The sequence below is a fragment of the Geodermatophilus sp. SYSU D00814 genome, from assembly GCF_054050055.1.
Map to the genome: position 1 here is coordinate 1 of NZ_JBJGYP010000012.1, position 115,343 is coordinate 115,343.

The window sequence follows — 115,343 nt, forward strand, 5'->3', positions numbered from 1 at the left end:
CCCCGCGGGTCTTTGAGACAGCGGGGGGGGGGGCCCCCCCGCCCGAGTAGGGCCGGGCCCCCCGCCCCGCCCCCCCCCCCCCCCCCCCGGCCCGATGACTCCCAACGGTGCCCGCGACGTGCTGCACACCTGCGTGCCGCGCAGGCTGGCGTCGCCGACGTGCACCCGCACCGGTCCCGGCACACCTTCGCCCACCGGTGGCTGGCCGGAGGAGGACAGGAGAGGGACCTGATGATGCTCGCCGGCTGGCGTAGCGACGACATGCTCTCCCGCTTCGCGGCTTCCACGGCGGTCGAGCGCGCGCACGAGGCCCACCGGCGCCTCAGTCTCGGCGATCGACTGTGAGCCGGCGGACTACGCGTTGACGTCGGCAATGCCGTTGCCGTTGGCATCCGCGCCGGGTCCGAAGCACTCCTCGACCGAGGCCGTGCCGTTCGCACACCGCACCTCCAGGTCGAGGATCTGCGCGTCCTGCTCCGGGCTCCAGCCGTAGCCGATGCACTCCCCCTCGATGACGGTCGCCTCCGCAGCCGCCGCTGCCCCCTCTGCGGTTGCCGCCTCCACCGCGGCTCGAGCGGCTGCCGCCGCCTCCGCCGGCCGCCGCTGGTCCCCGGCCGCTCGTCGCTGCTCCTCCTCGAGAGTTGCGTTGCCTCCTGCTCCGCTTCGACCTCCGAACCCGACGGGCCCTCGAACAGCGCCGGCACTGGTCGAGTCATGGTCACCTCACCGCTGACCAACACCGTGGGGACCTGGCGGTCGGTGTCCTGCACGCGTCGTTCAACGCCGGCGGCGACCTGGCCGCCGTCGAGGGCGGCTGGCAGCGCGACGTCGCGCTGCTCGTCCGCACCCTCGCCGTCGCGGTCGCCCAGCGCCGGCGCGACCGGAGGTGGACCTCACCCGACCGGTCGGCCCCGGAGGTGGAGCGGGTCGGAATCGGCCGGGCGTCCCCACGTCCCGCGAGCCGGCGCGAGCAGCTCGCGCGGTTCCGTGCCGCCCATCCCGTGCGCCGGCTGCGGGTCGGCGCCACCCGGTGGGAGTACCTGACCGGCGGGTCCGGGCCGCGAGTTCTGCTGTACCTGCCCGGCGGCACCGGTCAGGCCGAGGCCGCATTCGAGCACCTCACGGCCATGGAGGCCGACCACCGGGTGCTGTCGGTGACCTACCCGGAGGTGGGACCGTGGTGCACGAGCGCGCTGCTGCTGGTCCGGAGCCGGCCTGACCGACCGTGGCAACGACCGCCGTCCCCGGTGGGCCGGCCAGTTCGGCACTCGTCCGCGCGAGACGTGAGCCATGCGCCATCGCCGGGCCACGCCCGCCGACCACTCACGCCATGTGGCTGCTAGCCCCTGCTCCGCGGGGCGCCGCGGCGATGGAACGGCGTTGCCCGGTCCACCGACGGTCCTGGTCGTCAACGGCTCTGGAGAACGCAACCGCCACCGACGCGGCAACGCGGAATCACAGGCGTCCGTCCGGCACGGTGACGTCGTAGTGATGCACTTCGGCATGAGCCCGGGTCCGTGTCCCATGCCGCCGCTCACGGCTGCGTCAACCGGTCCAGCACGAGCCGAGCGACCTGGAGAGGGTCGGCGTGCAACTCCACCGCCACCGAGAGGTGGCCGTCCTCGATCGACACCACGATCTGGGAGAAGCGCCCGTACCGAACGACCACGTGATCGAGTCCTCCGCAGTCGATCTCCCCGCGCTGGCGCAGGAGCAGCACGACCGCCGGATGGACCAGCAGCTCCTCGTAGCGGTCCGATTCACTCGAGGACGTGTGCGTCAGCCCGGCCCGCTGTGTCGTGGTGACCGACTGGCCACGACCCAGTGCCACGGACCGAGGCGTCATGAGGCCCAGCGTCACGCTTGTGGGACGCACCCAACACGGTGAGAACGCGTGGAGGCTTGGTGCCCCTGGTCGGCCAGCTGAGCCACCAGCTCGGACCCGATCGTCGTCATGCCACCAACGACGATCCTCACCACTACTCCCACCTCCTGCTCGCAAGCCTCGGGTACCGGAAGCCGCGGGCGGCCAGACGCCGCCACCGGTGTTGACGCCACCGGTAAAGCACGTGCGCCCAGGCCCACGCGACCAGGGTCAGCCGACCGGCCTCGACGTCGATCCGGTCGGTGTACCGCGCGCGTGTGGGCGCGCTGCCGGGCTCGATGGTGATCAGGTGGTCCCAGCGACGCAGCAGCTGCCCCGAGCCGTCGTCCCGGAGGAGCACCTGACCCGGAGCGGCGACCGGGAACGAGATGGAGATCGTCTGCCGGCCGAGCGGCACCACTCCGAACAGCCGCATCCGGACCAGGTGGTCGCCGGGCTTCCACGTCGCCGGCAGCTCCGGCGGAACGACGGCGTCGAAGACGATCAGCGGCCAGGACACGTATCTCAGCAATCGGGAGGTCATGACCTCGTCGCCCGCCCGTTCGACCGAGCACGGCAGTTCCGTGGAAACCATCACCAACATGGCTCCTCACCTCTCCCTCCAGTTGTTGTCCCAGGTCACCGTCACGGTCCCCGTGCGCTCTCGGGATCGGCGCTCCCGCGGACGAGTCGACGTCCTCGCCCACGCCGGCAAGGCCACACCCGCCGGTCGCGTCACGCCCAAGTCCTGCCGGGCCATGGACTCCCTCTCGGTGGCGCAGCGGGCGGTGCAGGCGGGCGATCGGTTCCGCTCGCAGTGGACGACGGCACCCACTCCGGCGGCGAACGCCGAGTCGACGTGCGGGCGAGGTGCCGTCAGCGCGGGGGCGATCGCTTCCGATCCGAAGGGAGCGCCGGGTCGCCCGGTGGAGGACGACGTCGGGGCCGGCGGCGGTGGGGGTGGTGAGGGCACCGGTCCCGCCGGTCACCATCCGCACATGCGTCCTCACCGGGGCGTGCCTCCTGTCGGTGGCAGACGCTCGGCGGTGTGCGTCGGGACGGCGTCGCGCTACCGGGGTCGGGTCGGCTGGGCGGGGGTGACGCGCCGAGGGCCGGGGACTGACGAGGCGAGGAAGTCCGCCCACGTCGGTCCTCCTGCGCGGTTGGTCGGTGCGAGGTTGGCGCCGGAGCGGAGAGCCGCGGAGAAGGCGCCGGGCACGGGGATCGGCACGAGCGCCCGCTTCGCGCCCGTCGCCGTCAGGTAGCTACGGACGAGCTCGGCCAGGCCGAGCACCTCGGGACCTCCGAGATCGGGCAGACGGCCCGCAGGTCCCGCGGTGACGCCGCTGACGAGCCGGTCGGCGACCTCGCCGACGTCGACGGGCTGGAACCGCCAGCCCCGGACGACCGGGACCAGCGGCGACCGGGTCAGCTGTCGCACAGCGGCGAGGCCGAACTCGTGGAACTGCGTGGCGCGCAGCGTCGTCCACGGCAGCCCGGACTCCTCGACGAGCCGTTCCGCCGCGGCCTTGGCCCGGTAGTACGCGTAGGGGATGCGGTCGACGCCGACGATGGAGATGTAGACCAGGTGCGGCCCGCCCGCCTCGCGTGCGGCGGCGAGGAGCCGTTCGGTCCCAGCGACGTCCACGTCCTGGAAGCCGCGCGGATCGGACGCGCAGTGCACGATCGCATCGACCCCGGCCACCGCCTGTACCAGTCCGGAGCCGGTGCGCAGATCGCCGCGGACGGCATCGGCGGACGGCTGGAGCACGTCCGCCGGTCTGCGGCTCAGTGCGCGCACCCGGTGGCCGGCGGCGCCGAGCCGGTCGACGACGGCGCGGCCGAGCAGTCCCGATCCGCCGGTGACGAGGACGGTGGTCATGGCGACCTCCTTGTTGAGGGGATGCGGGCTGTGTTGGAGGGCAGCAGTCCGGATGACCGCTTCCGGCCCGGCCTGCGCCGCCCGGCCGGCGCTGCGAACGGGGGGAACGGTAGGGAGCGCGTGTCCGGCGTGCCCCGGTGAGATCACCGGGATTGCGCCGTCGCGCGACCCGTCGACGTGGGCGCGCAGCGACCCGCCGGCCGCCGAGTTGCGCAGCATCGGGTCCACGCCTCCCGGTGGTCCGGCGCTCCGAAGGCAGGCGGAACCCGGTGATCCTGCCGGTCCGCACCTGCGTCGGCCGGCGCACCGTCTCCTTCAGCGGCGTCGCTAGGTCGGCGCCGGGACGGAGGAGATGTCATGACCGCTCTGCAGCGTCCTGCCGAAGACCGTCGGGTCGACCGGACCGAACTCCTCGCGCGGGCACGGCGGGTCATCCCCCACGGGGTGTCCGCGGGAGGCCGGGAGGTGTACGCCGACGTCGTCACCCGCGCGCAGGGCGCCTACCTCTGGACCGCGGACGGCAGGCGCTTCGTGGACCACCTGCTGTCCTACGGGCCGATCGTGATCGGCCACGCCGACCCGCGGGTGAACACCGCCGTGGCCGAGACCGCCGCCCGGGTCGACCTGAACTGGGTGGGCCCGCAGGCCGGCGAGGTCGAGCTGGCGGAGACGATCGTCTCGGTCGTGCCCTCGGCGGAGCAGGTGGCCTTCCTCACCACGGGCACCGACGCGCTGCAGCACGCGCTGCACGTCGCCCGTGCCGCCACCGGCCGCACCCGCGTGCTGAAGTTCCACGGGCACTACCACGGCTGGGCCGGCGACCTCGGGGTCGGCGCCAACTTCGACGTCTCCCCCGAACACGCTCCTGGTCCCTCAGAGCCCAACTCCGCGGGCGCCGGGCCGGACGTCGGGACGACGACCACCGTCGTCGACTGGAACGACGCGGCCGCCGTCCGGGAGGTGTTCGCCGCTCAGGGCCGCGAGCTCGCCGCCGTCTTCACCGAGCCGTACCTGCACAGCTACACGAACGCCGCCCCGGCTCCCGGCTTCCTCGAACTGCTGCGCGAGGAGAGCACGCGACACGGCGCGGTCCTGGTGTTCGACGAGGTCAAGACCGGGTTCCGCCACCACCTCGGCGGATACCAGGCCATCGCCGGCGTCACGCCGGACCTGACCGCGTTCGGCAAGGCGCTGGGCAACGGGTGGACGATCGCCGCCCTGGCCGGGCGAGCCGACCTCATGGAGCTGCTGGGACCGGCCGTGACCCTCGACGGGACGCAGAACGCCGCTCCCTACGCGGTCGCGGCCGCGCGGCGCACCATCGAGCTGCTCGAGGACGGCGGCATCGAGCGGCTCGACCGCCTGGGCACCCGGCTGCGGGAGGGGCTGGCCCGGGCCATCGCCGACACCGGCGTCCGGGCGGTGGTCACCGGCATCGGCTCGGCCTGGTGCGTGAACTGGCGCGCCGAGGCGCCCGTCACCTTCCGCCAGGCGGTCGACGCCGACCTCGCCCGGGCCGAGGGGTTCCGCCTCGCGATGCTCGACGCGGGGGTCCTGCTGCCGCCCTACGTCCTCACCGACAACCGGATCTGCGTCGCCTTCAGCGACGACGACGTCGACGAGACCGTCGACGCCGCCCGGCGGGCGTTCGCCGCCGTGGCCTGACACCCCTGCACGACGAGGAGGCACACCCATGCGTCGCACCGTCAACGTCCTACTGGCCTGGTTCACCTTCTTCGGCCTGGTGATCGGGAGCTGGCAGATGCTCGCGCCCGAGTCCTTCTACCGGGACTTCCCCGGCCTGGGCCGCCACTGGGTGAGCGTGGACGGCCCCTACAACGAGCACCTGCTCCGCGACGTGGGGCAGGGCAACCTCGTCCTCGGCGTCGTCGCCCTCGTCGCCCTGCTGACCGGTGGTGTGTGGCTCGCGCGCGCGACCGGGCTGGCCGCGGTCGTGGCCAACCTGCCGCACCAGCTCTACCACCAGGAGCACCTGCACGTCCTGGAGACGACCGGCGACCAGGTCCTGCAGACCGTGACCCTCACCGCCGTCTCGCTCGCCGCGGTCCTGCTGGCCGTGCTGGCCTTCCGGCTGCCGGTCCGGCCCCCCGAGGGAAGGCCGGAGGACCGGTCGTCGCTGGCGCGGACGGACCGGTCATGACCTCCGGGCGTCGCCGTGCGCCGACCCGGTCAGCCCGCTCGCCGCGGGCGGCTCTCGGTGCGAGGGCCGGCCAGCCGTTCGAGGGGCAGGTGCGCGAGCTCGGTCCTGGACGCGACGCCCAGCTTGGCGAAGACGTTGCGCAGGTGGAAGTCGATGGTCCGCGGGGAGAGGTAGAGCAGGGCGGCGACGTCCCGGGTGGAGCGGCCCTCGGCCGCGTACCGGGCCACCTGCAGCTCCTGCGGGGTCAGTGCGGCGTTCGGGCCGGGGCGGTCGGAACGGATCGACCGCCCCGCGGCGCGCAGCTCGCGCCGGGCACGGTCGGCCCACAGCTCCGCGCCCAGCTGCTCGAGTTCCTGCACCGCCCACCCCAGGACGGTGCGGGCGTCGAGTCGGCGCCCCCTCCGGCGCAGGGTCTCCCCCAGGGCGAGCGCGGCCCGGGCCCGGTCGAACGGCCGACCCGGGGTGTTCGGGCGGCAGGCGTGCCGCAGGCCCGCCTCGGGATCGTCGTCGAGCAGGGCGCGCGCGTGCGCCGGCCCGGCGGGGAGCTGGACGACGTCGGTCGCACCGGCCCCGGGCAGGGCGGACGCGAGCCAGGAGCGGGCGAGTTCGACCTCGCCCGCGCGCACGGCGGAGTCGACGCGGTCGACCAGCGACGCGGCGAGGACCGCGGGGTGGGTGATCATCCGGAAGGCGGCCAACGCCTCGGCCGTGCGGCCGGCGGCCAGGTGCAGATGGCCTCGCGCCCAGACCACCTCCTCCCGGGGCAGCAGCAGCCCGCGCGGTTCGGCGACCCGGCGGAACTCCTCCTCCAGCGAGAGCAGCGTCTGCTCCTGCCCCCGGGAGGCCGCCAGCAGCGCCAGACCGCTCAGCAGGTGCCCCACCACCTCCTCCTGCCCCGTGGTGCGAGCGAGCTCGAGCGCCTCTTCGTAGTAGCTCGTCGCCGAGGCCCAGCGCCCGGCCACGACCTCGCAGGCGGCGACCCGGTCGAGGGTGTAGGGCAGCAGCCCCAGCTGACCGCGATCGCGCGCCAGCTGCAGTGCCCGCTCGACGAGCACCTGCGCACCGGCCTCGTCCCCGAGGTACCAGGCCGCCCGGCCGGCCTGGGCGACGGGCACGACCTCGGTGAGCTGGTGGCTCGCGGTCACGGCCTGCCGCAGGAGCGGCACGGCACGCTCGCGGTCGCCGGTGAGGAAGGCACCCATCCCGACGACGAGGTCGTGGATCACCGCGTCGTCCGGGCGGGCCGGCCGGCCGCACCGGTCGGCGATGGCGGCGACTTCCCCGCAGCCGGGGAAGTCGCCGGCGATCGACGCGGCCTCGGAGGCCTCCGCGAGCAGCCGCACCGCCTGACTGCCGCTCCCCGCCTCCTCGGCCGCCCGGACCAGCAGGGTGAACGCCTCCGCCGGTCGCCCGCAGCGGAGCTCGATCATCCCGGTCAACCGGTCCAGCTCGCACCGCAGCGGCCTGGTGGCGTGCGGACGGGCCAGGGACACCAGGTCCCGGGCGCGCTGGGTCTGGCCGGCCAGCCAGGCGTCGACCGCCGCTCGTACCAGGTGCGGGGAGGCCTCGGCGGCGGAGGACAGCTGCGCCGCCCGCTCCGCCGCTGCGGACGCGGCGTCGTGACCGCCACGCTCGCGGGCGCGGTCGGCAGCCGCGACCAGTCCGGCCACCGCCTCGGCATCGGGACCCACCGCTGCGCTCGCCCGGTGCCAGGCGCAGCGATCGGCGTCATCTGTCAGGACCGTGGCCAGCGCACGGTGGGCAGCGCGCCGGTCCGGGGCCGGCGCCCCCACGACGACGGCCGAGCGCACCAGGGGATGCCGGAAGGCGAGGTCGTCGCCGCACACGGCCACGAGCCCGCTAGCCTCGGCCGGCGACAGGGCCTCCGGATCGATGCCCAGTTCTTCCGCGGCGCGCAACACGGTGCCGGCGCTCCCGGAGTCATCAGCGGCGGCCACCAGGAGCAACGTCCGTGTCGGGGCCGGTAGACGTCGGAACTGGTCCAAGGCCACGCTGACGAGGTCCGCGGTGAGCGGCAACGGAACCGGCAGCGGATCCGCGCCGGTCAGCTGCCGGGCAGTCAGAGCGGCGCGCAGCTCCACCAGGGCGAACGGATTGCCGTCCGTCGCCTCCGTCAGCCGGGTAGCGATGTCCAGCGGCACGTCGGCCCCCAGCGGCGCACCCAGGAGCTGCGCCGCCGAGGCGGGGTCGAGGCCGCGCAGTCGCCACTCCGGCAGCCCCGTGGCAGGGAATCGGCGGCTCGCGTCGTCGCGGGCGGCGAAGACCAGCGCCACCGGCTCGGCCTGCAGCCGACGGGCAGTGAAGACCAGGGCGTCGGCCGAGGCGGCGTCGAACCAGTGCGCGTCGTCGATGAGGCAGAGCAGCGGCCGCTCCTCGGCGGCTTCGGCCAGCAGGCTCAGCACGGCCGCCGAGACCAGGAACCGGTCGACCGCACCACCGCGAATCAGGCCCAGCGCCGCTCGGAGCTGGTCGGCCTGAGGGAGAGGGATCCGTGGCAGGTGCTGGAGCGCGCCCCGGAGGAGCTGGTGCAGTCCTGCGAACGGCAACTCGGACTCCGACTCGACTCCCTGGGCGACCAGGACGGCCACATCCCCGGCCGCCTGCTGCCGAGCGGCGTCGAGGAGGACCGACTTGCCCGTGCCGGCGCCGCCGTTCAGCACCAGGGCACCTCCGGTGGACCGGCGCACGTCGTCGAGCACGCGGCTGATCACGGCCAGCTCCTCCGCTCTGCCCGCGAGCACGGCGGCACGCTGATGACGGGCCCGGTGCCGAAGAACTGACAGGGCGCTCGTCGAGGTGCAGCCATCTGGCGGCGCCGATCGCGGGGAGCCGGACTCCCGCTGCCGGACGCGAACGTCTGCCTCGCGCGGAGGATGCACTGCTCGATCACCGAGCGCACCTGGCCGCCCGGTGCTCGGAGCGATCGACGGCGGCGCCTCTCCGCGCACGGCCACGGTGATGACTCCCGTCCTCGCCTCGTCCGTCCAGCGACTGTCCGGTGCCACCGGAACTCCCCCGCGGCTGGCATCCCGACCGCGGGGGCTGATCTCCGCCTCCTCCCCCGGAGGCTGCCGGCGCGGAGGCGGTGACGGGTCGAATGCGCTCACCCGCTGCTCGAGGTCGGGGCCGGCACCGACCGGACCGGTCATCGGGACGACCCTGCCGACGACACCAGGGACGGGGGGACCGGCTCGTCCACGTCGCGCTGCCGGCGTGCCCGCTGCCGCTGCAGGATCCAGAGGAAGACGACGTTGCCGATCGCCAGCCCGGCCAGCGCGGGCACCGTCATCGCCCACCCGGTGCCGTCCCCGGCGACGACGCCCCACAGCAGCTTGCCGCCGGCCATGAGGTTGAGGATCACCAGCCCCCACAGCACGGACCGCCGCCAGAACGCCAGGCAGAAGGCGATCAGCGACAGCGGAACCAGCAACGAGAGCAGGACCTTCTGCGCGTCCCAGTTACCGGTGAGCCAATCGCGCTCGAAGTCGAGGAACTCCAGCACCCGCGGGTCCGGCTGGGCAGGCGCCGGGAACCAGAAGATGCTGCTCGCCAGGGCGACGAGGGTGCCGGCGATCCCCCAGCCGCTGCGCCGATGGGCGAACCACGCGAGCGGGATCAGGAACAGCGGCCTGATGTACCAACTCAGGACGTTGGCGTGGCGGTCGAAGGCCCAGTCACCGAAATCGGCGAGGAACTGAGGGATGTCCACGGTGTCCTCCTCGAGGAGCGGAACGACGGACGGCGAGGCGCCGACGGGCCGGCGCCCGCGAGAGGAGCGTCGGTGCCGGTCCTTGACGGATCGTGGGCGTCGGCTTGACGGCGGCGGCTCAGACCCCGCGACGCCGGGGAGCCGCACGGGAGCGCCGACCGGGCGGCATGATGGCCTGACGGCAGACCGGCAGCCTCGGGGAGGGCGGTGCGGTGCGATTCGACATCCTGGGGCCGCTGCAGGTCCTCGACGGGGGCCGGCCGCTGCCCCTGGGCCGGCCCAAGCAACGCGCTGTCCTGGCCATCCTGCTGCTCGACCCCGGCACGGTGGTGTCGCTCGACCGCCTGGTGGACGAGCTGTGGGGCCGACAGGCACCCCCGCAGTCCCTGGCCTCGGTGCACGCCTACGTGTCACATCTGCGTCGCCTGCTGGAACCGCAACGCCCAGCTGGTGCACCCGCATCGGTCCTCGTCAACCAGGCACCCGGTTACCGCATCGTGGTCGCCGACGACGACCTGGATGCCGTCCGCTTCCAGGCGCTCGCGCGGACCGGACACACGCTCCTGCGCACCGGCGATGCGTCACGCGCGGCTGACACGCTCGCCGAGGCCCTGCGACTGTGGCGCGGCCCCGTCCTCGCCGACTTCGCCGATGCGTCCTTCGTCCAGGCGGAGCGGAGCCGGCTGGAGGAGCTACGGCTGACCGCCCTGGAGGACCGGCTCAGCGCCGATCTCCGCGTCGGCCGACACGCGTTGATCGTCGCCGAGCTCGACCAGCTGACAGGTGAGCACCCGTTCCGCGAGCGGCTCCAAGGCCTGCGCATGGCCGCCCTGTACCTCGGCGGGCGACAGGCCGAAGCACTCCAGGCCTACCAGAGGTTCCGTGCGCAGTTGCGTGAGGAGCTGGGCCTCGACCCCGGTCCGGCCCTGCGGATGCTGGAACGCGACATCCTGCGCCAGGAGGCGCAGCTGAACTGGATGGCCGCAGTCGGTGTCGACCTCGCGGCGCCCGGGCCGGCTCCCGCCCCCGCGCTGGAGACCGCGCCTACGACCGGCGTCGCCGTCGACGGCGCGCATCCCGATGTGACCGATGGGCTGGCGGGACGCCAGCCACAACTGCGGGTGATCGACCGAGCCTTGGCCGGCACATCAGCCAGCCGGGGGCGGGTCATCCTGGTAACGGGCGAGCCCGGGATCGGGAAGACACGACTGGCCGAGGAAGCTGCCCGCCGCGCCCGCGCATCCGGCATCACCGTGTCATGGGGTCGCAGTGACCAGGAGGCCGGAACACTGGCCTTCTGGCTCTGGACCCAGCTGATCCGTGAGCTGTTGAGCGCCGTCACCGTCGATTCAGCCGCGGCCGCGCTCGGTCCGCACGCCGCTGAGCTGTCCCCCATCCTGCCGGAGCTCTCCGATGGCACGCCCCCTGCCCCCGCACCGTTGCTGGACGTGCAGACCTCCCGGTTCCGCCTGTGCCAGGCGGCAACCGCGGCACTGCTCCACCTGAGCAGGGATCGACGCCTCCTCCTCGTCCTCGACGACCTGCAGTGGGCAGACGTCGCCTCCCAACGCCTGCTGAGCCATCTGGCCGCAACGCTGCACGACGCGCCGGTCGTGGTCCTGGCCACCTACCGGGACCGGACGCTGGACGGCGGCGAGCCGCTCGCCGACACGTTGGCCGAGCTGGCGCGGACGGCCCCGGTGGATCGGCTCCCGCTGGCCGGCCTCGGCCCGGCCGACGTGGCCACGGTCATGGTGTCCCACTTCGGCAGCGCACCTGATGAGCGGCTCGCCCGGCTCGTCAGCGACCGCACCGGAGGGAACCCGTTCTTCGTCATGGAGGTCCTCCGCCTGCTCCACGCCAGTGGCTGGCCGGCACGGACGACCGACGACGCGGCATCGCTGGTGGCGCAGCAGATCCCCGTCGGCGTACGTGACGTCCTCCGCCGGCGCCTCGCTCGCCTCCCGGATCAGAGCCGCACCGTCCTCCTGGTCGCCGCCGTCATCGGTCAGGAGTTCGATCTGGACGTCCTGCGCGCCGTGACCGGCCTCGACGACGACGACGCGCTGGACGCCGTGGAGCTCAGCGTGTTGTCCGGACTGGTCACCGAGGACTCCGCGAGAGTGGGGCGCTTCCGCTTCGCCCACGCCATGATCCGCGAAGCCGTCTACGGCGAGATCAGCCGAGCCCGTCAGGCTCGGCTGCACGCGCGGGTGGCCCCAGCGCTGTCCGCCGGCCGCCGCCAGGATGCCGATCACGTGCTGCAGGTGGCCCATCACTGGTGGTTGGCCGCATCGGTGACGGGTGCAGAGCGGGCGGTGCCGCACGTGATGGCGGCGGCGCAGATCTGCTTGGACACCCGGGCGCACGAAGAAGCCGAGCGCCAACTCTCCCGCAGCCTGGACCTGCTCGCCGACACGCCTGCCTCAGCGAGCCGGACGGCGTCCGAGCTGGACGTCCAGCTCCGCCTCGGCACGCTGCTGGTGCAACTCCACGGCACGGGCTCCGAACGAGCCTGGGCCAGTTTCGCCCGCGCCCGGGATCTGGCCAACGAGATCGGGGACAGTTCGGCCGTACTCGCCGCCTATCGCAGCCTGTACGAGGTGGCCTTCGCCCGGGCCGACCATCGGCTCGCCCGAGCCCTGGCCGAGGACATCGTGGAGCTGGCCCACAGCAGCGACGACCCGGCCGAGGTCGTCGTCGGCCACCTGGCACTGGGACGGACACTGTGGGCGCAGGGACGCCCGACCTCCGCCAAGGAACACCTCGAGCTGGGGATGCGGCTGGCGAGCGAAGCGCACGACGCCCGCGAGCTCGTCCCGCCCAAGGTGACACTGCAACTCCAGCTCGCCGCGGTGCTGGACCTCCTCGGAGAACTGGAGGCAGCCGCCGGCCTCGTCAGGGCAGCCGTCGCGGGATCCCCCGACGACCAGCCGTTCGTGCGCGCCGCCGCCCTGACCGGAGCCGCCCTGATGGCCGGCCTGCGCCGCGACCTCACGGCCGCCCGCGCCTGGGCCACCGCTGCACTGGACCTGGCCTCCCGATGGAACTTCCCCGCGCCGGGCGGATACGCAGCCGTCGTGCTCAGCTGGGTGACCGCCCTGGAGGCGGATCCGGCGGTCGCCATCCCCGAGCTCCGCCGCCACCTCGACGAGATCGAGACGGGAGGTGCCCGCCACCTCCTTGCCTGGGGACTCGGGCTGCTGGCCGAGGCCCATCTGCGAGATCGCCGGCCCGAGGAGGCCCTGCGGCTCATCGATGAGGGGATCGCCCAGGTCTCACTCACCGGTGAGCGGCTGTACGAGTCCGAGCTGCACCGCCTGCGAGCGCTGTGCCTGGTCGGCCTGGCTCCGCCCAGCTACGAGGAGGCTCACAGCGCTCTGCAGCAGGCGCTGACGGTGGCGAGCGAGCAGGGCTCCGTCCTGCTGCAGCGGCGCGCTGCCGAGACCGACCTCCACGCTCCGCTCGACCTCACAGCAGCAGGCGCAACGACCGAGGCCCACCATCCGGAGGCTCCTCCTGCGGCGCGAATCCCACCTGCGCGAGCAGCGCCTCCTCGTGCGGTTCGAGGACAGCCCCGGCGATGATCTGCTCGACGCCCGATGCGCGCAGCCGGTCGGCGACCTCGCACAGCAGGCGCCGTCCCAGCCGACGGCCGCGATACGCCTCCGACACGGCGAGACCGCACAGGCGCGTCGTCCCGGGCTCGACAGGACGGACCACCACCGCCGCAGCGAGGCTGCTGGGCCCGACCACTGTCAAGTCGCACAACCCGTACCAGACACAGCCGACCTCGTAGCTCGCCAGCTCGCTGTGCGACAGGAGCCGTCGGGCCTGGCGCCGATCGTCGTCGAGATCCAGTCGTCGGAAGACGATGCCGACCGGTGATCCGTGCGCGAGCGACGCCATCAGTCCTCCCGGAGGAAGTGTTCCTGCGTCTGCGCACGACAGTCCCCGCGACACCTTGACGACGGCTTGACGGCACGGTCCTTCGCCCGATGGACCGACGCACCACTACGTCCACCCCCTACGCCACTCCGGAGAACAGGGGCAGGCTCCACAGGGGTTGGTTGGTTCCCGCGGTGCAGCACAGCCGTCCCGCCTGACCCCGCGGGCACGCCTGGTGACGGGGCGCCATCCGGGGACAGCTCCCGCAGCGCCATGAAAGACGGCCCGATGCCAACGGCGGCACCACCCACCGACCGCTCCCCGTGCACCACCGACGCGACACATGATCGCCTGCCTCAGAGCCCCCCGGCGAGTCGGTCACCGGCCTCTCTCTGGCGCACGGTTGCACCGCTGGAGATCTCAAGATCGCGAGCCGTCACACCTCTTGCACCTGCGGTACGAAGAGACGCCCCGTCGCCGAGCGGGGTGCTCGCGGGCGTCACCGGCGAGGCTCGACGTCTTGCTGCCCGTCGTGATCATCTGTGGCCTTCGCAGTGAGTGCCCGCCGGTGACGCCTGCCGATGTCCTGGACGGTTGACGCCTGATAGGAGCGTGGGCCGCGGCGGCCCGCAGGTGCGTGCGCTCCGCCCGGGACCTCGGCGGTCGCGAGCGCAGAGTCGACGCGAAAGGAGTCGGCGTGCTTGCCGGCATCGACACGCACAAAGACACCCTGGCCGTGGCCGTCATCGACGATCGCGGCCGACCGGTGGCGGTCACCGAGCTGGCCAACACCGAGACCGGCTTCGACGCCCTTGAGGAGCTGCTGGGGCGCCACCAGGTGCAACGGGTGGGCATCGAGGGCTCGGGCAACTACGGCCGCGGCGCCGCAGTGCGCCTAGTGCTCACCGGCGGTCTGGAGGTGGTCGAGGTGCCGCCCAGCCTGACCTCCCGCGAGCGCACCGCCCGCCCGGCCGGAGGCAAGACCGATCCCGACGATGCGGTCGCCATCGCCCGGATCACCGCCCGCGAACCGGGCCTGCCACCGGTGCGCCTGCCCATTGGGCAGGCCGCCGACCTGCGGGCGTTGTGTGACTACCGAGCCCAGCTGGTGGCCGAGCGCACCGCCCTTGCTAGCCGCACTCACGCCGAGCTGCACGGCCTGCATCCCGGCTACCAGGCCACCGTGCCTCGGTTGACCGGGCCGACCTTCATCACCGCGGCAAAGGATCTGCTCGCCGGGCACAGCAGCGTGCGGGCGCAGCTGACCCGCCGCCGGCTGGAGCGGCTGGCCGAGCTGACCGCAGAGATTCAGGAGGTCACCGGCCTGATCACCGCCGCGGTCGAGCAGGTGCCCACCGGGCTGACCGCGCTCTACGGCATCGGCCCGGTCAGTGCGGCCACCATCCTCGGAGAGCGCGAGGTCGACCCCGACGGCGTGCTGTCACCGGCTGAACGGGCACGCCGGGCGGGGCACGCCCGGACGGCCTACTTCACCCGCCTCGCGCTTCGGTCGGCCCAGGCGCGGCGAAAGACCTCCCGCGCCTGCGACGAGACCGGGCGGTCGAGCGCACCCGACGACCAGCCGGCGTAGCCTGACCGCCCTCATCGGAGTGGTCGAGGGGCCTCTTGAAACCCCGGCGATGCTCGTCTCCGTGATGCCCCCCGCACGGGGTCGGGCGCCGGGACCTCTCCCCCGCGGATCACCGAAGGCGGCTCGATCGGCGTCAGGTGCGGCAGCCGGCACCACTACCGTGAAGGGTGGTCGTGGCGGCACAGCAACTGTTTCGAGCGCTGACCAGGGGGTGGGAACTCGCCCGACAACCCGCCCACTGTCGCTCACCCGCGACCTGCGGTCTTGCCGCTCTGAACAGCGCTCTCGGATCTCGCTCCCCGAGGATGCCGGGAGAACCGATGTGGGTCCAACCGAGCAGGACCAGGCGTCCTACGAGCGCGGACGGATGAGTCAGGGCTCGACGCCAGCAGAGCCCAGCGATCACTCGACGGACAAGCCACATCCTCCAGTGGAGCTGGCGTACTCCTCTGGTCGCCGCTCGATCGACGATGACGACGACGCATGGCCCCGAGCGCTGCAGGCGCCCCTCGGCGAGGCCGGCCTCGAACTCGGAGCTTCCACGTCGCGACAGGTGGCTGGATCACGACTGCCGTCGATCCCCCTGCTGCGAGGTTCCGACCACACCGCATCCCCCGGCGACCCCGGCCGAGCTCCTTGACCATGGCTGGTTAGATGACCACAATCGAGGTCATGACGACGCAGTCGCTGGCGGCGGTCAAGGCGCACTTCAGCCAGGTGATCGACGAGGTCGCCGGCACGCACGAACGCGTCACCGTCACCAGGAACGGCAGCCCGGTCGCGGTCATCCTCGCCGTCGAGGACTACGAGTCCCTGGTGGAGACCCTGGAGATCCTCTCCGATCCTCGAGCACGCTCGGACATCAGGCAGGCCGAGGAGGCGATGGCCGGCGGTGAGGTCTACGGCGAGGCCGAGGTGCGGGCCGCACTCGCGGCCCGCCGGCGGTGACCGGCCCTCGTCGTCACACCGTCGTCCTCTCGGCAGCGGCCAAGCGTGCCATCGAGCGGGACCTCCCCGAACCGGTGGCCGTCGCGGTCGTCGACTTCCTCTACGGGCCGCTGGCTGCGGACCCCTACCGCGTCGGGAAGCCGCTGCGCTTCGATCTCGAGGGCTACCGGTCCGCGCGACGGGGCCAGTACCGCGTCATCTACTCGATCCACGACGACGAGGTCCTCGTCAGGGTCGTGCGCATCTCGCACCGCGCCGACGTCTACGGCTGACCGGCACCCCACTGCCGACACGGCGTGTGCGGAAGCGCTGTGCTCCTCCTCGGACGCAGCAGGGAGGCCCGTGGCCAGTGCCCTGTCGCCACGCCCGTACCGGACGGATGGATGGCCGGCTCGACGGCGGGGCGAGGATGAGGACGAGGATCGGGCACGGGACGGGCATCCGGGCGGTCTCCGGGCGCGAGAACCCGCCGGATGACCCACCCGACTTCGCTCACGGCCGACCTGGCCTCTTGCCGCTCTGAACAGCGCTTTGGTGGTTCGCTCCCCGAAGACGCCGGGCGAGCCGATGCGGGTGCAGCCCAGCCGTGCCAGGAGCCAGGCCGGCGCGGACGACTGATCCGGCGCTCGAGGCAAGCAGCGCGCAGCGCCCAATCGACGGACGACCCCTGTCCTCCGGTCCTGTTCGCGTGCTCCTCCAGCCGCTCCCTGGAGGCGCCGAAGCGGCCGCTGCCAGGCCCCGCAGACGGCCGAGCCAACAGCTCGTGCGACTGGCGTCCAGCCGTCGTCCGGTCGAGCCGGTCCACCTCCTGGTGCGGCGAGGTGACGGCCCGCAGCCGGCCAGGAACATCGCCTCCGGGGCGGCCCCGGCTCATCCACCCTGGATGTGCTTGATCACTCGCTCGAGATCCTCGGAGGGCGAGACATCGACGTACTCGCAGTCGGTCAACGCCACCGGAGCGTGGCCCGGCTCCCAGTAGAAGGCCTGGCCGGCCGCGTACTCGGTCACCCCTTGCTCGCCGTGCATCGCGAGCCGGCCGTCGACCATGTAGCCCCAGTGCGGGCAGGGGCACCGGTCGCCCGGCAGCCCGGTCAGCGCCTGGCGCAGGTCTGTGCCTGCGGGCAGTCGCACCCAGGCGACGGTCATGTCTCCGAAGCGGTCGGCGCGGAAGTCGACGCCGCCGCCCTCGATCTCGACGGGCAGGTCGGTGCGAGTGATCGCCTTCACGGTGGCCTCCTCAGTGCCTGATCTCAGGTCGAGGTGGATCGGGCTGCCGGGGTCGTGGGCCGGTCGACCTCGCACAACCGCTGGTGGGTGGCGTCGTGGTCCCCCGCCATCCCTGGATCGGCCATCGCCCGAGGCGAGGTCGAGGTAGCCGCCGGCCGGGCGTGCGGCGCGATGGCGGCACCCTACTCCCGGACCCACTGCATGGGGGCTTCTCCGTCGGCCGGTCGAGCGACGCCCGATCACCACCGTGGCGACATCGGTGTCCCGGCACCCGGAGGCGATCACGTTCGGGGCGACGCTGGCACGACCCCGTCGATCGGGGAGACGCGCACCGCCGATACGACCACCGGCACACCGCACCCGACGGACTACGTGATCAGATCACCGTGAGGGGGCGCCGCGCGCGATGAGAACCGCGCCGGGCTCCCCCGATCCCGTGCCGGCGGGCCTCCCGGCTGCCCGGGCGACGGCCGGAGAGGAGCCGGAAGGGCACGAGGCGATGCCGGCGGAGCTCTCGGTCGCCGAGCGCGAGCGAGGCAGGAGATCGGCGCCGGCGGGTGGCGAGCGACGCCTCGGCCGGTCGCCCGCGCGTCCGCGGGGTCGATGCCGTGCAGGTCGCGCGGCGACCGACCCAGCCCGCGCGGCGCCGCGCGACCGCGCGAGGAGAGCAGGGGTGACGCGCCGGGACAGCCGGAGCATCATCCGGCACACGACCTCCGTGCTCCCGGATGAGGAGGACGACTGTGGACGGCATCGGCCAGGGATCCGACGCCGAGCGCGCCCGGCCCCACCTCGTCGGCTCTCCGTGAGGACGCCGCGAGCCGGCCGGCCGCGCTCGACGGCGTCGCGGCGCCCCTGACCGCCTCACCCGCCGAGGGAGGACCGCTGTGCCCATCCGGACCCCGGACCAGCGGCTCCGGGTCTTCATCAGCTCGACCATGCAGGAGCTGGCCGCCGAGCGGGCAGCGGTGAAGGCCGCCGTCGAGCGGCTGCGGTTCACCCCGGTGCTCTTCGAGCTGGGCGCCCGGCCCCACCCGCCGCGCGAGCTCTACCTCGCGTACCTGCAGCAGAGCCACGTGTTCGTGGGCGTCTACTGGCAGTCGTACGGCTGGGTGGCACCCGGGCAGGAGCTGTCGGGGCTGGAGGACGAGTACCTCGCCGCGAAGGACATGCCCAAGCTCGTGTACCTGAAGGCGCCGGCGCCCGACCGGGACCCGAGGCTGGCGACGATGATCGACCGCATCGGGTCCGACGGGCTGTCCTACCGCAGCTTCGGGACCGCCGAGGAGCTCGCCACCCTGGTCGCCGACGACCTCGCCCTGCTGCTCAGTGAGCGGTTCGAGCTCCCGGGGGCGACGGCGGGCGGCGCGCCCGGTCCGCGGTGGAGGTTGCCGGCGCCGACCAGCTCGTTCGTCGGCCGGCGGCGTGAGGTGGCGCAGCTGCGCAAGCTGCTGAGCGATCCCGCCACGCGCCTGGTGACCCTCGTCGGGCCCGGCGGCATCGGCAAGACCCGCCTGGCACTGCAGGTCGCCACCGGGTTGCAGGAGGCGTTCCGGGACGGCGTCGCCGCCGTGCCGCTGGAGACCGTGCGCGCGTCCGCCCTGGTGCCCTCCGCCATGGCGACCGCGCTCGGCCTGTCGGACGGGGGCGGCCGGTCGCCGCAGGACGCGCTCGCCGCGTTCCTGGCGCCGCGGCAGGTGCTGCTGGTCCTCGACAACCTGGAGCAGGTCGCCGACGCGACACCGCTGGTCACGCAGCTGCTCGAGGCCGCCCGGGAACTCACCGTGCTCGCCACCAGCCGAGAGGTCCTCCACCTGACCGGCGAGCACGTGGTCGCCGTCCCCCCGCTGCAGACGGGCCGGGCCAGCGAGCCTGTCGAGGTGGTGGCCCGGACCGAGGCGGTGCGGCTGTTCCTCGACCGCGCCCGGGCGGTCCGGGCCGACGTCCCCGTGGACGAGCCACAGCTGCGGGCGGTCGCCGAGATCTGCCGCCGGCTCGAGGGGCTCCCGCTGGCGATCGAGCTCGCGGCCGCCCGGGTGCGGCTGCTCGACCCGGTCGAGCTGCTGCGCCGGCTGGACTCCCGGTTCACCGTGCTGGCCGGGGGACCCCGCGACCTGCCGGAGCGGCAGCACACCCTGCGCCGGACGGTGGAGTGGAGCTACGACCTGCTCGACGTCGGGGACAAGGTCGCCTTCGCCCGGCTGGCCGTCTTCGTCGGCGGCTTCACCCTGCCGGCCGCCGAGGCGGTGTGCGCCGACGAGCGGGTGCCCGACGTGTTCGGCGCGGTGGCCTCCCTGGTGGACAAGAGCCTGGTCCGGGTGGGGGCACCGGACTCCGGGGACCCGCGGTTCAGCCTGCTGGACACCGTCCGGGAGTTCGCCGAGGAGCGTCTGGCGGCCAGCGGGGAGGCCGATCGGATCCGCGCGGCCCACGCCGCCTTCTTCCGCGCGTTCGCGCTCACGATCCAGCCGGCACCGCCTGGGCGGCCGGACCCGTCGGCGCTGGACCGGTACGTCGTCGAGTCCCGGAACCTGGGCGCGGCGATGCGGACGTGCCTCGACCGCGGCGCCGAGGACGAGGCGACCGAGCTCGGGCTCGCGCTGTGGCGGTTCTGGTGGGTCCACGGCCTCTTCCGCCCCGGGATCGGGTGGATGGAGGAGGTGCTGGCGCGCAGCTCCGGCATCACCGACGCCGAGCGCGCCTCCGCGTCGCTGGTGGTCGGGATGCTGAGCTTCGGACAGGGCGACCACGACCGCGCGCTCCCGGCGCTGCGGACGGCGGTCGAGCTGCACCGGGCACTCGGCGACCGCCGCTCGGCCGCCCTGGCGGCGGTCCCGCTCGGACAGCTCGTGGCGGCGGCCGACCCCGCCGAGGGGGAGGCGATGCTCAGGGCCGCCGTGGCGGACCTCCGCCGGCTCGACGACCGGTGGGGCCTCGCGTTCGCGCTGCTGTTCCTGGGCGCGGCGCTGCTCCTGCGGGACGACCCCGGGGAGGCGGTGCCGGTGCTCGAGGAGAGCGTCGCGGTCGCCCGGACGGTCCCGACGGAGATCGTTCTCGGCAACGCGCTGGTGAACCTCGGCCTGGCGCACACCGCGCGAGGGGACCTGGACGAGGCGGGCCGCGTGCTGGGGGACGCGCTGGAGCAGGGCCGCGCCCTCGACAGCCGCGAGACCAGCGCCCGGGCACTGGACGGGCTGGCCGCCGTCGCCGTGGAGGCCGGGGACCCGGAGCGGGCCGCCCGCCTCACCGGCGCGGCCGAGGGGGTCCGCCGGTCGGTCGGTGCGGCCGTGTTCCCCACCGACCGGACCACGTGGGCGCACACCCGATCCGCACTCGCCGACCGGCTGGGCGAGGCGGACAGTGCCGCCCGCATCGAAGCCGAGGCGCGCCGACCGCTGGAGGACCTGCTGACCGCCCGGTGACGCCCACCCGGTCGCCCCCGGGGCGCGCCGGCGCCTCGGTCCGGGCGACCGCCCCCGAGCGACGGGTTCAGGTCTCCCCTGGAAGCCTCACCGGAGGGGTCAGGGCGTGCTGCTGGGGAAGCGCGGGGGGCGCTTGCCGAGGAACGCCGCCACGCCCTCCCGCCCGTCCGCGCTGGCGGCGGCGGCCCGGACCGACAGGGTCTCGCGGCGCAGCGCCGCCTCCGCGTTCGGCGTGGCGACGTCGCGGAGCAGGCGCTTGGCGGCCACCTGCGCCGTCCGCGAGCCCGACCGCAGCGCCGCGACGACGTCCTCGACGGCCCCCTCGAGCTCGGCGTCGGGGTGCACCTGGGTCACCACCCCCATGGCCCGCATCTCCTCCGCCGAGAGGACCGGGTTGAGCAGCGCCAGGTGCAGCGCCCGGTGCAGCCCGACCGACGCCGTCAGCAGCGTGCTGCCGCCGTCCGGGGAGAAGCCGATCCGGGTGTAGGCGAGGGTGAACCGCGCGGACTCCGCCGCGAGCACGAGGTCGGCCGCCGCGGCCAGCGGCACCCCGGCGCCGGCCGCGGTGCCCTGCACGACCGAGACCACCACCGCGTCCAGCCGGTGCAGGTCGCTGACGACGCGGTGCAGCGACTCGGCCATGTCGTCGACCACCTGCTCGACGTCCTCGGCGGCGGCGAAGGCGGACACGTCCCCGCCGACGCTGAAGGTCCGGCCCGCGGCCGAGAGCACCACGACGTGCACGTCGTCGGCGCGGGCCCGCCGCACGGCCCGGCCCAGCTCGCCGACCGTCGCCGGTGTGAGGGGGTTGCCCCGCTCGGCGTCGGCCAGCCGGACCCGCGCGACGCCGTCCCGCTGCTCGTACTCGACCGCGTTCATGCCGGGCTCCTCCGCGGAGACGGGGACGACCCGGTCCGGGGGTCCTCCCCCAGCACCCTAGGGCGACCGGCGGCGCGCGGACCCTGTCCTCCTCCGTGCCTGGCCCCCCGGCCCACGGTGGCCCTAGCGTCGGTGGGGCCGGTCCCACCGTCCCCCGGGAGGTCCCCGTGTCCGACCACGAGCTGCCCGCGCCGAGCACGCGGGCCCGCGAGCTGCGGGACCGCATGGTCACCTTCATGCGGGAGGAGGTCCTGCCGGCCGAGCCCGCCTACCTGGCCTCCCGCCGGGCGGCCGGCCCGGACGGCCACGTCGTGCCGCCGGTCGTCGAGGAGCTCAAGGGGCGGGCACGGGCGCAGGGCCTGTGGAACCTGTTCCTCCCGGCGGAGTCGGGACTGACCCAGCTGGAGTACGCGCCGATCGCCGAGCTGTCGGGCTGGAGCCTGGACCTGGCGCCCGAGGCGATCAACTGTGCCGCCCCGGACACCGGCAACATGGAGCTGCTGCACCTGCTCGGCAGCGAGCAGCAGAAGCGCGACTGGCTCGAGCCCCTGCTCGCCGGGGAGATCCGCTCGGCGTTCGCCATGACCGAGCCCGACGTCGCCAGCAGCGACGCCACCAACATCGCCACCCGGATCGAGCGCGACGGCGACGAGTACGTGATCACCGGCCGCAAGTGGTGGACCAGCGGCGCGATGGACCCGCGGTGCGCCGTCCTCGTGCTCATGGGCAAGACCGACCCGTCGGCGCCGGCACACCGGCAGCAGACGATGGTGCTCGTCCCCCGGGACACGCCGGGCGTGACCGTCGTCCGCGACCACCCCGTCCTCGGCCACCACGACCAGCACGGGCACGCCGAGGTGTCCTTCGAGGCGGTGCGGGTGCCCGTCACCAACGTCGTCGGGGAGGAGGGCGGGGGCTTCGCCGCCGCGCAGGCGCGGCTGGGGCCGGGCCGGATCCACCACTGCATGCGCGCTCTCGGCGCGGCCGAGCGCGCCCTCGCCCTGCTGACCGCGCGGGCCCGGGAGCGGGTCGCCTTCGGCGGCCCGCTGGCCGACCAGGGCGTGGTGCAGCAGCAGATCGCGGAGTCCCGCCTGGAGATCGAGCAGGCCCGGCTGCTGTGCCACCGCGCGAGCCACGTCATCGACGTCCACGGCAACAAGACCGCCCGGGACCTGGTGGCCATGGCCAAGGTCGCCGTCCCCCGGGCCGCGACCCGCGTCATCGACCGGGCCATCCAGGTCCACGGCGGCGCCGGGATGTCCGACGTCACCCCGCTCGCCGCCATGTACGCCTGGCACCGCGCGATGCGGCTGTTCGACGGCCCGGACGAGGTCCACCTGCGGTCGATCGCGCGCGCCGAGCTCGGCCGCACGCCGGTGCTCCCGCCGCGGGGCTGACCCCCCGGTCAGCCCGCCAGAGCGGGTCGTGTCGCGGTCGTCGACGTCCCCGCGGCAGTCGACCCCGCCGGCGTCAGGCCGCCTGGAAGGAGCGCCGGGACAGGCCGACGCCGTACCCGTCGAGCGTGGTGGTCACCGGCGCGGTGGGGTCGGTGGCCGCGCCGAGGGTGACGAACAGCGGGGTGAAGTGCTCCACCGTGGGGTGGGCGTAGGGCATGCCCGGCGCGGCGGTGCGGAAGCGGGCGAGCTCGGCGACGTCGCCGCGGGCGAGGGCGTCGGCGGCCCAGGTGTCGAAGTCCGCCGACCAGCCCGGCACCTCGTTGCGGGTGAAGTTCTCCCGGGTGAGGAACGGCAGGCCGTGGGTCATGTGCCCGGAGCCGACCACCAGCACGCCGGACTCGCGCAGCGGCCGCAGCCGCGCTCCGAGGGCCAGCAGCCGGTCCGGGTCCTCGGTGGGCAGGGACAGCTGCAGCACCGGGACGTCGGCCGCCGGGTACATGATCTTCAGCGGCACCCACGCGCCGTGGTCGAGCCCGCGGCGCGCGTGCTGGTGCACCTGCTCGGTGTCCGGCACGAGCCCGGCCACCTGCCGCGCCAGCTCGCCGGCGTCGGGGGTGCCGTAGCGGAAGGTGTGGTAGAGCGGGTCGAAGCCGCCGAAGTCGTACACCAGCTCGGCCGGACGGGCGGCGCTGAGCGACAGCGGCGCGGACTCCCAGTGCGCGCTGACGACCAGGATCGCCCGCGGCCTGGGCAGCGCCCGGGCCCAGCCGTGCAGCGGGTCCAGCCACCCGGGGTCGGCGAAGGGCAGCGGCCCGCCGCCGTGGGACAGGTAGAGGCTCGGCAGCGGCCCGTCCTCCGGCGTCCAGGCGCGGTGCGGCCGCTCGGCCTCGAGGGCGGCGGCCCGCCGCAGGTGCGCGGTGAAGGGGTGCGCGGCCGGGATGCGTGCGTCGGCGGCAGCGGTCGGGGTGGGGGCGGGCGTGGTCATGCGGGCTCCTGGGGGTGCGTGGGAGGCGTGGGGGAACGGGGCCGGTCGTCAGGCGACGACGGCGAAGCCGCTGGTCCAGGCGACCTCCTCCGCGGCGGCCAGGGTGATCTGCAGGAAGCCGAGCGCCTCCAGCTCGCGGGCGCGCTGCAGCGGGCCGGCGTCGAGGGCGCGCAGTCCGCCGTCGGTGACGATCCCGGCCAGCAGCGACGTGGCGCCGGCGTCGTCACCGGCGATCAGGACCGTGGTGGGCTGGTCGCCGACGGTCCCGGAGGCCAGGGTGGCGGCGAGGTTCGTGTTGAACGCCTTGACCACCCGGGAGTCGGGCAGCGCCGCGGCGATCCCGGCGGTGGCGGAGCCGTCGGCCGGGACGACCAGGGAGGCGAGGGTCTGCGGGTCCACCGGGTTGGTGATGTCGACGACGACCCTGCCGGCCAGCTGTGCACCGCGCTGGTCGAGGACCTCGGCGACGGAGGCGTGGTGGACGGCGAGGACGACGACGTCGCCGGTGACCGGCTGGTCGGTGTCACCGTGCCCGATCAGCTCGACGGTGTGGCCGCCCCGGCGGACGACCTCGGCGATGGCCTGACCCATGGTGCCGGTGCCGATGATGCTCACGTGTGCCACGTCGCTGCTCCTGCCGGTTGATTGGTTGTTGCGACAACTACCAGCAGGGACAGCATACTTGTCGGCACAAGCATTCCGGTGAGGACGTGACCGTGGACACACCGTGGCTCGACCGGCGACAGCTGCGCGCCTGGATCCGTCTGCGCGCGGTGCTCGAGCTGCTCCCCGGCGTCCTCGACGCACAGCTGCGCCGGGACGCCGGGCTGACCGAGTTCGAGTACCAGGTGCTGGCCATGCTCTCCGAGGTCCCCGGCCGGACGCTGCGCACCACCGAGCTGGCCCGGCGGACCAGCGCCACCCTGCCCCGCCTCTCGCACGTGCTGACGCGCATGGAGGGTCGGGGGCTGGTGGCGCGCGCCTCCCGGCCCGACGACCGCCGGGTGACCGACGTCCGGCTCGCCGACGCCGGCTGGGCGACGCTGCGGGCGGCCGCGCCCGGCCACGTCGCCGCCGTGCGGCACCACGTCGTCGACGCGCTCAGCGACGAGCAGATCGACCAGCTCGCCGCCATCGGCGACGCCCTGCTCGCCCGGCTCGACCCCGCGGGCACGATGAGCGCGACCTACACCCTCTACGACGACGACGTCCCCGGGACGCAGTCCCGGAGGCACTCGGGCGCCTGACCGCGCCGAGGGCTCCCTCGCGCTCCCGGCCGTGGTGCGCGCCGGCGGGCGTCGCGCGACGGCCCGTCACGCAGGGACGACTGTGATCACGCAGGTGCCGGAGGCGAGCGTCGCGCCGGCCGGGACCAGCTCCCGGTGGGCCCCCTCGAGCTGGTCCGTGCTCGGCCTCGTGGTCGTCGTGTCGATGGTGACCGTGACCTCGTCCCCGGCCACCAGGTCGCCCAGGGGGATCCAGCAGCTCGCTCGACCAGATGCCCTCCTGGACGTCGTACACCGGCGCGGAGGAGGCGTCCGAGAGGCCCCGGGTCACCGCCGGCTGGTCGTCGTACCGCACGGTGACGGTCGTCCGCTGGCTCTCGAGGAAGTGGGTGAGCAGGCCGCGCGTCCCGCCCCCACCCGAAGACGAAGGCCTCGGTGGGCCCCTCCCCGACCTCGGTGGTGGAGTCCCCACCGGACTCCCGCGTGACGCAGCGGACGACGTCGACGGTGCCCCGACGGACGGGACCGGGGGTCACGGCGCCTCGTTGGGATAGCCCTCCTCGTCCATCCGCCGGATGACGCGGGGGTCCAGCCGCCCCTCCCCGACGGCGGCGTCGACCTCGGCGTCGACGACGGCGCCGTGCTCGTGCATCCACCGTTCGGCCCGGGTCTCCGCGGCGGCCCCCTGCTCGCTGAGGTGGGCCGCGCCGATGGCCCGGCGCCGGACGGCGTAGGCGACGAGCACGACCGCCCAGGCGAGCAGGCTGAGCAGGAGCTGCGACCGGGTGCTCTCCCGGACGAGCATCTGCACGAGGATCGCGACGATCGCGGCCGCCGTCAGCAGGGTCAGGACCGGGTAGAACCACATCTTCACCCGCAGCCGCTCCGGCGGGATCGTCGGCCGCATCCGCAGCTGGGACAGCGTGATCAGCAGGTAGACGAACAGGATGATCGCGCCGGAGGAGTTGAGCAGGAACAGGAAGACGGTGTCCGGCGAGACGTAGGCGGCGATCACGCAGAGGAACCCGACGACGCTGGACGCGAGGATCGCCCACGCGGGGACACCGCGCCGGTTGATCGACAGCAGCCGGCCGGGTGCCTCGTGCCGGGCGGCGAGCACGAACAGCATCCGCGAGGCCGTGTAGAGGCCGGAGTTCAGGCAGGACAGGACGGCGGTGAGCACGACCGCGTTCATGATCTCGGCCGCCGCCGGGATCCCCATCTCCTCCATCGCCGAGACGTAGGGCGAGTCCCCGAGCTCGGTGGAGTTCCACGGCAGGATGGTGGCCAGCAGGAAGATGGACCCGACGTAGAAGATCAGGATCCGGAACACGACGGAGTTCGTGGCCCGGGCGATGCCGCGCTCCGGCTCGGCGGACTCGGCGGCGGCGATGGTGGCGATCTCGGCCCCGACCATCGAGAAGACCACGATGACGATGCCCGAGACGAGCGTGCCGGCGCCGTTGGGGAACAGTCCGCCGTGCTCGGTGAGGTTCGAGAAGTCGAGGTCGCGCCCCGGCCAGAGCCCCAGGACGAACAGCGTGCCGAGCGCGATGAAGACCACGATCGCGAAGACCTTGACGCCGGCGAACCAGTACTCGAACTCCCCGTAGGAGGCCACGGAGAACAGGTTGGTCGCCGTCATGAGCACCATGAGGACGAGCGCCAGCACCCACAGCGGGACGTCGGGCAGCCAGCGCTGCAGGATCGCCGCACCCGCCACGGCCTCGAAGCCGACGACGATCACCCAGAAGTACCAGTACAGCCAGCCCACGCTGAAGCCGGCCCAGCCGCCGAGCGACTGCCGGGCGTAGTCGGCGAAGGACCCCGTCGAGGGGTTGGCCACCGCCATCTCCCCGAGCATCCGCATGACCATGACGATCAGGACGCCGGTCAGGGCGTAGGTCAGGAACGCCGCGGGACCGACCTCGCCGATGATCGCGCCCGAGCCGACGAACAGGCCCGCGCCGATGACACCGCCGATCGCGATCATCGTGAGGTGGCGCTGCTTGAGTCCCTTGTGGAGGTCGCCGCTGTCGGCGGGGCCGTGAGCCATGTCCGCTCCCTCGTGGAACGACGGGTCGGTGGGGTCAGGCGTGCCGACAAGGATGGGGCGACTCGCGGAGTCGCGCCACTGCAGCGACTGCGCACCGTGAGGCCCCGTGTACTCAGGTCACCGGGCGCGCGGCGGTGGTCAGCGCCGCTCCGGGGGGTGCCGGAGTGCCCGGCCGGTGACCGGGTCGAAGACGTGGGCGCGGGCCGCGTCGACGGTGACCCGGACCGCGTCACCGGGGCGGACCACCGCCCGCGGCGGGAGGAACGAGTGCAGGGTGCCGCCGGGGGAGCCGCCGCCGAGCGCTGCCCCGCCCGGGGTGTCCGGCGGCGCGGCCACCACGACCGCGACCACCTGGTGCCGTCCGGTGTACTCGACGTGGCTCACCACCCCGTCCAGCGCGACGGCGTCCGGGTCCTGACCGGCCGCCGCGTCGTGGACGTCCTCGGCACGCAGGCCGAGGAGCACCTCGCGGCCGACGTGGTCGAGCAGCGGCGGTGGCACCGGCTGCCACAGGGGCAGGGTCCGGGCACCCACCCGGAAGCCGGCCTGCCCGCCGGCGGACACCAGCCGGGCGGGCAGCAGCCCGATCGGCGGGTCGCCGACGAACCCGGCGACGAACAGGTCCACCGGCTGCTCGTACAGCTCGCGGGGCCGGCCCACCTGCACGACGCGGCCCTCGCTCATCAGCGCGACCCGGTCGGCGATGACCAGGCCCTCGGCCGGGTCGTGGGTGACGTAGAGCGTGGGGACGCCGAGGGAGCGGACGACGTCGACGATCTGCCGCCGCACCTCGACGCGCTGCACGGCGTCGAGGTCGCCGAGGGGCTCGTCGAGCAGGAAGACGTCCGGGACCTGCACGAGCGCCCGGCCGACGCCGACCAGGCCGCGCTCGCCACCGGACAGCTCGCGTGGCCGGCGGGCCAGCAGGCGGCCGAGCCGCAACTGCCGGGCCCGGCCGCTGACCCGCTCCTGCACCTCGGCCTCCGGCCGGTGCTGCACGCGCAGGCCCCACCCGAGGTTGCGCGCCACGTCGAGGAACGGGAACAGGGCGGAGGACTGGAACACCATGGCCACGTGCCGCTCGGAGGACGGCAGCCGGGTCACCCGGCGCCCCCTGACCAGCACGTCGCCGGAGCGGACCTGGTCGAGCCCCGCCACGGCCCGCAGCAGCGTCGACTTGCCGCTGCCGGACGGGCCCAGCACCACGAGGAGCTCGCCGTCGGCCGCGAGCAGCGTCACGTCGTGCAGCACCGTCGTCCCGCCGCGGACCACGGTCACGCCCACCACGCCCGTGTCCGTCATCGGTCCTGCCCGCCGCCTCGTCCCGCCCGACCGTCCCGTGGAGGCAGTGTGCACCGCCGCGGGCCGCCCCGCCGTGGTCCCGAGGGCGGTACCCACCGGGTCGGCGACGACCGGCGCGCCCGCGGGACCGGGCACGGCGGCGGGAGCCGCTCGCCGGTGCCGGGAGCGCGCTGCACCCCGATGTGGGGTCGTGGGATCGTCATCTCGCTGCAGGACCCCCCGGCACGGGCGACCCGGTGACCGCGCGGATCGAGGACCACGGCCTCGTCGGCGACCTGCAGACCGCCGCGCTGGTCGACCGCACCGGCACCGTCGACTGGCTGTGCCTGCCCCGGTTCGACTCCCCCGCCTGCTTCGCCGCGCTGCTCGGCGACGAGCGGGCCGGCTCCTGGGTGCTCGCCCCCCACCGCGGCGGGACCTGCACGCGCCGCCGCTACCGCGGGGACTCGCTGGTGCTCGAGGCGGAGTGGCAGACCCCCGAGGGGACCGTGCGCGTGGTCGACCTCATGCCGCCGCGCGGACAGGCACCGTCACCACCCTGCAGCGGGAGCTCGACCACGACGGCTTGCTGCGGCGCTACCGCGTGGACGCCGACGGCGGCGTCGACGGGCTGCGCGGTGACGAGGGGGCGTTCCTCGCCTGCAGCTTCTGGCTGGCCGACGCGCTGTTCACCCGGCTGCTCGGCCTGCGCAACGACCTCGGCCTGCTCAGCGAGGAGTTGCGACGTCGCGGCCGGCCGGCAGGCCGGCAACACCCCGCAGGCCTTCAGCCACGTCGGGCTGGTCTACACCGCCCGCCACCTCTCGGGCACCCGCCCGGCCGCACGGGCCGTCCGGGAGGGAGTGCGGTCACGCGGTCAGTCACGGGCGGCGGCCGCGGCCGCGGGCGCGGCGCGGTCGAAGCGGGACGGGTCGCCGGCGTAGTACGGCCACAGCCGCCAGCGCGCGGCGCCGGTCCGCTCGGGCGGCCCGAGGGTGACCGACCCGGTGGCCGCCCACTCGACGCCGCGGACCAGCAGCGTCATGAACGGCACCTTCCGGAAGGTGTCCCAGTCGTGCCCGAGGGTGACGCAGAACGACCGGCCGCTCCCCCACTCGTTCACCCAGGCCAGCGGCTGGTCGGTGTTCATGCCGTTCAGTTCCTCGAGCCCACCCGGCGGGATCACCACCGGGGTGTGCGCGTTCGGCCAGCCGGCCCGGCGGTAGCTGTCGACGTCGTCGAAGACGGTGAGCAGCACCCGCGCCGACGGGTCCATCCGCGCGCCGGTCAGGACGTCGTCGTTGACGACCGCCCACTCGGCCTCCAGGCCCTCGGTGACCGGGTGCCGTGGCTCCGCGGTCCGGACGACGACCTCGCCCTGCGGCCGGGGCCGCAGACCGGTCTCCCGGCTGAGCGTCGCCCCGCGCATCCGGTCGAACTCCTCCGGCCAGCCCCAGTCCGGCTCCTGCACCGACGAGCCGTGGAACCAGACGATCCCACGACCCTTCTCGCGGACGAACCGCAGCAGCGCCTGCTCGGTCGTCGTCCCGAAGCCCTCGGCGACCGAGTGGTAGTCGTCCCGCCCCTCGTACACGACCAGGACGACGTCGAACCGGTCGAGCAGTTCGTCGCCCATGCCGCGGAACTCCTCGAGCACCCGCACCCGGAAGCGCCCGGTCGACTCCAGCAGCGCCGTCAGCATCGAGGTGTGGTGCCGGAAGCTCCGGTACTCGTTGTCGTGCTCGACGGTGACCCTGCCGGTCGCCAGCAGGACGTCGAGCTTCGCCGCCGGTTCCGTCACGCGTCCGCCGCGACCGACCGGATGTACTCGACCGACTTCACCGTCTCGACGGCCGGGAAGTACTCGAGCCCGATCGGGCCGTCGTAGCCCGACGCCCGCAGCGTGGCCAGCTGGGCCGGCCAGTCGACGTCGCCGCTGCCGGGCTCGTGCCGGCCGGGCGCGTCGGCGAGCTGCACGTACTTGACGAAGCCCGCCGCGTTCGCCAGCTCGGTCCTCGGGTCCTCGCCCTGGGCGATCGAGTGGTAGAGGTCGTAGAGGATGCCGAAGGACGGGTCGTCGATGGCGCGGGCCACGTGGACGGCGTCCTCGGTGCGGTCGGTGAGCGCGCCCGGGTGGTCGACGCGCGAGTTGACCGGCTCGAGGACGAAGGTGATCCCCGAACCGCGGTGCCGCTGCACGGCCTCGCCGTACAGGTCGATGACCACCTGGTGGTTGCGCTGCCGGTTCATGCCCGGGAAGCCCACGCCCGAGGCGAGCACGATCCGGGGGCAGCCGAGGAGCTTCGCGTGCTCGACCGCGGTGTCCAGGCCCTCGTGGGCCGGGGCGAGGTCGGTGCCCGGGAACGTGAAGCCCATCCGCGGGCCGGCGAGCAGCGAGGTCAGCTGGACGCCGGTGTCGGCGAGCGCCTTGGCGAGCGAGTCGAGGTCCTTGTCGGTCGAGAACCACATCTCGACGGCGTCGAAGCCTGCGGCCGCGGCGGCGCGGACCCGGTCACCGGCGTCCGGGCCGGCCTCGGTGAAGAGCAGTTCGATGTTGGCGGAGAGCTGGTACACGTCAGGAGTCCTTCTCGCTGAGGGCGGCCGTGATCGACCGGCGGATGAGGTCGTGCTGCTTGCGGACGAGGTCCACGGGGTCGGCCTCGTCCAGGTCGGCGAAGGCGTGGCCCTCCCACTCGCTGGAGAAGAAGCCGCTGTAGCCGCCGCGGACGAACTCCCGGACGATCGCCGGGTAGTCGATCGCCGGCTCGTCGCCGTGCTCGTCGATGTCGTAGAACTTGGCGTGCACGTGCTTGATCTGCGGCATGATGTCGGCCCACTCGGCCGGGTCGACGTGCCCGTGCATGTTGAACGCCAGCCGCGCGAACGAGCCGAGCGACTCCGGCGCGATGCCGCGCGAGTGCAGGTACTCGACGAACTCGCCGTGCCGGGCGTCGATGTCGGCGTCGGTCGCCCAGATCTCCTGGAGCCGGCCGAGCTCCTCGGGGCCGAGGCCCATCCTCCCGAGCTTGCGCAGGATGGTCGGCGACATCGCGTGCATGGTCGAGCTGAAGTCGGCGACGAAACCCAGCCGCGGCGAGTCGATCTCGGCGTAGGTCTCGCGGATCTCCAGCACCCGCGGCGAGTTCGGCCCGAGCGGGGCGTGCAGCTCCCAGCCCATCGTGAGGTCGAGCTCCTCGGCCACCGGCAGCAGCCGGCGGATCAGCGAGGGCTTGGCGCTCTGGATGCGCACCAGCGGGAAACCGAGCGCGTGCGCGCTGCGGAACTGGGTGACGGTGAACTCGTACTCCTCGTCCGGGGTCATGTCCCGGTCGCGGCGGCGGCCCGTGTCGAGGTTGCACCCGAACGAGCTCGGCACGAAGCCGTGCCGGTCGAACGCCTCGCGCCAGGTGCGCACGAACTCGTCGGTCACCTCGGGGTAGGTGCGGATGGTCTGCGAGGCGACGATCTCGATGCCGGGGCCGATGCCCGCGGCGTCGACCACGTCGAGCAGGCCGGCGAGGTCGTAGCGGCCGGCCGCCCACTCGCTGGTCAGCGAGTACAGGGTGAGACCGAGCGTGATGCCGCTGCCCTCGACTGCAGGCTGCGCCTCCCGGGCCGGAGCGGTGCTGGTCATCGCGTGCTCCTCAGCGGACGGCGAGCGACCGGCGGTTGCTCGCGTGGTTGGTCACGTACGTCGCGGGTGCGATCTGCATGTAGGGCAGCCGCAGGTCGACGGTCACCTCGACGTCGACCTGCTGCCCCTCGGCCGGCGGCTCGTCGAGCGGGACGACCACGACCAGCCGGTCCTGGATGAACCACAGGACGTCCCACTGGTCGGCCAGCTCGTCGACCCGGAAGGTCCGCTCCCCCAGCTCGACCCGCAGGTCCGCCGTCGGGATGTCGCGCCCCTCCACCGCGACGGCGATGTCGCTGACGCTGGACAGCCAGAGGCTGCGGTACCAGGGCACGGTCAGCGCGATGCCGAGCCCCTCGGGGCGCCGGAGCAGGCTGTCGTCGGTGAGGACGGTGTCGCCGGTGGCCATCAGACGGCTGCCTTCCGCTGGTCGAGGAGGATCGGGCGCAGCTCGCGCTGCACGAGGTAGCCGGCCAGCAGGGCGCTGGCGGCGGGGTGCGGGCTCTGGTCGCTCTCGACGACGACCCAGCCCTCGTACCGCGCGTCCAGCAGGGCGCGGAGGACCGCCGGGACGTCGACGAGGCCGCCGTCGGCGCCCGGCTCGGCGAACCAGCGCGGCACCTCCCGCGCTCCCCCGCGGACCCGCACCGTCCAGTGCGCGTGCGGCTGCAGGTACTCCTCGGCGTCGTCCACGGCCAGGGCGTCCTTGAGCTGCACGTGCCACACGCGGTCGCCGTACCGCTCGATCACCGACACCGGGTCGATGCCTCCGGCGGTCAGCTCGCCGGTGTCGACGGCCAGCCCGACCAGTGCCGGGTCCGTGCGGTCGAGCAGCCGGGGCACGTGGTCGCGGCGCAGCGCGGACAGGAAGTCGACGTGCAGCGCCGTCCGGACACCGTGCTCGGCCGTCGCCCGGCCGACCGCCTCCCAGCAGGCCGCGAGCCGGCCGATCGCCTCGTCGTCCAGCGGCTCGACGTCCCCGGCGCCCCCCACCGGGCGCACGAGCAGCACGGACCCGCCGAGCTCGGCCAACGCGGCGGCGAGCTCCCGCGCGCGGGCCACGATCGCCGGGACGTCGGCGTCGGCGAGCGGCGACAGCGGGCCGGTGAGGTGCTCCATCGAGCGCTCGGCCGGGTCCCAGTACCAGCTGGAGACAGCGTCGAGCGCGCAGCTGCGGAGGAACTCCCGGAAGCCCGCGACCGAGCCGAAGTTGGCGGCCAGCTGCTGGGGGTTGCCCAGCGGCTCCCACCGCCCCGTGCCGTAGGTCAGCTCGACGCCCTCGAAGCCGGCGATGGAGATCGTCTTCAGCGCGCGCTCGTGCTGCTCGCGGCGGACGAAGTCGTCGAACTGCGGCTTCCACTGGTTGATGGCGTACGCCCAGCGGATCCCGCTCATCGGTAGATCTCCTCGAGGACGTTCTTCGCGTACCAGCGGGAGATCGCGGTGCTCTCGGAGTAGTCGCCGCCCTCCTTGTTGGCCTTGTCGTGCTCGACGGAGATCCAGCCGCGGTACCCGTTGTCACGGACGGCGGTCATCATCGCCGCGAAGTCCACGAGGCCCTGGTCGGTGCCCATCTCGTAGAACCACTTGCCGGTGGTCGGCGCCATGATCTCGGAGTCGGGCCGGTGCCGGTGGTCGTCGCCGGTGGCCACGTTGCGGGTGTCCTTGAAGTGGAAGCCGCTGACCCGGTGCGCGTGCCGGTCGTAGAGCGCGACCGGGTCGACCCCGGCGATGCAGTGCTGGGCGGTGTCCACGAACAGCGAGACGTACTGCGGGTCGGTGTACGAGTAGAAGGTCTCGATGTCCGGCTCGCTCTGGATGCCGCAGAAGAACTCGTGGTGGCAGGTGAGCCGCACGCCGAAACCCGCGGTGATCTCGCCGACCTTGTTCCAGCACTCCGCCGTGTACTTGAGCTTGTCCTCGGTGACCGGCTCCATGTCGTAGTAGAGCGTCGCCGGCATCACGATGATGTTGTCGAGCTCGATCTCCGACCAGCGGCCCATCGTGACGCGGAAGTCCTCGAGGATGTTCTCGTGCGTCTCCGGCAGGTGGGGCGCGTAGTTGCGGACGTCGTAATCGGCGGCGTGGAACGTGTTCACGATCCGCTCCAGGCCGTGGTCCTGGACCATCCGCTGGTAGCCCGCCGGGCCGCCGTAGTCGCCGTACATCTGCCAGATGCGGAAGTCGAAGGTGTCGATCGCGTCGAACCCGACGGCCTTGATCTGCTTGAGGAAGGCCGACATGGTCGTGTGCGAGTGCCACTGGTCGACCGGCCCCGCCGGGCCGTTGCTCCGCCAGTGGTCCATGTAGGACCACTTGATGGCGCGCTCCGCGGCGGTCACTTCGGGATCCCGAGCTCGTGCTGCAGGTACCAGCTGTTGAGCATCGCCAACTCCGCCGGGTTGCCGCCGTGGTCGCTCTCGACGACGACCCAGCCCGGGTAATCGTGCTCTCGCAGCGCCGACACGAAGCCGGGCACGTCGACCAGGCCGCCCTCGGTACCGAGCTCGAAGAACCAGCGCTCGATCCGCCGTCCGGCCCCGCCCTTGAGCATCGTCGACTCGGCACCGGGCATCCGGTACTCCTCGCCGGTGTCGGAGTACCGGGTGTCCTTGAGGTGCACGTGGGTGACCCGGTCGGCGTGCTGCCGGTAGAAGGCCACCGGGTCCATCCCGCCCACGGTGAGCTCCGCGGTGTCGAGCGCGAACCCGACGGTCGCCGGGTCGGTCGCGTCGAGCAGGCCGGTCAGCTCTGCCTCGGTGTGCACGGCGCCCAGGCAGTCGTAGTGCAGCGCCAGGCCGGTGCCGGCGGCCGACGTCAGCTCGCCGACCCGGTTCCACACGTCGCCGATGCGCTTGATCGCGTCGGCGTCGAGCGGCGGCGTCATCCAGGCCGACCCGACGGGGCGGACGACGAGCTGGTCGGCACCCACGCCGGCGACGAAGTCGACGAACGGCTTCGACCACTCGACGATCGCGTCGGCGTCGGCGGGGTTCGCCGTCGACCGGAAGGCGTAGCCCTCCTCCTCCTCCGCGGGCGCCTGCGGGTCCCAGAACAGGCTGGACACGCGCTGCACCTGCGCCCGGCGCAGGAAGTCGAGGAAGCCGGTGTGGCTGCCGTGGTTGAGCAGGATGACCTCGGGCCGGCTGATGTTGTCCCAGCGGCCGGTGCCCGAGGCCAGCTCGATCGTGTCGAAGCCGCAGGCGGAGACGGTCTTCAGCGCCCGCTGCTGGTCCTCGTGCCGCACGAAGACGTCGAGCCGGACGTTCCACTGGTTCAGCGCGTAGGCCCAGCGCAGGGTGTCCCTCATCGGGCCGTCTCCAGCGCGCTGCGCGCCTCGGCCTCGGCCTCGGCGAGGACGTTGTCGATGTACCACTTGGCGACCGCGGTGGCCTCGGCGTAGCTGCCACCGCCGAGCTCGGCCTTGTCGTGCTCGACGGTCAGCCAGCCGTCGTAGCCGGAGGCGACGATCTCCTTCATCAAGGTCGGGAAGTCGACCAGACCGCCCTCGCCCATCTCGTAGAACCAGCGGGTCACCTGCGGCGCCATCAGCTCCGGGTCCGGCGGCGTCCGGTAGGCCTCGTGCTCGTCGACGTTCTTGGTGTCCTTGAAGTGGAAGCCGGTGCAGCGGTCCGAGTGGTCGCGGAACAGCTGTACCGGGTCGACGCCGGCGATCGTGTGCTGCGCGGTGTCGCAGAAGAAGGAGACGAGCTCCGGGTCGGTGTACCGGAGGAACGTGTCGAGCTGCTCGCGGGTGCGGATCGCACCCCAGAACTCGAAGTGGCAGGTCGTCGTCATGCCGTGCTCGAGGGTCAGCGCGCCGACCCGGTTCCACAGGTCGGCGACCACCTTGATGGTGTCGTCGGTGACCGGCTCGGTCTGGAAGTACGTCGACGTCGGCATGACGATGAAGTTCTCGACGCCGCTCAGCCCCTCGCACATGCGCAGCGTGTTCTCGCAGTCGGCGACGATCCGGTCGTGCGTCTCCCGCACGTGCGGCGCCGTGTACCTCGTGGCCGACGGGTAGGCGGAGAAGATCCCGGTGATCTTGTCGAAGCCGTTGTCCTGCAGGAAGCGCTCGAAGCCGGGGACGCCGCCGTACATCCCGGCGTAGAGCGGCAGGTAGAAGAAGAACGTGTCGAAGCCCGTGAAGCCGAGCGCCGACAGCTGCTTGACGTACCGGTCCATGTAGGCGCGGTTGAACGACGGGGGCTGCGGCCCCTGCGGCGTCTCCGTCACCCAGTGGTCCATGTACGACCACTTGGTCCAGGCCACGGGAATCCCTTCGCTGGCGCGCGACCCGGGTCCGGCGAGGGGCCCGGCGCGACGGTCCGAGAACCGGGGGCCGAGGGCCCTCGGCGGCGGCATCGGGAGCCACCTGGGGCGAGACCGCCCTGGTCGAGCAGAAGGTGTGGTGCGGGCTCGTTCAGCCGACTCGATTCTGCTGTGGCCCGCGCCACGGAGGCCAGAGCGATCTGCTGATGCCGGGCATCAGCGCCCGTGATGCGCCGGCTGCCGCGTCGGCAGGGCGAGAGCCAGCACGGACGCCGCCACGAGCAGGCCCGCGCCCACCAGGAACGCCGTCCCGGAGCCCGCCGTCAGCCCCGCCGCGTCGTCCGGCCCGCCGTGGCGGGCGGCCACCGCGCTGGCCAGCGAGACGAGCGCCGCCAGGCCCACGGCGCTGCCCACCTGGCGCGAGGTGTTGAGCAGGCCCGAGGCCAGCCCGGCCCGCTCCGGCGGCAGGCCGGACATCGCGGTGACGGTCAGCGGCAGGCCCGAGGCGCCGAAGCCGGCCATGGCCAGGGTGAGCGGCACGAGCACGTCGACGGCGTAGCGGCCCTCGACGTCGATCCCCGCGAGCCAGGCCAGCGACCCGGCGGCGACCAGGGCGCCCAGCACGAAGCTGCGCCGCGGCCCCAGCGCCGCCATCCACCGCGAGGCGCCGCGCGCGCCCAGGGCGATGCCGACGGCGCCCGGGGTGAGCGCGAGGCCGGCCTGCAGGGGGTCCATGCCGAGCACGCGCTGCAGGTACAGGGCGAGGAGGAACATCGTCGTCGGCAGCAGGCCGCCGACGAGTGCGCTCAGCCCGTTCGCGACGGTGACCGGCCGGACGCCGAACACGTCCAGGGGGACGACGGGCTCCGCGGCCCGGCGCTCGACCTGCACGAACAGCCCGGCCGACGCCACCGCGAGGACGAGGCAGCCGAGGGTCGCCGGCGACGACCAGCCGCGCTCCTCCCCCAGGATCACCGCCCCGACCAGCGCCGCGGTGGCCACGGTGACGGTGACCGACCCCGGCACGTCGAGCCGCCCCCGCACGTGTCCCGGCGGCCGGCCGGGCAGCGCCCACAGCGCGGCCAGGACCAGCGCGACGCCGAGCGGCACGTTGACGAAGAACACCCAGCGCCAGCTGAGCAGACCGGTCAGCAGCCCGCCGATGACGCCGCCGAGCGCCGACCCGGACGCGGCCGCCGCTGTGAGCAGGCTCAGTGCCCTCGCCTTCGCGCGGGGGTCGGGGGAACCGGTGGCGACCAGGCTGAGCGTCGTGGGGACGAGCACCGCGCCGCCGAGTCCCTGCACGAAGCGGGCGGCCACGACCTGCCAGCCCTCCTGAGCCAGGCCGGCCGCGAGGCTGGCCGCGGCGAACAGGGCCAGGCCCACGACGAACGCCCGTCTGCGGCCGAACAGGTCGCCGACCCGGCCCCCGAGCAGCAGGAAGCCGGCGAACGTCAGCGCGTAGCTGCTGACCACCCACTGCAGCCCGGTGGGCGAGAGCCCGAGGCTCTCCTGCATCGGCGGCAGCGCGACGTTGACGATCGACGCGTCCAGGACGGCGATGAACTGCGCCGAGCACGCGACCGCGAGGACGACGGAGGGATGGCGCGGCGGAGCGGCCCCCGTGTAGGGGCCCGCCGCGAGCGTGCGAGCGGTGGGGGGCACGGGGGTCCTTACCGGAAGGTGTCCTCGAACCGGTCGTAGGGCTTCGGCGGCTCGGGCTCCAGCGTCTGGGCCCGGTCGTTCGCGTACGGGTGGTAGTCCGTCGTCGTCACCGGCTCGTCGACCGGGGGCAGGAACACCGGCACGCCGTCGTCACCGAACCAGGCCAGCTGCGAGTCGTGGCTCTCCTGGTTGTCCTTGGCGAAGGAGATCCAGTCCCGGTCGAACGGCGCCCGGGCCACCTCGTAGCAGCGGAAGTGCCAGATCCGCCACTCGCCGTCCTGCTTGACGAAGTCGACGCCGTACTTGCACCACACCCAGTGCGCCCAGACCGGCTTGCCGTCGACCTCACCACCGGAGAAGACCCACGGCGGCACGTCCTTCGCCACCTCGGGGTCCATCAGACCCGACTCGAGGCCGGCCATGATCCAGATGCCCTTGGCCGTCTGCCCGTCGGCGCCGACCTCGACCACCGGGGTGGTCGTGTAGTGGAAGAGCAGCTTGCCGACCGGCTTGGGCCGCCCGCGGTGGTAGGCGGTCACCGACTCGTAGGTCGTGTAGAGGCCGACGTTGTTGTAGCGCGACCACACGTCCGGCGTGCCGGGCCTGGCCCAGAGCTCGTCGATGATCCGCTGGTCCTCGTAGGCGTTGTGGTAGTGCATGTAGCGGTTGAAGACGTTCTCCACCGCGCCGCGGTCCTGCGCGCGGCCGGCGGCCAGCTCGGCGGCGGCCAGCCGCTCCTCGAGGGCCGCGAGGCGCTGCTCGAGCGCCTGGGTCTGGTCGATCGTGGTCATGTCCGGGTCCCTGCTTCCTCTGGTCGGGTGTCGGTGGGGCGGGCTCACCGGGGGAACGGCGGTCCCCGGAACGGGCGCGGCGTGATCAGCCGGCAGGAGAGGGGCACGTGCGGTCAGCCGCGGTCGCGCGCGCCCCGGGCGCCCGTCTGCAGCGAGCGCAGCAGCGCGTGCTGGCGGCGCACCTGGTCACGGCCGCGGTACGGCTCGCGCCGGCCCTCGTACTCGCTGGAGAGCCAGCCGTTCCAGCCCGCCTCCTCGAGGGTCGGCACGATGTCCTGCCACGGCACGTGCAGGTCGTGCAGGTCGTCGTCGATCTCGAAGAACTTCGCCTGGATGAAGTGGGTGTGCGGGAGCACCTCGACCAGGTCGGCCATGGGCACGCGCAGCGGGCGCAGCGGCGGCGGCACGTCCTCGTCGTCGTCGGTGCCGAGCACCTCCGCGGCCTCGCGGACGGCGGCGGTCTGGAAGATGCCGGTGTCGATGAGCAGCTTGAAGTGCTCGGTGCCGGTCTTCTCGATGAAGTCGACGTAGCCCTGGGTGACCGGGTGCCGGATCGGCGTCGGCGCGTGGATCTCCGGGCAGATGACCACGTCGAGCTCCGCGGCGAGATCGAGTGACCGCGCGACGACCTCCTGCCAGATCGGGTGCGGGTCGAGGTCCCAGGAGACGACGCCGAACTTCGGCCGCACCGAGGTGAAGCCGAGCTCCCGGGCCAGCCGCAGGTCGTGCTGCAGCTGCTCGGCGCCCTCCTCGGCGGTGAGGTCGCGTCCGGGGAAGCGCGTGGTGTCCACCCACGAGCCGAAGTTGGTCGGCGTCAGGCCGTACCTCTCCACCAGCCCGTGCCAGCCGTCGATCCAGGCCCGGTCCGGCGTGGGGTAGCCCGGCACGTTGCCCTCACCGAGGATCTCGATGCCGGTGGCGCCGAGGTCGGCGATGTCGGCGAAGACGTCCTCGAGCGTCATCGACGTGTGGACGTCGCCGGTGTAGCTGTAGGTCGAGACGCAGTACCTCAACCCGCCGTCCGGCACCGGCGGCACGATGACGCCGGAGCCGGCGATCGCGAACTCCGACCGGCTGATCAGCGGCGGGAAGTAGGACCGGCGCAGGTAGAGCGTCGCCTCGATGCGGTGCACGCCCACCGGCAGGCCCCCCGGCCTGGGCACCGTGATGGTGGCCGGCTCGTCGAGCTGCCAGCGGACGTCGGTCGAGGCCCGCAGTTCCTCGAGGGTGAGGGTGCGGCCCTGCAGCGTCCACAGCGGCACGGAGTCGGGGACGCGCTCGCCGTCGACCACCACCTCGATGCCGTCGAGCATGCTGGCCGGCCCGCCCCGGTAGTTGGGGTTGCGCAGCTGGAAGGCGAAGCCGGTGACCCGGCCGCCCTCCACGACGTTGCGGAAGCCGCGGCCCTGGATGATCGAGAAGTCGAGCACCGTCAGTCCTCCCCCAGGTCGGCGGCCAGCGCGGTCGCGCCCCGCACGGCGAGGGCGACGCTGGTCAGCGTCGGGTTCATCGAGTTGGCGGTCGGGATGAGCCCGTTGCCGGCGAGCACGAGGCCGGGCACGCCCCACACCCGCGAGAAGGGGTCGCAGACGCTGGTGCCGTCGTCGGCCGGGCCCATCCGGACGGTGCCCATGTAGTGCAGCGAGCTGCCGGCGGGCATGACCTTGGGCATCCCGTCGACGAACTCCCCCAGCGCGGCGGCCGCCCGGGCCTGGTGCTTGCGCGCCCGCTCGAAGTCGGCCTCCTCCCGCTCGGTGAGCTCGTAGGCGATCCGGATGCCGGGCAGGCCGTTCTCGTCCGGCCGGTCGTCCTCGAACGTCAGCCGGTCCTGCGCGCGCGGCCACTTGCGGATGCCCCAGCCCATGCCGACGTAGCCCGCCGGGTTGTCGCGGAACCGGCTGCCCTCCGGCAGCGGCGCCGGCGACACGGGGCTGTACATCACCTGGGCGGAGTAGGGGTGCCGCTCCTCGTCGAACGGGATGGCGACGATCGCCCGGATCGGGTCCACGGGTCCCGACGCGTCGTCCCGCGCCGGGAGGACGTCCGGCCGCACGGCCACGACGCCGAACAGCAGCGGGTGCTCGGTCAGGTACCGGCCCAGCGCCTCGGGCCGGATGCCCGAGGCCCACAGCAGCTGCGGCGTGCGCAGCGCGTCGGCGGCCAGCACGACCACGTCGGCGCGGACCTCCTCCTCGGCGCCGGTCCGCCGGTCCCGCAGCACGGCGCCGACGGCCCGGTCGCCGTCCCGGAGCACCCGGACGCAGAGCGTCTCGGCGCGGAGGGTGAACCGGTCGCCGTGCGCGCCGTCGGCCAGCGGACCGAGGACCACGTCCGTGCCGCTCCAGCGCAGCGAGCCGTCGGCCCGCGGGTCCGCGGCCACCGGCAGCGGCCGGACGGTGATGCCGTCCGGCGCGAACTCGTCGCGGATCCGCTGCAGGATGGCCGTCGCCTGCGGCGCGCCCTCGAACGAGGGCCGGTGGACGTGGAGCAGCGCCTCGGCGGCCGCGACGAGCCGCTCCCACTCGGCGTCGTCGATGAACGGCACGCGCTCGGGCCCGGTGGGGGCCGGCGTGGCGCACGTCCAGTGCACCCCCTGTCCCCCGACGCAGGTCGCCCCGGCGGCGGCGGGCATCCCGGGCGAGCCCTCGGCGGCCCGGCCGATGAGGTGGGTGCCCTGCCGGGCGGTGATGGTGCCCTCGACGACGACACCGCCCGGGATGCCGGAGACACCGCTCTCGTGCGAGGGCCCCTGGGACGCGAGCCGGGCGGCGGCCTGCTCGTCGGCGTCGGGGACGTTCTTGACGTTCATGCCGATCGGCCGGGTCACGACCGGGCCCGCCTCGACCATCAGCACGGAGACGTCGGGCACCTGCTCCAGGAGCAGCCGGGCGTAGGTCGCGCCGGTCGGCCCGCTGCCGACGACGAGGACTCGGGGGCTCATGCGTGCGCCTCCTCGGCGACGGTGGTGGGGGTCAGCTGCGCGGCCACGGCCCGGGCGGTGAGCACGCCGAGCGCGACGGCGGTCAGGGTGGGGTTGCAGGCGGTGGCCGTCGGGATGACGTTGTTGCCGCCGACGTAGAGGTTGGCGGTGCCCCAGACCCGGCCGGTCGGGTCGCAGACGCTCCTGCCGTCGTCCGCCGCGCCCATCCGGGTGGTGCCCAGATAGTGCAGCGAGCTGCCGGCGGGCATGACGAACGGCTCGCCCAGCGGCCGGCCGAGCGCCTGCGCCGCCCGGCGGATCTCCTCGACGGCCGCGCTGATCGAGGCCCGGTCGACGTCGCTGAGCGCGTAGTCGATGCGGATGGCCGGCAGCCCGTGCTCGTCGCCGGCGTCCTCGTCGAACCGGACGCGGTTGTCCGGGGAGAGCTCCTTGCGGCAGAACCAGCCCAGACCCACCACCTGGCCGGGGCGCACGGCGGTCCCGGGGTCGAGGGGCACCGGGGAGGCGTCCATCTGCATGACCTGGCCGTGGAACGGCCGGTCGGCGGCGTAGGGCACCCAGGAGACGCCGGAGACCGGGACGATCGCCCCGCCCCCGGGCGCGGCGGCGGCGGTGGCCGGGAGGTCGGCGTCGACGGGGGCGTCCGCCGGGACGTACCGCTCGTCCAGCAGCGAGGCGGCCATGACCTGCGGGTGCTCGGTGAGGTAGCGGCCCAGCGCCTCGGGCCGGATGCCGGAGGCCCACAGCAGCTGCGGCGTCCGGAAGGCGTCGGCGGCGACGACGACGGCGCGGGCGGGGACCTCGTACCGCTCCCCGGAGGCGAGGTCGACCGCCTCGACGCCGGTGACACGGTCGCCGTCCCGCAGGATGCGCCGGGCCAGGGTGCCGGTGCGCAGCTCCACGTCGGGCCGGTCCCACAGGTCACCGGCGATGATCGCCGGGCCGGTCCAGTGCAGCGAGCCGTCCTCGCCGACGGACACCGCGACCGGCATCGGCCCGGCGGGGCGGCGGTGCGGCCGGTCGAACAGCTCGCCGAGGACCCGCTGCACCGCACCGGTGAGCGGCGCCCGGTCGAAGGCGTGCGTGGTCACCGCCAGCAGCGCCTCGGCGCGCGACAGCGCCTCGTCGAGCACCGCCGGGTCGACGCAGCCGGGCACCTCGTCGTCCACCGGCCGAGGGCAGGCCGCGGTCCAGTGCGCGCCCATCCCGCCGACGTTCGTCGAGACGGCCGCGTTGGGCATGGCGGCCGCCCCGACCAGGGTGGTGCCCGGCCGGGCGGGGGTGCCGCCCGGCAGCGGGCCGGGCCCGGTCGCCAGCGCCGCGAGGGCGGCGTCGCGGGCCTCGACGTCGACGATGTTCTTCACGTGGCCGCCGGCCGGGTCGCCGAGCGCCTGCCCCGCCTCGAGCACCAGGACGCGCAGGCCGGAGCCGGTGTCGGCCAGTTCCCGGGCCACCGCGGTGCCGACCGGCCCGGAGCCGACGACGACGACGTCGTGGGGCGTGCTCGTCGTGCTCATCGCGCCGCCACCGCCGGTTCGGCCTCGAGCAGCCGCTTGAGCATGTCGTGCTGCGCGCGGACCTGGTCGAAGGCGCTGTACCGGTCGCTGTAGGCGTGCGCCTCGTACTCGCTGGAGACGTAGCCGGCGTAGCCCTGCTCGCGCAGGACGCGGGCCACGGCCGGCCAGTCGATCGACGGGTCGGTGAGGCCGTCGGGGCCCTCGACGATCCCGTAGAACTTGCCGTGCACGTGCACGACGTGGGGGAAGAAGTCGGCCCACCGCTCGGGCGCCATCCGCCCGTGCATGGTGAACAGCATCTTGAGGTTGCCGATCTGGGGCGGCGTGGCGCCGGCCTCGGCCGCCCGCTGCTCCAGCTCCGGGAACTTGGCCATCGTCGGGCCGGGCTCGGCCCACAGCTCCTTCGCGAGCGCGGTGAGCTCCGGGGCGATGCCGGCGGCGCGGTGGGCGTCGTCGACGGCGTCCGGGACCGCCCGCATGCTGGCGCTCATGTCGGGGATGAAGCCCAGCCAGGGCGTGTCCAGCCGCGTGAACAGCTCCTCCAGCGCGGCGACCGGCGGGGCGTCGATGGTGAGCGGCGCGTGGATCTCGACGCCGACCGCCACCCCGAGCTCCTCGGCGAGCGGCAGCAGCCGCTCCAGGATCGCCGGGCCGGTCTCGATGCCGACGCGCGCGACGGGGAAGCCGAGCGCGGCCGCCCCGCGCAGCTGGACGGCGACGTACTCGTAGGACTCGTCGTCGGTGAGCAGCCGGCCCGGGTACAGGCCGAGGTCGTTGTTGATCGCCAGGCACGACGGGGTGAGGCCGGAGGACTCGATGACGCCGCGGACCTCGCGCTCCTGGTCCGCGGACAGCCGTGGCCAGCCGCGCAGGCTCTGGAAGGCGACCATCTCCAGCCCGGGCCCGAGGTCGCGGGCGGCGACCTCGCCGACCAGGCTCGCGAGGTCCCGGCCGGGCCGGCGCTGCTCCAGGGTGAGGCTGAACAGGGTGGTGCCGAGGCGGGGCAGCCCCGGTGCGGTGTCCGTCACGAGCGTGCTCCCGCCGCGGTCAGGGTCTTGTCGGTGGCGCTGGGCGCCACGAGGGGCACCCGGTCGGGGCCGGTGAGGATGTAGGGGATCGACAGGCCCAGCAGCAGCTGGACCCGGTGCTCGCGGCCGGGCGCGGTCTCGACCGGCGTGTGCAGCACCAGCGGGTCGGTGGTGAACCAGTACTCGTCCCCGGCCGAGGCCACCTCCGGCAGCGGGTGGCGGGTGCCGTTGACGGTGACCGACAGCTGCGCCGGGTCGATCCGCCGGCCGTCGACGGTGAGGTCGACGCGCGCCAGCGAGGGCAGCGGCAGGGCGCGGTACCAGTGCGAGTAGACGGCGATGTCGAGGCCGTCGGGGGTGGCGGTGAGCGAGTCGGCGCGCACCACCTGGTCGTCGAGGGGTCCCATGTCGATTCCTCTCAGGCGGCCAGCGTCAGGCGCTTGCTGTCGCGCCCACCGCCGGGCACCGGCATGTACGAGATGCGCAGCCGGACGGTGACGGTGACCTCGTGCTCACCGGGTGCCAGCGGCTCGTCGGTCTGGAAGGCGAGCTGCGCCCGCTCCCCCATCTCCCACCGGTCGTCGGTGGTGTGCGGTAGCCGGTCGAAGCCGTAGGTGCGCCCGTGCACGGTGAACGTGGTGCGCGACGGCGGCACGGGCCGGCCGTCGAGGACGAGGTCGACCGCCTCGACCATCGACAGCGCCAGGCCCCGGTAGTACGGCATCCGGACCTCCACGACCCCGCCGGTGCGGCCGTCGTCGAGGGCCCGGAAGCCCTCCTCGCAGACGATGTACCTGTCGAACATCAGCAGGGCTCCGTTCCTGTGGTCTCGCCGAGCAGGCGGGCGAACATGGCGTGCTGGCGGCGGACCTGCTCGACGCTGTCGACGGGGAAGGCGTCCTGGACGTGCCGGTTGCCCTCGTACTCGCTGGACAGGTGGCCGTCGAAGCCGCCCTCGACGAGCACCGGGACGATCCGGTCGTAGGGGATCGAGTACTCGGTGCCGTCGTCGGTCATCTCGTAGAACTTCGCCTGGACGTGCCCGATCAAGGGCATGTGCTCGAGCATCGACTTGGGCTCGGACCAGGTGTAGTGCGTCGCCTGCCGGGCGAGGCCGAAGTCGACCGGTCCGCCGCCGCGGTAGTTGACGACGTCCATGAGCGCGTGGGTGTCGCCGTGGTCGTCGTAGGTCTGCACGATCAGGTCGACCAGCTCCGGCTCGGCCCCGTCGCGCAGGGCGCGCTCGCTGACCACCCGCGGGAAGCGCTCGACGTAGGTGCCCATGTCGGGCATGAGCCCCAGCGCCGGCGACCCCGTGCGGTGCATGACCTCGAGGTGCTCGAGGATCCACGGGTGCTCGTAGTGGAAGGGCGCGTGCACCTCGAGCAGCAGCCGGACGCCCTGCTCCTCGGCGTAGGGCGCCGCCTCCTCCATGACCTCCGGCGGGGTGTTGATGATCGCCCGGACGATGCGCGCCCCCAGCCGGACGGCGATGTCGACGTCCCGGCAGATCGAGGCGACCTGCTCCTCGCGGGTCAGCCACCGGTCGGGGTGCAGCTTGGTGTCGAGGAAGAGGTCGGTGGCGACCGGCGTGGTGCCGTACCGCTCCATCCAGGCGAACCAGTCCTCGACGAACTCGTCGCTGACGTGGGGGAACCCGGGGATCATCTGCTCGGGGATGATCTCGATCCCCCGGGCGCCGATCTCGCCGGCGACGCGGATGCAGTCCTCGACGGACAGCGTCCGGAGGAAGTACTCCTCCTGGAACGAGTAGAGGCTCACGCCCCGCTTGATCTGGTGTGCCGGTGCGCTCACGGGGTCCTCCCGGTCAGGCGGTCGCCGCGGCCAGCCGCGGGGACTGCGGGGCGATGGCCTGCCCGGTCGACAGGTCGAAGAAGTGCAGCGCCGACGGCGGGACGGCGAACTGCGCGCGGGTGCGCTCGCGGACGGCCGCGGTCCCGGGCAGCCGGGCGTGCAGGACCGAGCCCGAGCCCAGAGCCCGCAGGTCCTCGGCGGCGGCCGCGTCGACGTCGGCGGCGATCTCCAGCGTCGCCTCGGTGACCACCGGGTCGGCGTCGACGCGCAGGTGCACCAGCTTCTCCGGCGGCAGGTTCTCCACCAGCTCGACGTCGGCGCTCAGCCGCGGCCAGGAGGGGTCGGCGCCGGCCGCCTCGCGCAGGGACTCGGGACGCAGGCCGAGGGCGACCGGCGTGGCGTCCGCCCCGGCGAGCGCCGGGTGGGCGTCGAGCGCCCCGGCCGGCAGCGCCAGCCGCTGGGAGCCGAGCACGATCTCGGCGCCGGCCGGCGTCCGGGTCACGGTGGCGCGCAGGACGTTCATCGGCGGGGAGCCGATGAACTCGGCGACGAAGAGGTTGGCCGGGGACTCGTAGAGCTCGTCCGGGGTGCCCAGCTGCTGCAGCACGCCCTTGCGCAGGACGGCGATGCGGTCGCCCATCGTCATCGCCTCGACCTGGTCGTGGGTGACGTAGAGCGTGGTGGTGCGGTACTCGCGCTGCAGGCTGCGGATCTCGGCGCGCATCTGGCCGCGGAGCTTGGCGTCGAGGTTGGACAGCGGCTCGTCCATGAGGAAGGCCTGCGGCTGGCGCACGATCGCCCGCCCCATGGCCACCCGCTGCCGCTGCCCGCCGGAGAGCGCCTTGGGCTTGCGGTCGAGCAGCTCGGTCAGGCCGAGGGCGTCGGCCGCCCGGTCCACCCGCGACGTCACCTCGCCCTTGGCGAGACCGGCGCAGTGCAGCGGGAAGGCGATGTTCTCCCGCACCGACATGTGCGGGTAGAGCGCGTAGCTCTGGAAGACCATCGCGATGTCGCGCTGCGAGGGGTGCACCTCGTTGACGACGCGGTCGCCGATGAGCAGCCGGCCGTCGGAGATCTCCTCCAGGCCCGCGGCCATGCGCAGCGCCGTCGTCTTGCCGCAGCCGGAGGGACCGACGAGGACGAGGAACTCGCCGTCGCGGATGGACAGGTCGAGCTCGGCGACGGCCTGCGTCCCGTCCGGGTACCGCTTGGTGATGCGGTCGTAGGTGATCGATGCCATGGCTGCTCCTGCTGCGGGTGGGTGGGTCAGGACGGGCTGTCGGCGGGTGCCGGCGTGCGGGGGTCCACCCAGTGCGGGAGGTCCCAGGGGCGGGCGAGGGCCGCCCGCAGCCGGGCGGCGAGGTCGGCTGCCCCCGGCAGCGGTGAGCCGCGGCCGTCGCGGGCGTAGACGCGGCAGGTGAGGGCGGGCTGCGCGTCCACGGGGAAGAGGTCGCGCCGCCCGACGGTGAAGGTGGGTGACCCGGGGAAGCCGAGGGTCGCGGCCTCCTCGCGGGTGCGGACCTCGCGCTCGACGACGTGGACCTCGCCCCTGCCGAGGTCGGCGAGGGTGTCGCGCAGCAGGTCGGCGGCGCGGTCGTGCGTCGGGCAGCCGGCCCACCAGAGCAGCTCGACCCGCCACTTGAGGGAGCAGCCGGCCGGCGACGTCACCGCGCGGACGACCTCGCGCCCGGCCAGCACGTCGTCGAGGGCGGCGCGCAGCCACGCCGCGTCCTGGGCCGGGTCGTCGTGGTCCCCGTCGGGTGCGCCGTGGTAGCGCAGCACCCCGGCGCGGTCGACGACGAAGACCTCGGGGGTCGCGGTCGCACCGTAGGCCCGCGCGACGGCCTGCTCGGCGTCCCGGAGGAACGGGCCGGCGACCTCGCCGGCGGCGACGCGCTGCCGCATGCCCTCGAGGGAGTCCTCCGGGTGGTCGGTCTCGTCGTTGCTCACCACCTGCAGCACGGCGACGTCCCGGCCGGCGTAGGCACGGGCGACGTCCTGGACGCGGTCGTGCCAGGCCCGGGCGAAGGGGCAGCCGTTGGCGGTGAAGACGACGACGGTCGCGGCGTGCGCCGCGGCGTCGAGCCCGACCGCCGAGCCCCCGGTGTCCGGGAGGACGAACGACGGCGCGGGGTCGCCGACGGCGAGCCGGCTGTCGACGAGGAGGCGGTCGCTCACGGGGACTCCCTCGGGTGTCGGGCCACGTCCGTGACCGGGATCGGTTACTTCTTCCGAGGATCGGAGGAAGGAGATGACACGGCTGCCCGCTCCCGCCGGTGAGTGCCACCGGCGTCGGTAGCAGGCGCGGCCCGCCGGCGGGCGGGCGCGCGGGCGGCTACTTGATGCCGCCGGCGAAGCCCTGGATGAAGCGCTTCTGGGCGAAGAGGTAGAAGGCCAGGATCGGGATCATCGAGATGATCACGATGGCGAAGATCTTGTTCCAGGCGGAGACCAGCGACCCGACGTAGTAGTACATCGACACCGTCAGCGTCTGGCTCTCCGAGCCGCCGAGGAAGATCAGCGCCGAGAAGAAGTCGTTCCACACGATGAGCCCGGTCAGGATGGCCACCGTCCCGGTCGCCGGCGCCATCAGCGGGAGGACGACCCGGAAGAACACCCGCGCCGGGCTGGCGCCGTCGAGCGCGGCGGCCTCCTCGTAGTCCCGCGGCAGGTTCCGGAAGAAGCCCGCGTAGAGGAAGACCGCCAGCGGCATCAGCGTGCCGACGTACAGGATGACCATCCCCCAGACCGAGCCGACCAGCCCCAGCTGCCGGGCGCCGATGTAGAGCGGGATGAGCCCCAGCTGGGTCGGCAGCACGATGGCGACGAGGAAGAGGTAGAACGCGACGGTGCCCCAGCGAGCCGTGGTGCGGGCCAGCACGTAGGCGGCCAGCGAGCCGAAGGCGACCAGGCCGACGATGCTCCCGGCGGTGATCACCACGCTGTGGAACAGGCCCAGCAGGATGTTGGAGTCGCCACCGGCGGTCAGCACCTCGGTGAAGTTCTCCACCGTCGGCCGGCTCGGCGGGGTCGAGGAGCCGGTGGTGAGCAGCTCCTCGTCCGGCTTGAGCGCGTTGATGACCAGGAAGTAGAACGGCAGCAGGGTCAGCAGGGCGACGACCCACACCAGCGCCTCGCGCAGCGCCGTGGCCTTCGTGTATCGGAACATGGCACGGATCCCTTACGACCGGTCCTTGGTGGCAGCCTGCTGCAGCACCGAGAAGACGAGCATGATGAGGGTGAGCAGGAGGGCGAGGGCCGCGCCGAAGCCGAAGTTGCTGAGCGCGAACGTCTCCTTGTAGACCTGCGTGGCCAGGGTCTCGGTGGCGCCGGCGGGACCGCCGCCGGTGAGGGCCATGACCTGGTCGAACACCCGCAGGCCCTGGATGAGCATGAGGGTCGAGGCGATCGCCACCGAGGGGCGGATCGACGGCAGGGTGACGTGGCGGAACCGCCGCCAGGTGCTGGCGCCGTCGAGCGCCGCGGCCTCCTCGATCTCCACCGGCACGGTGGCCAGCCCGGCCAGGTAGATGACCATCACCAGGCCGGTCGTCTGCCAGGCCATGACGACCAGCACCGCCCACAGCGCCAGGTCCGGGTCGGCCAGCCACGTCTTCGGCGCCGCGCCGAACCAGCCGATGACGCCGTTGAGCGGGCCGTTGAAGTCGAAGATGAACTTCCAGATGTAGGAGACCGCCAGCGGGCTGAGCACCACCGGCATGAAGAACAGCACCCGGAGCAGGTAGCGCGTCTTCAGCGTGCGGTTGAGCGCCAGGGCCAGCAGCAGGCCGAAGACGTTCGTGGCGATCAGGAAGCCGAAGGCGAGGAACAGCGTGTTCTTCAGCGACCCGATGAGGGCCGGGTCCTCGACGATGCGGCGGAAGTTGTCCAGCCCGACGAAGTCGAAGTCGCCGACCCCGGTCCAGTTGGTGAAGGCGTAGAGCGCACCGCCGGCGGTGGCGATGTAGTGGATGAGCAGCACCGCCAGGACGGCGGGCAGTGCCCACCACCAGCGGCCGTAGGTGATGAGCGGCCGGGTGCGCCGGGAGCGGGCGGAGCGCCCGCCCCCGGCGGCCGGGACCGTGCCCCGGACGACTGCACCGGTGTCCTGCGGGGTGCCCATGGTTGCGGTCATCGTCAGTCCCTCGGTGCGTCCGGAGGTGCGGTCTGTGGTGCGGTCGGGAGTGGTGCCGGGGTCAGCCGGCCCGGGTCACTGGTCCCAGGCCTGGTCGATCGACTCGAGCACGGACTGGACGTCGCCCTGGCCGGCGAGCAGGCCCTGGACGCCGGTCGACAGCGCGTCGTAGACGCCGGGGTTGGGCCACGCCAGGTTCGGCAGCGGGGCGTAGTCGCCGTTCTCCAGCAGGTCGGCCACCGGCTCGTACACCGGTGAGAGGTTCTCGTCGACCCCGGTGATGGCGACCCCACCCTGCAGCTCGGTGAAGCGGGCTGCGTTCTCCGGCTCGGCCATCCAGGCGAGGAACTCCTGCGCGGCCTCCTTGGCCCCGTCGTCGGCTGCCGCGTTGATCGACAGGGCGTAGTTCGGGCTGGCGAGCAGGAACTGCTCACCACCGTCGGCCGGCGGGAACGGCTCCACCTGCAGCTCCAGGCCGGGGGTGGCCTTGGCCAGTTCGGTCGCGGCGGCGCCGGGGACGAAGGCCCCGAGCGAACTGCCCTGGGTGAGGCCCTGGGTGATGGCGTCGAAGCCGCCGCCGGCCGCGCCCTGCTGGAAGCAGCCGGCCTCGTTCATGTCGACGATCGTCTGCAGGGTGGCCTGCCAGCCCTCGCTGTCGGCGAAGCTCACGTCACCGGCCGAGCGCTGCTCGTTCCAGTCCGGGGTCTCGGAGTAGACCCGGGTGGCGGAGATGGCCATGGCCATCAGGCCCATGTTCGGCGGTGCGGACCCCGCGACGGCGAGGAAGGACTTCCCGTCGCCGGCGAGGGTGCCGCAGTCGTCGAGCATCGCGGACTCGTCCGCGGGGAACTCCACGCCCGTGTCGGAGGCGGCGCCGGAGTTCCACACCACCCCGACGGGGATGATGTCGGTCGGCTGCGCGTAGACCTTGCCGTCGATCTCGAACAGTGTCTCGTTGCCCTCGGGGACGAGGGCCGCCGACTCCTCGCCGAGCTCCTCGATGTAGCCGGCCTCGGCCAGGGGCAGCACCGCGTTGGCGTTGCCGGCGCCCGGCGAGACCATCAGGAGGTCGGGGCCGCTGCCGCCCTGCAGCTGGGTGCGCATGCTCAGGCCGTAGCTGTCCGGGGGCAGGCCCTGGGTCTCGACCTGGACGCCGGTCTCCTCGGCGTACTGGTCGGCGAGCAGCTGCCAGGGGTTCTGCTGGCCGCCCGAGGCGTTCTCGAAGGCGAAGGTGAAGCTGTCCGAGGACCCGCCGGAGCCGCTGGAGGCACCGGCGTCGTCACCGCCCCCGCACGCGGCGAGCGTCAGTGCGCTCAGGGCCGGCACGGCGGCGAGGACGCCGATGCGGCGGAGCCCCCGGTGGCGTTGCTGGGTCATGTGGCTGCCTCTCTGCTGGTGTCCGCGTTCCGGACGGCTGCGACGCTGGGGCTGAGCACCGCGTCCGGTCTCTCGCGACACCGTCCGCGTGATGGCAACCACATACTTCTGCCAGTCAGCGGAGGAAGTCAATGCAACGAGGGCGTAACGCTGCTGATGCGCGGCATCAGCCGCGGTGATGCCCTGGGCCAGCCGTCGACCCGGGCCGGGAGCCGGGTCAGGCCGGGGTGCGGTCGGGCGTGCCCGCGATCTCCGGGTGGCCGGCGGGGGAGCCCCAGGACAGCCACGCGGCGAGCCGGCCGGGCGCGAACAGGTTGTCGAGGACGAGGTGGACGGCCCCGGCCAGCCCGGCGGCCTCGCCGAGGACGGACGGGTCGATGCGCAGCGTGCGGGTCGCCAGCGGCAACGACCGCCGGTAGACCGCCTCGCGGACGACCGCCAGGACGTGGTCGCCGGCGTGCACCACACCACCCCCGAGCACCACCAGGCCGGGGTTGTAGAAGCTCACGAGGGTCGCCAGGGTGCTGCCGACCAGCCGGCCGGTCCGGGCGAGCAGGGCGCGGGCGGCGGGGTCCCCGCGCTCGGCGGCGGCGGTGACGTCCGCCGCGGCCAGGTCCCCCCTCGCCGCGAGGACCCCGGCCAGCACCGGACTGTCCCCGCGTTCGGCCAGGAGGCGCCCCTCGCGAGCCAGCGCCGCCCCGCCGGCCACCGCCTCGAGGCAGCCGACGTTGCCGCAGCGGCAGACGACCGCGTCGGCCTCGGCGACGGCCACGTGCCCGATGTCGCCGGCGCAGCCGTTCACCCCCCGGTGCACCCGCCCGCCGGAGACCAGGCCGGCGCCGATGCCCGTGCCGATCTTGACGTACAGCACGTCCTGCGCCCCGGCGGCGGCCGGGTTCGTCCGCACCTCGCCCAGGGCGAGCACGTTGACGTCGTTGTCCACCCACACCGGCGCGGCGAACCGGCCGGCCAGCCGCTCCCGGATCGGGTAGCCGTCCCAGCCGGGCATGATCGGCGGGGCGACGGGCCGGGAGGTGGAGAACTCCACCGGGCCGGGGACGCCCACCCCGAGACCCCAGAGCGGCCGCGGGGCGGGCAGCCGGGTGAGCAGGTCCTCGACCAGTCGCTCGACCCGGCTCAGCACCGCGTCCGGGCCGTCGGCGACGTCGACGCGCTCCCGGGCCTCCACCAGCACGGTGCCCTCGAGGTCGGCCAGCCCCACCACCATGCCGGTTGCCCCGATGTCGGCGCCGGCGACGATCCCCGCCGTCCGCTGCAGGCGCAGCCGGCGCGGTGACCGCCCGCCGCTGGACGGCGCGAGCCCGTCCTGCACGACCAACCCGGCCGCCTCCAGGCGTGCGACGCGCTGGGCGACGACGGTCCGGCCCAGGCCGAGCCGCTGGACGAGCTGGGGCTGGGTGACCGGTGCCGAGCGGATGGCGTCGAGGACGGCCACGAGACCGTCGAGCCGTTCACCGGACGCCGGCGCCCCGTCCCCGTGCCAGGTGTCCGCAGTCACGGACGGAGCGTAGCCGGACTTCTACCTCCGTGCGGAGAAAGTAGGCCGGGCGGGAAGCCGAAGCGGGCCCGCCGCTCAGGCCGGCAGGTCCTCCTCCAGGGCGGTGACGGCGGCTGCGCCGGTGCGGCCGTCGAGCACCGTGGCCAGGTGCTCGGGACCGAACAGCTCCCCCAGCGCGAACTCGACGGCACCGGTGATCCCGGCGACCTCCTGGTCGAAGGCGGACGGCTCGATCCGCAGGTCGCGCGTCGCCGCCGGCAGGGCCGACCGGTAGACCTCCTCGCGGATGGCCGCCAGCACGTGGGCGCGGGCGCGGGCGATGCCACCGCCCACCACGACCAGGTCGGGGTCGAACACGTTGACGAGGATCGCCAGGCTGCGCCCGATCATGGTGGCGCTGCGGTGCAGGAGCGCCCGGGCCGCGACGTCGCCGTTCCCCGCGGCCTCGGTGACGTCGACCGGGCGGATCCGGCCGGTGCGGGCCAGGACCCGGGCGAGGGCCGGGCTCTGCGCCGTCTCCGCCAGCAGCCGGCCGTCGCGGACCAGCGCCGCGCGCCCGGCGACCGCCTCCAGGCACCCCGTCCGGCCGCAGTGGCAGGCGACGTCGTCCGCGCCCGGCACCGGGACGTGGTCGATGCCGCCGGCCAGCCCGTGGGCGCCCCGGTGGATCCGGCCGTCGAGCACCACGGCGGCGCCGAGCCCGTAGCCGCCACCGAGGTAGATCATGTGCCGGGCGCGCGCCGCGACCGGGTTGACCCTGCGCTCGCCGAGGGCGGACAGGTTGGTCCGGTCGTCCACCCACACCGGGACCCCGAACCGTTCGGCCAGCCGCTCCCGGGTGGGGTGCCGGCTCCAGTCCGGCAGCGTCGGCATGGCGACCGGCTCGCCGCTGGCGTAGGCCACCGGCCCGGGCATGCCGACACCGAAGGACCAGGGGCTCCGGTGCGCGCCGACCTCCTCGACCAGCTCGGCGGCCAGCTGCTCGACGGCGCCGACGACGATCTCCGGGCCGTCGACCACGTCGATCTCCCGCTGCCGCGTCGCGAGCAGGGTGCCCGAGAGGTCGGCCACCCCGACCACGAGCTCGTTGGTGGCGATGTCGGCACCGAGCACGTACCCGGCGTCGCCGTTGAGGCGCAGGCGGCGCGGTGCCCGGCCCCCGGTCGAGGGACCGAACCCGCTGGAGACGACGAGACCGGCCGCCTCCAGCTCCGCGACCCGCTGCGCGACGACGCTGCGGCCGAGGCCCACCTGCTCCACGAGCTGGGGTTGCGTGGTGTCGGACGCGCTGCGGATGGCAGCGAGCACGGCAGCCAGGCCGGTGTAGCGGTCACTCGGCACGACGACGTCTCCTCCCGGAACGGCTCGGCCACCATCATCGGTCGCGGAGCCGTCCCGTGACGTGTCACGGCCCCGACGTCGTCCCGACGGGGCAGGACCGCGCCGGCCTCCGGGGCCACCGGACGTCGCGGTCGACGTCCCCGCGGACGGCAGCCGGCCCCGCTCGCCCGACGGCAGAGCGGGGCCGGGTCGCGCAGGTGCCCGTGCCCTCGGGGATCAGGGCAGGACCACGGCCAGGTGGAACGACCGGTCCTCGGCCTTGCCGGTGCTGTCGAAGGTCATCACGAACACGCCGTTGGTGGTGCCCACGCGGAGGTTGACGATGATCTCGCCGGGCGGGGACGCACCGGAGTCGGCGGACAGCCCGATGGTGCTCAGGAAGGCGCCCCGCGCGACGTCGCGCCGGAAGATGACCTCGTACTGGCCGTCGAACAGCTTGGTCGCCGACGCCACCCCGGAGCCCCTGGCCAGGGTACCGTCCCCGTTCACGACGGCGTACAGCATCCCCGCGGCCAGCTCGGCCGACTCGTCGATGGCCTGGCGGGCCTGGGCCTGCGCCTCGTCGCTGAGGGCCGGCTGCTCGTACGGTTGCTCGGACATGGGGGATCCCTCCTCTTCCCGGTCGAGCGGTCCCACCGGTTCACGTCTCCCGGCCGCTCGGTCGTGCGCGATCCTGCGCAGCCCCCATCACGCCCGCGTCACTGGCGCGTCACCGCTCCCGCCGCCGGACCGGTGCCGGCGGGTCGACCGCCCCGGTGGGACCCGAGCCGGGCGGATCGCGCCGCACCTAGCGTGGACGCGTGCCCACCTGGCCCCCGCGTCGTCCCCTGCCCGCCGCGCGCCTCCCGGAGCGGGCCTGGCGCGCGATCGCGGGGACCAGCCCGCCGACCGCGCCGATCGGCCTGCGGGCCCAGGCCAGCCGGATGGACGACCTCGCCGCGCACGCCGCGCTGGGGCTCGCGCTGCGCATCGGGGCGTCGATGCTGGCCGTCGGGGCGTCGGCGGCCGATGCGACCGCGACCGTGCTGCGGGTGGCCGCCGCCTACGGGCTCACCAGCTGCTCGGTGGACGTCACCTTCACCTCGATCACGGTCAGCTACGACCGGGAGAACGCCGTGCCGCTCACCGCGATGCGGGTCGTGAGCACCAGCCGGCTGGACTACACCCGCCTGCAGGGCGTCACCGACCTGGCCCGCGCGGTGGGCGCCGGCGACGTCGACGTCGAGGAGGCGCACCGCCGGCTGGACCGGGTGGTCTCCGCGCCGACCACCTACCGCCGGAGCGTGACCGCGCTGGGCTGGGCGGGCGTCGCCGCGTGCTTCGGCCTCGTCCTCGGCGGCGGCTGGCGGGAGGCCCTGCTCGCGGCCCTGACCACCGCCCTGGTCGAGCAGGTGATGCGCGTGCTCGCCCGGCGGAGCCTGCCGCTGTTCTTCCAGCAGGTCGCCGGGGCGGCGCTGGCCACCGGGGTCGCCGTCCTGCTGCTCGTCTGGGACGTCGACGTCCGGACCTCCCTGGTCGTCGCGGCCGGCATCGTGGTGCTGCTGGCCGGGCTGTCCCTCGTCAGTGCGGCCCAGGACGCCATCAACGGCTTCCCGGTGACGGCCGTGGCCCGGGCCTTCGAGGTGGTGACCCTGACCGCCGGCATCGTCGTGGGCATCGCCGGCGTCCTGGACCTGGCGCGGCGTGCCGGGCTCCCGCTGCAGGTCATCGACACCGCCGCTGCGACCTCGTTCGCCGTCGCGCTGGCCGCGTCGGCCGGCATCGCCGCGTCCTGGGCGCTGGCCTGCCACGCCCGGCCGCGCGCCGTCGCGCTCGCCGCGGTGGCCGGGGCGCTCGCCTGGTCGACGTCCTGGGCGGCGGGCGGGCTGGGCGCCGGACCCCCGCTGGCCGGCGGCGTCGCGGCCGTCGTCCTCGGCTTCTGCGGGGAGGTGCTCACCGGACGGCTGCGCGTCCCCCCGCAGCTCGTCGCCGTCTGCGGCATCGTGCCGCTGCTGCCCGGGCTGGCGGTCTACCACGGCCTGTTCGCGATCGTCGTCGACGCCCGCCTCGACGAGGGGGCCGCCATCCTCGTCGGGGCCGCGGCCGTCGGGCTGGCCCTGGCCGCCGGCGTCACGCTCGGCGAGTACCTCGGCCGGCCGCTGCGCGGCGGGCGGGACCGCTACGACGAGCGGGTCCGCCGCCGCGCGCTCACCACCGACTGAGCCGACCGCACCCCCGCCGGGTCACCGGAAGACGACGGTGCTGTTCCCGTTGAGCAGCACCCGCTGCTCGCTGTGCCAGCGGACGGCACGCGACAGCGCCAGCGCCTCGGCGTCCTGGCCGACGGTCGCGAGGGCGCGCGGGTCGTGGGTGTGGTCGATGCGGATGACCTCCTGCTCGATGATCGGCCCCTCGTCGAGGTCGGGGGTCACGTAGTGCGCGGTGGCCCCGACGAGCTTGACGCCGCGGTCGAAGGCCTGGTGGTAGGGCTTGGCGCCCTTGAAGCCCGGCAGGAACGAGTGGTGGATGTTGATCGCCCGGCCGTGCAGGGCCGCGCACGTCTCGTCGGAGAGCACCTGCATGTAGCGGGCGAGGACGACCAGGTCGGCCCGGTGCTCGTCGACCAGCTCGAGCAGCCGCGCCTCGGCCTCGCGCTTGGTCGCCGGGGTGACCGGCACGTGGACGAACGGCAGGCCGGCCGCCTCCGCCATCGGGCGCAGGTCCTCGTGGTTGGAGACGACGGCGACGAGGTCGGCACCGAGGCTGCCCGCGCGCCAGCGGAAGACCAGGTCGTTGAGGCAGTGCCCCAGCCGGGACACCATGACGAGCACGCGCTGCGGCTGGTCGCCGGTGACCTGGTAGGTCATGCCGAACTCGTCGGCCACCGCCCGGAAGTCCTCCGCCAGGCGGTCGGCGTCGGTGGTCTGCTCCGAGCACACGAACGCGGTCCGCAGGAACAGCTGCCCGCGGACGGCGTCGTCGAACTGCTGGTGCTCGACGATGTCGCAGCCGTGCTGGAAGAGGAACGCGGTGACCGCGTGGACGATGCCCGGGCGCTCCTGGCAGCTGAGCGTGAGGGTGAAGGGGTGCGACACGGGTGCCTCCTCAGCACTCGACGACGTTGAGGGCCAGCCCGCCCCGGGCGGTCTCCTTGTACTCGTCCTTCATGTCGGCGCCGGTCTGGCGCATGGTCGTGATCGCCTCGTCCAGCGAGACGTGGTGCCGGCCGTCCCCTCGGACGGCCATGCGCGCGGCGGTGATCGCCTTGACCGACCCCACCGCGTTGCGCTCGATGCAGGGGATCTGCACGAGCCCGCCGACGGGGTCGCAGGTGAGCCCGAGGTTGTGCTCGATCCCGATCTCGGCGGCGTTCTCCACCTGCTCGGGCGTGCCACCGAGGACCTCGGCGAGGCCCGCGGCCGCCATGGAGCAGGCCGAGCCGACCTCGCCCTGGCAGCCCACCTCGGCGCCGGAGATGGAGGCGTTCTCCTTGAACAGCAGCCCGATCGCCGTCGCGGTCAGCAGGAACCGGACGACGCCGTCCTCGGAGTAGGAGTCGAGGAAGTCGCGGTAGTAGTGCAGGACGGCGGGCACGATCCCGGCGGCGCCGTTGGTCGGCGCGGTGACCACGCGCCCGCCGGCGGCGTTCTCCTCGTTGACCGCCAGCGCGTAGAGGGTCACCCACTCCATCGCGCGCAGGGCGTCGGCGTCGTCGCGGTGCTCCTCCAGCCGGGCCCGCAGCGCGGCCGCCCGGCGCCGGACCCGCAGGCCGCCGGGCAGGACGCCGGTGGCCCGCGTCCCCCGCTCCACGCACTCCTGCATCACCGACCAGACGTGCAGCAGGCCCGCGCGGACCTCCGCCTCGGTGCGCCAGGACAGCTCGTTGGCCAGCACCAGGTCGCTGATCCGCAGCCCGGTCTCCCGGGCGTGGGCCAGCAGCTCCCCGCCGGTGCTGAACGGGTACCGCACCGACGTGCGGTCCTCGACGAGCACCGGGTCGCCGGCCTCGTCCTCGTCGAGGACGAAGCCGCCGCCGACCGAGTAGTACGTGCGCCGGCGGAGCTCCGTCCCGTCGGCGCCGACCGCCACGAAGAGCATGCCGTTGCTGTGGAAGTCCAGGCGCCTGCGGCGGTGCAGGACGACGTCGTCGTCCACGGAGAACTCGACGAGGTGCTCGCCGGCCAGCCGCAGCTCGCCGTCGTGGCGGACGGCCTCGACCCGCGGCCGCGCCGCCTCGGGGTCGACGAGGTCGGGCTGCTCCCCCTCGAGGCCCAGCACGACGGCCGGCACGCTGCCGTGGCCGTGGCCGGTGGCGCCGAGCGAGCCGAACAGCTCGCAGCGGACCCGGACCACCCGGCCGAGCACCCCCTCGCGCCGCAGGCGGGCGGCGAAGGAGCAGGCGGCCCGCATGGGCCCGACGGTGTGCGAGCTGGACGGGCCGATCCCGACCGTGAAGAGGTCGAAGGCGCTGATGGTCACCCGGGCCTCCCCTTCGCCCGCCGCGGCGCACCGGCCCGGCGGCGGTAGTACACGGTTGGTATATCAGTGAGTAGGATGACGGTATGTCGATCCCTCTCGCGAGGCAAGACCCCTCGGCGGTCAGCGCCTACGATCTCCGCGTGACCGTGGCACCGTTGGACCTGGACCAGCCGGCCGCCTCGTCCCTCGCGGACCGGGCCTACGTGGCTATCCGGGACCGGCTGATCATGCTCGACATCCGCCCGGGCGACCCGATCGACGACGACGGACTGGCCAAGGACCTCGGCGTCGGCCGCACCCCGGTCCGCGAGGCGCTCAAGCGCCTGGAGGGCGACCGGCTCGTCGTGTCCTATCCCCGGCGGGGCACGTTCGCCACCGGCATGGACATCTCGGACCTGGCGCACATCTCCGACATCCGCGCCCAGCTCGAGCCCCTGGCCGCCCGGCGGGCCGCCGAGCGCGCCACCCGGACGCCACGCCCCGACCTCGAGGAGCTGGCCGCGCACATCGAGCGGCTCGACGTGACCCGGGTCGACCCGACCGAGCTGATGCGCTGGGACCTCGCGGTGCACCGGGCCGTCTACCGGGCGGCCGGCAACCCCCACCTCGAGGACGTCCTGATCCGCTACGACAACCTGGCGACGCGGATCTTCTGCCTGTTCCTCGACCGGCTGCCCACGGTCGACGAGCACGTCGGCGAGCACGTGGAGCTGCTCCGGGCGATCGCCGCCGGCGACGCGGACCGGGCCGACGACCTCGCCCGCGAGCACGTCCTGGGCTTCGAGCGGGCCATCCGCGCCGTCATCTGAGGAAGGACCCCCCTTCCCCCCACGCCTCACTCCGTCCGGCGCGGGCCCCTGGAGGGGGGCCGTTCCAGCACGTCACCTGAGGGCCTCGATCAGCGCCGGATCCTCGTCAGCCCCGGGTCGACGAGCGGCTCGGCGGCGACGGTGGCCGGGATGCGGGTGCCGAAGTACTCGATCTCGACGCCCGTCCCGACGGTCGCCGAGGCGGGTAGCCAGGCGTAGGCGATCGGCCGCCCGACGGTGTGCCCGAAGGCCGCGCTGGTCACGTAGCCGGCCGGTCGCCCGTCGACGAACACCGGCTCGTGCCCGAGGACGACGCTGCGGCCGTCGTCGCTCGTCAGGCACGACAGCCGGCGGCCCGCGGTGTCGGCGCTGCGCCCGGCGAGGGCCTCCTGGCCGACGTACCCCTGCTTCTGCGTGCGGACGGCGAACCCGAGACCCGCCTCGTACGGGTCGTGCTCGGTGGTCATGTCGTGGCCCCAGGCGCGGTAGCCCTTCTCCAGGCGGAGGCTGGTGAAGGCCGCCCGTCCCGCGGCGATCACGCCGAGGTCCTGGCCCGCCCGCCACAGCACGTCCCACAGCCGCTGACCGTGGTCGGCGCCGGTGTAGACCTCCCACCCGAGCTCGCCGACGTAGGACAGCCGCATCGCCGTGACCGGCACTCCCCCGATCCGGGCCCGCTTCGCGCGGAAGTACCTGAGCCCGTCGTTGGTGAAGTCGTCGGCGCTGACCCGCTGCACGAGGTCGCGGGCGCGCGGACCCCACAGGCCGATGCAGCAGGTGCCGCCGGTGACGTCGCGGACCTGCACGCTGCCGTCGTCCGGCGCCTCGCGCAGCAGGAGGTCGTGGTCGAGCGGACCGTTGGCGCCGACCTGGAACAGCTGCTCCCCCAGCCGGGCCACGGTGAGGTCGCTGCGGATGCCGCCGGCCCCGTCGAGGGCGAGCGTGTAGGTCACCGACCCGACGGACTTGTCCATCTCGCCGGTCGTCAGCCGCTGCAGCAGGGCCAGGGCGCCGGGGCCGCTGACCTCGAGGCGCTTGAGCGGCGTCATGTCGTAGAGGGCCACGGCGGTGCGGGTCCGCCACGCCTCGGCCGCCGCGATCGGGGACCAGAACCGCCCGGCCCAGGCGTCGCGCTCCGGCGGCACCCACTCCGCGGGCAGCTCGTCCAGCAGGGGTGCGTTGGCCTCGTACCAGTGCGGCCGCTCCCAGCCGGCGGCCTCGAGGAAGACCGCGCCGAGCTCCTGCTGCCGGGCGTGGAAGGGGCTGACCCGCAGGTCGCGCGGGGACAGCCGCGGCTGCAGCGGGTGGACGACGTCGTAGACCTCGACGAAGTTCTGCTGGGAGGTCTCGCTGACGTACTCCGGGGCGAGCTGGACGTCCTCGAAGCGGTGCACGTCGCAGCCGTGCAGGTCGACCTCGGAGCGGCCGTCGACGAGGAGCTGGGCGACCGCCCGGCCGACCCCGGCGGAGTGGGTCACCCAGACCGCCTCGGCGATCCAAAAGCCGGCCACGTCCCGCGACTCCCCGATCAGCGGGCCGCCGTCGGGGGTGAAGGAGAAGACCCCGTTGAAGCCGGTGTCGATCTTCGAGGCGCGCAGCGAGGGCAGCAGCAGCCGGCTCTCCTCCCAGGCCGGGGCGAAGTCCTCCTCGGTGAAGGGCAGCATCGAGGGCATCGACGACTCCCGCACGCCGTCCCCCTGGGGCAGCTCGCGCAGGTCGACCGGCATCGGCCGGTGGGCGTAGGAGCCGATGCCCAGGCGGTCGGCGCGCTCCCGGTAGTACAGGTCCCGGTCCTGGTGGCGCAGGATCGGCAGGCTCGCCTCGGTGAGCTCGTCGTTGCGACCGACCAGGTCGGGCACCTGGCCGGTCCAGACGAACTGGTGGGCCAGCGGCAGCAGCGGGACGGCCATGCCGACCATCGCGCCGAGCTCCTGTCCCCAGAAGCCGGCGCAGGAGACGACGACGTCGGCGGGGATGACCCCGTCCGGCGTGCGGACGCCGGTCACCCGGCCGCCGGCCTGCTCGATGCCGGTCACCCGGGTCGAGCCCCGGAAGCGGGCGCCCCGTGCCTCGGCGCGGCGCGCGAGCGCGACGACCGCGCGGGACGCCTTGGCCAGGCCGTCGCTCGGGATGTGCAGGCCGCCGAGGATGCGGTCGGGGTCGACCAGCGGGTGCAGCCGCACGCACTCGTCGACGTCGACCACCTGCGCCTCGACGCCCCAGGAGGTGGCCCAGCCCTGCTTGCGGTGCAGGTCGGCGAGCCGCTCCGGCGTGGTGGCGACCTCCAGGCCGCCGACCTGGTTGAAGCACCAGGCGCCGTCGACGTCGAGGCCGAGGAACTTCTCGACCGTGTAGCCGGCGAACGCGGTCATGGTCTTGGAGGCGTTGGTCTGGAAGACCAGCCCGGGCGCGTGCGACGTGGAGCCCCCGGTCAGCGGGAGGGGCCCCTGGTCGACCACGGTGACGCGGTCCCAGCCACGGGCGGTCAGCTCGTCGGCCAGGTTGGCGCCGACGATCCCCGCTCCGATGACGACCACACGAGGCGTGGGGGACATGGCTCTACTCCTGACGGGCGGTGGTGGGGGTGAACTCGAGGGCCGCGTCGAGCAGCCAGTCGGCGAGGTAGCCGGCGAAGGAGGACCGGACGAGGACGACGTGGTCGTCGCCGTCGTCGGAGAGGGCCAGCAGCACGACCCCGGCCCGGCCGAGCGTGGTCTGCGCGCTGCGACCGCGGCCGGACACGCGGGGGTGCAGGTCGATCGCGCAGCCCTTGGCCAGGACGTCGCGCACCCGGGCGCCGGTCAGCCGGAGGCCGGTGCGCTGGGCGGAGACGTCCGTCGCCGAGCCGCCCAGCGGGAGGACGGCGGCGCGGACGCGGGCCTCGAGCTCCTCGGGCGCCTCCGTGGTGCTGGTCAGCAGCCACTCGTCGGGGCCGAGCCAGACGGCCCGCCCGCTGCCGGCCGGCACCCACGTGTCGGGCGCCGTCGGCAGCTCGACGCCGAGCGCCGCCGACGCCTCGGCGCCGACCGCGCCGAGCCGGACGTCGACCGTCGCGACGAACGGCTCGACGGTGACGCCGACGGTGTCGGGCAGTCGCGCGAAGGCGGCGGCCCACGCCTCCAGCGGGTGGGTGCGCAGCAGCTCAGCCATCGCGACGGGCTCCCTCGGGGTCGACCAGCACCGACCCGGTGACCTCGACCGGGACGAGGGTGCCGTTGACGGGCACGTGGACGGTGTCGCCGATGCGCTCCCGGCCGCCCTTGACCAGGGCCAGGGCGAAGGGCCGGGCGAGCTCGGCGCTGCGGTAGCTCGACGTGACGTGGCCGAGCATCGGGACCGGCGGGGGCGGCAGCTCGCCGTCGGCGCGGAACTCCACGATCTGCGACCCCTCGGGCAGCACCGTCCGCCGGTCCACGGGGAGCAGCCCGACCAGCTGCTTGCGCAGCGGGTCGGCGTTGGCCGGCCGCGAGAAGCTGCGCTTGCCGACGAAGTCGGGCTTCTTCTTCGAGACCGCCCACGCCATGCCCAGGTCGTGCGGGGTGACGGTGCCGTCGGTGTCCTGCCCGATGATCGGGTAGCCCTTCTCCGCGCGGAGCACGTGCATCGTCTCCGTGCCGTAGGGCGTGATGCCGTGCGGCCGGCCCGCCTGGAGCAGCCGCTGCCAGACGGCGACGGCGTACCAGGGGCTGACGTAGACCTCGAAGGCGAGCTCGCCGGAGAAGCTGATCCGGGCCAGCCGGACCGGCACGCCCTCGAGGCTGGTGTCCCGCCAGGTCATGAACGGGAACGCCTCGTTGGCGACGTCGACGTCGGGGAAGACGGCCCCGATGACGTCGCGGGAGCGCGGGCCGACGACGGGGAAGGTGGCCCACTGCTCGGTGACCGACGTGCAGTGCACCCGCAGGTCGGGCCACTCGGTCTGCAGCCACTCCTCCATCCAGTCGAGGACCTTCGCCGCGCCGCCGGTGGTGGTCAGGACGAGGAAGCGGTCGTCCGCGATGCGCAGCACCGTGCCGTCGTCGATGACCATGCCGTCGACGCCGCACATGACGCCGTAGCGGACCGAGCCGACCTGGAGGCTGCTGATCAGGTTCGTGTAGAGCCGGTCGAGCAGGACGGCGGCGTCGGGGCCCTGGACGTCGATCGTGCCGAGGGTGGAGCCGTCGAGGATCCCGACGCCGGTGCGGACGGCGGCGCACTCGCGCAGGACCGCGGCCTCCATGTCCTCTCCGGGCCGCGGGTAGTAGCGGGGCCGCTTCCACTGGCCGACGTCCTCGAGGACCGCCCCGGCCGCGACGTGCCACCCGTGCAGGGCGGTGACCCGCTCGGGGTCGAACAGGCGGCCGCGGTCGCGGCCGGCCAGCGCGGCGAAGGCGACCGGGGTGTAGGGCGGCCGGAACGTGGTGGTGCCGGTGTCGGACACCGGGATCCCGAGCAGCTCGGCGGTGATGCCGGAGGTGAGGACGCCGGAGGTCTTGCCCTGGTCGTGCGCGGTCCCGATGGTCGTGTACCGCTTGACGTGCTCGATCGAGCGCAGGCCGGCGCCGACCGCGCGGGTGATGTCGGCGACCGTGGCGTCGCGCTGCAGGTCGACGAACGAGGTGGTCCCCTCGGCGCCGGAGGTGTCCGGCACCCGCCACAGCACCAGGGGCGCGATCGGGGCGACGGGCTCCGGGGCGGCGGGCAGCCGGTCCTCCCCCGCCGGGGCGACCGCCAGGGCGGTCAGTGCCACGCGGGCCTGCCGCTGCCCGTCGGCCAGGCAGCCGGCCAGGTCGAGGACGCCGGCGGCCGAGCCGGCCACGGCCAGGCCGTCGAGCTGCTCCCCCGGGACGAACGCGCCGAGGTCCTCGTCGTAGCGCAGCCGGCCGCGGGCCTGGCTGAACAGGTGCACCGCCGGGTTCCAGCCGCCGCTGACCAGCAGCAGGTCGCACGGGATCGCGCTGGACGCCCCGACCTCGCCGTCGGTGAACGGGGCGACGAGGGCGTGGGTGACCCGCTGCTCGCCGCGGGTGCCGGTGACGACGGCGCCGGACAGCACGCGGATGCCGGCGCGCTCGCACTCCTGCTGACGGTGCGGCGACCCGTCGGGGCGGGCGTCGACCACGGCCTGCACCCGCACACCGGCTCGGGACAGGTCGAGGGCGGCGTCGTAGGCGCTGTCGTTCGTGGTGAACACGACGGCCTCGCGGCCGGGCAGCACGCCGTAGCGGTGCAGGAACGTCCGGGCGGCACCGGCGAGCATGGTGCCCGGGCGGTCGTTGTCGGCGAAGACGACCGGGCGCTCGTGGGCCCCGGTCGCGACGACGGTCGAGCGGGCTCGGATCCGCCACACCCGCTGGCGGGAGACGTGCCGGGGCGCGGCGGCGCCGAGGTGGTCGGTGCGCCGCTCCAGGGCGAGGACGAAGCCGTCGTCGTAGCTGCCGAACGCGGTGGTCCGCTGCAGGTGCAACACCTCCGGGTGCGCGGCCAGCTCGGCGACCGCCGCGGCCACCCACTCCAGGGCCGGGGCGCCGTCGAGCCGGTCGGTGCTGCCCAGCAGCGACCCCCCGGCCTCCGACTGCTCGTCGACCAGCGCGACGCGGGCCCCGGCGCGGGCGGCGGTCAGGGCGGCGGCCAGGCCCGCCGGGCCGGCACCCACGACGAGCACGTCGGCGTGGTGGTGGACGGCGTCGTAGCGGGCGGAGTCGGGGACGTCGGCGAGGCGGCCCTGACCCGGCAGACCGTGCGCGACCAGCCCGTCGGCGAGCTCGACGGTGGTGGCCAGGAGCATCGGCTCGGGGAAGGGCTCCTCGACCTGCACCAGGCCGCCCGGGTCCTCGGCCCAGGCCGCGGCGATGCCGCGCGGCCGGCCGAGCGAGGTGCTCGTGGCGATCGAGTGCCGGCCGGCGGCGAGCAGCGCCGAGGCGAGCGTGTCGCCGGGGTGGCCGGTGAACGCCTGGCCGTCGAAGGTGAACTCGAGGGTGGTGGTGCGGTCGACGCGGCCGCCCTCGGCGGTGCGGAAGGGACTCGTCACGGGGTCACCGGCTCGGTGTCGTCGGGGCGGGAGGCCCGCTCGAAGCGGTAGGTGGCGGTGTCGCGGACGGCGGTGAACCAGCGGCGGCAGCCGGCGGTGTGGTTCCAGCGCTCCGCGAAGCGGCCCTTGGGGTTGTCCCGGAAGAAGACGTAGTGGGCCCACTGCTCGTCGGTGAGAGACGCGGGATCGGCCGGATACGGGACGCCGGCCTGCCCCCCGTAGGAGAACTCGACCTCCTCCCGAGGGCCGCACCACGGGCACGGGATGAGCTGCACGGTGGACTCCTGGAGCTCGGGAGGCAGGGGGTCAGTGGGCGACGGCGGCGGCGCCGTGCTCGTCGACGAGCGCGCCGGTGACGAAGCGGTCGAGGCCGAACGGCGCCACGGTGGGGTGCGGCTCGCCGTGGGCGACGGTGTGCGCCAGGGCCCAGCCGATGCCGGGCGTGGCCTTGAACCCGCCGGTCCCCCACCCGCAGTTGAGGTAGAGGTCGTCGTAACCGGTCCGGCCCACGATCGGCGAGGCGTCGGGGCTGGTGTCGACGATCCCGGCCCAGGTGCGCAGCAGGTGCGCCCGCGCGAACACCGGGAAGAGCTCGACGGCGGCGGCCATCTGCCGCTCGATGACGTGGAAGGCGCCGCGTTGGCCGTAGCCGTTGTAGGCGTCGATGCCGGCCCCCATGACCAGCTCGCCCTTGTGCGCCTGGGAGACGTACACGTGGACGGCGTTGGACATGACCACCGTGGGGTGCACCGGCTCGAGCAGCTCGGAGACCAGCGCCTGCAGCGGGTGGCTCTGGATCGGCACCCGGATGCCGAGCATGTCGGTGAGCACCGAGGTGTGGCCGGCCGCGCAGAGGACGACGGTGCCGGCGGCGATCGTGCCGCGGGTGGTGCGCACCCCGGTGACCCGGTCGCCGTCGGTGGTGAAGCCGGTGACCTCGCAGTCCTGCACGAGGTCGATCCCCGCCTGGTCGGCCCGGCGGGCGAAGCCCCAGGCGACGTAGTCGTGCTTCGCGATCCCGGCGCGCGGCTGGTAGGTGGCGCCCAGCACCGGGTAGCGGATGTCGGTCGAGGTGTTGACGATCGGGCAGACCTTGCGGACCTCGTCGGGCTCCAGCCACTCGGCGTCGACGCCGTTGAGCTTGTTGGCCTCCACCCGCCGCACGCTGTCCCGGACGTCCTGCAGCGTGTGCGCGAGGTTCAGGACGCCGCGCTGGCTGAACAGGATCGGGTAGCCGAGGTCCTCCTCCAGCCCCTCCCACAGCTGCAGGGAGTGCTCGTAGATCGCCGAGCTCTCGTCCCACAGGTAGTTGGACCGGATGATCGTGGTGTTGCGGGCCATGTTGCCGCCGGCCAGCCAGCCCCTCTCCAGGACGGCGACGTCGGTGATGCCGTGGTTCTTCGCCAGGTAGTGCGCGGTGGCCAGGCCGTGCCCGCCGCCGCCGACGATGACGACGTCGTACGAGCGCTTCGGCTCGGGGTTCCGCCACAGGGCGTCGGGGTGCTCGGGCAGGTCCGCGCCCGGGGTGCGGGGACTCATCGGGCGACCTCCGTCAGGTCGGGGTAGAGCGGGTGGCGGCCGGCCAGCCGGGTGACCCGCCCGCGGAGCCCGGCCAGCTGCGCCTCGTCCACCTCGGGCCGCAGCGCGGTGGCGATGACGTCGGCGACCTCGGCGAAGTCGTCGACGTCGAAGCCGCGGGCCGCCAGGGCCGGGGTGCCGATGCGGACACCGGAGCTGACCATCGGCGGGCGGGGGTCGAACGGGACCGCGTTGCGGTTGACGGTGATGCCGACGGCGTGCAGGCGGTCCTCGGCCTGCCGGCCGTCGAGCTCCGACCCGCGCAGGTCCACCAGGACGAGGTGGACGTCGGTGCCGCCGCTGACCACGTCGATGCCCGCCGCGCGCGAGTCGGGCGCCAGCAGCCGGTCGGCCAGGATCCGGGCGCCGGCGAGCGTGCGCTCCTGCCGCTCCCGGAACGCCGGTTCGCCGGCCAGCTTGAAGGCGACGGCCTTGGCCGCGATCACGTGCTCGAGCGGCCCGCCCTGCTGGCCGGGGAAGACCGACGAGTTGAACCTCTTGGCCAGGTCGGCGGTGGCGAGGATGACGCCGCCGCGCGGGCCGCCGAGGGTCTTGTGGGTGGTCGAGGTGACCACGTGGGCGTGCGGGACGGGCGACGGGTGCAGCCCGGCGGCGACGAGCCCGGCGAAGTGGGCCATGTCCACCATGAGGTGGGCGCCGACCTCGTCGGCGATCCGCCGGAACCCGGCGAAGTCCAGGTGCCGCGGGTAGGCCGACCAGCCCGCGACGATCAGCCGGGGCCGCCGCTCGTGGGCCAGCCGCTCGACCTCGGCCATGTCCACGCGGTGGTCACCCGGCCGCACGTGGTAGGCCGCGACGTCGTAGAGCCTCCCGGAGAAGTTCAGCCGCATCCCGTGGGTCAGGTGGCCGCCGTGCGCCAGGTCCAGCCCCAGGATGGTGTCGCCGGGCTGCAGGAGAGCCGACATCGCCGCGGCGTTGGCCTGCGCGCCGGAGTGCGGCTGCACGTTGGCGTACTCGGCGCCGAACAACGCCGTCAGCCGGTCGATGGCCAGTTGCTCGACGACGTCGACGTGCTCGCAGCCGCCGTAGTACCGCCGGCCCGGGTAGCCCTCGGCGTACTTGTTCGTCAGCACCGAGCCCTGGGCCTGCATGACCGCGACGGGGGCGGAGTTCTCGCTGGCGATCATCTCCAGCGTGCTCTGCTGCCGGACCAGTTCGGCGGAGATCGCCTCGAAGACCTCCGGGTCGGCGTCGGCGAGCGACCGGTCGAGCCCGCGGGCGGGCGCGGTCGAGGCCGGCGGAGCCTCGGGGATCTGGACGACCATGCCGACGTCCCTTCTGTCATGGAATGACGCAGAGGACTGGTATATCAGTCGTCGAACACACTAGGGTGGCCGCCGGGCAGGGGTCAAGGGGACCGGGCGGTCGATGTCCCGGGGACCCCGCCGCGGCCGGGTCCACCGTCGCGGTGGTCGACCGCTGCTCCTGCGTCCGCATCCCCCGAGAGGAGATCCAGCCATGGCCCACGAGGTGAGGGGCGTCGTCGCCCGCAGCAAGGGTGCCCCGGTGAGCGTCGAGACGATCGTCGTGCCCGATCCCGGGCCCGGGGAGGCGGTGGTCGACGTCCAGGCCTGCGGGGTCTGCGCCACCGACCTGCACTACCGCGACGGCAACATCAACGACGAGTACCCGTTCCTGCTCGGCCACGAGGCCGCCGGCGTCGTCTCCGCCGTCGGCGAGGGCGTCACCAACGTCGCCGTCGGCGACTTCGTGGTCCTGAACTGGCGGGCCGTCTGCGGGCAGTGCCGCGCCTGCCTCAAGGGGCAACTCCAGTACTGCTTCGACACCCACAACGCCGCCCAGCAGATGACGCTGGCCGACGGCACCGCGCTGTCGCCGGCGCTGGGCATCGGCGCGTTCGCGGAGAAGACGCTGGTGCACTCCGGCCAGTGCACGAAGGTCGACCCCGCCACCCCGGCCACCGCCGCCGGGCTGCTCGGCTGCGGCGTGATGGCCGGCGTCGGCGCCGCGATCCACACCGGCGGCGTGCAGCGCGGCGAGTCCGTCGCCGTCTTCGGCTGCGGCGGCGTCGGGGACGCCGCCATCGCCGGCGCGAAGCTGGCCGGGGCGACCACGATCGTGGCCGTCGACGTCGACGACCGGAAGCTGGCGTGGGCGAAGGCGTTCGGCGCCACCCACACCGTCAACTCCCGCACCACCGACCCGGTCGAGGCGATCAAGGGCGTCACGAACGGGTTCGGCGTCGACGTCGCCATCGACGCCGTGGGCCGCCCGGAGGTGTTCACCCAGGCCTTCTACGCCCGCGACCTGGCCGGCCGCGTCGTGCTGGTCGGGGTCCCCACCCCGGACATGCAGCTGACCCTGCCGATGATCGAGCTGTTCGGCCGCGGCGGGGCGCTGAAGTCCTCCTGGTACGGCGACTGCCTGCCCAGCCGCGACTTCCCGCTGCTGGCCGACCTCTACCGGCAGGGCCGCTTCCCGCTGGCCGACTTCGTCACCGAGACCGTCGGCCTCGACGACGTCGAGCAGGCCTTCGACGACCTGCGCCGGGGCGGGGTCCTGCGCTCGGTCGTGGTGCTCGACAAGTGAGCGCGCCGGCTCCCCCAGCTGCGCGGGACCGAGGACCGGGTGGTCGAGCACGTCCCCGGACCGTGCCCCTCACGGTGACGGTGACCGAGGCCAGGGGTCTGGCGCCGACGCCGGAGCTGGCCGAGCGCCTGTCCGGCCACGGCTTCGGCGTCACGCCGCACCTGTTGGCGCGGCTGGTCCACGGCCGGTCGCACCTGGCCGACGTCGTCGCCCGCCTCGACGCCGCCGGCGTCGACGGCGTGTTCGTGGTCGGGGGCGACGCCGCCGAGCCGGTGGGCCCGTTCCCGGACGCGCTCTCCCTGCTCGAGGAGCTGGCGGCCTCGGCCACTGGGCACGGCAGGTCGCGCTGCGCGGCGTCGGACCGCCGATCCGCGTCGGCATCCCCGGAGCGGTGACGCGCCAGAGACTGGTCCGCATCTCGGCCGGGCTCGGGCTCGGGCAGTCGGCCCGCTCCCTGACGAAGCAGCACGGCCTCCTCTGGCGCTTCCTGCTCCCCCACGGGTACCGGCCGGACCGGCTCGTCGAGCGCCTGGCCCCCGCGCTCGGGCAGCCCGGGCACCACCTGCAGGGCCTCCACCTCTCCACGTTCGACGAGGTGGCGCGGACCGAGGCGTGGCGGCAGGAGTGGCTGGAGCGCCTGTCGGACGTCGGGGGCAGCTGAGCGGCACACCCGCTGCCGTGGCTGCCGGCTCAGCCCGGCAGGCGCCGGGTCAGCCACTCGTGGAAGGCACCGATGTGGTGCTCGGAGGGCACCAGCACGCCGCCGTTCGCGTACGCCCGCGAGGACATCGCCGGCTGGGTGCGCTCGCAGGCCGCGAAGTCCTGCTCGTTGACGCGGTGGAACAGCTCCACCGACCGGGACACGTCCCTGCCCGACTCGACCACGTCGCGGGAGTAGAGCCAGTCGCACTCCACGATCGTGCGGTCCTCCGCGACCGGGAACATGCGGTGGAAGACCACGTGGTCGGGCACGAGGTTGACGAAGACCGTCGGCCGGACCGTGATGGCGTAGTAGCGGCGGTCCTGGTCCTCGGCGACGCCGGGGAGCCGGTCGAAGCCCTCGCTGCCGTCGACGGTGAAGCCCTGGACCTCCTCGCCGAACTCCGCGCCGTGCCCGACGAAGAACTGTGCGGCGTAGCCGTCGGCGAACTCCGGGAGCACCTCGGTGAGCTCCGGGTGGATGGTCGCGCAGTGGTAGCACTCCATGAAGTTCTCGACGATGAGCTTCCAGTTGGCCTTGACGTCGTAGGTGATCCGACGGCCCACCGTGAGCGAGTCCAGCTCGTAGCGGTCGATGGACGCCACGTCGCCCAGCCGCTCGGTGACCGCGCCCACCACGTCGTCCTCGAACGACGGGGGCTCCGCCGCCAGGCACACCCACGCGTACCCCAGCCACTCCCGCAGGTGGACCGGCACCAGCCCGTACTGCACGCGGTCGACGTCGGGCATCTTCGTCAGGTTCGGGGCCGCGACCAGCTTGCCGTCGAGGTCGTAGGTCCAGGCGTGGTACGGGCACTGGAAGGCGCGCTTGACCGCACCGGAGTCCTCCGTGCAGATCTGCGCCCCGCGGTGCCGGCAGACGTTGAGGAACGCGCGCAGCCCGCCGTCGCGGCTGCGGACGACGAGCACGCTCTCCCGGCCCACCTGGACCTTGCGGAAGGAGCCGGGCGTCGGGAGGTCACCGGAGCGCACGACGCAGAACCACATGTCCTCGAAGACGTGGGCCTGCTCCAGCGCGAAGACGGCCGGGTCGGTGTAGTAGTGCCCCGGCAACGTGGAGATGAGGCTCGCGGGCTGGTCGGTGGTGGTCATGCGGCACCTCGGGGTCGCGTCGGGCGGTGTGCGGACTGCGCCGGAAGTCGCACGACCACACGGCCTGCGACCAACCACGGTCGTCGTCCGCCGGCGAGCACCAGACGACCGCCGTGTTGCACATTACTCAGCGGCTCGCGCAAGACGCAACAGCCACACCACAGTCCTCCGCCCGCGGGCCGACCCGCGCTCCGCGGGCGGGCTCAGCGGGACGGGCCGAAGAAGCCCAGCCTCCTGCTCAGCTCGTCGGCGCCGGCCAGCACGCGCCGGGCCAGCCGGGGGAAGTCCTCCGAGGCCATGCGGAAGGACGGCCCCGAGACACTGAGCGCCGCCACCACGTCGCCGTCCGCGCCCCGGACGGGAGCGGCGACGGCACTGAGGCCGACCTCGTACTCCTCGACGGTGCAGCCCCACCCCTGCTCGACGATCCGGTCGAGGTCCTGCCGCAGCAGCTCCGGGTCGGTGATCGTGGCGGGGGTGAACCGCTGCAGGTCCCGGGAGAGCACGCCCTTGCGGACGGCGTCGGGGGCGTGGGCCAGCAGCACCTTGCCGCTCGACGTCGCGTGCAGCGGCGTGCCCTGCCCCACCCAGTTGTGCGTGCTGAGCGCGGCCGGCCCGCGGGCCTGGCTGACGTTCACCGCCCGGTCGCCGTCGAGGATGGCGATGTTGACCGTCTCCTCGAGATCGGCCGCCAGGGCCTCGCAGATCAGCCGCCCCTCCCGGGCGATGTCGAGCTGGGCGGCGGCGGCGCCGGCGAGGCGCACGACGCCGAAGCCGAGCCGGTACTTGCCGCGGTCGGCCAGCTGCTCGACGAAGCCCCGGCTCTCCAGCACCGCCACCAGCCGGAAGGCGGTGGACTTGTGCACCCCCAGCTCGGCGGCCACCTCGGTGACCCCGGCCTCCCCGTGCGCCGCGAGGATCTCCAGCACGCTCAGCGCACGGTCCACGGACTGGACCGCGGCGACCGAGTTCCGCTCTCCGTTCGCACCCTGCGGCCCGCTCATGACCTCAGCGTAGGTGGCCGACGCCACGCTCCCGGCCGCTCTTGACGCGCTCGGCCGCACTCCCGCATGCTGTTGCGTCATCGGCACAGAGTTGCGTTTGACGCAACGACGATGAGCCTGGAGCGCACATGATCCCGGTCTGCCCCACGACCGCCCTGCCCCCCGGCGAGGCCATCCGAGTCGAGGCCGACGAGCCCATCGCGGTGTTCAACGTCGACGGCGAGTTCTTCGCGATCGACGACACGTGCACCCACCAGGACGCCTCGCTGGCCGACGGCTGGCTGGACGGCTGCGCGGTGGAGTGCCCGCTGCACGCCTCGTGCTTCGACCTGCGCACGGGCAAGGTGTCCGGTCCTCCGGCCAAGACCCCGGTCCGCACGCACCGGGTCGTCGTGGCCGACGGCGTGGTCCACGTGCTGCCCGGGGTCGCCGCGGACGGCGCCGCGTGAGCCCCACCATCGCCGTCGTCGGGGCCTCGCTGGCCGGCCTCTCCGCCGCGCGGGCACTGCGCGAGCGGTCCTTCGACGGCCGCGTCGTGGTCGTCGGCGACGAGGTGCACGCCCCCTACGACCGGCCACCCCTGTCCAAGGAGTTCCTGGCCGGCACGGCCTCGCTGGACGACATCACCCTGGGCACGCCGGACGACGAGGACCTGGCGCTGGAGTGGCGGCTCGGCACGACCGCGGTCGGCCTGGACCGGACCGGCCGCTCGGTGCGGTTGCACGACGGGAGCGAGGTCCGCGCGGACGGCGTCGTCCTCGCCACCGGCGCCCGTGCCCGCCGCCTGCCCGGCAGCGAACGCCTCGCCGGCGTGCACGTCCTGCGCTCCCTCGACGACGCGATCGCCCTGCGGGTGGACCTGCTCTCCGCCGGGCGCCTCGTCGTGATCGGCGCCGGCTTCATTGGGGCGGAGGTCGCCGCCACCGCCCGCACGCTGGGACTCGACGTCACCGTCGTCGAGACGCAGCCCGTCCCGCTCGCCGGCCCGCTGGGCGCGGAGGTGGGCGCGGTCTGCGCAGAACTGCACGCCGACCACGGCACCCGCCTGCTGGCCGGCACCGGGGTGTCCGGGCTGGTCGGCCGGGACAGGGTCGAGGCCGTCGAGCTGACCGACGGCACGCGCCTGCCCGCCGACGTGGTGGTCGTGGGGATCGGCGCCACGCCGAACACCGAGTGGCTCACCGGGTCCGGCGTGGCCCTCGGCAACGGCGTCCTCACCGACGCCCGCGGCGCCACCGACGTCCCCGGCGTGGTCGCGATCGGCGACTGTGCCGCGACGTGGTCGGCCACCGCGGGACGGCACGTCCGCGTCGAGCACTGGACCAACGCGCTCGAGCAGCCGGCCACCGCGGCCGCCACCCTGCTCGGCGCCGGGGGGCCGGCGCCCACGCCGGTGCCCTACTTCTGGTCCGACCAGTACGGCGCGCGCATCCAGTTCGCCGGCTCCCGCCGCGAGGGCGACGTCGCGCGCGTGGTGGAGGGCAGCTTCGCCGACCGCAGCTTCCTGGTCGTCTACGAGCGCGACGGGCACCCGGTGGCCGTCCTCGGGATGGACCAGCCCCGCCTGTTCACCCGGTGGCGGCGGCAGCTGCGCTCGGCGGTGCCGACGCCGTCCTGACGCCCGTGGTGGCCGTCGCCCCGACGGCCCCCACGGGCACTCCCGCAGCACCCGGCCCGGCCGACCGCACTGGTCCGCCGGGCCGCGTGCTGCCGTCGGCCGGGCCGACCTCCGCGGTCCCGGGCAGGTGCCGCGGCAGCTCCCCTCCCCGGCCTCCCGGCACGGCAGGACCTCGTGACACGGCAGAGCCTCCCGGCACCGGGGCCACGCGCAGCGGCTCCGGTGCCGGGAGGCCCCTCGGCGAGCGAGGGTCAGTCGCGCGGCCCCGACGGCCGGCCCATGGCCTCTGCCCTCGGCTGGGTGTGCGCGGGGACGGACGAGCCGTCCTCGGGGGATGCCACGAAGTTGCCGGCCGGGCCGGCGGGCGGCCGGCCGGCCGCTCCCGGGCCCGCCACGGGCACCCCTCCCGCGTCGGCGGCCGGGATGCCCGCCGCCGTGTCCGGCGTCTTCTCCACGACCAGGACGAAGTCGTCGCCGTGGCGGGTGATGCCGTCGACGACGGCCTGCTCGATCGCCAGGGAGGCGTAGTTGCCGCGCAGGACGATCGGGTCGTGCCGGAGGTCCTTCACCAGGCTCACCGCGAGTGCCGCCATCACCAGGGCGAAGGGCAGCGCCGCGATGATCGTCAGGTTCTGCAGCCCCGTCAGCGCGGCCCCGTCCTCGCCGAGCAGCAGCATGATCGCCGCCACCGAGCCCATCACGACGCCCCAGAAGACGACGACCCAGCGGCTGGGCTCCAGGGTGCCGCGCTGCGAGAGCGAGCCCATGACGATCGAGGCCGCGTCCGCGCCGGACACGAAGAAGATCGCCACGAGGACCATCACGAGCACGGTCGCGGCGGTGGCCAGCGGGTACTGCTCCAGGACGGCGAACAGCTGGCCCTCGGTGGTGCCCTGACCGGCGATGTCGACGCCGCTGCGCTGGGCGGCGATCCCGGCCCCGCCGAACACGGCGAACCACAGCAGGCTGACGAGGCTGGGCACCAGGAGCACGCCGGTGACGAACTGGCGGATGGTGCGGCCGCGGCTGATCCGGGCGATGAACAGGCCGACGAACGGCGTCCAGCTGATCCACCAGGCCCAGTAGAAGACCGTCCAGCCGCGCAGCCAGGTGGCCATGGCCTCGCCACCGGTGGCCTCGGTGCGCGCGGCCATCTCGCCGAGGTCGGAGAAGTAGCTGCCGACCGCGTCGGGGATCAGGTTGAGGATGAAGATCGTCGGGCCGACGACGAAGACGAACACCGCGAGCAGCAGCGCCAGCACCATGTTGGTGTTGGACAGCCACTGGATCCCGCGCTCGATGCCGGACACGGCCGAGGCGACGAAGGCCGCCGTCAGGATCGCGATGATCGCGACCAGGACGCCGTTGCCGACGTCCCCGGCCCAGCCGAGGATCTCCACGCCGCTGCCGATCTGCAGGGCACCGAGGCCCAGGGACGCCGCCGACCCGAACAGCGTGGCGAAGATGGCCAGGACGTCGATGACGCGGCCGGCCGGGCCCTCGGCCCGCCGGCGGCCGAGCAGCGGGATGAAGGCGGAGCTGATCAGCTGCCGACGGCCCCTGCGGAAGGTGCCGTACGCGATGGCCAGCCCGACGACGGCGTACATCGCCCACGGGTGCAGCGTCCAGTGGAACAGCGTGGTGGCCATCGCCGTCTGGATCGCCTCCGACGACTCCGCCTGGGTGGTGAGCGGAGGGGGCGAGACGTAGTGCGACAGGGGTTCGGCCACCCCGAAGAACATGAGGCCGATGCCCATGCCCGCGCTGAACATCATCGCGATCCACGAGACGGTGCGGAACTCCGGCCGCTCGGTGTCCCGTCCCAGCGGGATCCGCCCGTACTTGCCGGCCGCCAGCCAGATGACGAAGACGACGAACGCCGAGGCGAGCAGCACGAACAGCCAGCCCAGGTTGCCGGTGATCCAGCCGAGGGCCGACGTGCTGGCGGTGCCGAGACCCGTGGGGCTCACGAAGCCCCAGGCGACGAAGCCCAGCGCCATGACCGCGGCGATGGCGAACAGCACCCGGTCCACGGCCCAGTGGCTGTCCGCGACACAGGGCGGCGGCTCGGCGATCGCCGGGTGGGTGCCGGTCACGGTCACGTCCGTCGCGTGGACGACGGGGCGGTCCGCGGCGGCGGCAGCCCCCCTGCCGGGCGGCGGGTCGGCTCCGGCGGCTCCCGACTGGCCCGGCCCGGGAGGGGACGAGGCGGACTTCCGCGGATTCTCCATGACGATCCCCATCTCTGTTGCGTCATTCGAGACCGACTTCGCATGAGGGAACCAGAGAGTCAACAAGGGAACAAGGGTCGAACGTGACCTTTTACACAGGCGCAGCTCCAGGGAAACGCTCCGGGACGACTGCCGCGACTCGACGCGCCCGGGGCGACAGGAGCCGACGGGCGGGACCCGGTCCGTGGTGCGGCCTCAGGCGTGCGGTGCGCGCGACCGGGTCGAGGGGATCACCCGCCAGGCCGTCCCCGCCGCCACCGCCAGCAGAACGGCGGCGCCGAGCGAGGCGACCTGCACGGCCCAGGTGAACGCCTCCCGGGCCGCGGCGAGCGCCTCGCCGTCGAGCGCCTCCCCGGCCCGCGCCAGCGACTCCCGCGCCGCCCCGCCGACGTCCGGGGGCAGCTGCGCGCGGTAGAGCACGGTCTGCAGCGACCCGAGGAGGGCGATCCCGAGCGCGGCGCCGAGCTCGTAGGAGGTCTCCGACAGCGCCGACGCCGTCCCGGCGCGGTGCGGGGGCACCGCGCCGACGGCGGCGTCGGTGCTCAGCGTGAACGCCAGCCCGAACCCGGCACCGAGCACCAGCAGCGCGACGGCCAGCCCCGCGTAGCCGGGCAGCGACGCGGCGCCGGCGAGGGCCAGCATGCCGACCGCCGACAGGCCCAGCCCGAGGCCGATCGCCCGGCCCAACCCCGCCCGCGCGACCAGCGGCCCGACCACGACGAGCACGCCGAGGGAGGCCAGCGTCAGCGGCAGCTCCCGCACCCCGGCCTCCAGCGCGGTGTGCCCGCGCACCAGCTGCAGGTACTGGGAGAAGAAGTACAGCAGCCCCATGAGCGCGAACAGCGCGATCAGCTGGCCGGCCAGGGCGCCGGAGAACGCGCGGTGGGCGAAGAGCCCGAGGTCGACCAGCGGCGACGGGATCCGCCGCTGCCGCCGGACGAACAGCACCGCGGCCAGCACCCCGGCCAGCGCCGCCGCGCCCGCGACCGGCGTCGGGCCGGAGCCGGCGACCTCCTTGACCGCGAACACCACGGCCAGGACGGCGACCACCGACTGGACGGCGCCGAGGACGTCGAGCCGCCCGGGCCGCGGGTCGCGCGACTCCGGCAGCAGCAGCCACCCCCCGACCAGCAGCACGGCCACGACGGGCAGGTTGACGAGGAAGACCGAGCCCCACCAGAAGTGCTCGAGCAGCACCCCGCCCACCAGCGGGCCGAGCACGGCACCGCCGGAGGCCGCGGCGCTCCACACCGCGATGGCGCGGGTCCGCTGCCGGGCGACCGGGAACAGGTTGCGGATCAGCGACAGCGTCGAGGGCATGAGGGTCGCCGCGGCGACGCCCAGCGCCGCCCGGGCGGCGACCAGGGTCGCCGGGTCCGGCGCGAACGCCGCGACGGCGGAGGCGGCGCCGAACGCCGCGGTGCCGACGAGCAGCACCCGCTTGCGGCCGAAGCGGTCGGCGAGCCCGCCCATGAGCACCAGCAGCCCGGCCAGCGCGAAGCCGTAGACGTCGCCGATCCACAGCAGCTGCCCCGCGGTGGGCTGCAGGGCCGCGGAGAGGGCGGGGACCGCGAGGGCGAGCACGGTGCCGTCGACGGCCAGCAGCACCACGGCGAGGACGAGCACCGCCAGCGCCGCCCACTCGCGGGCCCCGGCCGGGCGGAGCTCCTCCTCCCGGGCGACCGGGACCGCGGCGGACGGTGGGGCGGTGCTGCTCATGCCGGACAGCGTACCGACCAGACGGTTTGTTAGGTACGGTGACGGTGGGCACCCGGTCCCGGCCGAGCGGGAGGTCGCCGGTCCGCCCGGCGGCCCGTGCGGCACCCTGGTCCCGCTCTGGACCGTCCGAGGAGGGAACCGTGCCGGGACCGCTGCGCGACGCCGCCCGGACCCGCCGCGCGCTGCTCGACGCCGCCGCGCGCTCGGTGGTCGTGCACGGTGCCGGCGTCAGCCTCGACACGGTCGCCCGGGAGGCCGGCGTCTCCAAGGGCGGCCTCATGCACCACTTCCGGAGCAAGGACGAGCTGCTCGGGGCGCTGGCCGACGACCTCTTCGAGCAGTTCACCCGGGCCGTCGAGGACCGGGTCGACCCCGACGACGCCGCTCCCGGGCGCCGGCTGCGCGCCTACGTGCACGCCACGTTCGACGACCTCGAGCGGCGGGAGGAGGCGGTGGAGCTGGCCACCCTGCTGGCCACGCTCGGCTCGTTCCCCGAGGCCGCCCGGCGGTCGCAGGACCGGTACCGGCACTGGAACGAGTCCCTGGCCGAGGACGGCGTCGACCCCCAGCGGGTGGTCGTGGTGCTCCGGGCGTGCGACGGGGTGTCGATCGCCCCCCTCTTCGAGGGGCCGCTGAGCCGCGACGAGCTGGCCACCACCCGCGACCTGCTGCTCGCGCTCACCCGCGGCGAGGGCCCGTTGGCCTGAGGGACGACGTCCCGCAGGGCCGCTCGGACCACCCGGAGAGTGGCGGTCCGCCCGACCCGGGGCTCAGGAGCGGCCGGTCGGCCCGTCGCCGGCGAGGAAGGCCAGCAGGTCGGCGTTGAACTCCTGCTCGTAGGCGCCGTGGAGCCCGTGCGGGGCGCCCGGGTAGACCTTCAGCGTCGCGGTGGGCACCAGCTCGATCGACTTCCGGGCCGCCGCCACGATCGGCACGATCTGGTCGTCGTCGCCGTGGGCGATGAAGGTGGGGACGTCGATGGCCTTGAGGTCCTCGGTCAGGTCGGTCTCGGAGAACGCCGCGATGCAGTCGTAGGCGCCCTTGTAGCCCACCGTCATGCACTGCAGCCAGAACTCGTCCCGCTTGCCCTGCGAGACGGTGGCCCCCTCCCGGTTGGCGCCGTAGAAGGACGCCGACAGGTCGCGGTAGAACTGCGAGCGGTCGCCGGCCACCCCGGCCCGCAGCCCGTCGAACACCGACCGCGGCAGGCCCTCGGGGTTGGCGTCGGTCTGCAGCATCAGCGGGGGGATGGCGCCCAGCAGCACGGCCTTGGCCACCCGGGCGGTGCCGTGCCGGCCCATGTAGCGGGTGACCTCTCCCCCGCCGGTGGAGTGCCCGACCAGCACCACGTCGTGCAGGTCCAGGTGCTCGATCAGCCCGGCCAGGTCGTCGGCGTAGGTGCTCAGGTCGTTGCCCTCCCAGGGCTGGGAGGAGCGCCCGCCGCCGCGCCGGTCGTGGGCGATCGCCCGGTACCCGGCCGAGGCGACCAGGTCCAGCTGCGGGTCCCAGGCGTCGGCGGTCAGCGGCCAGCCGTGGCTGAACACCACCGGCTGACCGGCGCCCCAGTCCTTGAAGAAGATGTCCACGCCGTCCTTCGTGGTGTAGGTCCCCATCTCGTCTCCCGGTGTCGGAGTGCGGTGGCCCCCGACGCCACGGTCGCGCCCGGAACCGCTGCTCGCGCCCGGGGATGCCCCTGGTCGACCCACGGGCGCGGGACCCGAGGCGGGCGTGTCCGGGGGCGCACGGACGGCCTGCCGCCGGGGGGGTCAGCCGGGTGGTCCTGCCGGCGTCGTCCCCGCGGCACCCGACCGCCGCGTCCGGAGGGATCGCGGCCGGTCCCGCTCCCCGTCGCCCTGCAGGGCCCGCTCGACGAAGTCGAGCGCCGTCCGGGCGACGTCGCGCCAGCCGGAGTCGATCGTGAGGGAGTGCCCCCGGCCGGGGACCTCCACGATCTCGGTCACGGCGGGGTTGTGCCGCTGCCGCTGGTAGGCCGCGTGCGCGATCGCCCACGGCACCGTGTGGTCCCGCTCCCCGTCGATGATCAGCAGCGGCCCGCGGTCGGGGTTCCTGGTGTCGACCCTGGCCTGCGTCCACGGGTTGAGGTTGGCGTTGGCCATCTGGACGAGCGCGAGCCCGGAGCCGGCGACGTGGTGGCGGTCGTAGAGCTCCCTCGCCTCGTCCTCGTCGAGCGCGTTCGCCCAGCCGTAGCGGAACTGGTCGAACGTCAGCGTGATCGCGCGGCTGCGGGTGCGCGGATCGACCAGGAACGGGCCGACCCCCCGGAGCACGGAGACCGGGAGGGGGAGGACGCCGCGGAACACCCCGGGGTCGATCGCCACGGTGACCGCCGACAGGCCCCGGCCGGCGAGCACCTGCGCCAGCAGCCCCCCGGTCGAGTGCCCCATGACCACCGGCCGCCGGTCCAGGGCCCCGACGACCTCGGCGGTGTGGTCGGCGATCTGCCGCAGGGACTTCCGGGCGAGGACGTCCGGGTCCGCCCGGGCCTGCTCCACCGTCTCGGGGTCGTCCGGCCAGTCCGGCGTCAGGGTCGGGTGACCGGCGGCCTGGAGGAACTCCACCCAGGGCGCCCAGCTGCTCGGGAGCAGCCACAGGCCGTGGACGAGGACGACCGGGGTGGCGCCGGAGGCGTTGGCCGCCCGGATCTCCTGCGCCTCCCGCTCGGACACCGAGGTCATGACGGACTCCTCCCCGGTCGGGCGCGCGTCGCCCGACGCGTCGTGCGGGCCCGCTCGCCGGCTCGGCGAGGCGGGGTGGACGCCGGCGACGGCCGCCGGGGCGGCGTACCGGCCGCGGTCAGGGGCTGCCGCCCATCCGGTCGGTCAGCGTGTCCAGGGTGACGCCGGCCGACTCGAAGGCCGCCGCCGCGACGGCGAAGTCGACCGGGTAGGGCAGGGCGAGCAGGCGGGCCTCCTGCTCCGGGGGGAGGTGCACGCGCCGCAGCAGGTCCACGACGTGCTGGCGGGTCACGACCGTTCGGCTCAGGTGCATCGGGGACTCCCCGGGTGCTCGGCCGGCGGGACCGCCGGCCGGGGTGCACCCGGCCGGTCCCTCCCCACCGCGGAGGACGCAGGGACCGAGCCTAGACCCTCCTCCCCGCCGCGGGACCCGGCGAGAGCCGCTCCTCAGATCCGGGTGAACAGGTACGCCGAGACGGCGACACCGAAGCAGACGATGAACACCCGCAGCGGCGTCGTCGGGATGCGGCCGGCGACGTGGGCGCCCAGGAAGCCGCCGGCCAGGCTGGCCGGGGCGGCCACCGCGACCACGCCCCAGTGCACGTCGCCGAAGACCGCGAAGACGAGGAGGCTGACGGTCGCGGTGACCGCGGACAGCGCCGACTTCAGCGCGTTGGCCAGCCGCAGCCGGTGCAGCGCGAGGCCGAGCACCCCGACGAGGATCACGCCCAGCGCGCCGCCGAAGTACCCGCCGTAGACGGTGGCGAGGAACAGCAGGACGTACAGCCAGGCCGGGTCCCGGCGGGGAGCCTGGTCCTCGGTGCGCCGCAGGCGCCGGTTCAGCAGCGGCTGGCACCCCACGAGGAGGCTGGCGAGCAGCACGAGCACCGGCACGACGACGTCGAACGCCTCCGACGGCGTCGTCAGCAGCAGGACGCTGCCGGTCGTGCCGCCGAGGAGCGCCACCACCCCGAGGCGGACCAGGCGATCGCGCTGGCCGGTGTACTCCCGGCGGAAGCCGGCGACCCCGCCGAGGTAGCCCGGCCACTGCGCCACCGAGTTGGTGACGTTCGCCGCGACCGGGTCCAGGCCCAGCCCGACCAGCGTCGGGAAGAGGATCAGCGACCCGCCGCCCGCGACCGAGTTGACGCCCCCGGCCAGCAGGGCGACCACGGCGACGACGAGCAGGTCGGCGACCGACACCGGCGGTGCCCCTACGGTCGCGCGGCCGACGTCGGCCCCGGCTGCAGGAAGGCCAGCGCGGTCGCGGCGTAGAGCACCGCGGCGTCGAGCACCTCCTGCTCCTCGGCGTGGTCGTCCACCCCGGCCGACAGCGTCGGCTGCGGCCCGTAGCAGATGGCCGGCACGCCCTGCGACCGCCACCGGCTCGCGTCACTGGCCGGCAGCCGGACGGCGTACTCGGGCTCGGTGCCCCGCAGCCGGCGGACGGCGGTGGCGAAGTGCTGCACGAACGGGGACCCGACCGCCGTCCCGTTCGCGTCCCAGCCCTTCATCCGGTCCACCGTCGTCCCGGGGAGGTCGGCGAGCAGCTCGCGCACCAGGTCCTCGGCCTCGTCGGCGCCGAGGCCCGGGGGCAGCCGGAGGTCCACCTCGGCGGAGGCCGAGGTGGCGATCTGGCCGACGAAGGTGCCGGCCTCGACCCGGCCGACGTTGACCGAGAGCAGCACCCCGGGGTCCCCCTCGCGCGCGACCTCGGCGAGGCCGGGCGGCGGGACCACCGCCCGCCCGGTGAGCGCGTCGAGCCGGCGGACGCACTCGGCGACGACCGCGGCGGCCGAGCGTCCCGGCCGCACGGCCGAGGAGTGCCCGCCCTCGGCGCGGACCTCGACGCGGAGCCAGAGGACCCCCTTCTCGGCGACCGCCACCCGCCGGAAGCCGGGTCCCTCGCCGCACAGCAGGGCGTCGCCCAGGAACGCGGGGTGGGTGCGGAGCAGGAACGCTGCGCCGTTGTCCCCGAACACGACCTCGTCGGCGACGGCGGTGAACGTCACCCGGCCCGACCACGCGTCGGCGCTGTCGCGGAGGGTGGCCAGCGCCCAGGACATGGCCGCGACCGCCCCCTTCATGTTGCCCATGCCCAGCCCGTAGAGCCGGCCGTCCCGGCGGGTCAGCTCGGAGACCGGCACGGTCCACTCGGCCAGGACGCCGGGGGGCATGGTGTCGAGGTGGACGTTGAGCACAAGGTGCGGGCCCGGGCGCCCGCTGTCGAGCTCGGTGACCACCGACGGCATCGTGGGCTCGCAGGCCTCCAGCCGGGAGCCGATGCCGCGCCCGGCCAGCCAGGACGTCACCACCCCGGCCACGCCACGGGTGTCCCCCGGCGGGTTGACGCTGGGGGCGGCGACGAGGTCGGCGCAGTAGCCGACCAGGTCCTCCCGGTCGCGCTCGACGGCGGAGCGCAGCTCCTCGATCGTGGGCACGGGCACGGTTCCTCCGGAACGGGTCGTCAGAGTGCGGCGGCGGTGGTGCGCCGTCGCCAGTCGGCGACGGCCGAGGTGCCGGCTCCGGGCGCCGCGGAGACGGCCACGACGGCGCCGAAGCGGTCGTCGCCCGGCGGCAGGGGGACGACGCGGTGGCCCCGGGCGCGGAGGTCGTCGGCGGCGGGGTGGCCCTCCTCGAGGAGCAGGGCGCCGTCCTCGCCGCGCCAGCGGGGCGCCGCGACGGCCCCGGCCACGGAGGCGCCGTCGTAGCGGCGGCGGGCGAGCACCTGCAGCAGGGTCTGCACCTGCCCGTCCGCGCCGGGGGTGGCCAGGCCGAGCGCGCCCTCGGGCCCGACGTGCAGGGCCGGCGCCAGGGTGTGCACCGGGAACGCCGCGGGCCGGGGCCGGTTGGCGCCGGCGGTGAACCCGCCGGCGCGGTTGTTGAGCGCGAAGCCGAAGCGCGGCACGAAGGTGCCGGCGCCGAAGTCGTCGAAGACGCTCACCAGCGAGCTGACGACCAGCCCGTCCGCGTCGGCGACGGCGACGCCCGCGGTGTGCAGGTAGGCCCTCGGCCCGCCGCGGCCCGACGCGCGCTCGGCGTCGAGGGTCACGTCGGCGGCCAGCACCGCCGCGGGGTCCGCGCACGCGTCCCGGTGGGCGAAGGCCGCCTGGGTCACCTCGACCAGCACGTGGTCGCGGCCCGGTCCACCGAGCAGGGCGGCCGCGGCGGCCGGGAGCCGTCGCTCCACCGCGTCGAGGGCGAGCGCCAGGAGGACCCCCTGGCTGGAGGGCGGCTGGACGTGCACGGTCCCGCCGTGCCAGGCCACCGACACCGGCCGGCCGACCCGCGTCCGGTGGGCGGCGAGGTCCTCCTCGGCGAGCCACCCGCCGTCGGCGCGCACGGCGGCCGCGAGCGCCGCGGCCACCTCACCGCCGTAGAACGCCGGCGCGCCCCGCACCGCGAGGCGCTCCAGCAGCTCCGCGAGCTCCGGCTGCCGCCAGTGCGCCGGCCGCTGCAGCAGCGACCAGCCCGCACCGCCGCCCCGCTCCAGCCGGGGCCGGTGTACCTCCGCGGCGCGCGCCAGGTCGTCGTCGACCGCGACGCCGTCGGCGGCGAGGGTCAGCGCGGGGGCGAGCACGCGCCGCCACGGCAGGCGCCCCCAGCGCTCGTGCAGCCGGGCCCACCCGTCGACGATCCCGGGCACCGTGACGCTGGCCCCGCCCTGCGTGTGCAGCGCGGTGTCGGAGCCGGCCGCCGACCGGCCCGTGCCGTTGACCGCGCGCACCCGCCCGCACGGCTCGCAGACCAGCGCCAGCACGTCCCCGCCGACGCCGCACGCGTGGGGCGAGGTGACGCACAGCACCGCCTGGGCGCAGACGGCGGCGTCGACCGCGCTGCCGCCGTCGGCGAGCGCGGAGATCGCGGCACCGGTGGCCAGCGGGTGGGCGGTGGCCACCGCGCCCCCGGTCCCGTCGGCGGTGGTCCGGCGGTCGGTCACGTCAGCTCCCACCAGGCCGCCGTGTCGGGCCCGCCCGGGGTGCGCTCGCTGGACAGCAGCAGCCGCGCGCCCGCCGGGTCGGGCAGCTGCCCGGCGCCCAGGTTCACGACGCACAGCACGTCGCCCCGGCGCAGCGCGAGGACGTCGTCGCCGGCGTCGACCCACTCGATCCCGGGGCCGGCCGGCACCAGGTGCCGCCGGCGCAGGGCGAGCGCGCTGCGGTACAGCTCCAGCGTGCTGCCGTCCCGCCCCGTCTGCGCCTCGACCGAGCACTCCCCCCACCCGTCCGGCACGGGCAGCCAGGGCGGCGCGCCGGACCCGAAGCCGAACGACGGGCCGGAGCGCGACCAGGGCAGCGGCACGCGGCAGCCGTCCCGGCCGCGGCGGGTGTGCCCGGAGCGCTCCCACACCGGGTCGCGCAGCGCGTCGTCGGGGAGGTCGACGTCGGGCAGCCCGAGCTCCTCGCCCTGGTAGAGGTACGCCGAGCCGGGCAGCGCGAGCACGAGCAGGGCGGCCGCCCGGGCGCGCCGCAGGCCGGCCGCTCCCCCGCCGAGGCGGGTCGGCGTCCGGGCCACGTCGTGGTTGTTGAGCACCCAGGTCGCCGGTGCGCCGACCTCGCGGACGGCCGCCAGGGACCGGGTCACGGCCGCGCGCAGGGCGGCCGCGTCCCAGGGCGCCTGCAGGAAGGCGAAGTCGAAGACCTGGTGCAGCTCGTCCGGGCGGACGTAGCGGCTCATGGCCGCGGCGTCGGCGACCCAGGCCTCGCCGATGGCCGCGCGCTCCCCGGGGTACTCCTCCAGCAGGCGCCGCCAGGCCCGGTACACGTCGTGGACGCCGGGCTGGTCCCACTGCGGGCCCTGGGGCAGGTACAGCCCGCCGGGCCGGTCCGGTGAGTCCGGCGCGTCGGGGAGGTCCGGGTCCTTGACCAGCCCGTGGGCGACGTCGATCCGGAAGCCGTCGACCCCGCGGTCGAGCCAGAAGCGCAGGACGTGCTCGAAGTGCCGGCCGACGTCGGGGTGCGACCAGTCGAAGTCGGCCTGCTCCGGGGCGAACAGGTGCAGGTACCACGCGCCGTCGGGCAACCGCGTCCACGCCGGCCCGCCGAAGTCCGACCGCCAGTTGTTGGGCGGTAGCTCCCCCGCGGCGCCACGGCCGGGGCGGAACACGTAGCGCGCCCGCGCCGCGCTGCCCGGGGCGGCCGCGCGCGCCTCGGCGAACCACGGGTGCTCGACGGAGCTGTGGTTCGGCACGACGTCCACCAGCACCCGCAGGCCCAGGGAGTGGGCGTCGGCGAGGAGGGCGTCGAGGTCGGCGAGGTCCCCGAAGAGCGGGTCGACGTCGCAGTGGTCGGCCACGTCGTAGCCGCCGTCGGCCATGGGCGAGCGGTAGAACGGCGTCAGCCACACCGCGTCGACCCCCAGGTCGGCGAGGTGCGGCAGGCGGGCGCGGGCGCCGGCCAGGTCGCCGACCCCGTCCCCGTCGCCGTCGGCGAAGCTGCGGACGTAGACCTCGTAGACGACGGCCTCCCGCCACCACGGCTGCTCCGCGTCGGTCCTGTCCACGTCCCCTCCTCACTCGGTGCCGTCGTCCTGTATATCTTATCCAGCACCGATGAGGGAGGTCCGTCCATGGCCCGCACCTACGAGCTGGCGCCCTTCCTGGGCGCGCCCCGGCCGGTCGAGCTGGTCGCCCGCCTGCTGGACGCGCAGGCCGACCCGCGGGGGCTGACGCTGCGGTGCGGCACCGACCGGCACGAGCCCGAGCTGCAGGACTACTACGGCACCGTCGCCGAGACCGTCCTCTCCCCGCCCGTCCCCGGCCGGGACGTGACGGTGCGGCTCGACGTCTGGACACCGCACGTGGTGCGCGTCCGGTACCTGCCCGACGGGCTCCCCGACGCCGAGCCGCCCTCACCGGTGCTCACCGGGCACCCCGACGCCGAGGTCCCCCTGGAGGTCCGCGAGGAGGCCGACCGGCTCGTGCTGAGCACCGCGGCGGTCGACGTCGTCGTCGTGCGCGAGCCGTGGCGGCTGGAGGTGCGCGACCGCGGCGGGGCGCTGCTGTGGGGCACGAAGCCGGTCGACATCCCCGGGTTGCGCCGGCCCGAGCGGCAGTGGAGCCCCGCCGAGCAGCGGTGGCTTTTCCTCCACCGGTACGCCTATCCCCTCGGTTGCACCCGCGACGGCGACCGGACGGCGGCCTTCGCCTCCTTCGACCTGCGCCACGACGAGCGGGTGCACGGGTTCGGCGAGGGCTTCGGCCGCTTCGACAGGGTCGGCACGAGCCAGCGGCTGTGGATCCAGGAGGCCTTCTCCAACGCCAGCCCCGCGGCCTACAAGCAGGTCCCCTGGTACTGGAGCAGCCGCGGCTACGGGTTGTTCGTCCACACGACCCAGCCGCTGGCCTTCCGGGTCGGCGACCTCGAGCACTCGGCCCTCTCGGTGGTCGCCGAGGACACCGCCGAGCTCGACCTGTTCGTCGTCGCGGCGCGGACCGCGCGCGAGGCGCTCCCCCGCTACACCGCCCTGACCGGCGCCCCGGCCGTGCCGCCGCGGTGGAGCCTGGGGCTGTGGATGTCGCGGATCACCTACTCCTCGCAGGAGGAGGTCGAGGAGGTGGCGGCGCGGCTGCGCGAGCACCGGATCCCCTGCGACGTCATCCACGTCGACACCGGCTGGTTCGCGAAGGACTACACCTGCGACCTGGCGTTCTCCCCCGAGCGCTTCCCCGACCCGGCCGGCATGTGCGCCCGGCTCGCCGAGCAGGGCTTCCGGGTCTCGCTGTGGCAGTGGCCCAACTACAACGTCGCCTCCCCGCTGTTCGACGAGGGCGTCGAGGGCGGGTACCTGGCCCGGCGCAGCAGCGGGCACACCTACACCTACGCCGGGGGCTACGGCGAGGACGCCGGCTTCGTCGACTTCACCGACCCCGAGGCGGTCGCCTGGTACCAGGGCAAGCTCGCGGCGCTGTTCGCCGCGGGCGTGGCCGCCATCAAGGTCGACTACGGCGAGGGCGCTCCCCCGCAGGCCCGCTACGCCGGCGCCTCGCCCACCGCCGCGCGCAACCTCTACCCGCTGCTCTACCAGCGGGCGGTCTGGGACGCCTCGGTCGCCGCGCGCGGCGAGGGCGAGGCGGTGCTCTGGGCGCGGGCCGGCTGGGCGGGCTCGCAGCGGTACCCGGTGCACTGGTCCGGCGACGGCGTGGCCCGGTTCGAGGACCTGCCGTGCGTGCTGCGCGCCACGCTGTCGATGGGCCTGTCCGGCTTCCCCTTCTACGCCCACGACATCGGCGGGTTCTCGGGCCTGCCCGACGGGGAGCTCTACGTCCGCTGGGCGCAGCTGGGCCTGCTCTCCTCGCACGCGCGGGCCCACGGGACCCCGCCCCGCGAGCCGTGGGAGTTCGGCGAGGAGGTCGAGGCGGTGGTGCGCCGGTTCGTCGAGCTGCGGTACCGGCTGCTGCCCTACCTGTGGACCGAGTCGGTGGCCGCCGGGCGCACCAGCCTGCCCGTCGTGCGGCCGCTGCTGCTGGAGTTCCCCGAGGACCCGGGGAGCGCCGGCGTCGACGACCAGTACCTGCTCGGCGACCGCCTGCTCGTCGCCCCCGTGCTCGAGGAGGGCGCCCGCTCCCGCCGCGTGTACCTGCCGCCGGGCACGTGGGTGGCGCCGTTCACCGGCGAGGTCACCGACGGCGGCGGTTTCCGGACCGTGGACGCGCCGCTGGACGTCGTCCCGATGTGGGTGCGCGGCGACACCGTGCTGCCCCTGGGACCGGTCCGCCAGCACGTCGACGAGCAGGTCGACGGCCCGCTGACCCTGCTGCTGGCGGCGCCGTCCTCCGAGGGCGAGTACGAGGTCGACACCGGTGCGGGCCGGACCCGGGTGGCCCACCGCTCCGACGGCGACGCCGTGGAGGTGACCGTGGGCCCGGTCGACGTCCCCGTGGAGCTGGTGGTGCTCGGCGCCGGACCGTTCACCCGGGCCACCGGCGCCGGCCCGCCACGCGCGGTCCCCGGCGGCGTCGCCGTCCCCGTGGACGCCGGGTCGGGCGCGCGTGTGCTGCTCACCCGCTGACCGGCCAGAGGACCGGGCAGATCCGCGGGTCGGTGTAGTCCGGCCGGCCGTCGACGACCCGGACGAGCTCGTCGTTGCGGTGGTAGGCCGCCGGGTCGGCAACCCGCCGGTTGTCCGCGGGCTGCAGGTGGATCGCCATCGAGCGACGGGGGTCCGCGGTGCGGTTGGGGCCGCTGCCGTGCACCGTCCGGCAGTGGTGGAACGTGACGTCGCCGCGCCGCAGGTCGGGCACGACCACGCGGACCTCGTGACCGGCGGCGGCCATGGCGGCCTGCTGGGCGGCCAGGTCGGACGCGAAGAAGTCCAGGCCCCGCTGCTCGGGCCAGCGGTGGCTGCCCGGGACGAAGGCGATCCCGCCCACCGCCTCGGTGCAGTCGGAGAAGGGCACCCAGCAGGTGAGCATCTGCTCGCTGGTGCACGACTGCCAGTACTGGCGGTCGGTGTGCCAGCCGACGTTGCCGCTGTCGTCGCCCAGGCTGCCGGGCTTGTACAGCAGCTGGTCGTGGAACAGCCGGATGGCCGGCACGCCGGCCAGGGCGGCGGCGAAGGCGCCGATGCCGGGCCACTCGACCAGCGTGGCCAGCTCGGTGACCGTGCGGGAGGTGTAGTCGTTCTTGCGCAGCCCGTCCCCGTGCTCGGGACGCCAGTCGCAGGAGTCGTAGCGGGTGCGGCCGGGGAACGGGGCGTCGACGTCGCCGGCGTAGAAGCGGGCCATGCCGCGCTCGGCCGCGTCGAGCACGCCGGCGGGCACCAGCCCGCGGACGACGACGACGCCGTCGCGGACGTAGGCGGCGATCTCGTCGTCGGTGGGCAGTCGGACGTCGGACGCGGTCGGTGAGGTGGTCATGGGACCGACGCTAGGCAGCCGGCCCGCGCCGGGTGTGCGCGATCGTCCGGCGTCCGTGCCGGATGCTCCGGCCCCCCGCGGGGACGGCGCCGGCTGGCGGCTGTGGCTGCCGCGCGGCACCGAGACCGGAGTGCACGCCGAGACCGACGGCGAGCCGAGCGGGCTGCTGCACGCCGGGGAGAACTGGGTCGGCGACCGGTTCGCCGTGGCCGACCACGAGCACCGGGGCTGGGAGCTGTTCCTGCAGCTGCACGGCGCCTCGCGGTGGGAGGTCGGCGGGCAGGACCTGCAGCTGGCGCCCGGCTGGCTGGTCGCCGTCCCGCCGGGCACCCGCCACCGCACGGTGCCCCGCGCGCGCAGCGGCGGGCGGCACCACTTCGCCTACGCCGCCTTCGACGCCGAGGCGGTCGGTCGCCGCCGTCCGGCGCTGGCCGGCCTCTGGCCGGCCCGCACCCTCTGGACGCCCGGCGGCGCGTCGCTCACCGCTCCCCTCCGCACGCTGGTCCGGGAGGTCACCGAGCACCGCGACCACGGCGAGATCGCGCTGGAGGCCGCCCTCGACCTGCTGGTGGTGGAGGCCGCGCGCTGCCTGCTCGGGAACGGCGCGGCCCGCCCGCGCGTGCCGCGCTCGCCGGTGGTCGCGCGGGCCCGCCGGCTCCTCGACGACGCCTACGACCGCCCCTGGCGGCTCGCCGAGCTGGCGGCCGCCTGCGCGGTGTCCCGCGCCCGCCTCGCCGAGCTGTTCACCGCCGAGGTGGGCCAGCCGCCCTACAGCTACCTCCTCGAACGCCGCGTGGAGCGCGCCGCGGAGCTGCTGCGGACGACGGACCGCTCGGTGGCGGAGGTGGCCGCCGAGGTCGGCTTCTCCTCCTCCGCCCAGCTGGGACGCACCTTCACCCGGGTGCTGGGGACGTCGCCGAGCGGGTGGCGCCGCCGCTCCCGCGCGGGGTGAGGGGACCCGCCGCACCGGACCGTCGACCACCACGGAGGACAGACCGTGCACGACTCCGAGGCCACCGACCGCGGGCGCCTGGCCCGCGTCGTCGAGGAGCTGCTGCTGCCGAACCTGTACCGGGAGCGGCGGCCCCTGGACGTGGCCGCCTGGCCCGCGCCCGGCGAGCCGGTGCCCTTCGCCGAGGCCCGCCGGCAGCGGTACGAGCCCGTCGGCGTGGGCACCCCGTGGGGGCGCCCCTGGAGCACCGTCTGGTTCCACCTCACCGGGGAGGTGCCCGGGGCCTGGTGGTCGCGCGGCGAGGCCGTGGAGGTCGTGGTCGACCTCGGCTTCCGGGCCGGGATGCCCGACGGGCAGGCGGAGGGACTGGCCCACCGGCCGGACGGGTCGGTGCTGAAGGCGGTCCAGCCACGCAGCCGCTGGCTGCCCGTCGAGGACGCCGACGGGCGGGTCGACGTCTACCTGGAGGCGGCCGCCAACCCCGTGGTCACCGAGACCTGGTCGTGGCACCCGACGCCCTACGGCGACCTCGCCACCGCGCCGCCCGAGCCGCTCCACGTCCTGCGCCGGGCCGACGTCGCGGTGCGCGCCGTCGAGGTCGCGGAGCTGCTGCACGACGTCGAGGTGCTGGCCGGCCTGGCCGACGAGATCCCGGCCGACCTCCCGCGCCGGGCCGAGCTGCTGAGCGCCCTGCAGCGGGCGGTGGACCGGCTCGACCCGGACGACGTGCACGGGACGGCGGCCGACGCCCGCGCCGCGCTGGCCCCGGCGCTGGCCCGGCCGGCGCACGCCAGCGCCCACCGCGTCCTCGCCACCGGCCACGCCCACATCGACTCCGCCTGGCTGTGGCCGGTCCGGGAGACGGTCCGCAAGTGCGCGCGCACGTTCGCCAACGTGCTCGACCTCCTCGACCGGCACGAGGACCTGGTGTTCTCCTGCTCGTCGGCCCAGCAGTGGGCGTGGGTGCAGGAGCACTCCCCGGTGCTCTGGGAGCGGATGGCCGCCCGGGCCGCCGAGGGCCGGTTCGTACCGGTGGGCGGGATGTGGGTGGAGGCGGACACCAACATGCCGGGCTCGGAGGCCCTGGCCCGCCAGTTCGTGATGGGCAGGCGGTGGTTCCTCACCGAGCTCGGCATCGAGCCCGGGGACGTGTGGCTGCCCGACTCCTTCGGCTACAGCGCGGCGCTCCCCCAGGTCGCCACGGCCGCGGGCGCCCGCTGGTTCCTCACCCAGAAGCCGTCGTGGAACGACACGAACCGGCTGCCGCACTCGACGTTCCTGTGGGAGGGCATCGACGGCACGCGGCTGTTCACCCACTGCCCGCCGGTGGACACCTACAGCGCCGAGCTGACCGCCGCCGAGCTCGCCCGCGCCCAGCGCCACTACCGCGAGGCCGGGCACGGCAGCACCTCCCTGGTGCCCTTCGGGCACGGCGACGGCGGCGGCGGGCCGACCCGGGAGATGCTCGCGCGGGCCCGGCGCACGGCCGACCTGGAGGGCTCACCGCGCGTGCGCCTGGGCACCGTCGCCGACTTCTTCACCGAGGCCGAGGCCGAGCTGCCCGAGCCGGCGGTGTGGTCCGGCGAGCTCTACCTGGAGACCCACCGGGGCGTCTACACCTCCCAGCTGCGCACCAAGCAGGGCAACCGCCGCAGCGAGCACCTGCTGCGCGCCGCGGAGCTGTGGGCGACCACGGCGATGGTCCGCGCCGGGATCCCCTACCCCGCCCGCGAGCTGGAGGAGGCGTGGCGCACCGTGCTCCTCCAGCAGTTCCACGACGTCCTGCCGGGCAGCTCGATCGCCTGGGTGCACCGCGAGGCGGAGGCCGGGTACGCCCGCGTCCGCGACGCCCTCGAGGCGGTCGTCGAGCGGTCGCTGGCCGCCCTGACGGGGACCGGCGACGTCGTCCTGGCGGTCAACTCCGCGCCGGTGCCGCTCGCCGGCGTCCCGGCCCTGTCCGTCGCGACCGCCGAGCCGGACGCCGCCGCGCCGGTCACCGCGGCCGAGCGCCCCGGCGGCGGCTGGGTCCTGGACAACGGGGTCCTGCGGGTCGAGGTCGACGGGCGGGGGCTGCTGACCTCCGTGCGCGACCTGGCCCTCGACCGGGAGCTGGTCCCGGCGGGGCGGGCCGCCGGCCTGCTGCGGCTGCACGACGACCGGCCGGCCCGGTACGAGGCCTGGGACCTCGACCGCAGCGTCGACCGGCGCGTCCGGGACCTGACGGCGGCCGACGGCGTGGCGCTGACCCGTGCCGACGACGAGGCGGTCGTCGTGGAGGTCGTGAGGAGCACCGGCAGCAGCACCGTCCGGCAGGAGACCGTGCTGCGCGCCGGGGCGCGCGCGGTCGACCTGCACCTCGACGTCGACTGGCACGAGCGGCGCAGCCTGCTGACGCTGGAGTTCCCGGTGGACGTGCACGCGGAGCGGGCGGCCTCGGAGATCCAGTTCGGCCACGTGTACCGGCCGACGCACGAGAACACCTCCTGGGACGCCGCGCGCTTCGAGACCTGCGCGCACCGCTGGGTGCACGTCGGGGAACCCGGCTTCGGGGTGGCCGTCGCCAACGACTCGACCTACGGCCACGGCATCCGGCGGGAGCGGGCCGACCGGCACGGGCCGGCGGCCACCGTGGTCCGGCTGTCGCTGCTGCGCGCGCCGCGGTTCCCCGACCCGGAGGCCGACCAGGGGCGGCACCGCCTGGCGGTGTCCCTGGTGTGCGGCACCGACCTGGCCGGCGCCGTGGCCGAGGGCCAGCGGCTCAACCAGCCGGTGCGGCACCGGACCGGCGCCCGGCCGGTGGCCCCGCTGGTCCGCGTCGAGGACCCGGGCGTGCTGGTCGAGGCGGTCAAGGCCGCCGAGGACGGGTCCGGCGACGTCGTCGTCCGGCTCTACGAGGCCCTGGGGCGCCGGACCCGCACCCGGCTCCTGCCCGGGTTCGGCTGCTCGGGGGTGGTCGAGACCGATCTGCTGGAGCGGGCGGTGGCGCCCCGGGCGGTCCGCACCTCCGCCGGGGACGCCGGGGACGCCGGGGACGCCGGGGACGCCGGGGACGCGGTGGAGTTGGAGGTGCGGCCCTTCCAGATCGTCACGCTCCGCTTCACCGAGGTGACCGGGGGCTGACCTCCGTCACCCGCCGGACTCCCGCCGGAACGCGCCTGTGGTCCGCCCGGTGGCCGCCCGGAACCGCCGGGCGAGGTGGTGCTCGTCGCTGAAGCCGAGGCTGGCGGCGATCTCGCGGTTGCCCAGCGACGTGCGGCGCAGCAGCTCCGCCGCCGCCTCGATCCGCCGCTGCGCCCGGTAGCGGGCCGGGGGGACCCCGGTCTCTGCCTGGAAGCGCTTGCGCCACGACTCGTACCCCAGGCCCACCTCGGCGGCCACGTCCGCGAGCGCCAGCGGCTCGGACAGGTCGGCCGCGAGCCGGGCCCGGGACCGGGCCAGCCACCCGCCGGGGCCGCCGTCGGCCGCGGGGCCGGACCGGCGGGCGGCGAGCTCGGCGAGCAGCCGCAGCACGTCGCAGACCTCGTCGTCGACCCCGGCGGCGCCCAGCGGGGGGCGCCGGGTGCGGAACCCGTCCAGCCGGGACAGCCACCACTCCACCGGCGCGAGCCGGTGCACCGGCCGGCCGGCACCCAGCAGCCCCTGCTGCAGGCACAGGTCGAAGACCGGCCCCTCGAACACCAGGTGCACCTCGTCCCACCGGCCGGGCCCGGTGCACCCGTACCAGTGCGGGCGGCCGGGCAGCACCTCGACCAGGTCGCCCGGGACCAGGAGCAGGTCGTGCTCCCGGTCGCGGTACCGGCCGCCCCCGCCGAACACCAGCATCAGCGCGTACCCGTCGAAGCGGCGCAGGCCCGGCAGGGGGATCCCGCGCCCGCCCTCGATCCGGCCCGCGTTGCGCACCCGGCCCAGCCGCCCCGGCGGCGCGGCGCGGTGGCTGACCTGCGCCCGCCCGGTGTCCACGCGCGGCCCCCTACCACCCGGTGCACGGGGCGCCACGGCGTTCCCGGCCGGTCGGCGGTGCCGTCCCTAGCGTCCCTCCCGCGACGGCGTCCGCCGCGTCCCCCCGCAGCCCCGAGGAGCCGAGATGACCCTGCCCACCGCGCAGCTGCCCGACCTGCGCAGCCCGCACCCCGTCGACGACGACACCGCGGCCGCGTTCGCGCGGGACGGGCACGTCCTGGTGCGCGGACTGGCCTCGCCCGAGGAGGTGGCCCCGTACCGGGAGGTGGTTTCCGAGGCGACCCGCCGGCACGCCACCGAGACCCGGCCGCTCGAGGAGCGCGACACCTACGGCCGGGCGTTCCTGCAGGTGCCGAACCTGTGGCGGCAGGACGCCGGGGTGGCCCGGTTCGTCACCGCGGCGCGGTTCGCCGGGGTCGCCGCCCGCCTGCTCGGCGCCGACGCGGTGCGGCTCTACCACGACCAGGCGCTGTACAAGGAGGCCGGCGGCGGCCCGACGCCCTGGCACCAGGACGCGCTGTACTGGCCGTTCGACACCGACCTGACCGTCACCATGTGGATGCCGCTGGTCGACGTCGCCGAGGACATGGGCGGGCTGTCCTTCGCCAGCGGCTCGCACCGCCGCCGCGCGCTCGGCGAGCACGTCATCTCCGACGCCTCCGACGACTTCTTCACCGAGCTGCTGTCCCGGGGGGAGTACCCGGTGGTGGAGCACGGCCCGGTGCGCGCCGGCGACGCGACCTTCCACCTCGGCTGGACGCTGCACCGCGCCCGCCCCAACACCAGCGCCGTCCTGCGCGAGGTCATGACGGTCATCTACGTGGCCGACGGCGTGCGGGTGGCCGAGCCCGCCAACCGCGACCAGGCCGCCGACCTGGCCACGTGGCTGCCCGGCCACGCTCCCGGGGACCCCGTCGGCGGGGAGCTCAACCCGCGGCTGCCGGCCTGACCGGTGCGCCCCGGTCAGCGTCGGCAGCCGCCCTCGCGGTCGGGGCGCACCTCGGCGGCGAAGAGGTCCTCGTAGCCCTTCCAGCGGTAGGGGTCGGTACCGGCCACCAGGACGACGTCCCGGTGGTCGGTCTTGCCCAGGTGCACGCCGGGCCGGTGGAACCACGGCAGCAGCGACTGCGCGCTCATGTAGTGGTGCACCAGGGCGCGGCGGGTCCCCCGGCGGGCCGTGTTGGGCAGCGACTTGTGCAGCAGGTAGCCGTCGAACAGGACGACGTCGCCGGCGTCGACCTCCAGCGGCACCGCGTCCTCGTCCCGGTAGGGGAAGTCGAAGGCCTCGACGGTGCAGTCGTAGCGGGGGTCGTCGTGCTCGCGGTCGGGGTAGAGCACCCCGGCGCGGTGCGACCCGGGCAGCGCCCAGAGGCAGCCGTTGTCGACGCGGGCGTCGTCCAGGGCGATCCAGGCCGCCGTGAGCGACCGGTCCCGGGTCGGGATGAACAGCTCGTCCTGGTGCCAGGCCTGTCCCGGCTTGCCCTCGGACTTGAGGAAGAGCATCGACTGCATCGACTTGACGTCCGGGCCGATGACCCGGGTCAGCGCGTCGACCAGCACCGGGTGCGCCAGCGTGTCCCGCAGCAGCGGGGAGGCCTTGTGCGGGAAGTGCAGGCACAGGTAGCGCCGCAGCACCTCGTCGTCGGCGTCGTCGGAGGCGTCGTCGGAGGCGTCGTCGTCGGGGTACCGGCCGGCGGGGCCGGCCGTCCCGGCGGGAGCGCCGGGGTCCCGCTCGGCGACGGTGTCGGGGTCGAAGTCCACCGTGCCCCAGTCGGCGCGGCAGAGCCGGACCGCCTCGGCGTTGACGGCGGCGACCTCCGCGGGGCTGAACGCCCCGCGGAGGACGACGTAGCCGTCGCGGTGGTAGTCCTCGAGCCAGTCGGCCCGGACGCCGTGGGTGGTCATGGTCGGGATCTCCTCGGGGGTCAGGCGTCGGCGCGGGCGACCATGTTGAGGAACTTCCGGGTCCGCTCCTCGCGGGGGTTCTCCAGGACCTCCGCCGGCGTGCCCTCCTCGACGACGCGCCCGCCGTCCATGAACACGACCTTGTCGGCCACCTCGCGGGCGAAGCGGACCTCGTGGGTGACGACGATCATCGTCATCCCGGCGTCGGCCAGCCGGCGCATGACCGACAGCACCTCGCCGACCAGCTCCGGGTCCAGGGCGGAGGTCGGCTCGTCGAACAGCATGAGCCGCGGGGTGATCGCCAGCGCCCGGGCGATGGCCACCCGCTGCTGCTGGCCACCGGAGAGCCGGTGCGGGAGGTGGTGGACGTGCCGGTCGAGGCCGACGTCGGCGAGCAGTCCGAGCGCCGTCGCCCGGGCCGTCTCCGGCTTCTCGCCGAACACCTCGACGGGCGCGATGGTCACGTTGTCGATCACCGGCAGGTGGTCGAACAGGTTGAAGTGCTGGAACACGAAGCCGATCCGCGCCTTGGCCCGCGCCCGGTCCAGCCGGTCGGACGGCTTGAGCGCACCGTCGACCCGGCGGTACCCGACGTGCTCGCCCTCCACGAGGATCTCGCCCCCGTCGACGGACTCCAGGTGGTTGACCAGGCGGAGGAACGTGCTCTTGCCCGACCCGCTCGGTCCCATGAGGACGACCACCTCGCCGCGCCGCACCGTGAGGTCGACGCCGCTGAGGATCTCCCGGTCGCCGTAGGACTTGCGGACGCCGCGGGCGGTGACGACCTCCTCGCTGCCGGCCTCGGCGAGGCTCTGCTGGGCGATGACCGCGGTGACCCCCCGGTGCGCCCGGGCCTCGGCGACGGCCGCCTCGTCGGTGGCGGCGGCGTCGTTCGCGCCGGCAGGGGCACCGGGACCGCCGGTGAGCGGGGCGTCCGGGCCGGACCCGCCGTCCATCTCGCCACCCCGGCGCCGGCCGCGGATCCCCAGCATCCGGGCCATCACGCCGTTGCGCTCGGTGACCTCCCGGTCGAGGGAGTACCGGCGCTCCAGCATGTTCTGGACGATGCTCAGCGCGGTCGTGATGAGCAGGTAGATCGCCGCCGCGGCGCCGAAGATGGGGAAGAACTGGAAGGTCTGCGACACGAAGGTCTGCGCGACGAGGGTCAGCTCCTCGACGGCGATGACGGAGGCGAGCGACGTGGCCTTGAGCAGGGAGATGGTGTTGTTCCCGAGCGCCGGCACGATGGCCCGCAGCGCCTGGGGCAGCACGATCCGGCGGAGGGTGAGCACCGGCCCCATGCCCAGCGAGTGCGCCGCGACGACCTGGCTCGGGCCGACCGACCGGATGCCACCCCGGATGATCTCGCCGGCGAAGGCCGCCTCGTTCAGCGCGAAGCCGATGACCGCGGTCCAGAACGACGAGAGCGGCACGCCGATCGCCGGGAACATCACGTAGAAGAAGACCAGCTGCAGCAGCAGCGGCGTCCCCCGCATGAACCACACGTAGAAGGCGGCCGGCCAGCGCAGCCAGGCGTGCTTGGACTCGCGCATGAGCGCGAGCAGGAGCCCCAGCACGAGTGCTCCGGTCATCGCCAGGGCGGCGATCTGGACGGCGACCCAGGCGCCCTCCCAGAGGGCAGGCAGTCTCAGGTAGTACCAGAAGTCGGCCATGTCGGTCTCTCAGTCCGTTCGGATGGGTGTGCTCGGGGCCCCCGCTCGGAGGTCACCGGGTCACTGGACGATCTCCGGGTCGATGACGGCGTCGGCGGAGAAGCCCCACTCCTCGGCGATGGCGACGACCTGGTCGTCCTCGTGCATCGCGACGAGGGCGTCGTGGATGCCGTTGAGCAGCTCCTCGTTGTCCTTGCCGACGCCGATCCCGAACCGGAAGTCCGACACCAGGTCGAAGCCGACCTCGAGGCCGTCGAACTCGTCGGCCAGGTAGGCGGCCACACCGGTGTCGGTCAGGAAGACGTCGGCCCGCTGGTCGGTCAGGGCGCTCACCATCTGGTTGTTGGTGGTGAAGTCCAGCGTCTCGATGGCCGGCTGCCCGCCGGCCAGGCACTGCTCGTTCTGCTGGGCGGCCAGCTCGACCTCGACGGTGCCGACGACCTGGGCGACCGTGGTCCCGCACAGGTCCTCCAGGCCGCCGATGTCGGAGGGGTTGCCCTGCTGCACCACGGCCGACTGCGAGGCGTTCATGTACGTGACGAAGGAGACCTCCTGGGCCCGCTCCTCGGTGGCGTACATGCCCGAGGTGATCAGGTCGATCCGGTCGGACTGCAGCGCCGGGATCAGGCCGTTGAAGTCGGTCTTCTGGTACGTGTACTCGAAGCCGAGGCACTCGGAGACCGCGCGCATCAGGTCCGGCTCCAGGCCGATCACCTCGTCGGGCCGCGACTCGTCGACGAGGTTGTAGTAGTTCAGGCCCGGGGTCGAGCCGATGGTCAGGGTCTGCCCCTCCAGGTCGGGGTACTGCTCCCCGACGTCGGAGCAGGAGCCCGCCGCCTCGTCGGCCACGCCCTCCTCGGCCTGGGCGGCGACCGCGTTCTGCCGTTCACCGCCGCTGCACCCGGTGGCGAGCAGCGCCGCCGCCGCGGTCAGGACGAAGATCCGGGTGTTCCTCATGGGGTGTCTCCTCGGTCGGGGATCCGGTGACGGGGCTCGACGGGTGGGTGTCCCGGTGAGACCCGGATCACAGTCGCTGTCTGATTCTTTATACGGTATTAGCGAGGTGTCAAGGGAACGCCGCGGTCCGCCGCCGCACCCCGTCCGCCGTCCGCGCCGGGCGCCGGCCTCAGCGGTGCCCGCCGGGCGGGTGCTCCGCGACCCTGGTGACGACGGGGTCGTGCCCGCAGACGACCCGCGCGTCCGTGGCGGCCGCCAGCGAGACGAGCCTGTCCATCGACGCGCGCGCGAGCTCGGGGGTGGAGCCGCTGGTGGAGCCGCACCCCCGCCGGTCGATCCAGTTCTGGGCGAGTTCGGCCGCGTCGGACGGGAAGAGCCACGTGCCGGTCTGCGGGAGGTCGACCCGCAGCGACACGTGCCCGGGCGTGTGGCCCGGCGTGGACAGCGCGGTGACCCCCGGCGCGACCTCGGTGTCGCCGCTCAGGGACACCCAGCCGTCCCCCAGCGGCGCCCAGTCCGCCCGGTCGAAGCCCTCCTCGAAGCGGGGTGCCCCGGAGCGGGCGAAGGCGATCTCGTCCTCGTGCAGCGCCACGGGGACGCCGGCGGCGGCGAGCAGCCCGATCCCTCCCGCGTGGTCCCAGTGCAGGTGGCTGATGACCGCCAGCCCGAGGTCGCCGACGGTGAGGCCCACGTCGGACAGCGCGGCCCGCAGCGGTTCGCCGTCCCGCCCCCACGTCCACCGCCCCGGCCCGGGATCGGCCGGGAAGACCGGGGGGACGGCTCCCCGCTCCGGGGTGTCGCGGCCGCCCCGGTAGGTCTCGTCGACCCGGCGGGCGTCGTGGTTGGCCCGGCGCATGCCCGAGTCGAAGAGGACCCAGCCGTCGTCGGTCTCGACGAGGGCCCCGGTGATCGGCGCCCAGAAGAGCGTGTCCGGGTCCCCGGCGACCGACAGTGACTTGGGGATCAGCTCGGCACCGAAGGTGAGCACGAAGAGCCGCCGCGCCCGGCTCCCGGTCACCGGCTGTGCCCGGCGCGGACGGACGGCGGGGCCGGCGACCGCGACGGGTCGCCCGCGTACCCGCGCCCCGCTGTCCGGGAGGTGCACAGGCGCACCAGCACGAGGTAGACGGCGGAGGAGACCAGCAGGCCGGGGATCCAGGACAGGTCCGCGTCGCCCAGCGCCGCGGCGGCCGGGCCGGTGTACCACCCGTTGGCGACGAAGGGCACGGCCGCCGCGACGCCCACGGCGTAGGCGACGAGGGCGGGGACGTTGAACCCCGCGAAGGTCCAGGTGGCCGGGTCCCGGTAGTAGCGGCCGCGCCGGTCGAAGAACCCGCGCACGTCGTACTCCCCGCGCCGCACCAGGTAGAAGTCGAGCAGGTTGATCGCCCCCCACGGCACGAAGCCCAGCGTCAGGAAGGACAGGAAGTTGCCCACCTGCGCGTAGAAGTCCGCCGACGCCTGCAGCGCCAGGAAGGTGCCGAGCAGCAGGGTGGGCAGCAGCATGGCGATCCGCAGGCCGACCGACGGGCGGAACGTCCGGAACGACGAGGCCGCGGTGATCAGGTTCAGCATGCTGCCGTACAGGTTGAGGGCGTTGTTGCCCGCGATGGCCGCCGCGGTGACCAGGAGGACGACCGCGGCCAGCGCCCCGCCTCCGAGGACCTCCCCGACCGCCTGGAAGGTGTCGGTGCCGACGACCTGGGCGGCGAGGAAGACACCCAGCAGCTCCGACCAGACCGAGGCGAGGACCGCGCCCGCGAAGGTCGCGGTGAACGCCGCGCGGGCCGGGGTGTCGACCGGCAGGTAGCGGGAGTAGTCCGAGACGTAGGGCGCGTAGGTCAGCAGGAACGTCGCGATGATCCCCAGGGCGCCGAAGAACGGGCCGGGGGCGAACCCGGAGACGGTGAGGACGACCCCCTCCCGGGCGACGGTCACGGCGGTGACGACGGTGACGACGACGACGGCGGCTGCCAGGGGCCACACCGCCCACTTCGCCGTCAGGTGGATGGCCCGGTAGCCGAGCAGTGCCAACAGCAGGCTGATCGCCACGCTGACGAGGACGCCCTGGTTGACCGACACGGCGGGCGCGGCCGCGGCCAGCGCCTGGCCGCTGATGACCGCGGTGAGCGTGAAGAAGCCGGCGTAGAGGAGCGCCGCCAGCACCACGGGCAGCAGCGCGCCGTAGAAGCCGAACTGGCCGCGGCTCTGGATCAGCTGGGGGACCCCGAGCCGGGCGCCCTGGACGGAGTGCAGGGCCATGAACGTCCCACCGAGGACGTTGCCGAGGACCACGACGACCAGCGACCAGAAGACGTTGTTGCCCAGGGCCACGGCGAGGGCGCCGAAGACGGCACCGCCGATGTTGAGGTTCGCGGAGAACCAGACGGAGAACAGGTCCCGCGCCCGCCCCCGCCGGTCGGCCGGGTCGACGACGTCGATGTGGTGCTTCTCGAGGACGCTGCGGTCCGCTGCGACGGCTTCGCTCATCGGTGCTCCCTCCGGACGCCCCGGTACCCAGGGGTGACGGCCGTCGGCCGCGACGGGCTGGTGGGGCTCTCGACCGCCCCGCTCCTCGGCGGGGACGGCAGATCGTATAAAGAATACGAATGACGACCCGGAGGATGTCAACCCTCCGGACGCCGTGCGGTCAGCCGAGCTGCCAGCCGCCGTCGACCACGATCGACTGCCCGGTGACGTAGCCGGCCATGTCGGAGGCCAGCCAGACGTAGGCGTCGGCGACCTCCGCGGGACGCGCCATCCGCCGGCTGGGGATCCGCGCCAGCATGGCCTGCTCCACCGCCTCCGGCGAGGACCCGGTCAGGCGGGCGCGCTCGGCGATCAGGTCGCGGATCATCACGGTGTCGACCTGGCCGGGGCACACCGCGTTGACGGTGATGCCGCTCTCCCCCAGCTCGGCGGCCAGGCACTGCGCCAGCCCCACCACGCCGAACTTGCTCGACGAGTAGGCGGTGTTCTCGACCCCTCCCCGCAGGCCGAACAGGGAGGAGGAGACGATGATCCGGCCACCACGGCCGGCCTGCACCATCCGCCGCGCCCCCTCGCGACAGGTGAGGAACGTGCCGGTGAGGTTGACGTCGAGGACCCGGCGGTAGTCCGCCGCCGACAGGTCCAGGGCGCGCTCGAGCACCAGGATCCCGGCGTTGGCCACCAGGACGTCGACGGCCCCCAGCACGGCCTCCGCCTCGTCGAACGCGGCGGCCACCGACACCTCCTCGGTCACGTCCACGGCGACGCCGGCCACGCGGGCGCCGTCGGCCCGCAGGTGGGCGGCCGCCTCCCGCACCGCCCCCTCGGCGACGTCGGCCAGGACGACGGCGGCACCGGCGGCCGCCAGTCGCGCCCCCACCTCCCGGCCGATCCCCCGCGCGCCTCCGGTCACCAGCGCCACGCGCCCGTCGAGCAGTCCCATGAGCGGTCCCCTCCCCTGTCCCTGTTGCCCTGTCTTGAGATACTGTATAAACAATCTCCAGTCCGGTGCGACGGCCCGCGTCCGTCCGGCACCGCGCGTCCCGTCCGGCCACATCCCCCGTCCCGAGTGGAGAAGCCCGTGACCCAGACCGATCTCGCCCCGGCTCCGGCCGCGGACCCGCCGCCGCGCGACGAGCAGCTCCACCTGCTGCGGTTGATGCTGCGCATCCGGCGCTTCGAGGAGAAGCTCGCCTACCTGTTCAAGCGGGGGCGCCTGCCCGGGTTCGTGCACCTCTACCTCGGTGAGGAGGCGGTGGCGGTCGGCGTGTGCTCGGCGCTGCGCGCCGACGACCGCATCACCAGCACCCACCGCGGCCACGGCCACCTCATCGCCAAGGGCGCCGAGGTCGACCGGATGATGGCCGAGCTGCTCGGCAAGGTCGACGGCTACTGCCGCGGCAAGGGCGGCTCGATGCACATCGTCGACTTCGGGCTCGGCATCATTGGCACCAACGGCATCGTCGGCGGCGGCATCCCGATCGGCACCGGCTCGGCGTGGGGCGACAAGCAGCTCGGCCGGGACAACGTCACGGCGACCTTCTTCGGCGACGGCGCCTCCAACCAGGGCGTCTTCTTCGAGTCGATGAACCTCGCGTCGGTGTGGAAGCTGCCGGTCGTCTTCGTCTGCGAGAACAACCAGTACACCGAGTGGACGCACACCTCGAAGCTCACCGCGGGGCGGATCGCCGACCGCGGCCGGGCGATGGACATCCCGGGTGTCCAGATCGACGGCAACGACGTCCTGGCCGTGCGGCAGGCCACGGACGAGGCCGTCGCCCGCGCCCGGGCCGGTGAGGGCCCCACGCTCATCGAGGCCATGACCTACCGCTGGCACGGCCACAACGAGGGCGAGGAGGCCTTCGCCGGCGACTACCGCCCGCGCGAGGAGCAGGACCACTGGCGGGCGAGGGAGCCGATCGCCGCCTACCGCCGCCACCTGGTGGCCGCCGGCATCACCGAGGCCGACCTCGACGCCGTCGACGCCGAGGAGACCCAGGCCGTCGAGCGGGCGCTGGCCTTCGCCGAGGCCAGCCCGTTCCCGGACGCCGAGGAGGCGCTCCAGGCCCTCTACGCCCAGCACGCCGACGACGACCGAGGGGACATCTGAGATGACCGCCACCACCAGCGCCCCGCCGGCCGCCACCGCGCCGGCCGTGCGCCGCGAGTACTTCATCAAGGCGATGCAGGAGGGCCTGCGCGACGCCATGCGCGAGGACCCCACCGTCGTCGTCCTCGGTGAGGACGTCGACCGCTCGATCATCGGGGCCACCCGCGGCCTGATCCAGGAGTTCGGGGAGGACCGCGTCCGCAACACGCCCATCTCCGAGGCCACGTTCGTCGGGGCCTGCGTCGGCGCGGCCGCGGTCGGCCTGCGGCCGGTCGTGGACCTGATGGTCGGTTCCTTCTTCTACGTGGCCATGGACCAGGTGGCCAACCAGGCGGCGAAGCTGCGCTACATGTCCGGCGGCCAGGTCGAGCTGCCCATCGTCTACTTCACGATGAGCGGCCCCTCCGGCGCCGCCGCGGCCCAGCACAGCGAGAACCCGCACCCGATGCTCATGAACGTCGCCGGGCTGAAGGTCGTCATGCCGTCGACGCCCTACGACGCCAAGGGCCTCATGGTCACGGCGGTGCGCGACCCCAACCCCGTCGTCTACTTCCAGGACGCCGTGCTGGGCGGCACCAAGGGCGAGGTGCCCGAGGAGCCCTACGCGATCCCGTTCGGGGTCGCCGACGTGAAGCGGACCGGCACCGACGTCACCGTCGTCGCCATCGGTGCCCTGGTGCCCAAGGCGCTCAAGGTCGCCCGCGCGCTGGAGTCCGAGGGCGTCTCCGTCGAGGTCGTGGACCCGCGCACCCTGGTACCCCTCGACCGGGACACGATCCTGGCGTCGGTGGCCAAGACCGGGCGCCTGGTGGTGTGCGACAACGCCCGGCTGACCTGCGGCGTCGCGAGCGAGATCACCGCGATGGTCAGCGAGGCCGCCTTCGGCTCGCTGAAGAGCGCTCCCCAGCGGGTGGCCTGGGAGGACGTCCCGGTGCCGTTCTCCCCCGTGCTGGAGAAGCGCGTGCTGGTCGACGAGCAGGAGATCCGCGCCGCCGTGCAGAAGACCCTGGAGGGCTGACCCGTGGACGTCGTGCTGCCCAAGTGGGGGATGACGATGCAGGAGGCCGTCGTCGGCGAGTGGCTGGTGGCCGTGGGTGACGAGGTCAGCGAGGGCCAGCCGCTGGTGACCGTCGAGTCGGACAAGGTGGACGCCGACGTGGAGTCCCCCGGGTCCGGCGTGGTCGCCGAGATCCTGGTCGAGACCGGCGAGACGGCCGAGGTCGGCGCCGTCATCGCCCGGCTGCAGTGACCGCGGCGGGCGCGCCGGCGGTCGCCGACCGGCTGGTGCCGCTCTCCCGGGTGCGCCGCGCCGTGGTGCGCACCGTCCTCGCCTCGGCGGCGGTGCCGCAGTTCACCGTCGAGCGGACCGTCGACGTCCGGGCGGTCCAGCAGCTGCGCGCGGCCGGTGGGCGCCGCTTCTCCCTCAGCGACGCGCTGACCGCCGCCACGGCCGCCGGGTTGGTCGCCCACCGCCGGCTCAACGCCTCCTGGACCGAGGAGGGCATCGTCGAGCACGGGGCGGTCCACGTGGGCCTGGCGGTGGCGGTGGAGGACGGGCTGGTCGTCCCGGCCGTCCGCGACGCCGACCGCCGCACCCTGGGTGAGCTGGCCGCCGAGCGGGTCCGGCTCACCGCGGCGGCCCACGCGGGCACGCTGCGCCCCGACGACGTCTTCTCCACCACCTTCACCATCTCCAACCTCGGCCCGCACGGGGTGCACCGCTTCCGCGCCCTCGTGCTCCCCCCGCAGGCGGCCGTCCTCGCCGTCGGCGCGGTGGTGGACGGCCGGCTCGAGCTGGCCCTCTCCTGCGACCACCGCGTCGTCGACGGCGCGCCGGCGGCCGGCTTCCTCGCCGAGGTCGCCGACCGGCTCGAGGACCCCGCCGGGCTCCCCGGTGCCCTCCCCGATGCCCTCCCCGATGCCCTCCCCGATGCCCTCCCCGATGCCCTCCCCGATGCCCCGGAGGCAGTCTCGTGACCCTCACCGCCCGGACCCGTTCGCGGGCCGACGCCAGCCTGGACCTGGCGCTCACCGTCCTCGCCGGCGTCCGCGCCGAGGCCGAACGGCGCGGCGCCGCCATGGGAGCCGCGGTCGTCGACGCCGGCGGCAACCTCGTCGCCGCCATCCGCATGGACGGCGCGCAGCTGGTCGCCCTCCCGCTGGCCACCGACAAGGCCTACACCGCGGTCGCGCTCGACGCGCCGACCGAGACGTGGGCGGGGTCCACCGCGCCCGGCGGCGCGGACTGGGGCATGTCCACCGCGCTGGGCGGGCGCCTGGTGGTGTTCGCCGGCGGACTGCCGATCCACGCCGACGGCGCCCTGGTCGGCGGGGTGGGTGTGAGCGGGGCGGCCGCCGCCGTCGACCGCGCCTGCGCCCTCGCCGGGCTGGCCGCTGCCGGGCTGGAGGGCTGACCGTGGTCTCGGTGCTGGTCGCCGGCGGAGCCCGCGGCATCGGCCGGGCCGTGGTGCGGGCGTTCCGCGAGCGCGGCGACGCCGTCCTGGTGGCCGACCGGGACGGGGACGGCGCCAAGGCGACCGCGGCCGAGGACCTGCCCGGACCGGCGGCCCCCTTCGTCGCCGACCTGGCCGACCCCGGGGCGGCAGCCGAGGCGGTGGCCGCGGCCGCCGCGCACGGCGACGGGCTGGACGTCGTCTTCGCCAACGCGGGCCTGCTGCTCGCCCGGCCGCTCCCCGACTGGACGGTCGAGGACTGGGACCGCTCGCTGGCGGTCAACCTGCGCGCCCCGTTCCTGCTCACCCAGGCCGCCCTGCCCCACCTGCGCGCCTCCGCCGTCCCCCGCGTCGTCATCACCTCCTCGACCGGGGCCCTGCGCGGACACGCGGGCATGCCCGCCTACCACGCCTCGAAGGCCGGGGTCCTGAACCTGGTGCGCGCGCTGGCCGACGAGCTCGGACCGGAGGGGATCACGGTCAACGCCGTCTGCCCGGGCTGGATCGACACCCCGTTCAACGACGCGTTCTGGGACCACCAGGACGACCCCGCCGGCGCGCTGGCCCGGCTGGAGGCCGCCATCCCGCTGCGGCGGCAGGGCGTCCCCGAGGACGTCGTGGGCAGCGTCCTCTTCCTCGCCTCCCCCGGCGCCGCCTACGTCACCGGCCAGGCCCTGGTCGTCGACGGCGGCTACAGCGCCGTCTGAGGCGCCCGTCCCGTGACCGTCCCACCAGGAGGGCGACCGTGTCGCACCGGCTGCTGCTGAACGAACCCGCCCGGCTCGGGTGGCCCGCTCCCCCACCGCGCCCGCCTGCGGGCGACGGTCCCCCCGGACCGCGGGAGTTCCACCGCCTGCTGCCCGGCTACCGGCCCACCGAGCTGCGCGATCTGCCGTCGCTGGCCGAGCGCCTGGGCGTCGGGTCGGTGGTGGCGAAGGTGGAGACCCTCCGGATGGGCCTGCCGGCCTACAAGATCCTGGGCGCCTCCTGGGCCACCTACCGCGCCGTGCTCGCCGCCCGGGCCGAGCCCGTCAGCGCCTGGTCTGACCTCGACGGGCTGAAGTCGCAGCTCGGGGACCTGGCCGGCACCCGCCTGGTCGCGGCCACGGACGGCAACCACGGGCGCGCCGTCGCGCGGATGGCCCGGCTCCTCGGCTGGGAGGCGCACGTCCTGGTGCCCGCGGGGACGGCGCAGGCGCGCATCGAGGGCATCACCGGCGAGGGGGCCGGCGTCGAGGTGGTCGACGGCAGCTACGAGGACGCCGTGACCCGCTCGGCCACGTACGCCGACGAGCGCACCCTCGTCGTCTCCGACACCGCCTGGGAGGGCTACCGGGACGTGCCCGGCTGGGTGGTCGACGGGTACGCCACCGTCTTCGCCGAGGTCGACGACCAGGTCGCCGAGGCCGGGCTGGCGCCGCCCACCCACGCGGTGGTCCCGGTCGGGGTCGGCAGCCTGGCCGCCGCCGCCGCGCACCACCACGGGCCCCGGGGGACGACGCTGGTCTCCGTCGAGCCCACGTCGGCGGCCTGCGTCATGGCCTCGGTGGCGGCCGGCACCTCGGTGGAGGTGCCCGGCCCGCACACCTCGAGCATGGCGGGGCTGAACTGCGGGCTGCCCTCGCCCCTGGCGCTGCCGGTCGTGCGGGACACCTTCCGCGGCCTGGTGGCCATCGACGACGCGTGGGCCGAGGAGGCCATGCGGGTCCTCGCGGGACTCGACCTCGCCGTCGGCGAGTCGGCCGCGGCCGCTCTCGGCGGGCTGCTGTGCCTGCGGCCGGAGGAGTCGGCCGCCCTCGGCCTGGACGCGTCGGCCTCGGTGCTGCTGGTGCTCACCGAGGGCGTCACCGATCCGGTGAACTACGCGCGGGTCCTGGCCGGGTCGCGAGCGGCGGAACGATGATCGGCGCGCTCCGGCCGGTGATCCCGCGCCGTCCGTCCGGTCAGGCAGAATCGTTCTGGAACCAAGGGGGCACCACCGTGACCACGAGCACGTCGACGCCGCAGCACGGCCACCCAGCACTCGCGTCCCTCGACTCCGGCACGCTGCCGGCCCGGATCCACGAGATCCTCGAGGACGCCATCATCCAGGGCGTCTTCGCCCCCGGCGAGCGCCTGCACACCGACCGCCTGGCGGCGCAGTACGGCGTGAGCCGGATCCCGGTGCGGGAGGCCATGCGCTCCCTGCACGAGGCCGGCTGGGTCGACATCCGCCCGCGCTACGGCGCCTACGTGCGCGAGCGGTCGGGAGAGGAGCTGACCGCGCTCTTCGAGGCCCGGGCCGTGATCGAGGGGGCCATCGCCGAGTGGGCCGCCCAGCGCCGCACGCCGGCCGACCTGGAGGCGCTGCGCCGCGTGGTCGACCGCAGCCGGCGGCTGCTGGAGCTCGGGGACGACGAGGCCCTGGAGCGGTCGGGCTCGGACTTCTACGCGGCGATGCGGACGGCGTCCCGCAACGAGGTGCTGGGCACCCTCTCGACGGAGCTGCACAAGCGCGCCCGCTTCTACTTCCACATGGTCGCCGGCGACCTCGGCAGCGACTGGGTCTCGCTGCACGAGCAGCTCGCCGACCTCGTCGGCCGCGGGGACGCGGCGGAGGCCGGCCGGCTCGCCCGGCAGCACGTGCTCGACACCGGGGAGGCGGTCGCCCAGCTGCTCGGGGAGCAGGACGCGCGCGAGGCCCGCTGAGCCGCACCCGTCTCCCGGCAGGCCCGGGACCGGCCGGAAGCCCCTACCCAGGCCGGGTCGCGGTCGGGACGCTGTCCCCACGCCGCCGGACCGCCGGACGCCGACGGCGCCCCTCCCCGAGGAGGACGCATGACGGTGCAGGAGCAGGCGACGGTCCCGATCCGGACGCCCGACCAGCGGCTGCGGGTGTTCGTGAGCTCCACCCTCACCGAGCTCGCCGGGGAGCGCGCCGCGGTGGCGCGGGCCGTCACGGCGCTGCGGCTGACCCCGGTGATGTTCGAGCTCGGGGCCCGGCCGCACCCGCCCCGTGAGCTGTACCGGGCCTACCTGGCGCAGTCCGACGTCTTCATCGGCCTGTACTGGCAGCGGTACGGCTGGATCGGACCCGACATGGACGTCTCGGGCCTGGAGGACGAGTTCCGGCTGTCGGGCTCGATGCCCCGGCTGCTCTACGTCAAGGAGCCGGCCCCCGAGCGGGAGGCCCGGCTGACGGCCATGATCGGCGAGCTCCAGTCGCAGGGGACCGACTCCTACCGGCCGTTCCGCACCCCCCGGGAGCTGGCCCGGCTGGTCCGCGACGACCTCGCGCTGCTGCTGAGCGAGCGGTTCGCGACGGCGGAGCGCACCGGCGCCCCCTCCCCGGGATCCCCGCCCGCGGACCGGCCGGCGACGCGGACCCTGCCGCTGACGTCGACGTCGCTGATCGGACGCGAGCAGGACATCGCCGCCGTCACGGCGCTGCTGGCCTCCCCCGAGGCGCGGCTGGTGACGCTCACCGGCCCGGGCGGGGTGGGCAAGACCCGGCTGGCGATCGCCGTGGCCGAGCGGGTGCAGGCCGGCTACCCGCGCGGGGCGGTGTTCGTGCCGCTGGCCTCCGTCGACGACCCGGCGCGGGTGCTGCCGCGCGTCTCCGCCGTCCTCGGCCTCCCGCCCGACGCCGCGCGCCCGCCCCTGGAGGCGCTGGCCGAGCACCTCGCGGAGGCGCCGACCCTGCTCGTCCTGGACAACCTCGAACAGGTCGTGGCCGTCGCCGCCGATCTCGACGGCCTGCTGGCGCGCTGCCCCGGCCTCACGATCCTGGCCACCAGCCGCACCGCCCTGCGGCTGCGGGCCGAGCGGGAGTACGCGGTGGGGCCGCTGACGGTGCCGGAGCCCTCCCGTCTGCCGACGACGGAGGAGCTGGCCGCGCTCCCCGCCGTCCGGCTGTTCGTCGACCGGGCCCGCGCGGTCCGCTACGACTTCGCGCTCACCGAGGACAACGCGCCGGCGGTGGCCGAGATCTGCCGGCGCCTCGACGGGCTGCCGCTGGCCATCGAGCTGGCGGCGGCGCGCACCCGCCTGCTGCCCCCCGACGCGCTGCTCGCGCGGCTCGGCACGCGCCTCGACGCGCTGGGGTCCGGGCCGGTCGACCTGCCCGAGCGCCAGCGCACCCTCCGCGCGGCCGTCGAGTGGAGCGTCGGCCTGCTGACCGACGCCGAGCGCCGGATGCTGGCGACCCTGTCGGTCTTCGCCGGGGGCTGGAGCGCCGAGGCCGCCGCGCACGTCTCCGGCCTGCCGGAGGACACCGCGCTGGACCTGCTCGACGCGCTCGCCCGGAACAGCCTGGTGACCATCGACCTCACCGACGCCGGTCCCCGGTTCCGCATGCTGGCGGCGGTGCGGGAGCTCGCCGCCGAGCGCCTCGCCGGCAGCCCGGACGCCGACGGCGTGGCCCGCCGCCACGCCGAGTACGTCGTCGGGCTGGTGGAGCACGCCGACTGGCCCACCGAGCACCAGGGCGAGTGGGCCGCCCGCCTGCGCACCGAGGAGGAGAACCTCCGGGTCGCCATCCGCTGGTTCCTCGCGCACGACATCACGCCGCTCCCCCACGTCTTCCGCATCCTCTGGCTGTTCTGGCAGATGCGGGGGCGCATGCCCGAGGGCCGGGCGTGGATCGACGAGGTCCAGCTGCGCGCCGCGGCACTGGACGACCGGGGCCGGGCCGAGCTGCTGCTCACCTCGGCCGTCACCGCGGTCGAGGTCGGCGACGACGACCGTGCGCTCACCGCCGTCGACGGGTTGCGCGCCCTGGAGGGCCGCTTCGACGACCCGTACCTGGTCGACTCCGCGCAGCTGGCCGTCTCGTGGATCCTCCCGATCACCGGCGACCTCGACGGCGCGCTGCGGATCGCGTCGTCGGCCCTGGAGGGCCTGCGCCGCCAGAACGAGCCCTTCGCCGCGTTCGCCGCCCTGACCGTCGGCATGCTGGAGATGGCGCTGGACCGGGACGACGCCGCCCGCGCCCACCTCGCGGAGGTCGACGAGCACGGTGGGCGGCTGGACAACGAGTGGCTGACGGCGACGGCCCGCACCCAGCTGGCCACCCTGGCGGTGCGGTCCGGCGACCTCGACGAGGCGCAGGCGCTGCTGGTCGCGTCGGTGGACGGGGGCGAGGACGCCGAGGTGAGCACCCTGACGCTGACCTTCGCCCTGGTCGCCGCCGCCGGGCTCGCGCTGGCCAGGGGCGACGCCCGCCGCGCCGCGACGGCCCTCGGCGCGGCCGACGGGCTGCGCCGGCGGGCGGGGCTGCGGGCCTGGCCGTCGGCGCGGCCGGGCGAGGCCGCCCTCGCCGGCCGCGTGGCGGACGCCGTCGACGCCTCCCACTTCACCGATGCCTTCACCGACGCCTTCGCCGCCGGCGCCGCGCTCGACCACCGCCGCGCGGTCGCCCTGGTCCGCGGCCGGTAGCCGTCCCGGAACCCCCGGGGGTCAGGGCAGCGCGCCGACCTCGCGGAGGACCGCGAGGACCTCCGGCAGGTCGGAGAACGCCTCGCGGACGTCCTCGGGCTCGGCGACGGTGTGGGCGTTCTCGGCGACGTAGCGGGCCAGCGCGGCGTCGAAGACGTCGTGCCCCGCGCGGTCGCGGGCCTCCACCAGCGCGGCGCCGCCGCGGGTGTAGACGGTGTCGTAGTACGCGCTGCTGGGGCGGTCGAACTCCGCGGCCCAGTAGGTCATCGACCCACCCACCGGCGGGTCGTCCCCCGCCGAGCCGTGCGCGTAGGGCTCGTCGTCGTCGGCCACCACCTGGGCGAACGTCGCGAACGACTCGTCCAGCCACGGGTGCTCGCCCTGGTCGTTGCCCACCAGCCCGTAGAACCACATGTGCGCGAGCTCGTGCGTCACCAGCCCGCGCCGCTCGGCCGGGACGACGTCGCCGAACTGGATCGCCCCGGGGAACTCGATGCCGCTCGTTTGGCTGGAGAGCACCACCACCTCCAGGTCGTCGTAGGGGAACGGGCCCAGCAGCTCGACGAGGTCGCCGGTGGACGCCTCGATCTGGTCGAGCCACTCCTCCCCGGTGCCCTCCTCCACCTCCCGGTCCAGGCCCACCCGCACGCGGACGCCGTCGATCGTCCGCTCGGTGACGTCCAGGTCCCCGACCGCGACGGCGACGTCGCGCACCGCCGGGGCGGTGAAGCGGTGCACGGTCGTCCCGTCGGGCCCGTCCTCCGTCCCCTCCGCCTGCCCGGTGCCGAGGACCTCGAGGCCCGACGGCGCGGCGACCTCCAGCGACCGCAGCCGGAAGTCCTCGCTCACGGCGGTCTCCCCGGCGACCGGCACGGCGGGCCCGCGTTCCCAGCCGCGCCCGCGCTCCCACGCCAGCAGGGGGAACGCCGTCGCGAACCAGGCGACCTCCGCGTCGGAGGAGGTCCCGACCCGCTCGTCGACCTCCTCGCCCAGCTCGACGTCGAAGCGCAGCTCGGCGGTGACCGTCTCCCCCGCCGCCACGCACTCCTCGAGCGGGACCTCGACCAGGGTGCCGGGCGCGTCCTCCGGCGCACCGGCGGCGACGTCGCGGACGTCGACGTCGCCGCCGGCGACCCGCACGCCGGACACCGTCAGCGAGCTGCCCGCCTCCGCGGTGGCGGGCTTGTTCGGCCACGCCCGGAAGACCAGCTCGCAGGTGTCCAGGTCGGGCGTGAACTCGACGACCTCGCGCCCGGCGACCGAGGCGAGGTCCTCGGCGACGTCGAAGCGCAGGTCGACCACCGGGCGGTCGGGCCGGGGCTCGGCGAGCGCGGGCCCCGGGGCGCCGGGCTCCTCCTGCGTGTCCGGGGCCGCCGCGGTGCACCCGCTCGCCAGCACCACCGACCACGCCAGGACGACCGTGGACCACCGACGACCTCCGCGCATCCCCGTCCTCGCGAGCTGGCCACCGGGTGGCTCCGACCGGATCTCTCCCCGATCATCCCCGAAGCGCGCGACACGCGGGACGGTCGACGAACGCAGCACCGGTCGTCGGCAGGCTCACCGCGGCCCGTGGGGCGGGTGGTGCGGACGGGGCGGGTGTGACCCAACCCGCTCTGGTCGGCACGGAGTTGATCTGTCAGCCTCGTAGCGTCACAGTGCAATCACGGTCCGTCGTCACTGGCGGACGTCCGGAGGCTTCCCCACCCGTGCGCAGTTCCCTCTCCGCAGCCGGCCGTCGGGCCGGCGTGCTCGCGGCCGCGGCTCTCGTCTGCCTGGCCACCGCCGCCTGCGACCCCGTCGGCCTGCAGCTCGGCGCCGCCGCCCCGTCGGGTGCCGCCGACGCGAGCAGCCAGGCGGGGACCGCGTCGCCGGCCCCGCTCGCCGACGCCGCCCCGAGCAGCACCGTCCCGGCGCCCGCGCCGACTCCGCCGGCGGAGGTCCCGGTCGAGGCGACGGTCCCGGCCCCGGTCGAGACCCCGGCGACCGAGCCCACCGAGTCCACCGAGGTCGTCGAGCCGCCGGCCGGGGACGCGCCGGCGCCGGACACGGCGGACGAGGAGACGGGCGAGGACCGGGGCGAGGAGGTGGCCGAGGAGGTGGCCGAGGACCAGCGGACCGCCGCGGCCGCCGGCACCGGCCGCAGCGGCACCGCCCCGACGGCGTCCCGCTCGTCGGGCGCCCCGGCGGGCGCCGCCGCGGCAGCGCCCGCGGCCGGCGGCTCCACCGGCGGCTCGGGCGGGTCGTACACCGACCAGCCACGCCAGTCGTTCCGGGCCGGCAACGGGCAGACCGGCAACTTCCTCCTCTACGCCGCGGGGATCGACCCGACGCGCCCGGTGGGCCTGGTCGTCTACGTCGACGGGACCGGCGAGTACGGCGTCGACAACCCGGACTCCTCCTACGCGCTCGGCGGCCCGTCGGGGCTGGTCGCGACCAGCCGCGCCCGCAACACGGTCACGCTGGCCGTCGAGAGCCCGAACCAGTCCTGCGAGTGCTGGCACACCGGTGACACCGCCGCCTACGCCGACTTCCTGGCCGAGCTGATCGAGCGCCAGCTGGCCGCCTACCCGGTCACCGACGTGTGGCTGGCCGGCTTCTCCTCCGGCGCGCAGGAGATCACCCGCTTCCTCGTGCCGCGGCACCCCGAGCTGCTGCGCCTCGGCGGCGGCTGGGTGGTCTTCGGTGGCGGCGGCCCGCCCGCGGACGGCGGGGCCGCGGTGACCGCCGCCCGCATGGCCGGGGTCCGCGGCCACTGGTTCACCGGCACCGCCGACACCGCCGTCCCGCTGACCGCCTCCTGGGGCGCGCAGGCCGGGGAGCGCTTCTACGCCGACCGCGGCGTCGTCACCTCGCACGAGTGGCCGGCCGGCGTCGGCCACGGGCTCGACGGCCGGCTGGGCCGCACGGTGGGGCAGCTGGTCGACGGCTCCTGACCGCCGTCCCGGGGCCGCGGGGTGCTCAGGCCGCCCGGCCCCGGGGCCGGGCGGCCTGCAGGACCCGGTCGACGAGGTCCTGGGTGAGGTCCGCGCGGACGTCGGCCGGCACGGGCAGCCCGCTGTCGGTGTACCAGTCGGGCGTGGCCTCCGGGTGCGGCCCGACGACGCCGACCGCACCGTGCCCGAAGGGGGCGACGACCGCGGCGGGCAACCCGTTGCCGTAGGTGGCGAGCACCTCCGCCGGGCCCCGGGCCGGGTCGAGGTCGAACCACGGACCGTCCTGGAAGTACACCCGCCGACGGCGCCCGGCCCAGTCGACGTCGACCAGGTCGTCGCCGTCGTGGTCCGGTCGCGCCCCGGGTGAGGAGATGAACCGGTCGGCGTCACCGGGCAGCAGGCCGAAGCCCGGGGTCTCGCCGGCGAGGTAGCCGCCCAGGCAGAAGCCGAGGTAGCCCCCGCCGGACCGGACGAACTCCCGGACCGTCCCCGCCGAGCGCCGGAGCCTGCGGTAGGCCGCCAGCAGGCCGCCGCCGCCGGGCTGGGCGTAG

100 protein-coding genes (1 of these 100 running past the window's edge) are annotated in these 115,343 nt (G+C 74.6%); 33 read left to right on the forward strand and 67 right to left on the reverse strand.

All coding sequences use genetic code 11. From position 1 onward, the window contains the following. Positions 1-12 precede the first annotated feature (12 nt). The gene (locus ACI780_RS11045) at positions 13-345 is read left to right on the forward strand and encodes a tyrosine-type recombinase/integrase (protein ID WP_457003066.1); all 333 of its coding nucleotides are present in this window, start codon (positions 13-15) and stop codon (positions 343-345) included. 9 nt (positions 346-354) lie between these two features. On the opposite strand, the gene ACI780_RS11050 is transcribed toward ACI780_RS11045, so the two are convergent. The 4 genes from ACI780_RS11050 to ACI780_RS11065 form a co-directional block, all read right to left on the reverse strand. Further along, positions 355-564 (reverse strand): hypothetical protein, encoded by a 210-nt coding sequence (locus ACI780_RS11050; RefSeq protein ID WP_456871879.1) that lies wholly within the window; start codon positions 562-564, stop codon positions 355-357. A 970-nt stretch (positions 565-1,534) separates the two neighbouring features. Next, positions 1,535-1,831, reverse strand: coding sequence for a hypothetical protein (locus ACI780_RS11055; protein ID WP_456871880.1), 297 nt, complete (start codon positions 1,829-1,831; stop codon positions 1,535-1,537). A gap of 148 nt (positions 1,832-1,979) precedes the next feature. Beyond that, positions 1,980-2,459 carry a hypothetical protein gene (locus ACI780_RS11060; protein ID WP_456871881.1) on the reverse strand — a complete coding sequence of 160 codons (480 nt, stop codon included), beginning with the start codon at positions 2,457-2,459 and terminating at the stop codon, positions 1,980-1,982. 474 nt (positions 2,460-2,933) lie between these two features. Further along, positions 2,934-3,746, reverse strand: coding sequence for an SDR family oxidoreductase (locus ACI780_RS11065; RefSeq protein ID WP_456871882.1), 813 nt, complete (start codon positions 3,744-3,746; stop codon positions 2,934-2,936). Between the two features lie 465 nt (positions 3,747-4,211). Between ACI780_RS11065 and ACI780_RS11070 the strand changes: the two genes are divergently transcribed. Next, a complete protein-coding gene (locus tag ACI780_RS11070; RefSeq protein WP_457002909.1) occupies positions 4,212-5,411 on the forward strand; it encodes an aspartate aminotransferase family protein in 1,200 nt (399 codons plus the stop codon). A gap of 28 nt (positions 5,412-5,439) precedes the next feature. Further along, a complete protein-coding gene (locus ACI780_RS11075) occupies positions 5,440-5,907 on the forward strand; it encodes a hypothetical protein (RefSeq protein WP_456871884.1) in 468 nt (155 codons plus the stop codon). A 29-nt stretch (positions 5,908-5,936) separates the two neighbouring features. Here ACI780_RS11075 and ACI780_RS11080 read toward each other — a convergent pair whose 3' ends face one another. Then, complete coding sequence (locus tag ACI780_RS11080) at positions 5,937-9,077, reverse strand: ATP-binding protein (RefSeq protein WP_457003068.1); 3,141 nt, start codon at positions 9,075-9,077, stop codon at positions 5,937-5,939. Further along, complete coding sequence (locus tag ACI780_RS11085; protein WP_456871886.1) at positions 9,074-9,637, reverse strand: hypothetical protein; 564 nt, start codon at positions 9,635-9,637, stop codon at positions 9,074-9,076. The genes ACI780_RS11080 and ACI780_RS11085 overlap by 4 nt, the downstream gene beginning before the upstream one ends. Before the next feature lie 212 nt (positions 9,638-9,849). On the opposite strand from ACI780_RS11085, the gene ACI780_RS11090 reads away from it, so the two are divergent. Continuing rightward, the gene (locus ACI780_RS11090; protein WP_457002912.1) at positions 9,850-13,224 is read left to right on the forward strand and encodes a BTAD domain-containing putative transcriptional regulator; all 3,375 of its coding nucleotides are present in this window, start codon (positions 9,850-9,852) and stop codon (positions 13,222-13,224) included. On the opposite strand, the gene ACI780_RS11095 is transcribed toward ACI780_RS11090, so the two are convergent. Continuing rightward, complete coding sequence (locus tag ACI780_RS11095) at positions 13,109-13,546, reverse strand: GNAT family N-acetyltransferase (RefSeq protein ID WP_456871888.1); 438 nt, start codon at positions 13,544-13,546, stop codon at positions 13,109-13,111. The two genes, ACI780_RS11090 and ACI780_RS11095, sit on opposite strands and share 116 nt — an antisense overlap. Positions 13,547-14,222: 676 nt before the next feature. On the opposite strand from ACI780_RS11095, the gene ACI780_RS11100 reads away from it, so the two are divergent. The 3 genes from ACI780_RS11100 to ACI780_RS11110 all read left to right on the forward strand — a co-directional run bounded on the left by ACI780_RS11100 (position 14,223) and on the right by ACI780_RS11110 (position 16,336). Beyond that, positions 14,223-15,116: an IS110 family transposase gene (locus tag ACI780_RS11100; RefSeq protein ID WP_457002914.1), complete on the forward strand. Its 894-nt coding sequence runs from the start codon at positions 14,223-14,225 to the stop codon at positions 15,114-15,116. A 654-nt stretch (positions 15,117-15,770) separates the two neighbouring features. Further along, complete coding sequence (locus ACI780_RS11105) at positions 15,771-16,064, forward strand: type II toxin-antitoxin system Phd/YefM family antitoxin (protein ID WP_456871890.1); 294 nt, start codon at positions 15,771-15,773, stop codon at positions 16,062-16,064. A 74-nt stretch (positions 16,065-16,138) separates the two neighbouring features. Beyond that, positions 16,139-16,336, forward strand: coding sequence for a type II toxin-antitoxin system RelE family toxin (locus ACI780_RS11110; RefSeq protein ID WP_457002916.1), 198 nt, complete (start codon positions 16,139-16,141; stop codon positions 16,334-16,336). Positions 16,337-16,934: 598 nt separating this feature from the next. Here ACI780_RS11110 and ACI780_RS11115 read toward each other — a convergent pair. Then, positions 16,935-17,291 (reverse strand): hypothetical protein, encoded by a 357-nt coding sequence (locus ACI780_RS11115; RefSeq protein WP_456871892.1) that lies wholly within the window; start codon positions 17,289-17,291, stop codon positions 16,935-16,937. 887 nt (positions 17,292-18,178) lie between these two features. Here ACI780_RS11115 and ACI780_RS11120 point away from each other — a divergent pair. Then, positions 18,179-20,713 (forward strand): DUF4062 domain-containing protein, encoded by a 2,535-nt coding sequence (locus tag ACI780_RS11120; protein WP_457002917.1) that lies wholly within the window; start codon positions 18,179-18,181, stop codon positions 20,711-20,713. Between the two features lie 99 nt (positions 20,714-20,812). Here the strand turns inward: ACI780_RS11120 and ACI780_RS11125 are convergent, their stop codons facing one another. Continuing rightward, complete coding sequence (locus ACI780_RS11125; protein WP_456871894.1) at positions 20,813-21,592, reverse strand: enoyl-CoA hydratase/isomerase family protein; 780 nt, start codon at positions 21,590-21,592, stop codon at positions 20,813-20,815. 167 nt (positions 21,593-21,759) lie between these two features. Between ACI780_RS11125 and ACI780_RS11130 the strand changes: the two genes are divergently transcribed. Then, on the forward strand, positions 21,760-22,989 hold the full coding sequence (locus tag ACI780_RS11130) for an acyl-CoA dehydrogenase family protein (protein WP_456871895.1): 1,230 nt from the start codon (positions 21,760-21,762) through the stop codon (positions 22,987-22,989). 73 nt (positions 22,990-23,062) lie between these two features. Here ACI780_RS11130 and ACI780_RS11135 read toward each other — a convergent pair whose 3' ends face one another. Further along, positions 23,063-23,974, reverse strand: coding sequence for a dioxygenase family protein (locus tag ACI780_RS11135; RefSeq protein WP_457002918.1), 912 nt, complete (start codon positions 23,972-23,974; stop codon positions 23,063-23,065). Between the two features lie 48 nt (positions 23,975-24,022). After that, positions 24,023-24,598, reverse strand: coding sequence for an NADPH-dependent F420 reductase (locus ACI780_RS11140; protein ID WP_456871897.1), 576 nt, complete (start codon positions 24,596-24,598; stop codon positions 24,023-24,025). A 92-nt stretch (positions 24,599-24,690) separates the two neighbouring features. On the opposite strand from ACI780_RS11140, the gene ACI780_RS11145 reads away from it, so the two are divergent. Beyond that, complete coding sequence (locus tag ACI780_RS11145; RefSeq protein ID WP_456871898.1) at positions 24,691-25,221, forward strand: MarR family winged helix-turn-helix transcriptional regulator; 531 nt, start codon at positions 24,691-24,693, stop codon at positions 25,219-25,221. A gap of 511 nt (positions 25,222-25,732) precedes the next feature. Here ACI780_RS11145 and ACI780_RS11150 read toward each other — a convergent pair. Continuing rightward, entirely contained in the window at positions 25,733-27,256 is a 1,524-nt protein-coding gene (locus tag ACI780_RS11150) for an amino acid permease (protein WP_457002919.1), read from the reverse strand. Positions 27,257-27,394: 138 nt separating this feature from the next. After that, positions 27,395-28,558 (reverse strand): ABC transporter ATP-binding protein, encoded by a 1,164-nt coding sequence (locus ACI780_RS11155; RefSeq protein ID WP_457002920.1) that lies wholly within the window; start codon positions 28,556-28,558, stop codon positions 27,395-27,397. Between the two features lie 236 nt (positions 28,559-28,794). Between ACI780_RS11155 and ACI780_RS11160 the strand changes: the two genes are divergently transcribed. Further along, complete coding sequence (locus tag ACI780_RS11160; protein WP_457002922.1) at positions 28,795-29,481, forward strand: trehalase-like domain-containing protein; 687 nt, start codon at positions 28,795-28,797, stop codon at positions 29,479-29,481. Here the strand turns inward: ACI780_RS11160 and ACI780_RS11165 are convergent. From ACI780_RS11165 to ACI780_RS11285, 25 genes are all read right to left on the reverse strand, one after another. Continuing rightward, complete coding sequence (locus ACI780_RS11165; protein ID WP_457002924.1) at positions 29,415-30,338, reverse strand: ThuA domain-containing protein; 924 nt, start codon at positions 30,336-30,338, stop codon at positions 29,415-29,417. The two genes, ACI780_RS11160 and ACI780_RS11165, sit on opposite strands and share 67 nt — an antisense overlap. After that, a complete protein-coding gene (locus ACI780_RS11170) occupies positions 30,335-31,111 on the reverse strand; it encodes a TIM barrel protein (RefSeq protein ID WP_456871903.1) in 777 nt (258 codons plus the stop codon). The genes ACI780_RS11165 and ACI780_RS11170 overlap by 4 nt, the downstream gene beginning before the upstream one ends. Before the next feature lies 1 nt (position 31,112). After that, entirely contained in the window at positions 31,113-32,171 is a 1,059-nt protein-coding gene (locus ACI780_RS11175; protein WP_457002926.1) for a sugar phosphate isomerase/epimerase family protein, read from the reverse strand. A gap of 10 nt (positions 32,172-32,181) precedes the next feature. Beyond that, the gene (locus ACI780_RS11180; protein ID WP_457002928.1) at positions 32,182-32,580 is read right to left on the reverse strand and encodes a C-glycoside deglycosidase beta subunit domain-containing protein; all 399 of its coding nucleotides are present in this window, start codon (positions 32,578-32,580) and stop codon (positions 32,182-32,184) included. After that, positions 32,580-33,566, reverse strand: a complete 987-nt coding sequence (locus tag ACI780_RS11185) for a sugar phosphate isomerase/epimerase family protein (protein WP_456871906.1) — start codon at positions 33,564-33,566, stop codon at positions 32,580-32,582. Before ACI780_RS11185 ends, ACI780_RS11180 begins: the two co-directional genes overlap by 1 nt. After that, complete coding sequence (locus ACI780_RS11190) at positions 33,563-34,513, reverse strand: sugar phosphate isomerase/epimerase family protein (protein WP_457002930.1); 951 nt, start codon at positions 34,511-34,513, stop codon at positions 33,563-33,565. The genes ACI780_RS11185 and ACI780_RS11190 overlap by 4 nt, the downstream gene beginning before the upstream one ends. Continuing rightward, the gene (locus ACI780_RS11195) at positions 34,510-35,481 is read right to left on the reverse strand and encodes a sugar phosphate isomerase/epimerase family protein (RefSeq protein WP_457002931.1); all 972 of its coding nucleotides are present in this window, start codon (positions 35,479-35,481) and stop codon (positions 34,510-34,512) included. Before ACI780_RS11195 ends, ACI780_RS11190 begins: the two co-directional genes overlap by 4 nt. Beyond that, positions 35,478-36,446: a sugar phosphate isomerase/epimerase family protein gene (locus tag ACI780_RS11200; protein WP_456871909.1), complete on the reverse strand. Its 969-nt coding sequence runs from the start codon at positions 36,444-36,446 to the stop codon at positions 35,478-35,480. Before ACI780_RS11200 ends, ACI780_RS11195 begins: the two co-directional genes overlap by 4 nt. A gap of 216 nt (positions 36,447-36,662) precedes the next feature. Beyond that, positions 36,663-38,111 carry an MFS transporter gene (locus ACI780_RS11205; protein WP_456871910.1) on the reverse strand — a complete coding sequence of 483 codons (1,449 nt, stop codon included), beginning with the start codon at positions 38,109-38,111 and terminating at the stop codon, positions 36,663-36,665. An 8-nt stretch (positions 38,112-38,119) separates the two neighbouring features. Next, positions 38,120-38,902 (reverse strand): nuclear transport factor 2 family protein, encoded by a 783-nt coding sequence (locus tag ACI780_RS11210; RefSeq protein ID WP_457002933.1) that lies wholly within the window; start codon positions 38,900-38,902, stop codon positions 38,120-38,122. Between the two features lie 113 nt (positions 38,903-39,015). Then, entirely contained in the window at positions 39,016-40,332 is a 1,317-nt protein-coding gene (locus tag ACI780_RS11215) for a C-glycoside deglycosidase beta subunit domain-containing protein (protein WP_457002935.1), read from the reverse strand. A 2-nt stretch (positions 40,333-40,334) separates the two neighbouring features. Further along, positions 40,335-41,843 carry a GMC oxidoreductase gene (locus ACI780_RS11220; RefSeq protein WP_457002937.1) on the reverse strand — a complete coding sequence of 503 codons (1,509 nt, stop codon included), beginning with the start codon at positions 41,841-41,843 and terminating at the stop codon, positions 40,335-40,337. Further along, positions 41,840-43,360 (reverse strand): GMC oxidoreductase, encoded by a 1,521-nt coding sequence (locus tag ACI780_RS11225; RefSeq protein WP_456871914.1) that lies wholly within the window; start codon positions 43,358-43,360, stop codon positions 41,840-41,842. Before ACI780_RS11225 ends, ACI780_RS11220 begins: the two co-directional genes overlap by 4 nt. After that, positions 43,357-44,388, reverse strand: coding sequence for a sugar phosphate isomerase/epimerase family protein (locus ACI780_RS11230; protein ID WP_457002939.1), 1,032 nt, complete (start codon positions 44,386-44,388; stop codon positions 43,357-43,359). The genes ACI780_RS11225 and ACI780_RS11230 overlap by 4 nt, the downstream gene beginning before the upstream one ends. After that, a complete protein-coding gene (locus ACI780_RS11235) occupies positions 44,385-44,795 on the reverse strand; it encodes a C-glycoside deglycosidase beta subunit domain-containing protein (RefSeq protein ID WP_456871916.1) in 411 nt (136 codons plus the stop codon). Before ACI780_RS11235 ends, ACI780_RS11230 begins: the two co-directional genes overlap by 4 nt. Before the next feature lie 11 nt (positions 44,796-44,806). Further along, a complete protein-coding gene (locus ACI780_RS11240) occupies positions 44,807-45,193 on the reverse strand; it encodes a C-glycoside deglycosidase beta subunit domain-containing protein (protein ID WP_456871917.1) in 387 nt (128 codons plus the stop codon). Continuing rightward, positions 45,193-46,203, reverse strand: a complete 1,011-nt coding sequence (locus ACI780_RS11245) for a sugar phosphate isomerase/epimerase family protein (RefSeq protein ID WP_456871918.1) — start codon at positions 46,201-46,203, stop codon at positions 45,193-45,195. Before ACI780_RS11245 ends, ACI780_RS11240 begins: the two co-directional genes overlap by 1 nt. Positions 46,204-46,216: 13 nt before the next feature. After that, complete coding sequence (locus ACI780_RS11250) at positions 46,217-47,443, reverse strand: ABC transporter ATP-binding protein (protein ID WP_457002941.1); 1,227 nt, start codon at positions 47,441-47,443, stop codon at positions 46,217-46,219. A gap of 26 nt (positions 47,444-47,469) precedes the next feature. Beyond that, a complete protein-coding gene (locus tag ACI780_RS11255) occupies positions 47,470-48,381 on the reverse strand; it encodes a redoxin family protein (RefSeq protein ID WP_457002943.1) in 912 nt (303 codons plus the stop codon). A 157-nt stretch (positions 48,382-48,538) separates the two neighbouring features. After that, entirely contained in the window at positions 48,539-49,372 is an 834-nt protein-coding gene (locus ACI780_RS11260; protein ID WP_456871921.1) for a carbohydrate ABC transporter permease, read from the reverse strand. A gap of 12 nt (positions 49,373-49,384) precedes the next feature. After that, the gene (locus tag ACI780_RS11265) at positions 49,385-50,338 is read right to left on the reverse strand and encodes a carbohydrate ABC transporter permease (RefSeq protein WP_457002944.1); all 954 of its coding nucleotides are present in this window, start codon (positions 50,336-50,338) and stop codon (positions 49,385-49,387) included. A 75-nt stretch (positions 50,339-50,413) separates the two neighbouring features. Then, a complete protein-coding gene (locus ACI780_RS11270) occupies positions 50,414-51,715 on the reverse strand; it encodes an ABC transporter substrate-binding protein (protein WP_457002946.1) in 1,302 nt (433 codons plus the stop codon). 217 nt (positions 51,716-51,932) lie between these two features. Beyond that, entirely contained in the window at positions 51,933-53,234 is a 1,302-nt protein-coding gene (locus tag ACI780_RS11275) for an ROK family transcriptional regulator (RefSeq protein ID WP_457002948.1), read from the reverse strand. 75 nt (positions 53,235-53,309) lie between these two features. Further along, positions 53,310-54,575: an ROK family transcriptional regulator gene (locus ACI780_RS11280; protein WP_456871925.1), complete on the reverse strand. Its 1,266-nt coding sequence runs from the start codon at positions 54,573-54,575 to the stop codon at positions 53,310-53,312. A gap of 216 nt (positions 54,576-54,791) precedes the next feature. Further along, complete coding sequence (locus ACI780_RS11285) at positions 54,792-55,175, reverse strand: hypothetical protein (RefSeq protein ID WP_456871926.1); 384 nt, start codon at positions 55,173-55,175, stop codon at positions 54,792-54,794. A 200-nt stretch (positions 55,176-55,375) separates the two neighbouring features. Here ACI780_RS11285 and ACI780_RS11290 point away from each other — a divergent pair, with 200 nt between their 5' ends. Further along, on the forward strand, positions 55,376-56,776 hold the full coding sequence (locus tag ACI780_RS11290; protein WP_456871927.1) for a threonine/serine ThrE exporter family protein: 1,401 nt from the start codon (positions 55,376-55,378) through the stop codon (positions 56,774-56,776). A 21-nt stretch (positions 56,777-56,797) separates the two neighbouring features. Here ACI780_RS11290 and purU read toward each other — a convergent pair whose 3' ends face one another. After that, the gene (gene purU, locus ACI780_RS11295) at positions 56,798-57,649 is read right to left on the reverse strand and encodes a formyltetrahydrofolate deformylase (RefSeq protein ID WP_456871928.1); all 852 of its coding nucleotides are present in this window, start codon (positions 57,647-57,649) and stop codon (positions 56,798-56,800) included. Positions 57,650-57,659: 10 nt separating this feature from the next. Then, a complete protein-coding gene (locus tag ACI780_RS11300; RefSeq protein WP_457002951.1) occupies positions 57,660-59,033 on the reverse strand; it encodes an L-serine ammonia-lyase in 1,374 nt (457 codons plus the stop codon). Between the two features lie 140 nt (positions 59,034-59,173). Between ACI780_RS11300 and ACI780_RS11305 the strand changes: the two genes are divergently transcribed. Further along, positions 59,174-59,842, forward strand: a complete 669-nt coding sequence (locus ACI780_RS11305) for a GntR family transcriptional regulator (protein ID WP_456871930.1) — start codon at positions 59,174-59,176, stop codon at positions 59,840-59,842. Between the two features lie 89 nt (positions 59,843-59,931). Here the strand turns inward: ACI780_RS11305 and ACI780_RS11310 are convergent, their stop codons facing one another. From ACI780_RS11310 to ACI780_RS11335, 6 genes are read right to left on the reverse strand one after another with little or no spacing between them, the layout of a single operon-like run. Then, on the reverse strand, positions 59,932-62,397 hold the full coding sequence (locus tag ACI780_RS11310) for a GcvT family protein (protein ID WP_457002954.1): 2,466 nt from the start codon (positions 62,395-62,397) through the stop codon (positions 59,932-59,934). Positions 62,398-62,401: 4 nt separating this feature from the next. Further along, on the reverse strand, positions 62,402-62,992 hold the full coding sequence (locus tag ACI780_RS11315; protein WP_456871932.1) for a sarcosine oxidase subunit gamma: 591 nt from the start codon (positions 62,990-62,992) through the stop codon (positions 62,402-62,404). Beyond that, positions 62,985-65,855 (reverse strand): 2Fe-2S iron-sulfur cluster-binding protein, encoded by a 2,871-nt coding sequence (locus tag ACI780_RS11320; protein WP_457002956.1) that lies wholly within the window; start codon positions 65,853-65,855, stop codon positions 62,985-62,987. The genes ACI780_RS11315 and ACI780_RS11320 overlap by 8 nt, the downstream gene beginning before the upstream one ends. After that, on the reverse strand, positions 65,852-66,130 hold the full coding sequence (locus ACI780_RS11325) for a sarcosine oxidase subunit delta (protein ID WP_456871934.1): 279 nt from the start codon (positions 66,128-66,130) through the stop codon (positions 65,852-65,854). The genes ACI780_RS11320 and ACI780_RS11325 overlap by 4 nt, the downstream gene beginning before the upstream one ends. Before the next feature lie 31 nt (positions 66,131-66,161). Continuing rightward, positions 66,162-67,394 carry a sarcosine oxidase subunit beta family protein gene (locus ACI780_RS11330; RefSeq protein WP_456871935.1) on the reverse strand — a complete coding sequence of 411 codons (1,233 nt, stop codon included), beginning with the start codon at positions 67,392-67,394 and terminating at the stop codon, positions 66,162-66,164. After that, positions 67,391-68,719 carry a serine hydroxymethyltransferase gene (locus ACI780_RS11335; protein WP_457002959.1) on the reverse strand — a complete coding sequence of 443 codons (1,329 nt, stop codon included), beginning with the start codon at positions 68,717-68,719 and terminating at the stop codon, positions 67,391-67,393. Before ACI780_RS11335 ends, ACI780_RS11330 begins: the two co-directional genes overlap by 4 nt. 193 nt (positions 68,720-68,912) lie before the next feature. On the opposite strand from ACI780_RS11335, the gene ACI780_RS11340 reads away from it, so the two are divergent. From ACI780_RS11340 to ACI780_RS11350, 3 genes are all read left to right on the forward strand, one after another. Further along, on the forward strand, positions 68,913-70,004 hold the full coding sequence (locus ACI780_RS11340) for an S-(hydroxymethyl)mycothiol dehydrogenase (protein ID WP_457002961.1): 1,092 nt from the start codon (positions 68,913-68,915) through the stop codon (positions 70,002-70,004). Between the two features lie 74 nt (positions 70,005-70,078). Beyond that, on the forward strand, positions 70,079-70,399 hold the full coding sequence (locus tag ACI780_RS11345) for a hypothetical protein (protein WP_457002963.1): 321 nt from the start codon (positions 70,079-70,081) through the stop codon (positions 70,397-70,399). Next, the gene (locus ACI780_RS11350) at positions 70,396-70,665 is read left to right on the forward strand and encodes a hypothetical protein (RefSeq protein ID WP_457002965.1); all 270 of its coding nucleotides are present in this window, start codon (positions 70,396-70,398) and stop codon (positions 70,663-70,665) included. Before ACI780_RS11345 ends, ACI780_RS11350 begins: the two co-directional genes overlap by 4 nt. A gap of 29 nt (positions 70,666-70,694) precedes the next feature. Here ACI780_RS11350 and ACI780_RS11355 read toward each other — a convergent pair whose 3' ends face one another. Then, entirely contained in the window at positions 70,695-71,816 is a 1,122-nt protein-coding gene (locus ACI780_RS11355; RefSeq protein ID WP_457002967.1) for an aromatic ring-hydroxylating oxygenase subunit alpha, read from the reverse strand. A 203-nt stretch (positions 71,817-72,019) separates the two neighbouring features. Continuing rightward, positions 72,020-72,820, reverse strand: coding sequence for an IclR family transcriptional regulator (locus ACI780_RS11360; protein WP_457002969.1), 801 nt, complete (start codon positions 72,818-72,820; stop codon positions 72,020-72,022). 128 nt (positions 72,821-72,948) lie between these two features. Between ACI780_RS11360 and ACI780_RS11365 the strand changes: the two genes are divergently transcribed. Beyond that, positions 72,949-73,269, forward strand: a complete 321-nt coding sequence (locus tag ACI780_RS11365; protein WP_457002971.1) for a bifunctional 3-phenylpropionate/cinnamic acid dioxygenase ferredoxin subunit — start codon at positions 72,949-72,951, stop codon at positions 73,267-73,269. Next, the gene (locus ACI780_RS11370) at positions 73,266-74,438 is read left to right on the forward strand and encodes an NAD(P)/FAD-dependent oxidoreductase (protein ID WP_457002973.1); all 1,173 of its coding nucleotides are present in this window, start codon (positions 73,266-73,268) and stop codon (positions 74,436-74,438) included. The genes ACI780_RS11365 and ACI780_RS11370 overlap by 4 nt, the downstream gene beginning before the upstream one ends. A 251-nt stretch (positions 74,439-74,689) precedes the next feature. Here ACI780_RS11370 and ACI780_RS11375 read toward each other — a convergent pair whose 3' ends face one another. Both ACI780_RS11375 and ACI780_RS11380 read right to left on the reverse strand, forming a co-directional pair. Next, positions 74,690-76,534, reverse strand: a complete 1,845-nt coding sequence (locus tag ACI780_RS11375; RefSeq protein WP_457002975.1) for a BCCT family transporter — start codon at positions 76,532-76,534, stop codon at positions 74,690-74,692. 330 nt (positions 76,535-76,864) lie between these two features. Next, complete coding sequence (locus ACI780_RS11380; RefSeq protein WP_457002977.1) at positions 76,865-78,388, reverse strand: MFS transporter; 1,524 nt, start codon at positions 78,386-78,388, stop codon at positions 76,865-76,867. 140 nt (positions 78,389-78,528) lie between these two features. On the opposite strand from ACI780_RS11380, the gene ACI780_RS11385 reads away from it, so the two are divergent. Next, positions 78,529-79,095 (forward strand): TetR/AcrR family transcriptional regulator, encoded by a 567-nt coding sequence (locus ACI780_RS11385; RefSeq protein WP_456873150.1) that lies wholly within the window; start codon positions 78,529-78,531, stop codon positions 79,093-79,095. 63 nt (positions 79,096-79,158) lie between these two features. Here ACI780_RS11385 and ACI780_RS11390 read toward each other — a convergent pair whose 3' ends face one another. The 7 genes from ACI780_RS11390 to ACI780_RS11420 all read right to left on the reverse strand — a co-directional run bounded on the left by ACI780_RS11390 (position 79,159) and on the right by ACI780_RS11420 (position 86,586). Continuing rightward, entirely contained in the window at positions 79,159-80,001 is an 843-nt protein-coding gene (locus ACI780_RS11390) for an alpha/beta fold hydrolase (RefSeq protein ID WP_457002979.1), read from the reverse strand. A 153-nt stretch (positions 80,002-80,154) separates the two neighbouring features. Continuing rightward, complete coding sequence (locus ACI780_RS11395) at positions 80,155-81,084, reverse strand: alpha/beta hydrolase (protein ID WP_457002981.1); 930 nt, start codon at positions 81,082-81,084, stop codon at positions 80,155-80,157. Positions 81,085-81,202: 118 nt separating this feature from the next. After that, positions 81,203-81,397 carry a hypothetical protein gene (locus ACI780_RS11400; RefSeq protein ID WP_456871876.1) on the reverse strand — a complete coding sequence of 65 codons (195 nt, stop codon included), beginning with the start codon at positions 81,395-81,397 and terminating at the stop codon, positions 81,203-81,205. Between the two features lie 134 nt (positions 81,398-81,531). Continuing rightward, the gene (locus ACI780_RS11405) at positions 81,532-82,287 is read right to left on the reverse strand and encodes a sulfite exporter TauE/SafE family protein (protein ID WP_457002984.1); all 756 of its coding nucleotides are present in this window, start codon (positions 82,285-82,287) and stop codon (positions 81,532-81,534) included. A gap of 11 nt (positions 82,288-82,298) precedes the next feature. Beyond that, positions 82,299-83,531 carry a M20 family metallopeptidase gene (locus tag ACI780_RS11410; RefSeq protein ID WP_457002986.1) on the reverse strand — a complete coding sequence of 411 codons (1,233 nt, stop codon included), beginning with the start codon at positions 83,529-83,531 and terminating at the stop codon, positions 82,299-82,301. Positions 83,532-83,551: 20 nt separating this feature from the next. Beyond that, on the reverse strand, positions 83,552-85,024 hold the full coding sequence (locus ACI780_RS11415; protein WP_457002988.1) for a gamma-glutamyltransferase: 1,473 nt from the start codon (positions 85,022-85,024) through the stop codon (positions 83,552-83,554). Further along, a complete protein-coding gene (locus ACI780_RS11420; RefSeq protein WP_457002990.1) occupies positions 85,021-86,586 on the reverse strand; it encodes an alpha-amylase family glycosyl hydrolase in 1,566 nt (521 codons plus the stop codon). The genes ACI780_RS11415 and ACI780_RS11420 overlap by 4 nt, the downstream gene beginning before the upstream one ends. A gap of 66 nt (positions 86,587-86,652) precedes the next feature. Here ACI780_RS11420 and ACI780_RS11425 point away from each other — a divergent pair, with 66 nt between their 5' ends. After that, positions 86,653-89,094: a glycoside hydrolase family 31 protein gene (locus ACI780_RS11425; RefSeq protein WP_457002992.1), complete on the forward strand. Its 2,442-nt coding sequence runs from the start codon at positions 86,653-86,655 to the stop codon at positions 89,092-89,094. Here ACI780_RS11425 and ACI780_RS11430 read toward each other — a convergent pair. Beyond that, the gene (locus tag ACI780_RS11430) at positions 89,084-89,941 is read right to left on the reverse strand and encodes a phytanoyl-CoA dioxygenase family protein (RefSeq protein WP_457002994.1); all 858 of its coding nucleotides are present in this window, start codon (positions 89,939-89,941) and stop codon (positions 89,084-89,086) included. The genes ACI780_RS11425 and ACI780_RS11430 overlap by 11 nt on opposite strands. Positions 89,942-89,996: 55 nt before the next feature. On the opposite strand from ACI780_RS11430, the gene ACI780_RS11435 reads away from it, so the two are divergent. Continuing rightward, positions 89,997-90,893, forward strand: coding sequence for a helix-turn-helix domain-containing protein (locus tag ACI780_RS11435; RefSeq protein ID WP_457002996.1), 897 nt, complete (start codon positions 89,997-89,999; stop codon positions 90,891-90,893). A 45-nt stretch (positions 90,894-90,938) separates the two neighbouring features. Next, the gene (locus ACI780_RS11440; protein ID WP_457002998.1) at positions 90,939-94,013 is read left to right on the forward strand and encodes an alpha-mannosidase; all 3,075 of its coding nucleotides are present in this window, start codon (positions 90,939-90,941) and stop codon (positions 94,011-94,013) included. Between the two features lie 6 nt (positions 94,014-94,019). Here the strand turns inward: ACI780_RS11440 and ACI780_RS11445 are convergent, their stop codons facing one another. Further along, a complete protein-coding gene (locus tag ACI780_RS11445) occupies positions 94,020-94,853 on the reverse strand; it encodes a helix-turn-helix domain-containing protein (RefSeq protein WP_457003000.1) in 834 nt (277 codons plus the stop codon). A gap of 124 nt (positions 94,854-94,977) precedes the next feature. Between ACI780_RS11445 and ACI780_RS11450 the strand changes: the two genes are divergently transcribed. Next, a complete protein-coding gene (locus tag ACI780_RS11450; protein WP_457003002.1) occupies positions 94,978-95,802 on the forward strand; it encodes a phytanoyl-CoA dioxygenase family protein in 825 nt (274 codons plus the stop codon). A 14-nt stretch (positions 95,803-95,816) separates the two neighbouring features. Here the strand turns inward: ACI780_RS11450 and ACI780_RS11455 are convergent, their stop codons facing one another. The 6 genes from ACI780_RS11455 to ACI780_RS11480 form a co-directional block, all read right to left on the reverse strand. After that, entirely contained in the window at positions 95,817-96,758 is a 942-nt protein-coding gene (locus ACI780_RS11455) for a phytanoyl-CoA dioxygenase family protein (protein ID WP_456871865.1), read from the reverse strand. A gap of 20 nt (positions 96,759-96,778) precedes the next feature. Beyond that, the gene (locus ACI780_RS11460; RefSeq protein ID WP_456871864.1) at positions 96,779-98,431 is read right to left on the reverse strand and encodes an amino acid ABC transporter permease/ATP-binding protein; all 1,653 of its coding nucleotides are present in this window, start codon (positions 98,429-98,431) and stop codon (positions 96,779-96,781) included. A gap of 60 nt (positions 98,432-98,491) precedes the next feature. Next, positions 98,492-99,388, reverse strand: a complete 897-nt coding sequence (locus ACI780_RS11465; protein ID WP_456871863.1) for an ABC transporter substrate-binding protein — start codon at positions 99,386-99,388, stop codon at positions 98,492-98,494. Between the two features lie 169 nt (positions 99,389-99,557). After that, complete coding sequence (locus ACI780_RS11470) at positions 99,558-100,406, reverse strand: N-acyl homoserine lactonase family protein (protein WP_456871862.1); 849 nt, start codon at positions 100,404-100,406, stop codon at positions 99,558-99,560. Beyond that, on the reverse strand, positions 100,403-101,878 hold the full coding sequence (locus ACI780_RS11475; protein WP_457003005.1) for a purine-cytosine permease family protein: 1,476 nt from the start codon (positions 101,876-101,878) through the stop codon (positions 100,403-100,405). Before ACI780_RS11475 ends, ACI780_RS11470 begins: the two co-directional genes overlap by 4 nt. Positions 101,879-102,038: 160 nt before the next feature. Then, on the reverse strand, positions 102,039-102,821 hold the full coding sequence (locus ACI780_RS11480) for an SDR family NAD(P)-dependent oxidoreductase (protein WP_457003007.1): 783 nt from the start codon (positions 102,819-102,821) through the stop codon (positions 102,039-102,041). Between the two features lie 138 nt (positions 102,822-102,959). Between ACI780_RS11480 and ACI780_RS11485 the strand changes: the two genes are divergently transcribed. From ACI780_RS11485 to ACI780_RS11525, 9 genes are all read left to right on the forward strand, one after another. After that, positions 102,960-103,988 carry a thiamine pyrophosphate-dependent dehydrogenase E1 component subunit alpha gene (locus tag ACI780_RS11485; protein WP_457003009.1) on the forward strand — a complete coding sequence of 343 codons (1,029 nt, stop codon included), beginning with the start codon at positions 102,960-102,962 and terminating at the stop codon, positions 103,986-103,988. Between the two features lies 1 nt (position 103,989). Further along, a complete protein-coding gene (locus ACI780_RS11490; protein ID WP_456871858.1) occupies positions 103,990-105,006 on the forward strand; it encodes an alpha-ketoacid dehydrogenase subunit beta in 1,017 nt (338 codons plus the stop codon). A gap of 3 nt (positions 105,007-105,009) precedes the next feature. Further along, positions 105,010-105,237 carry a biotin/lipoyl-containing protein gene (locus ACI780_RS11495; RefSeq protein ID WP_456871857.1) on the forward strand — a complete coding sequence of 76 codons (228 nt, stop codon included), beginning with the start codon at positions 105,010-105,012 and terminating at the stop codon, positions 105,235-105,237. Then, on the forward strand, positions 105,234-105,965 hold the full coding sequence (locus ACI780_RS11500) for a 2-oxo acid dehydrogenase subunit E2 (protein ID WP_457003012.1): 732 nt from the start codon (positions 105,234-105,236) through the stop codon (positions 105,963-105,965). Before ACI780_RS11495 ends, ACI780_RS11500 begins: the two co-directional genes overlap by 4 nt. Then, a complete protein-coding gene (locus tag ACI780_RS11505; protein ID WP_456871855.1) occupies positions 105,962-106,402 on the forward strand; it encodes a GlcG/HbpS family heme-binding protein in 441 nt (146 codons plus the stop codon). The genes ACI780_RS11500 and ACI780_RS11505 overlap by 4 nt, the downstream gene beginning before the upstream one ends. A gap of 2 nt (positions 106,403-106,404) precedes the next feature. Beyond that, a complete protein-coding gene (locus ACI780_RS11510) occupies positions 106,405-107,148 on the forward strand; it encodes an SDR family NAD(P)-dependent oxidoreductase (protein WP_457003014.1) in 744 nt (247 codons plus the stop codon). 38 nt (positions 107,149-107,186) lie between these two features. Beyond that, entirely contained in the window at positions 107,187-108,344 is a 1,158-nt protein-coding gene (locus tag ACI780_RS11515) for a diaminopropionate ammonia-lyase (RefSeq protein WP_456871853.1), read from the forward strand. Between the two features lie 77 nt (positions 108,345-108,421). Further along, entirely contained in the window at positions 108,422-109,129 is a 708-nt protein-coding gene (locus tag ACI780_RS11520) for a GntR family transcriptional regulator (protein WP_457003016.1), read from the forward strand. A 129-nt stretch (positions 109,130-109,258) separates the two neighbouring features. Further along, the gene (locus ACI780_RS11525; protein WP_457003018.1) at positions 109,259-111,856 is read left to right on the forward strand and encodes a DUF4062 domain-containing protein; all 2,598 of its coding nucleotides are present in this window, start codon (positions 109,259-109,261) and stop codon (positions 111,854-111,856) included. A gap of 21 nt (positions 111,857-111,877) precedes the next feature. On the opposite strand, the gene ACI780_RS11530 is transcribed toward ACI780_RS11525, so the two are convergent. Continuing rightward, on the reverse strand, positions 111,878-113,302 hold the full coding sequence (locus ACI780_RS11530; RefSeq protein WP_457003020.1) for a M1 family aminopeptidase: 1,425 nt from the start codon (positions 113,300-113,302) through the stop codon (positions 111,878-111,880). 263 nt (positions 113,303-113,565) lie between these two features. Here ACI780_RS11530 and ACI780_RS11535 point away from each other — a divergent pair, with 263 nt between their 5' ends. After that, entirely contained in the window at positions 113,566-114,792 is a 1,227-nt protein-coding gene (locus ACI780_RS11535) for a hypothetical protein (protein ID WP_457003022.1), read from the forward strand. A 25-nt stretch (positions 114,793-114,817) separates the two neighbouring features. Here ACI780_RS11535 and ACI780_RS11540 read toward each other — a convergent pair whose 3' ends face one another. Beyond that, a protein-coding gene (locus ACI780_RS11540; protein ID WP_457003024.1) for a BPL-N domain-containing protein crosses the window boundary here: on the reverse strand, positions 114,818-115,343 show its 3' portion. It continues 194 nt past the right edge of the window; only the last 526 of its 720 coding nucleotides appear in the window; its start codon lies beyond the right edge, outside the window; its stop codon occupies positions 114,818-114,820.

Excerpts from the sequence above, each read along its gene's own strand:
- ACI780_RS11060 (WP_456871881.1), bottom strand. The coding sequence starts at position 2,459 with ATGGTTTCCACGGAACTGCCGTGCTCGGTCGAACGGGCGGGCGACGAG.
- ACI780_RS11065 (WP_456871882.1), bottom strand. The coding sequence starts at position 3,746 with ATGACCACCGTCCTCGTCACCGGCGGATCGGGACTGCTCGGCCGCGCC.
- ACI780_RS11075 (WP_456871884.1), top strand. The coding sequence starts at position 5,440 with ATGCGTCGCACCGTCAACGTCCTACTGGCCTGGTTCACCTTCTTCGGC.
- ACI780_RS11080 (WP_457003068.1), bottom strand. The coding sequence starts at position 9,077 with ATGACCGGTCCGGTCGGTGCCGGCCCCGACCTCGAGCAGCGGGTGAGC.
- ACI780_RS11095 (WP_456871888.1), bottom strand. The coding sequence starts at position 13,546 with ATGGCGTCGCTCGCGCACGGATCACCGGTCGGCATCGTCTTCCGACGA.
- ACI780_RS11105 (WP_456871890.1), top strand. The coding sequence starts at position 15,771 with ATGACCACAATCGAGGTCATGACGACGCAGTCGCTGGCGGCGGTCAAG.
- ACI780_RS11125 (WP_456871894.1), bottom strand. The coding sequence starts at position 21,592 with ATGAACGCGGTCGAGTACGAGCAGCGGGACGGCGTCGCGCGGGTCCGG.
- ACI780_RS11135 (WP_457002918.1), bottom strand. The coding sequence starts at position 23,974 with ATGACCACGCCCGCCCCCACCCCGACCGCTGCCGCCGACGCACGCATC.
- ACI780_RS11150 (WP_457002919.1), bottom strand. The coding sequence starts at position 27,256 with ATGGCTCACGGCCCCGCCGACAGCGGCGACCTCCACAAGGGACTCAAG.
- ACI780_RS11155 (WP_457002920.1), bottom strand. The coding sequence starts at position 28,558 with ATGACGGACACGGGCGTGGTGGGCGTGACCGTGGTCCGCGGCGGGACG.
- ACI780_RS11175 (WP_457002926.1), bottom strand. The coding sequence starts at position 32,171 with ATGACCAGCACCGCTCCGGCCCGGGAGGCGCAGCCTGCAGTCGAGGGC.
- ACI780_RS11180 (WP_457002928.1), bottom strand. The coding sequence starts at position 32,580 with ATGGCCACCGGCGACACCGTCCTCACCGACGACAGCCTGCTCCGGCGC.
- ACI780_RS11185 (WP_456871906.1), bottom strand. The coding sequence starts at position 33,566 with ATGAGCGGGATCCGCTGGGCGTACGCCATCAACCAGTGGAAGCCGCAG.
- ACI780_RS11195 (WP_457002931.1), bottom strand. The coding sequence starts at position 35,481 with ATGAGGGACACCCTGCGCTGGGCCTACGCGCTGAACCAGTGGAACGTC.
- ACI780_RS11210 (WP_457002933.1), bottom strand. The coding sequence starts at position 38,902 with ATGACCACGATCGACCAGACCCAGGCGCTCGAGCAGCGCCTCGCGGCC.
- ACI780_RS11220 (WP_457002937.1), bottom strand. The coding sequence starts at position 41,843 with ATGAGCCCCCGAGTCCTCGTCGTCGGCAGCGGGCCGACCGGCGCGACC.
- ACI780_RS11225 (WP_456871914.1), bottom strand. The coding sequence starts at position 43,360 with ATGAGCACGACGAGCACGCCCCACGACGTCGTCGTCGTCGGCTCCGGG.
- ACI780_RS11235 (WP_456871916.1), bottom strand. The coding sequence starts at position 44,795 with ATGGGACCCCTCGACGACCAGGTGGTGCGCGCCGACTCGCTCACCGCC.
- ACI780_RS11240 (WP_456871917.1), bottom strand. The coding sequence starts at position 45,193 with ATGTTCGACAGGTACATCGTCTGCGAGGAGGGCTTCCGGGCCCTCGAC.
- ACI780_RS11250 (WP_457002941.1), bottom strand. The coding sequence starts at position 47,443 with ATGGCATCGATCACCTACGACCGCATCACCAAGCGGTACCCGGACGGG.
- ACI780_RS11260 (WP_456871921.1), bottom strand. The coding sequence starts at position 49,372 with ATGTTCCGATACACGAAGGCCACGGCGCTGCGCGAGGCGCTGGTGTGG.
- ACI780_RS11265 (WP_457002944.1), bottom strand. The coding sequence starts at position 50,338 with ATGACCGCAACCATGGGCACCCCGCAGGACACCGGTGCAGTCGTCCGG.
- ACI780_RS11270 (WP_457002946.1), bottom strand. The coding sequence starts at position 51,715 with ATGACCCAGCAACGCCACCGGGGGCTCCGCCGCATCGGCGTCCTCGCC.
- ACI780_RS11285 (WP_456871926.1), bottom strand. The coding sequence starts at position 55,175 with ATGTCCGAGCAACCGTACGAGCAGCCGGCCCTCAGCGACGAGGCGCAG.
- ACI780_RS11310 (WP_457002954.1), bottom strand. The coding sequence starts at position 62,397 with ATGTCCCCCACGCCTCGTGTGGTCGTCATCGGAGCGGGGATCGTCGGC.
- ACI780_RS11315 (WP_456871932.1), bottom strand. The coding sequence starts at position 62,992 with ATGGCTGAGCTGCTGCGCACCCACCCGCTGGAGGCGTGGGCCGCCGCC.
- ACI780_RS11330 (WP_456871935.1), bottom strand. The coding sequence starts at position 67,394 with ATGAGTCCCCGCACCCCGGGCGCGGACCTGCCCGAGCACCCCGACGCC.
- ACI780_RS11335 (WP_457002959.1), bottom strand. The coding sequence starts at position 68,719 with ATGGTCGTCCAGATCCCCGAGGCTCCGCCGGCCTCGACCGCGCCCGCC.
- ACI780_RS11340 (WP_457002961.1), top strand. The coding sequence starts at position 68,913 with ATGGCCCACGAGGTGAGGGGCGTCGTCGCCCGCAGCAAGGGTGCCCCG.
- ACI780_RS11355 (WP_457002967.1), bottom strand. The coding sequence starts at position 71,816 with ATGACCACCACCGACCAGCCCGCGAGCCTCATCTCCACGTTGCCGGGG.
- ACI780_RS11360 (WP_457002969.1), bottom strand. The coding sequence starts at position 72,820 with ATGAGCGGGCCGCAGGGTGCGAACGGAGAGCGGAACTCGGTCGCCGCG.
- ACI780_RS11365 (WP_457002971.1), top strand. The coding sequence starts at position 72,949 with ATGATCCCGGTCTGCCCCACGACCGCCCTGCCCCCCGGCGAGGCCATC.
- ACI780_RS11380 (WP_457002977.1), bottom strand. The coding sequence starts at position 78,388 with ATGAGCAGCACCGCCCCACCGTCCGCCGCGGTCCCGGTCGCCCGGGAG.
- ACI780_RS11390 (WP_457002979.1), bottom strand. The coding sequence starts at position 80,001 with ATGGGGACCTACACCACGAAGGACGGCGTGGACATCTTCTTCAAGGAC.
- ACI780_RS11395 (WP_457002981.1), bottom strand. The coding sequence starts at position 81,084 with ATGACCTCGGTGTCCGAGCGGGAGGCGCAGGAGATCCGGGCGGCCAAC.
- ACI780_RS11400 (WP_456871876.1), bottom strand. The coding sequence starts at position 81,397 with ATGCACCTGAGCCGAACGGTCGTGACCCGCCAGCACGTCGTGGACCTG.
- ACI780_RS11425 (WP_457002992.1), top strand. The coding sequence starts at position 86,653 with ATGGCCCGCACCTACGAGCTGGCGCCCTTCCTGGGCGCGCCCCGGCCG.
- ACI780_RS11430 (WP_457002994.1), bottom strand. The coding sequence starts at position 89,941 with ATGACCACCTCACCGACCGCGTCCGACGTCCGACTGCCCACCGACGAC.
- ACI780_RS11450 (WP_457003002.1), top strand. The coding sequence starts at position 94,978 with ATGACCCTGCCCACCGCGCAGCTGCCCGACCTGCGCAGCCCGCACCCC.
- ACI780_RS11455 (WP_456871865.1), bottom strand. The coding sequence starts at position 96,758 with ATGACCACCCACGGCGTCCGGGCCGACTGGCTCGAGGACTACCACCGC.
- ACI780_RS11460 (WP_456871864.1), bottom strand. The coding sequence starts at position 98,431 with ATGGCCGACTTCTGGTACTACCTGAGACTGCCTGCCCTCTGGGAGGGC.
- ACI780_RS11465 (WP_456871863.1), bottom strand. The coding sequence starts at position 99,388 with ATGAGGAACACCCGGATCTTCGTCCTGACCGCGGCGGCGGCGCTGCTC.
- ACI780_RS11475 (WP_457003005.1), bottom strand. The coding sequence starts at position 101,878 with ATGAGCGAAGCCGTCGCAGCGGACCGCAGCGTCCTCGAGAAGCACCAC.
- ACI780_RS11480 (WP_457003007.1), bottom strand. The coding sequence starts at position 102,821 with ATGGGACTGCTCGACGGGCGCGTGGCGCTGGTGACCGGAGGCGCGCGG.
- ACI780_RS11490 (WP_456871858.1), top strand. The coding sequence starts at position 103,990 with ATGACCGCCACCACCAGCGCCCCGCCGGCCGCCACCGCGCCGGCCGTG.
- ACI780_RS11525 (WP_457003018.1), top strand. The coding sequence starts at position 109,259 with ATGACGGTGCAGGAGCAGGCGACGGTCCCGATCCGGACGCCCGACCAG.
- ACI780_RS11530 (WP_457003020.1), bottom strand. The coding sequence starts at position 113,302 with ATGCGCGGAGGTCGTCGGTGGTCCACGGTCGTCCTGGCGTGGTCGGTG.